This window comes from Pseudarcicella hirudinis (genome assembly GCF_900115665.1).
Classification (GTDB): domain Bacteria; phylum Bacteroidota; class Bacteroidia; order Cytophagales; family Spirosomataceae; genus Pseudarcicella; species Pseudarcicella hirudinis.
The window spans coordinates 7,583-122,925 of the sequence record NZ_FOXH01000016.1; the positions used below are offsets into that span (position 1 = coordinate 7,583).

Here is a 115,343-nt window from a genome sequence, read left to right on the forward strand (position 1 = left end):
TTATGCTCTGATTTGTAACCACATAGGAACATAGAGCACATAGGGATATTAAGTACTTACTCCATAAGCATTAGCACTTTTGGATTTCTAATCTGAAAGAGGGTATATTTCATAAAAAACCCTCAATCAAAGACTGAGGGTTTACATATTCGGGTTAGGGTTGGTTTTACTCTTAACGGCATTTCTTTCCTGACCCCAATTTGATCAGCAGCCAGGTGTGAAGAAAATAACTTACGTAAACACTAGTCTGTTAATACCACAGATCCACCATTTAACACATCTGTAGAACAGCCTGTATCGGTATTTCGGAGGATAAAATTATCGTATGTACCTTTAGTGAAGCCGGTTATTTTTATATTCCCCGAGGCATCAACTATATTGGCAGTCCAAGTCTGCACGATTCCGTTAAAGCTATATTTGATAGCATAACTATTTGCAGCGGTAAGTCCAGATAGTGTAATGGCTCCATCTGTTTTCCAGGTATTTTGAGGATTAGTCTTAACTATGCTGCTTATTGTTGCACAGGAAGAGAGAGCAGTAGTGCCAATCGCTATGGCGGTAACGCCGTTCATCATGGTTCCGCTCAAAGCAGCATTTTCAGTATTTGTACTCGCACCCTCAGTACCCAGAGCTATCCACTGGGTTCCATTCCAGCCCACTAGCCGCAGTTTGTCTGCACTTGCGAAGTCACTCATATTAGGAATGGAAACCGTAACTGTTACACCATTAACAGAACCGCCTTGTGGAAACCAGTCCCACTGGCCGGAAGGGCTTACTGCAGCAATGCCCGACGCCAGGGCTTTAATGCTGTGTGTGGCATTAGGTGGATAATCTGTAGGATCTAGTGTAGTGCTAGGGTCACCGACCATCCATGCAGTGGCTATAGCCATGTTAACAGGAATAGAGCCGCTTGTGGTAAGTGTCCGTAAGTCTGTACCAGAGCCTACCGGAAAGATTAAGCCTTGATTAGCAGCACCAACAATGTGCATTAAGTAGCCGTTTATATTATGGAAATCATCACCATTAATAAACTTCCCACCACCATTTGGACCAGTACCATCGGCAACAAAATACCCTGGCGGATAATTACGAGCCGTGGTCCAAAATGCTTTATCCTGAAGCGATACTGTATAATTATAGGTACTGTAACGACCGTTACCTACATTTTCACCTGGTCCTTGTGCACTGGCACTTGAAACAAGTAGCAGCATAGCCCAACAATAATAAACAGTAATTCGAAACCATTTGAATATTCTCTTTGACATTAGTTTTAACAGTTTAAATAAGCATGAAAAATCAAGTATTATCTTTGCACAACAACGATATGCACTATTCTCAGCTTATCGGATCGTGGAGTTATATAATACTTCTGTTCTAATAGTATGATAATTAATAAATACAATTATACATTTTCTGCTCTATAAAGAGCGTATCCAAAGTATCCTCGTGTGTTACAGAGTACAGAATAAATCAAATATTATTATCACAGTAGAGTCGGGATAAGTGATAATCTTAATCTAAAAAAACACATGTCAATAATTCAGCCAGAAATAATGCAAAAAAGACTAATAGATTAACAAAAAAGACATTTTCGTCTACCCTCTATGTTATGCAGCATAATATAGCTTAAATCAATCGGGGAATCATTGCAACCACATAGGAACATAGGGCACATAGGGATTATGCTCTGATTTGTAACCACATAGGAACATAGAGCACATAGGGGTTCTGCCAGGTGGCCTTAACCACATAGGAACATAGGGCACATAGGGAGATTGCTTGTGTAATTAAGAAGGAAGGAAAGCCGGAACCGGTAATAAAATAAAAAAGCAGACAAATTGCCTGCTTTTTTAGAAAACTCCGTGAAAAACTACTTGTTTAAAACTTTCATAACTCCACTCATTATTCTCCAGTGCCCCGGGAATGTACAAATGAATGGATAATCGCCTGCCTGTGCAGGGGCTGTGAACTTCAGCTTGTATGATTGATTTGGATTTACCAATGGAGTCGCAGCAATTACCTGAGGAATTGAAGGAACATAATTTCTGTCAGCTCCGTCTTTAGCAGTAATCATCTTATCTGCAGCATTTCCAATAATTTCAGTCGATTTAGGTTTGCCGATTACAAGGTTATGCTGCATATTATCCGGATTCTCAAATGTAAGTTCTACCGGTTTTCCTGCAATTACAGTAAACTCTTTTTTGTCATACTGCATGGCTTCATGTACTGACTTGATTTTCACAATCTGCACATTCGGGTCAACTACCTCCTTCTCAGAACTAACCTCCAAAGCCGTCAGTAATTTACCGAATCTCACTTTATTATCCTCCGAAACCGAATTGTTCAATGAAACCAAAAACGCTTTGTCCTGGGCAGTCAATGTTTCTTTCCGCTTTGGATTCCAGCCATCAGAAACGCCTTTTACAATCGCAGATGCATTGCTTTCATCCATATTGCGGCTTTTTTTCAGAAGAGACAATACAGAATCAACCGGAGCAATTGAAGTATAGCTTTTTGTAGCTCTTTCCAGCACATATGTGGTCATTTCCTTCGGCACACTATAAGTGAATTTCTTTACTTTGGAGTTATTGCTTTTATTACTTTCAGCAACAAGATTCTCGCGGTCAACTTCTATTGAGATGCTGTAATTCCCCGGTTTATCTGAGAAAAACCCTAAATTCCCAACCCAGGGGCCATTATTCCCTTTGGTGATTGTGTATGACTCTCCTGCTCCCAGACCGTCCAGTTCTTTACTTACCAGATCAACTTTTTGTCCTGCTCCTTCTATACGGATACTAATCGGAACAATTGTACCTTTTGGTATCGCTGAACCGTTATTAGTCAGCTCAATCGCAATACTTATACCTTCTCTGACAATCGGTGAAGATGGCGTAATTCTGACATCAGTTATTGTAATATCAGGTTTTGCAGAAGCTGCTGCACTTTTCTCCTCAACTTTAGGGGCTGAATGATTCATCGAAGCATGATCATGACTACTCATTCCTTCAGAAGTTGTTTTCGGCTGAACAGAAGATTTTGCCATCAGTTTCTGAATTAATTCTTTGTATAACTTACCATCGTGGCTTGTTACTGCACAGGCAAAGGCATCGGGAAGCCAGCGGTCACTTGTTTCTCTGGATTGTTCCAGAAGGCTCAAAATAGCCGATTCAGAAGCAGACGTTAAAGGCATTTTTGACAATGCCAGCAAACCATTCAGTACCACTAACGACTCTTTATCTTCCAGCACTTTTTCATTCAGGATTGTCTGAACTGAAGCACTGTTCAAAGGCAAAACCTGAACCGCAGTTTTACGAACGCCCGCACAAGGATGTTTCAAAGCTGAAATTACAGCCTTTAATGCACTTTCATCAGATCCGTCTAAAGCACCCAGTCCCTGTAAGGTTCTGATGGCATGAATTGCCGAAGGATTTATACCTGTTTCGTCCAGAGAAGGGTCTTTTACCAACTCGATCAATTGTGGTACAATATCTTTTTGTCCTCTTTCCACTAAAAGTCTTTGTGCATGAGATCTCCAGAACATGTTGTCATTTTTCAAGGCGGCAATCAATTCCTGCGGGCGATCTTTACTCAGACTTAAAGCTTTATACGCTGGTGCTGCTTTATAGCCTACACGATAAATTCTGCCGTGTGTATAATCTCTCAAATCCGTATCGTATGCATTTCCCAGTCCATTATTAAATCCTTTAGGCGTAGGATTATGCTGAATGATAAAACTATACCAGTCTGCAATCCATACCGCACCGTCTGGTCCTACCTCAGCAAAAACCGGAGAAACCCACTCATCTGCCCCTGCCAATAAATTAAAGCCTTCTGAATCCTGATAGTCAGTACCATTTTTCACGATCACATTCTGATGTACAAGGTGTCCGGTTGGTTCACATACAAAAGCTATTTTATTCCAGTATTTTTTCGGGAAAGAACGGGCTGTATAAAAGTTATGTCCTGCTGCGGCCGTAAAGCCTCCGAAAACATCCACCTGACGAATCCGGGGTGTAATCGGCTTCATATCTTTATGCGTATCAATGCTTCGGCTGCCATTTTCAAGTCCGGGTGCTGAATTAAAGTCCTGATTAGGAATCGCCATGTACCAGCCATGAGAATTGTTGGCTGTTGAACCGAATACATCACCTGTTTCATTAAAAGCAAAACCCCAGGTATTATTGGAAGTACCGGTCATGTATTCCAGTCTGGAACCATCTGGTTTAAACCGGTAAAAACCCTGAGAAAATTTCAAAGAATCACTTCCGACTTTTCCTTTAAAACCTGAATATCCGACACATCCCCAGATCCAGTTGTCAAATCCGTAATGTAAATTGGAAGGGCCTGCATGTGTATCAGAAGTACCGAAACCTGTAAAGAGAATTTTCTTAACATCGGCTTTATCATCTCCGTCAGTATCTTTCAGAAAAAGTACATGGGGAGCCTGTGTAACAATCAATCCGCCATTGGCAAAAACCATTCCGGTCGGAATGCTTAATCCTTCTGCATATTTTGAGAATTTATCAGCTTTTCCATCATTATTGGTATCTTCACAAATAAGAATGTAATCACTTCCTCCCTGATCTTTACGTTCATTCGGATAATCCTTTGTAATAAGTACATATAATCTGCCACGCTCATCCCATGACATGGCGATCGGGTGCATTACATTTGGCTCTGCGGCGAATACCGACAGATCAAATTCAACCGGAACCTGAATATGTTTCACCGATTCTTCAGGATTTAAAGCTCCTTGCTGCAATTGCGGACCAGGGCGTTTTTCATAATTCGGAAGTTTTGCCTCTCTGAATGTAAATGGTTCAGGGCTAAGGGCATCGTGAGCTTTTTTCACCTTGTCTCCTACTGCCCAAAGAATACCTTTTTCCAGTAAAGTAATAAAATCTGCATTATTCCAGGTACGGTCATCATGACCATATGCCGTATAGAAAACTCTTCCTTTTCCATAAGATCTTGTCCAGGTATAAGGCTCTGTTTTCTGACCAGGCTTATCTTTTTCCTGATCTGCCTTAATTTCACGAACCATCAACACATTATTATCAGGTTGTAACTGACTGTGGAGATAGGTTTCGTCATAAACTCTTGGCGCTTTTACACCCAGCATAGCCGAATGAGCAGGCTGTGTAATTTCGGCCTGAATCGTATCCATTCTGTGTCTCCAGAACTGTCCCCCAACCATTTTTACAAATTCAGGGGAATTTCTAAAGCAGTATGAAGCACAATGCACCGGGATTAATCCTTTGCCGGAGGCCACAAAATCTGTCAGGGCCTTTTCCTGTGCAGGAGCAATTGTATCCCAGTTGGCATAAATCAATAAGCCGTCGTATTGATTAAGATTGGCAGTGTTCAGGTCTTCCAGCTTGTCTGAATACGTAATATTTATGCCTTTACTTCCCAAAGCAGACATGATAGCAGGGACGCGCTCTGCAGGCTGGTGGTGGCCATTATCCCCTAAAAACAAAATTTCAATTCTGCGGGCTTTTATTGCTTCGGTTTGGGCAGCCGCCGATTGGCCAGGCACTGACCGGTTGGTGCAGGAAATCCAACCCAATACCAATACTACTCCCAAAATTAGTTTTTTCATGAGTTTATATTTAATCTCTTATATCGGTTAATATTCCCGAAAAACACATGTCATTTTCAGAGGTTGAAAATGACATGTATCTGTTCAGGTAATCAGGCATTTTTATAATCAGGCAGACTTAAAATCTTTCCTCCCTGCATAGCAGATTCATGCGCCAGGATTCCGACACTTGTCCAGTTAGCTGATTGCCAGGCGTTCGGAAAAGGTTCGCGGTCTTCTGCAATAGCCGAAACAAACTCATGTGCCAGATGCGGGTGAGAGCCTCCGTGTCCGCTTCCCTGTGTAAAAGAAAGGTGATTGTTTTCACCAAGGTCATAAACACCTTTTGTAGTAAAATCTCTGATTTCTTCCGGTAACAAATGTCCGTAATCAGGCACTTTTACTCTTTCCGGAATCTCATGTTCCGGTTTTTTAGCAGTATGAATAACCGGATCTTCTCCTTCAATTAATGGCCATTCAAATGATTTCTGAGAGCCGTAAACTTCAAAACTTTCACGATACTGACGGGCAACATCAAATAAAGAGCGATACACATACGCACTTAAATCACTGTCTTTAAACTTAATATGGGCACTTTCAATGGCAAAAGGAGAATTATAATGTTCAATCAATTCTTCACGGATGGTTCCCGAACCAAAACAGGAAACATATTCAGCTTCCAGTTTCAATAAAGCCGAAACCGGGCCAACACAGTGGGTAGCATAGTGCATCGGCGGTAAACCCGGCCAATAACCCGGCCATCCGTCCATATCCTGCTGGTGGCTGGCTTTCAGAAACTGAACTTTCCCAAGCTCACCTTTTTCATATAATTCTTTGGCAAACAGAAACTCACGTGCGTACACCACTGTTTCCATCATCATATATTTCTTCCCTGATTCACGGCAAGCTTTTACAATTTCAAGACATTCCTCAATTGTTGTTGCCATCGGAACCGTACAGGCAACATGCTTTCCCGCTCTTAAAGCCTTCAGACTCTGCTCAGCATGATTATGAATCGGAGAATTAATGTGAACTGCATCTATTTCAGGATCAGCCAGTAATTCATCATAATCTGAATAACGTTTTTCAATGTTAAACGCATCTCCGATCTGATTCAGTTTTTCTTCATTTCTCTGACAAATGGCATACATATTTGTCAGAGGATGTCTTTGATAAATAGGAATAAATTCTGCTCCGAAGCCCAGCCCGACGATTGCGATATTCAGTTTCTTTGTCATTGTTACTGTTAAATTTGTTTTTAAATAATATGGTCTGTTTTCAGGAAGACCAGTATTGAATTGAAATTATACTTTTAAGGTTTTCTCCCGGCTGAGCATAGCTTTCATAAATTCAAATCCGTCCTGCATCAGTTGTTCCTCGGAAGTAAACATTTTTCTCCAGATATTAGCGGCAGCCAGTTTAGTACTGAAAGCCTCAATACTTAACCAGCCATCATAATTAATTTCCTCCAGGGCATCGAAAACAGATTCCCAGTTAATATTCCCTTTTCCGGGTGTACTTCTGTCATTTTCTGAAATCTGAACATGAATCAGGTCTTTTGAACAAAGTCTGAGTGCATTTCCCAAATCTTTCTCTTCAATATTTGCATGAAAAGTGTCAAACATTAACCGGCAATTCGGATGATTAACCTCCTCCACAAATCGAACAAGTTCCTCCGCTGAGGTAATGAGATAGCTTTCAAAACGATTGAGATATTCCATTCCGAGGGTAATCTCAAAATCCCGGGCATATTCAGCCAGCTCTCTGATACTTTCAACAGCCCATTTCCATTCCTGTTCTGTAGCAGATTTACCCGAAAAAACACTCAGACCGGAATGATAAGGACCGGTAAGCATCTTTGCTCCCAACACTGAGGCACATTCAATGGCTTTCTTGTTACGTTCGAGGGTCTTTTTTCTCATCTCCGGATCAGGACTGATCTGATTCAGATCCGGCCCGCAGAAAGTTACAGCCACACGATCAAGTCCTAATTCATCCAGCTTTACAGCCCAGGCTTCCCAGCTGGAAGGGTTTACATCAAAAATCGGGACCTCCACCCCGTCAAAACCAATCGCTTTTATCTGTTCCAATACCGGAAATAAAGATTCATCTATATCCGTTCCCCATAACAGGAGATTCATCCCTAACTTCATTTCTTAATTTTTATCGTTCATTGTGTATTTTCACAATGCAATATTATAACAAAAAAGTACTAAAAAATAAGCCTGTTTTTACCACTAATGACTGTATTTTGACCAATTTAAATTAATTTGCGTCTTCTTAAAGCAAAAATTCACTTAACATTCACAATGAAAGCTCTTTTAAAGAAAAACGTTGAAAGTTCTGTATACTCTTTTACGATGACGGAGCTGAATGACCCTTATTTTGACCCAAACTGGCATTTTCACCCGCATTATCAGCTTTTTTCAGTTTTTGAGGGAGAAGGTACCCGCTTTATCGGAGATGACATCAGGCATTTTGAGCCGGGAGATACGGTCTTTTTAGGGCCTAATCTGCCTCATTTGTGGCGGAGCGACAAGAACTATTTTGAAGGAAATAATCAATTGAAAACAAGGGGAATTGTCATTTATTTTACTGAGGATTTTTTAGGAAAAGACTTCTTTGAAAAACCTGAAATGTACAGTCTCAAACAATTACTGGCCAATAGTTTCAGAGGAATGGATATTAAGGGAGAAATGAGAACTTACCTCCGGGAATCCATGCAGAATCTTTTACAGGAAAACGGTTTTGATTGTGTATTAAAACTGCTTGAAATTCTCAATAAGCTCTCGCATTCCAATGATTTTGAATACATTACAAGTTTAGGATACGTAAATACCCATAAAGTTTCAGAAACAGAAAGGATGCAAAAAGTGCATGAATACGTAATGAAACATTTTAAACAGGAAATCCGGTTAAACGAGGTGGCTTCGCTGGCCGGAATGAGTGAGGCGGCATTCTGTCGTTATTTCAAGAACAGAACCAATAAAACATTTTCAGATTTTGTGAGTGGCGTCAGAATCGGACATGCCTGTAAGCTCCTGCTGGCCGACAGAATGACTGTTTTGCAGATTTGCTATGAAAGCGGATTCAATACTGTTTCGAATTTTAACAGACAGTTTAAAACCATTACCGGAAAAACTCCTGTAACTTATCAGAAAGAATATTTGCAGGCCTCCAATAAAATAGAGGTCTAAAGACAGATTTTAATACGGAGTATAAATAAAAAACTCCTTCCTGAATAAACTTACAGGAAAGAGCTTTTTAGAAAATATGTCTGAAAAACTATTTTATAGCATGATCTGCTTTTAAATCGCCTCCCTGCCAAACCTTTTTTGAGGTCCATTCAGCATCAGGAGCAGCCCAGAATTCATCAGTAGATGGTAAACCCAGAGGCAGAAAAGCCGTCGAACATAAATAAAGGCTTCCGGTTGAAATATATCCTTCACCAAGTTGGGGCTGATGTCCGTTCACTCCGATTGTCAGCCAGCCGTTCTGGTCAAAATTTGCTTTACTTTCAGTAGTTTTCTTCAAAACGGCAGTCAGGGCACAGCGTACCTGTGCGGGGCTGATATTAGCAGGCAACTTTTGCTGCAAAGCAATATTGGCCAGGTTTTGGAAAGCACCGGCCCGATAAGTAATTGAGCGGCCTATAATAGGATACGTCCCGTCTGAAGCGATCAGTCTTTCCTGAATTTCAGCATAACGGATCGCTCTGGCCATTATACTTTCATAAGTCTGCTTATATGATTCATCTTTTGTAATCAGTAATTTCAAAATATCCGTAAGATATGGCTGAATTACAAAGCTATTGTAATAATCCCAGTGAAAATCAGGTCCGTCACCATACATCCCGTCGCCTTTGTACCATTGTTCATGTTGAAATATGGCATAATCCAGTCTCACTTTATCATATTCAAAACCATATTTCAGGAAAAACGCTTCAATCATTCCGCTGAAAAGCAACCAGTTATTCCTTCCAGGTTTGATTTTCCTGGAAGAGAGAAATGCTTTATAAACATTGTTTTTCGTCTGCCCGTCACTATTTTCCCATAATTTCGGACAACGGATCAGGCCATGGGCTAAAAAGGAGGCATCCACTAAAGCCTGACCACCCCTGTCAAAATTCATGTAATCTTTCGCCTGAGGATCAGTAGCATTGGAAAGTCCTTTCAAAGCCAGGTCAAAATATTTCTTCCTCAGATCACTTTCCTGTTTATCAAGGTTTTCCGTCAGATTTAACCAGGGAGAAATACCGGAAAGTAACCTGGCAAAACCCTCAAGATGGGTGAAATTTTTACGGTCATCTGTAATAGCTTCAACCGGCATTTTCACTTTTAATTCGTCATTCGCCAACGCTGTAAGCAAAGGCTGAGCCAGCCTGTCAACCATACTCACCCAAATTTTACGGGTATTTCCTTCCGGGGCAGGTGAAGCCGGAGAGCCAGGTGCCGTATTTCCCGAAAAAAATGAGGTCAGACCTGTAGCACCGACCGACTTTAAAAATAATCTTCTATACATGAAAAACAGAAATAATAATCAAAATGAGCAATATTAAAACAGATAACTCTTCAGATAAAATCCTGAATTACCTTCCCATCCAGCCACCATCTACCGTAATAATCGTTCCGTTTACATACTTTGAGGCATCTGATGCCAGAAAAATCGTTGCTCCTTTCATATCCTCTGCTTCCCCCCATCTTCCGGCCGGAATTCTGCTGAGGATAGACTGACTTCTTTCAGTGTCATTTCTTAATGCTTCGGTATTATCGGTTGAAATATAACCCGGAGCAATGGCATTTACATTGATATTTTTCGAAGCCCATTCGTTGGCCAATGCTTTCACAAGACTTCCCAATGCTCCTTTACTTGCAGAATAACCCGGCACATTCACACCACCCTGAAAAGTAAGTAATGAGGCAGTAAAAATGATTTTTCCTCCGCCATTTTCAATCATGGATTTACCAAATTCACGACTCAATACAAACTGTGCATTCAGATTTACTTCAATCACCTGATCCCAGTATTCATCCGGATGTTCGGCAGCAGGTTTTCTCATAATTGTTCCGGCATTGCAGATCAGAATATCAATCTTCGGAAAATCAGCTTTTACCTTTTCAATAAAAGCATACACTTCAGGTCTTTTTCCAAAATCGGCCTGATAGGCTTTAAACGAACGACCTAAGGCTTTTACTTCCTTTTCTACTTCACTATCCTGTAATTCAAGTGAGGCAGAAACGCCGATAATATCTGCACCACTTTCGGCAAGAGCCATTGCCATAGCTTTTCCGATACCTCTTTTACAACCTGTTACCAAAGCAATTTTCCCGGTAAGATCAAATGATTTTAGTATTGACATAATATTTTAAAAGTACAATTTTATTTTTCTATGAAACAGGAGATAATTATGCGGTTAACTCTCTCTTTCGGTAATAGTAAGCAGGAAATAAAAGATTTCAGCTAAAACCCCGGAATAATTTTACGCAAACGTTGTCGGTAACGCTTGCATTTTCAAGAGTACAAACAAATGCCTTCAGAAGTCCTTCGGAAAATGTCTATTGCCGGATTTGGAGTCAATCCCGGAAATTTCATATTATCTCAGTCCGTTTCCTGAAATCCGGGTAGAATTAATATATTTCGGCTTTTATATTTAATACTATTCAGCCTATCGCTTCACATAAATTTTTCATGAAGATTTGATAATATTAAAACCTCTGTAGCAGCGGAATTAAAAATTATCTTAATACATTTCAACCTTCAAAACAAATGTCTAATCCACTGTCTTACAAACCCTTAAATATTACTAAAACAAATGATCATCCAGATTAAAAATCCTTGTTGAAATGTTTATACTACTCCTGATTACAAACTAGCATGATGGTGCATGACGGTAATCCTAAGTCGTAAAAGTAACTTTGTAGTGCAATTAAATATAATTCAAATACAATTACATATCTCAAACTCAAAATTTAGATGCAGGTACTTTTCGGTGTAATTTATCATTTTATCGGTGGCTTTGCTTCCGGAAGTTTTTACATTCCTTTCAAAAAAGTAAAAGACTGGTCCTGGGAAAGCTACTGGATTGTCGGCGGGATTTTTTCATGGCTTATTGTTCCCTTTGTCGCCGCCTTTCTTACGATACCGGACTTCATGGAAATTATAAAAGCAACCGATACATCTATTCTTTTCTGGACTTATATTTTGGGAGTACTTTGGGGGATCGGAGGGCTTACCTTTGGTTTATCAATGCGCTATCTGGGAATGTCACTGGGCATGTCAATTGTATTAGGATTCTGTTCGGCTTTCGGTGCCCTGATTCCACCGATTTACCGGGATTTTTTCGGAGATGGTACAAAAGGTACTTTTTCAGGAATGCTTCAAACCAGCGGAGGACAGGTTGTTTTACTGGGTGTGGCGGTATGTCTGCTGGGAATTTTTCTTTGTGGAAAAGCAGGAACGATGAAAGAAGGGGATTTATCCGAAGAGGAAAAAACAGCAAGTATTGCGGAATTTGACCTTTGGAAAGGTCTGGCCGTGGCAATTACTTCCGGGGTTTTGAGTGCCTGTTTCAATTTTGGCATCGAAGCTGGAAAATCTATGGCTGTTGTTGCAGTGGAAAAGGGATGTAATCCACTCTTTCAGAATAATGTGATTTTCATCGTAATTCTCTGGGGAGGCCTTACTACCAACTTTATCTGGTGTATGATTTTGAATACAAGAAATAAAACTTTCGGTGATTACACCAACAAAAAAGCTCCCCTAAAAAGCAATTACCTTTTCTCAGCTATTGCCGGAACGACCTGGTTCTTACAGTTTTTCTTTTATGGCATGGGTGAAAGTAAATTAGGAAACGGAGCCAGTTCATGGATTTTACACATGGCTTGTATAATCATCATCTCTAATTTATGGGGAATTTATTTCAACGAATGGAAAGGCGTTTCTGCCAAAACTTTCCGAACCATTATTTTTGGAATTATTGTGGTTATTCTGTCTGTTTTCATCGTTGGTTATGGCAATTATCTGTCAACAGGAAGCTTATAAACAGACAGAAAATACCGAAAACTGATTACGGATACTGGTTTCGATCAGGTCATCAATTCATACAGAGCATAGAATATTATAAGGAACAATTTTGATACGTTAAATCTTCCAATTAAAATGTCGGAAATTACAAAACAATCAACCGGAGCGACCTTTCGCAATGTTAGCTACCTATGGGATGAGACGAAAGCAGCTGAATTGGCTGGCGACGAAGTAGCACTTTTCATTTATCGCTCTAATTTATTGGGAGCGGATCTTCGTCTGACTAATTACGGTGGTGGAAACACTTCTGTGAAAATAACCGATAAAGACCCTCTTACCGGACTTGAAACAGAAGTAATGTGGATCAAAGGTTCCGGAGGAGATATCGGAACGTTAAAGAAATCAGGTTGTGCGGCACTTTATCTTGATCGTTTACACAGTCTTGAAAATGTGTACAGAGGTATTGAATTTGAGGATGAAATGGTAGAGCTTTTCAACCATTGTATTTTTGATCTTGCTTCAAAGGCCCCTTCAATTGATACGCCTTTGCATGGTTTTCTGCCATTCAAACATATAGACCACCTGCATCCGGATGCTGCGATTGCCATTGCCGCAGCGAAAGACGGGAAACAAATTACTGAAGATTTGTTTCAGGGAGAAATTGGCTGGGTAGGCTGGCAGCGTCCCGGGTTCGACCTGGGTCTGCAATTACGTGATTGCCTGGAAGAAGCTGCTTCACGGGGTATCAGACTGAAAGGAATTATGTTGGGTTCTCATGGTCTGTTTACCTGGGGTGACACTTCTTATGAAAGTTATATCAATACCCTCGAAGTAATTGAAAAATGTGCGGATTATCTTGAAGCCCATTATGGCAAAAAAGGTCCGGTTTTCGGAGGAACAAATACAGCAATCCCTGTGTTGGAAGCTGAACTTCGCAGGAAACAGGCGGCAAAGGTCGCTCCTATTCTGAGGGGTTTTTGTTCATCTTACCAAAAAATGATCGGCCATTTTACCGATGATGTGCGTGTTCTTGAGTTTATTAATTCGAATGATTTAAGTAAACTTGCTCCGTTGGGAACTTCCTGTCCTGACCACTTCCTGAGGACTAAAATTTCTCCTTTGGTTCTTGAACTAAGTCCGGAAGAGGATCTTTCAGATGTAAAAGCCATTCAGGCAAGATTGCAGCCTGGTTTTGAATCGTACCGTCAGATGTATTCTGATTATTACAATTCGTGTAAACATGATAATTCTCCGGCAATGCGTGACCCGAATCCCGTGGTAATTCTTTATCCGGGCGTTGGGATGTTTACTTTTTCTAAAGATAAAACCACGGCCAGATTAGCTTCTGAATACTATATCAATGCAGTGAATGTAATGAAAGGAGCTGAAGCCATTTCAGAATATACCTCATTACCTCGTCAGGAAGCCTTTAATATTGAATACTGGCTTTTGGAAGAAGCTAAATTACAGAGAATGCCAAAGCCAAAAGCACTTTCAGGCCGTGTCGCTTTGATTACAGGCAGTGCGGGAGGAATTGGAAAAGCAATTGCTAAAAGATTTGCAGAAGAAGGTGCCTGTGTGGTCATAAATGATATCAACCTGGAGCGTTTGGAAGGAGCAAAAGCAGAATTTCAGGCTAAATTCGGAAGAGATGCGGCAGCTTCGGTTTTATTGGATGTTACCAGTGCTGAATCAATTGTAATGGCTTTGGAAGGGGCTGCTTTAGCTTTCGGAGGGGTTGACATTATCGTTAACAACGCAGGAATCAGTATCTCAAAATCCATCGCAGAACATTCTATCGAAGAATGGGACAGATTGTATGATATTCTGGTGAAAGGCCAGTTTCTCGTTTCAAAAGAAGGAATTAATATCATGAGAAAACAAGGTTTCGGAGGTGATATTGTAAACATCGTTTCAAAAAATGCAGTGGTTGCAGGTCCGAATAACCCTGGCTATGGTTCAGCTAAAGCAGCCCAGGCTCATCTGACCCGATTAATGGCAGCAGAACTTGGTGCAGATAAAATCAGGGTAAATACTGTCAATCCTGATGCCGTAATCTCTGACTCAAATATCTGGGCCGGAGGCTGGGCTGAAGGTCGTGCCAAAGCTTATGGAATCACCGTAGAAGAGTTGCCTGCTTACTACGCAAAAAGAACATTACTGAATGAGATTATCCTTCCGGATGACATCGCCAATGCTTGTTTTGCTTTTGTGGGTGGTTTATTGAACAAATCAACCGGAAATGCACTGAATGTAGATGGCGGAGTAGCAATGGGCTTTTACCGATAATTAAATGTATCTTCTTCTTTTCTGAAAAACCATGAAAAAAGCAGCTTTTAAAATGCAGTTACATCGTGACCAGGCGGCGGAATACCAACGCCGTCACGATGAGATCTGGGAAGAACTGACAGCCTTGCTGAAAAGTATCGGAGTGGAAGATTATTCTATATTTCTGGATGAAGAAACCTACGCACTGTTCGGCGTATTGAAAATTGAAAATCCGGAACGCCTCGATGAACTGCCGGCACATCCGGTAATGCAGCGATGGTGGAAATACATGGGAGATATTATGGATGCTAATCCTGACCATTCTCCGGTAAGCACTCCTTTGAAAGAAGTTTTCTATCTGGCATAATTTCCGGTAAATCAATTATTTCCGGCTTTCGTTTCATGAAACCACTTAATAAAAACGAAAATTGAATCTTAAAGACCAAAAACATGCAGCTCGAAAAATATAAAATTGATGCCCATAATAACGATTTGTTATCAGCTCATCAGCGTAAACTGGCATTCATTTCCTCTGAAATTGAAAATTCAGAAGCAATTATTCAAAAGTTGGTAAATTTTCAGATTGCGATTCCTTCCTGGGCTCTGGGTACAGGAGGCACGCGTTTTGGTCGCTTCTCAGGTGGCGGCGAACCCCGCTCTCTTGAAGAAAAAATTGAAGATGTCGGCTTATTACATGCACTGAATAATTCAAGCGGAGCTATTTCTCTGCATATTCCCTGGGACATTCCCCAAAACCCTCAGGCAATCAAAGTACTGGCCGCACAGCATGGATTAAGATTTGATGCGGTAAATTCCAATACCTTTCAGGATCAGCCCGGTCAGGAAAAAACTTACAAATTCGGCTCTTTGCAGAATGTGAATAGAGACATTCGTAAACAGGCTATCGAACATAATATTGAGGTAATCAAACACGGCATCGAACTCGGCTCAGACTCGCTGACCATCTGGTTATCGGACGGTTCTTGTTTTCCGGGACAATTAAATTTCAGAAAAGCTTATCAGAATACTCTCGAAAGTCTGGAGGAAATTTATGCTGCCATTCCTGATAACTGGAAATTATTCCTTGAATACAAGGCTTTTGAACCAAATTTCTATTCAACTACTGTCGGTGACTGGGGACAATCTTATTCTTATGTCAAGAAACTGGGAGATAAGGCTTTCACGCTGGTTGACCTCGGACATCATTTGCCGAATGCCAACATTGAGCAAATTGTTGCTTTATTGCTGATGGAAGGTAAATTAGGTGGTTTCCACTTCAACGATTCCAAATACGGAGATGACGATCTAACGGCAGGAGCCATCAAACCATACCAGTTATTCCTGATTTTCAATGAATTGGTAGATGGAATGGATGCCAGAGGAATGGATCATACCAAAGATCTGGGCTGGATGATTGATGCCTCACATAACGTCAAAGATCCTCTTGAAGATCTTTTGCAGTCGGTGGAAGCAATTATGATGTCATATGCACAGGCTCTTTCGGTTGACCGTATTGCCTTGAATAAAGCACAGGACGAGAATGATGTAGTGGCAGCACAGGAGATTTTACAGAATGCCTTCAGAACAGATGTGCGGCCTTTGGTAGCTGAAGCACGTTTGAGAGCAGGTGCGGCACTCAATCCGGTTGCCTTGTACAGAAACCTGAAAGTACGTGAAAACCTGATTAACGAAAGAGGTGCGAAAGCAGTTTCAACAGGACTTTAAAAACAACCTGTTCAGTCAGACCTGAATACAACATTGTCATTCTTTTATCAGTCAGAATACAGAGCATTTCATCAATTTCTCTCAACCAAAACTGTTGCAAAACATCCGTTTTGTTGTTGAAATTTGATAAAATGCTCTTTGTTTTAGGAAAGATGCCTGTTTTTTTTGAGTACAAAATCATAAATATTTCTCTTACTATTGAAAGTATTTCAGGGAAAGAGAGATTTTCATTCCAAAAAATTACCTGAAAACTTGTGAAAACATCGGTTTGTGCCATATTTGACATCGGGAAAACAAATAAAAAGTTGTTTCTTTTTGATGAACAATATAAAATTGTTCTGGAAAAATCAACTCAGTTTACAGAAACAGCAGATGAAGACGGAGATCCATGCGAGGACCTTAATTTATTGTCTGACTGGCTTTTAACCTCTCTTGAAGAAGTACTGACATTAACTGAATTTGACATAAAAGGGATTAATTTCTCAACCTACGGTGCTAGTTTCGTACATCTGGATGCAAATGGCAAAAGCATTGCTCCTTTGTATAATTACCTGAAACCTTATCCGGAAGAGCTTAAAAAGCAGTTTTATGAGAATTACGGCGGAGAAAAACAGTTTTCAAAACTTACCGCCTCCCCAGTTCTGGGCAGTTTAAATTCAGGGATGATTTTATACAGGCTCAAACATGAAAAACCGGAATTATTCAGGCAAATAAAGTATTCGTTACATTTGCCGCAATTCGTCAGTTTTCTGGTCACAAATCAATATTACTCAGATCTGACAAGTATTGGCTGCCATACCAATCTTTGGAATTTTGAAGAAAATTCCTATCATTTCTGGGTTCATAATGAAGGCATTGATGAAAAACTGGCACCTCTGTTTCCGGCAGATTCAGTAATCGAAAGAGAAGTTAAGGAACAAATCCGTAAAGTCGGAATTGGTTTACACGACAGTTCTGCTGCTTTAATTCCATATTTAAGCAGTTTTCACGAGCCGTTTATTCTTATTTCAACAGGAACATGGTGTATCAGTCTGAACCCTTTCAATCATAATCCTATTTCAAGTGAGGAATTGCAGTATGATTGTTTGTGTTACATGCACTTTCAGGGAAAACCAGTTAAAGCATCCAGGCTTTTTGCCGGGTATGAACATGAATTACAGACTAAACGTTTGTCGGAATTTTTCGGCAAAGAACAGGATTATTACAAACAGATCGGTTATGATGCGGCTATCATTCAGAAGCTGCATGCTTCCGCTGAAAATCCGGCCGGAGAATATGAGAACCTGAGAAAGCCACCGATGCAGGAATCATTGTTCGGGCACAGAGAGCTATCCGCTTTTGAAAATTATGAGGAAGCCTATCACCGGTTAATCCTGGATATAATTGCCCAGCAACTGATCTCTACCGAGCTTGTACTAAATAACTCTCCGGTAAAAAGAATTTTTGTGGATGGAGGTTTTGGCAAAAATCCGATTTATATGAATCTTCTGGCAGCGGCTTTTCCGGGAATTGAAGTATTTGCAGCAAGCGTTGCACAGGCAACTTCTCTGGGAGCAGCACTTGCCATTCATAAAGATTGGAACAGCCGCTCTCTTCCGGGTGATCTGATAGACCTGAGACATTATTCGGTAACGCAGTCCCTGTTTTTATAAAGGACCTGCATATTTTATTATTATTTTAACGCAATTTCAGGTTCAAACCTGAAGATCTGTACAGCGCAATGAAAGTAGGGTTGTTTATTCCATGTTATGTTGACCAGTTTTATCCGCAGGTAGGTATCGCTTCACTTCAGCTGCTGGAGAAATTAGGCGTAGAAGTAGGTTTTCCACTCAATCAGACCTGCTGCGGCCAGCCAATGGCAAACTCAGGTTTTGAGCATCTCACCGGAGGTTGTAACGAAAATTTTATTGACAATTTTGCCGGTTTCGACTATATCGTTTGCCCTTCAGGAAGCTGTACGCTTCATATTAAAGAACATTTGCATTCAGAACAGTATGAAACTCAGGCAGGACAGATTCGTAAAAAAGTCTATGAACTGGTTGAGTTTATCACTGATGTACTGAAAATAGAAAGCCTTCCTGCCAGATTTCCCCACAAAGTCGGGGTTCATCAAAGCTGTCATGGACAAAGAGGACTGAAACTCTCCCAGATGTCGGAACTGAATGCACCGGGCTTTTCAAAACCAGGTTATTTACTGAATATGGTGGAAGGCCTGGAACTGATTGAGCTTGACCGGAAAGATGAATGCTGCGGTTTTGGCGGAACATTTTGTGTGGCAGAAGAAGCGATCTCAGTAAAAATGGGAAAAGACCGGATTACTGACCATACCAAAAACGGCGCAGAATACATAACCGGAGGTGATATGTCCTGTCTGATGCATCTTGAGGGAATTTTGAAAAGACAAAACAGTAAAATCAAAGCAGTGCATATTGCTGAAATATTGAATAGCACCAATTAGATCAGAGGCAAGATTTTTAGACAAAAGAAGAAAGATAAAAGACTTTATTTTAAATACTATAAAAAGCCGGTAGCTGATCGCCGAAAGCCTACGGCCAAAAACTATGAAACATTCCGAACTCTCTGTTACTTTCAATAAAGACGAAGATCGTGTAGACTGGCATGACCAGACATTGTGGTGGGTTCGTCAGAAAAGAGATAAGGCAGCGTTTCAACTGCCTGAATGGGAATTACTCAGAGAAACAGCTTCTCAGATCAAACATAATGTGTTAGGCAATTTGCACGATTATTTAGTTCAATTTGAGGCAAATGCACTGAAAAACGGTATTACGGTACACTGGGCTGCTGATGCAGATGAACACAATCGTATTGTTCATAATATTCTGAGTAAACATGGCGTTCAGAAAATGGTTAAAAGCAAATCCATGCTTACCGAAGAGTGCCATTTGAATGACTACCTTGCTGAAAACGGCATCGAGGTAATTGATACGGATTTAGGAGAAAGAATTGTGCAGCTCAGAGAAGAACCGCCAAGTCATATTGTGCTACCTGCCATCCACCTGAAAAAAGAAGATGTTGGTGAAACTTTTCATGTTCATCTGGGTACCGAAAAGGGTAACAAAGATCCTGTTTACCTTACCGCTGCGGCCCGTGAACACCTGCGTGAGAAATTCCTGACCCGTAAAGCTGCACTCACCGGCGTAAATTTCGCTATTGCAGAAACAGGTGAATTTGTGGTATGTACCAATGAGGGGAATGCCGATATGGGTGCTCACCTGGCAGATGTCCACATTGCCTGTATGGGTTTTGAGAAAATAATACCTAAAAGAGAACATTTAGGTGTCTTTCTGAGGTTACTGGCCAGAAGTGCAACAGGTCAGCCGATTACAACTTATTCAAGTCATTTCAAAAAGCCGAGAGAAGGTCAGGAAATGCATATCGTAATCGTTGATAACGGCCGTTCTACCCAGTTAGGCAGAGAAGATTTCAGAAATTCACTGAAGTGTATCCGTTGCGGAGCCTGTATGAATACCTGCCCGGTATATCGCAGAAGTGGCGGACATAGTTATCATAATGCCGTAGCCGGACCAATCGGATCCATCCTGGCACCAAATCTGGACATGTCCAAAAACGCAGATTTACCTTTTGCTTCCACTTTATGCGGTTCGTGTACCAATGTCTGTCCGGTGAAAATTGATATTCACGATCAGCTTTATAAATGGCGTCAGGTACTGGTAAAAGAAGGTCATGCCGATCCGGTAAAAAAGCTGGGCATGCAGGCCATGACTTTTACCCTTTCCCACCCGAAAGTGTATCAGAATGGTGGAAAAATCGGAAGATGGTTTATGAAAAATACCCCTTTTCTGGTGAATAACTCTCTTAACCCCTGGTATAAACAAAGAGATATGCCGGAACCTCCCAAAGAGAGTTTCAGAGAATGGTATCTGAAAAACAGATAAGTTTAAAATGGCCTGACATTCAGGAACTTTAACCTTCCAGAGATAGTACAAACACAATGAGCAGAGAAAATATACTTGCCGGCATCAAAAAAAATCAACCGGAAAACCGGGTACTTCCGGTTTTAACGGGTTTGAATCAGAGTACCTATAATCCTTTGGAACAGTTCAAAACAGTTCTGCAAGGCATTGGCGGAGAAGCAATTGAGGTCGGAAATTACCAGGAAATTAAAGATATTATTGCCAAAAACTATCAATCCTCTGACCGGATCATTACTACCCTTCCTGACTTTGGCGATATAGCAGAAAATAACTGGCAGACAGAGGATCCGCATACGTTGGAAAATGTAGAGCTTTGCATTATCCGGGCGCACTTTGGGGTGGCCGAAAATTCAGCTTTATGGGTAACAGAAGACATTCTGGGTCTGCGGGTTGCCCCTTTTATCTGCCAGAATTTAGCCGTAATTATTCCCAAAAATGAAATAGAACCGACTATGCACGAAGCTTACAAACGGATTGCCATGGCGGAATATGGTTTCGGTACCTTTATTGCGGGTCCTTCTAAAACCGCTGACATCGAACAGTCTCTCGTTCTGGGAGCTCATGGTTCTAAATCAATGGTGGTCTTTTTGGTTGGATAAGGAGAAATGAATATTTTTGCGAAATATTCATTTTCTAATCCTAATCATGATAAAATATATTGCATTTGATTTTGACGGCACTCTTGTCGATTCAAAAGAGGTATTTCTTGATATTTTTAATCAGATTGCCGAAAAACGGGGTTTTCAAAAACTCAATGCCGGAAACATCGAACACCTCAGAACACTCTCAATTACCGAACGCTGTAATTTCCTGAAAGTCCCGCTTTACAAAGTTCCGTTTATTGCCATTGAATTTCTGAAAGATTACAAAAAATCAATCGACAGGCTTGTTTTAATTGATGGCATCAGGGAAGTACTGGAACAACTTCATAATCAAGGGTTTGAACTTGTCATTATTTCAAGTAATTCAGAGAAAAATATCAGGACATTCCTGAATCTGCAAGGTATAAGCTGTATCAGACAGATTTTCTGCTCTTCCAATATTTTCGGAAAAGAATCACTGATTCGTAAATTCCTCAAAAGTTCAGGCCTGAATACCTCTGAGGTGATTTATGCAGGTGATGAAGTCAGAGATATTGAGGCTTGCCGCAAAGCAGGTATTCCTGTTATCTGGGTGAATTGGGGTTATGACCTCCGGGAGATTGCAGAACCGCATAAACCTGATTTCATAGCAGAAAAACCCTCGGATATCGTTCAGATTATTTCATCAAAACTTCCTTCCTGAAACCTCTTTTCATGAAAAAAAGCTGGCAGAAATTTAGCCAGCTTTTCCAAAATCGAATTTACCCAAAATTAGAATTGAAACTTTACGTTTCATTTACTCTAAAAGAGTTTTTAAAGTAAAACATACTCCATCTGATTTTCTGCTAAAATCAGGATAAAGTATTTTTGTCGTTTACTCTAAACCACAATTTCCTCATTTTCAACATTATTTCCTTGCTTTTTCTCATAATTTTTAAAAATCAGGGGAAACCCTTGATTTACAAATTACAGACTTACCCTGAAATAAATATTGTATAATAAAGTAAAATTTGTACTATATCCATATACCTGTCAGTAAAAGCAGGTATAAACCTCACATTTTTTACTTAACTATACAATTGCTATGAAAATTAATTACACCAGAAACAGTTTCATTTCTACGTCAAAACTACTCCTGAGATTTGGCAGATTTTTTTGTTTAAGCGTGGCCGTCTGCCTGCTCTCAACCGAACCATCCTCTGCACAAAGCAGTACGGCATATACCTGGAAAAACGTGCAGATATCCGGTGGAGGATTTGTTTCAGGCATAGTTTACAGTCCGGCTCAGCAAAACCTGATTTATGCCAGAACTGATGTAGGAGGAGCATATCGATGGAATTCCTCAAACAGTACCTGGACGCCACTTTCAGATTTTATTGGTAGTTCTGCCTCAAACGACATGGGAGTACTAAGCATTGCAGCCGACCCGAATGATGCCAACAGGATTTATATGGCAACCGGAATGTATACTCAATCCTGGGCCGGAACCGGAGCCGTTTATGCTTCAACAGATAAGGGTACAACCTGGACCAGAAGCAGTCTGAGTATAAAACTAGGCGGTAATGAAGACGGACGATCAACCGGGGAACGCTTACAGGTCGATCCGAACCTGGGAAGTGTATTATTTCTGGGTTCAAGTACTGATGGTCTCTGGAAAAGCACTAATTATGGATCAACCTGGTCAAAGGTTACCAGCTTTCCCGTTTCAACCTCTGCAATAGGTTCCGGTGGAATTGCCTTTGTTCAATTCGACAAAACCAGCAGTTCATCCGGCACAGCTACCAAAACTATTTATGCAGGGGTCTTACAATCAGGCACAAATCTTTATAAAAGTACTGACGGAGGAACAACATGGGCCGCCGTTTCAGGACAGCCTTCCGGTAATATGCCACATCATGCCGCTCTGCTGAATAATACCATGTATATTACCTATTCCAATGGCCCCGGTCCAAACAGTGTCACCGCCGGAGCATTCTGGAAACTCAATACTTCCACCAATCAATGGACGCAGTTAAACCCGCCTTCCGGACAAGGTGGTTATGCAGGTGTCTCCGTTGCTTCCAATAATGCCAATATTGTAGTGGTCAGTACGATGGACAGATGGTATCCTAAAGACGAAATCTACAGAAGCACAGATGGAGGAAACACCTGGACAGCACTTCTGACCGGAGCAACATACAGCCATACATTAGCACCATATGCGGCAAGTTCAACCCCACATTGGATCGGAGATGTAGATATTGACCCTTTTAATGCAAACAGTGCCTGGTTTATCACAGGTTATGGTGTATATAATTCCGGTAATATTACTGCTTCGCCGGTTACCTGGTCTTTTCTCAATAAAGGATTGGAAGAAACAGTTCCGTTAGGATTAATCAGTCCTGGTTCAGGAGCTCCTTTACTGAGTGCAATCGGTGATATTGATGGATTCAGACATGACAATCTCGACGCATCGCCGACAGCCGGAAGATTAGCCCCTCTTTATGGCACAAATACCAGCATTGATTTTGCAGAAAATACACCCGCTTTCATGGCCAGAACATTTAATAATTCTTCAGGAAATTACGGAGCCTATTCAACAAACGGAGGTACAAACTGGACAGCTTTTGCTACCTTTCCGACAGGAACTACGGGAGGAGGAAATATTGCCGTGGCCGCAAATGCAGGAAGAATAGTCTGGTGTCCGCAAGGAGCCTCTTCAGCTTATTATTCCACCAATAACGGAAATAGCTGGACAAGCTCATCCGGATTGCCTGCAGGGCTTAAACCAGTAGCAGACCGGGTAAATTCCAATAAATTTTATGCCTATGATTCAGCTAACGGAAAAATTTACGGAAGTACTGATGGCGGAGCAACTTTCTCCGTAAAATCTTCCGGTTTACCGACTGTTCCAAGTTATCAGTCAGGTGATGCTAATTTAAGAGCTGTTTTCGGAATTGAAGGCGAAATATGGATGACCTCACCGGGTGCATTTTACAAATCAGTAAATTCCGGGGTTAGCTATACTCAGGTGACTTCTGTTAATAATGTTTCAAAAGTTGGCTTTGGGAAAGCAGCCGTCGGACAGACTCATCCCGCTATTTACATTGTTGGAAATGTTAACAATACCTATGGTTTTTACCGTTCAACCGACTCCGGAGCAAGCTGGACCAGAATCAATGATGCCACTCATCAATTTGGCAGTATTAACGATATTATCGGCGATCCCAGAACTTATTCAAGAGTTTATCTGGCAACCGGAGGAAGAGGTATTTTGTATGGTACATCTACTTCAGGAGCAAGACTGGGAGAAGAAGATAAGGAATTTACGGCTGAGCAAAGTATCATCATTGCTCCGAATCCAAATAAAGGAGTTTTCAGCATAGAATTGCCGGGGTTCAACCCCAATATCGATGTGCAAATCAGTATTTCAGATTTAACCGGAAAAAATGTTCATTTGCAGATGTTGCCTTATACGCCGAAAATACAGGTAAATGCTTCTTTAACTGCCGGTTTGTACCTGGTTCAGGTATCAAACGGAATTAATACCGCAGTTAAAAAAGTGATTATTTCGGAGTAAAATTAGAAAGGCTGGCAGAAAATCTGCCAGCCTTTCTGCAATCAAATTTACCCAAAAATTAGATCTTTACAGCCTGACGGGCCAATAACTTCCATTGACCTTTTTCTTTCATCCAAACTGTCAGAATAGCAAGCTTTACAGTTCCGGAAACGCCTTTATCAAAAGTTTCACCAGCAAATTTATGTCTTACTATTGCGGTAGAACCAACTACCTGAATGGTTTGTTCAGAAATTTCGATTGATTTAAAATCAGATTTTCCTGTAACAAATGTATCTACAAAAGACGCTTTGTCTTCAACTTTTCCGCCTGAGTGCCCGTAAGTTAAAAGATCTGAAGCCAGGTTTTCCAAAACAGCTTTATCAGGATCAATCATTGTTTTTCTTAAGGTCTCTACTGCTTCTGCAACGCTCTTCTCGTCTTTACTTTGTCCGTTACCTGTCATATTTAAAAATGTTAAACCAAGGATTATTAAAAGGATTTTTTTCATAATTTATTATTTATTTAAGGTTCTAAACAAAAAACTGGTCTTTTATCTTTCAGGAAATCTTTTAAAAGCCTGTGTTTTTCAGCATAGCCCTACTTATTAACGTAATTTTCAGGACTTTCTGATACAGCTGGCTTTTTGTTATTTCCCGGTCTTTTTACGGGCATTTGAAAGTAACCATTTACTGAGGTCTTTTGCCGCATTAAAATTTTCAAAATCTGTCGGAAGGCGCTTTCCATTGAGATATTCATTGTATATCCAGGGATCTCCCAACACGAAAACTGTTCCTTTTCCATATTTGGTAACGGCCATAACATCATCTCCTCCTTCAGATAAAACAGCTCTGGCGGGTTGTTTCACCGAAAGTGTTGCCAGCTCTTTGATGAATACTTTTTTAGTGTTTCCGAAGATCGGATGGTGTTCCGGAATAATAAACTTACCTTGTTCATATACGTTATTCTTTACCATATTTCTGTTTTTATAGGTAAATTCAATGCCAAAAGCTTTTGCCAGTGTATTGAAATGTGTTAATTCCACATTCGAAGAATCATTTGCGAATAACACCAGAGTTCCGCCGTCTTTTACCCAGTTACTGATGGTTTTAACATGTTCCGGCTGAATATAATTAGGTTTGGCCGTTTCTTTCGGGGTATCCGGGTCAACGATGATATACACATCCAGTTTAGCGAGATTAGCAGCCGTTGGCGCTTGTGGAACAGATGCCAGTTTTGCGCCATAATCCTGAAAAATATTCCCCCAGGTCCAGTATCCTGAATCAAGTCTGTCTTCCCAGATATAATGAAATCTTTCTTTTTCACCATTTTTCGTAACCCTGTATTCATTGTTAAAGTAATAATCCAGTCCTACTGTTTTTCCTTTTCCGACAGATTGTTCTTTGGCAATTTCCATTTCAATACTTGCCATGATAAATGGTCCGGTTCCTTTGAAATCGTCTTTGCGAATCGGCTCTTTCAGATAATACTCATAACTTCCGTCGCGATAAGGTTCTCCTCCCAAACCACTCACACTCACAGCTTTATTCAGATGAATGAATCCTTTGGCATCAGTTTCAATAAAGTTTTTCAGCATTCCCTTAAAACCTTTTTCAGCGTAAGCCATATAAGATTTGTTTAATAGTCCGGTACGGACACCTTTAGCCAGTGAATAAACAAACATGGCTGACCCGGAGGCTTCAAGATAGTTCCCTTTTCCGTTCAGTTTATCCATTACCTGATACCAGCATCCTTCTTTCGGATCCTGGAATCTGACAACCGCAGGCATTAATCTTTGAAAAATAGCGACCAATTCAGGTCTTTTCGGGTGATTTTCAGGAAAATAATCCAGCACATCCACCAAAGCCATAGCATACCAGCCGATTGATCTGTCCCAGAAATTTGGAGAAACACCGGTTTTAGGATCCGCCCAACGCTGCTGACGGCTTTCATCCCACCCGTGGTAAAGTAATCCGGTTTTAGGATCTCTGGCATTTTTTTCCATCCAGATAAACTGATTGGCAATGTCATCAAACGCTTTCTGATCATTGAACATCTTACTGTATTCTGCATAAAAAGGCTCAGCCATATACAAACCGTCAAGCCACATTTGATACGGATATCGCTTTTTATGCCAGAATCCTCCTTCTTTTGTTCTTGGCTGTGTTTCAAGCTGCTTTCTCAGCAGATCAGCTGCTAATTTGTATTTCTCCTTCCGGGTTTCGTTATAGAGAAAAAGGAATGCCCTTCCTCCGGTAATATTATCAGTATTGTAATCCTCTGCCTTGTAAGTACGGATATTCCCCTTTTCATCCACAAAAGAATCTATATCTTTTACGATATATCGGTAATATTTTGCATCACCGGTTCTCAGAAAAACTCTCTCCAATGCTTTCAGCATCAGTCCCTGCTCATAATCCCAATGAGCTTTTTTCCCTTCTTCGGAATAAGCTAATGAATCAGGATGACTGGCCATTACTGAGGCAGCCATTTTTTCAGACCAGGCAGACTGACCAAAGGAAATCCTGGAAGAAAAGAGTAATAATGCTGTGAAAATCAGACCTGTTTTTTTCAGGGATGAGAATACACATGCTGAAGGGTTGACAAAAGATTGCTGAGGGGATTTCATACAATGTAATTAAATTGATTTTTTTAAGAATCATTTGGAATAAGCCACACTGCCGAATGACAGGACCTGGAACAAGATTAATGCCTCTTATTTAATAAATCAAATATTGAATTGTATTTATTTCTGTAAACGTTATCGGGAACGTTACCAATACTGTATAAATTTGAGATAATATTGATATTATCCATGGAACTGGCCTAAATCAGGTTCCGGTCTTCTCAACCAGGCTCTTATCTTAAAATTGTACTTTAACAGGAAAATCCTCCTGCTCAAAAAGTCTCTCTTCTGTCTAAAATCAGACAGGGCATAATCCATTCAATGTTTCAGAATGGATTATGCCCCGCAATAATCGCTAAAAGAAAAGTCTCTGCTAATGCTGCAACAGGCTGGAATCTCTCAGCATGAGTTCCGTCTGAAGTTTGACTGTTTTATAGGTTACCGGCATCTTACTTTTCCCTTCAATCAGGTCCAGCAGTAATTCCGCGGAAGATTGCCCCATTTCCAAAGCAGGTTGAAAAACCGTACTTAATGAAGGAGACAGCATTGAAGCTACTTTCAGGTTGGTAAACCCGATTAATGAAACATCTTCCGGAATACGAACATTTTTGTTCTTTAAGGTAGTCAGACAACCTAAAGCTAGTCTGTCGCTAGCTGTAAAAATGGCATCAGGAGGTCTGTTCTCTGAAAACAACCGGCTGATTACCGTTTCCATTTCCTGAAGGCCATAACTGCAATATTTAATCAGATTTTCATCAACCGGAATATTATATTGTGCCAAAGCAGCCAGATAGCCATTTATTCTTTCTTTGGTGATAGATAAATAGGACGATGCTGCAATATGAGCAATGCGCTTTCTGCCAGATAAAATCAGGTGTTCTGTAGCCTTAAAAGCGCCATCATAATTATCAGCAATTACTTTATGGGTATTTATATCATCCGAAACCCTGTCGAAAAAAACGATAGGCAAACCTTTGTCATTCAGTTCTTTCAAATGCGACACATCTTTCGTCTGGCCGGAAAGGGAAATTAATACGCCATCTACTCGTCTGGAAACCAGATGCTCAACATTCACGACTTCTCTCTCATATGATTCATGGCTTTGAAATATCACGACGTGATACCCTCTGTTATAGGCAATTGACTCGATTCCGTTGATGGCCTGAGAGAAAAAGGGGTTATCAATTTCAGGCACAATTACCCCGATCGACTTACTTCTGTTTTCTTTAAGACTAAGGGCAATCGGGTTGGGACGATAATTTAATTTCTCAGCATATTCCAGTACCAGCTTCTTGGTTTCGGCATTTATTTCATAACTTCCCCGCAACGCTCTTGAAACGGTTGAAGTTGAAAGGTTCAATGCCTTCGCAATGTCTTTTATTGTTATAGTCTCCAAAGGCTTATTCTTTCTTTAGTACAATTAGCTTCAATACTACTCAATTTTAAGTTAATCACATCGTGAAACTACATTATTCTGCGTAATATCTCAAATATTATTAAATAAATCTAAATTTTGGCAGGTATGATAACGTTCCCGATAACGTTTACGTAAAAAAAGTCGAATCTTTCCTTGCTGACTGCATTTTCTTACTCTAAGTTTGTCAAGGTAACATATGTTAAAATCGTCTCTGCGACTGCACTTCATCTTGGAAAAATTAAAAAAATAACGATTAAATCCCGGTACTCCGGCAGATTTATTCCGATAAGTTGATTCCATTATTTCTCTGAACCCGCTTTAACACTAAACACATTATTTCCAGACTCAATCTCAATTATGAAAAAAATACTCTTCGTCTCTTTCATGCTCATCCTGAACTGTGCCTTTCGTGCAACAGAGGAGAAACCCGCCCTTTTCCTCATCGGAGATTCTACAGTTTCAGACAAACCTCTCAATGGTGATCCGGAAAGGGGCTGGGGACAATTAATTCCTGACTATTTTGACCATTCCCTGAAAATCAGCAACCATGCGGTGAATGGCAGAAGTACTAAAAGTTTTATCACAGAAGGCAGATGGGCAAAAGTCCTTGAACAGATCCATCCGAACGACTGGGTGATGATTCAGTTTGGTCATAATGATGAGAAAAAATCCGATACTTCCAGGTATGCTGCGCCTCAGACAGATTATCGGCATAACCTGATTCGTTTTGTAAAGGAAGCCCGTCAAAAGGGGGCAAAACCTATCCTTATTACTCCCGTAGTAAGAAGAAAGTTTGATGAAAACGGGAAAATTCAGGATACACATGGCAAATATCCCGCTGTGGTGAAATCTGTGGCTGCTGAATTGCAGGTTCCCCTTATTGATCTCGAACAGAAAAGCAGGGATTTACTAAGTCAAAACGGTGCGGAAGCCTCAAAGAAATTCTATCTGTGGTATGAAGCAGGGTATTTTCCTACCCGTCCGCAAGGCATAAAAGACGATACCCATTTTTCAGAGTACGGAGCTTCAAATATGGCGGCGTTGGTCATGAACGGATTGAGGGAAATTAATTCCGATTTGTTCAGATATGCCCAAAAATCAGCATTTCAGGAAAAATACGCTTATGAATTGCCCAAAATTATCACACCGGTTTTCAGAAAAGACACATTCAACATCCTCAGTTTCGGAGCAAAATCTGATGGAATTACGCTCAATACCGAGGCCATTAACAAGGCCATTACAACTTGCAGCAAAGCAGGCGGCGGAACGGTAATTATTCCGGAAGGATTCTGGTTAAGTGGTCCGATTGATTTAAAAAGCAATATAAATCTGCATTTACGGAAAGGAGCCCTGCTGCAATTCAGCAACCGTTTTGAGGACTATCCTCTGATTAAAACAAACTGGGAAGGAACAGAAGCTATCAGGTGTAAATCTCCGGTTAACGGACAGGATCTTGAAAATATTGCAATAACCGGAAACGGAGTCATTGATGGGGCAGGCGGAACCTGGAGGGCTGTAAAAAAGAGTAAATTAACCGATTCTCAATGGAAAGATCTCATTGCAACGGGTGGTTTATTAAGTGCAGATAAAAATACATGGTATCCTTCTGAAAAGTCTTTCAAAGGTACTACTGTCGATCGCCCCGGAGTGGTGGCTGCCGGCTACAATTTACAGAACAGTGAGGAAATCAAAGATTATCTGAGACCTAATCTTCTGGTATTCAATCATTGCACCCAAGTTCTTCTGGAAGGTGTTACTTTCCAGAATTCTCCTGCCTGGTGTCTTCACCCGCTTCTGTGTGAGCATATTACCTTAAAAAATCTAACGGTACGGAATCCCTGGTTTGCTCAGAACGGAGACGGTGTTGACCTCGAGTCATGCAGAATCGGAATGATAGATCAATGTACTTTTGATGTGGGGGATGATGGTATCTGTATCAAATCGGGTAAAGATGCGGAAGGCAGAAAACGAGGCGTTCCCACAGAAAACATTATCGTACAAAATTCAACGGTTTTCCATGCTCATGGCGGATTTGTAATCGGTAGTGAAATGTCCGGCGGCGTAAAAAACCTGTTTGTCTCCAATTGCAATTTCCTCGGCACAGATGTGGGTCTCAGGTTTAAAACTGCCAGAGGAAGAGGAGGTGTAGTTGAAAAAATCTATGTAAATGGCATCAATATGACCAATATTCCCGGAGAAGCCATTCTTTTTGATATGTATTATATGGGCAAAGATCCGGTACCGCAGTCCGGAGAAAGCAATGAACTGCCTGTTATGAAAACCGAACCGCTCAGTGAAGGCACTCCTAAATTCAAAGATTTCTATGTTCGCAATGTTGTCTGCAAAGGAGCAGAAACGGGTATTTTGGTAAGAGGTCTGCCGGAAATGAGTGTAAGTGATATTCTTATTGAAAATGCCTTTCTGCAAAGCAAAAAAGGGCTGGTATGTATTGAAGGAGAGAATATTAAGTTCAGAAATATCACTTTAATCAGTCAGGAGAACACCCTTATGCAGGTGCAGAACGGAAGAAACATCGAATTTGATGGCATCACTTTCGGAAGCAATACCAAAGTACTACTGAAAATTATGGGAGACCGTTCCGGCAACATTAATCTTTTAAATACTGATACCTCTAAACTCGGTAAAGAGGTAGAATTCGGAGAAAAAGTTCAAAACAGCGTTTTCTCTAAGAAAAAATAAATAAACAATCCCAACCAGGGAAACGGATCTTTAAACTATCACAATAATGACACAGATATCTCTTAAACAATTCCATCTTGCAAACCCGGCAAAAGTAGATTTGCCTGATGAATCAATTTTCAATTTGCCCGAAAAAGTGCTCCAGTTCGGAACAGGGGTTTTACTGCGCGGACTGCCAGATTATTTCATTGATAAAGCTAACAAAAAGGGTATTTTCAAGGGAAGAATTGTAGTGGTAAAATCTACGGATTCGGGAGATTCGGCAGCATTTGATTTGCAGGACAATCTTTACACCATTTGCGAAAGAGGTATTTCTGACGGAGAATCATTTGAGAATAACATTCTTTCTTCTTCCATCAGCCGGGTGCTTTCTGCTAAAACACAATGGAATGACATTTTAGCCTGTGCAGGCAATCCGGAAATGGAAATCATTCTTTCAAATACTACAGAAGTGGGGATTCAGCTTGTAAAAGATGATATTCATGATACCCCTCCTGTATCTTTTCCCGGAAAACTTCTGGCTTTTTTATATGCCAGATTTAAAGCATTCGGAGGCGATAAAGAAAAGGGAATGATAATCGTTCCGACTGAACTGATTACCGATAACGGGAAAAAACTGGAAGCCATTGTCCTGGAACTTGCTCATCTGAATGCCCTTGAAACTGATTTCATAGACTGGCTTGAAACCAGCAATACTTTCTGTAATTCATTGGTGGACAGAATTGTTCCGGGAAAACCAGACAGTCATAGCAGAGCAAAAATTGAGGAAGAGCTGGGTTATCAGGATGACTTGCTTACTGTTTCCGAAATTTACCGTCTATGGGCAATTGAAGGAGACGAAAGGGTTAAAAATAAACTTTCTTTCCATCAGATTGATGAAAACCTTATCATTGAACCAAACATTGATCTGTATAGAGAACTTAAACTTCGTTTACTTAACGGAACGCATACTCTTAGCTGCGGACTTGCTTTTCTGGCCGGCTTCAGCAATGTGAAAGAAGCGATGGAAGATGACATTATGAATGGCTTTATCAGTAATCTTATGCTGGCAGACCTCGCTCCTGCTATTCCATACAAAGTCAATGAAAAGATTGCACAGCGATTTGGCATGCAGGTACTTGATCGTTTCAGAAACCCGAGTCTTGACCACCGCTGGATTAATATTACGGTACAATACTCTTCCAAAATGAAGATGAGAAATATTCCAACCCTGATTAATTATTACCAGACACTGAAATGTGTACCAGAATACATTTCCTTTGGTTTTGCAGCTTATCTGCTGTTTATGAAATCGGTAAAAGTGGAAGGTTCTGCTTATTTTGGCTTTGCCAACGGAGAATATTATCAGATTCAGGATGAAAAAGCAGCCTATTTTTACGAAAAATGGCAAAAGTCAAAGCCGGAAGAATTAGTGGGATCTGTACTTTCCGACAAAAACCTCTGGGATGCAGATCTGACAGAATTGCCTGATTTTGCCAGAACAATTTCAGAATATCTGAATATTATGACCGGGAAAGGAGTAAAAGAAAGCTTAAAATGCTTTTTGAGAAAAGAAGTCTGGGAATTCTAAAGGACATATCACATGAAAACTACAGTAATTAAAATTAACCCTACCGATAATGTTTACGTAGCACTCACCGATCTGAAAAAAGGTGAAATTGTAAACGGAATTGAGCTCCAGACTGATGTTCCTGTAAAACATAAGTTTGCAGAAACGGATTTTGCCCCTGGTGATCTTCTGAAGATGTACGGGTTAACCATAGGCAAAGCTTCTCAGCCCATTCGAAAAGGTGAACATATTACCACATTTAATGTAAAACACGTCGCAGAATCATATAGCCAGAGGCACCCTGTTTCTACCTGGAATAAACCGGATATTTCAAAATTTGAAAACAGAACATTTCAGGGTTTTCACAGACCCGATGGAAGGGTCGGGACAGCGAATTACTGGGTAGTGGTACCAATGGTTTTCTGCGAAAATCAGAATGTGGAAGTGATTAAAAATGCCTTGCTCAAGGAATTGGGATATGCCCCGACTGATAAATACAGAAACTTTACGCAATCGCTGATTACCGCTTTTAAAAACGGAGAAAATCTGGAAGAATTTGTATTTGAAGAACAGGAAACCAATGCTGAAGGTAAAGGCCTGCTGTTTCCGAATATAGATGGTATCAAATTCCTCACACATACAGGTGGCTGCGGCGGTACACGGGAAGATTCCCAGATTCTATGCCAGTTGCTGGCAGGTTATATTGCTCATCCGAATGTCGCCGGAGCAACTATTCTTAGTTTGGGCTGTCAGAATGCGCAGGTAAAGATTTTTCAGGAAGCGCTGCAAAAGGTTGACCCTAATTTCAGCAAACCTTTGTACATTTTCGACCAGCAGGCCATCGGAAATGAAGATGAAATGCTTCAGAAAGCCATAAAACAAACATTCGCAGGTCTCATATCAGCTAACAGGAATATCCGCAGGCCGGCTTCTCTGCAACACCTTACTTTGGGGGTAGAATGTGGTGGTTCTGATGGATTTTCCGGGATTTCCGCCAATCCTTCTGTTGGTTTTTGTGCAGACCTGCTTTCCGCTCTGGGCGGGAAAGTAATACTTGCCGAATTTCCGGAATTATGCGGAGTAGAACAGGAATTGATCAACCGCTGTATTTCAGATGATCTGGCTGAAAAATTCCTTACCATCCAGAATGCCTATGCCAAAAGCGCTGAAGCAGTTGGTTCAGGATTTGACATGAACCCTTCTCCCGGAAATATTAAAGATGGACTCATTACCGATGCCATGAAGTCGGCGGGAGCTGCCAAAAAGGGTGGAAACTCGCTTGTGTCTGATGTATTGGATTATACAGAACAGGCTTCCAAACCTGGTTTAAATCTACTTTGTACACCCGGAAACGATGCCGAATGTACCACTGGACTCGCCGGATCGGGTGCCAATATAATCATGTTTACTACAGGATTAGGCAATCCGATGGGCAATCCGATTTGTCCGGTACTTAAAATTTCCTCCAATACCGCTTTGTCAGAAAAGATGTCAGACATCATCGACATCAATGCCGGCCTTGTGATTACCGGAGAAAAAACGATTGAAGAAATGGGAACGGATTTGCTGGAACTTTGCATTAAAACAGCCTCCGGAGAATATAAACCCAAAGCCGTTTTACTGGGTCATGACGATTTTATTCCCTGGAAAAGAGGTGTTTCCTTGTAAAAGGAGTCCGGGATTGACCGATTCATTGAAAACTAATCACCTTTTAGGAGTAAAAAAACGGCAAAACTGTCTTTAAACATAATATAGAGACTTTTTTGCTTTTGAAAAGAGGGAATTTTACTGAAAATCTAAAATTGAATGAGTAATGTATGTTGTTTCGGAGAATTGCTGTTGAGACTTTCTCCAAAAACTAATGGCGAATGGATAGAATCCGCTACGATTCCGGCTTTTGTAGGAGGAGCAGAATTAAACGTCGCCACTGCTATTGCCAGCTGGGGAATTCCTGTGAGCTATTTTACAGCGTTACCGGATAATTCTCTGGCTAATGATATAAAGACTTACATCCGGGAAAAAAATATTGATCCCTCTCCTATTGTGACCCTCGGAGAGAGAATCGGTATTTATTACCTTCCTCAGGGTTCTGATCTGAAAAACGCAGGGGTTATTTACGATCGTGCTCATTCTTCGTTTTCAACCTTGAAAAGAGGTATTGTTAACTGGGATGCTGTTTTTGAAAATGTTTCCTGGTTTCATTTCAGCGCAATAAGCCCTGCTTTGAATCAGGAAGTGGCCGATTTTTGCCTGGAAGCACTGGAAGCGGCTTCTGCCAGAAACATTACAATTTCAGTCGATTTGAACTACCGTTCGAAACTTTGGAAATATGGCAAAAAACCCAATGAAATTATGCCTCAGCTCGCTCAGTATTGCGACCTTATTATGGGTAATATCTGGGCTGCCAATCTGCTTTTAGATATTCCGATCGACCCGGAGGTTTTTGTCAATAATGCCAGCAAAGAAGAATATCTCGAACACAGTATTACCACTGCGGAAGCATTGCTAAAAACTTTTCCCAAGTGTAAAACTGTAGCAAATACATTTCGTTTCGATGCTTTTCAGGGAGGAATCCAATACTATACTACGCTTTACAAAGAGGGACAACAGTATGTCTCTCCGGAATTCAGTACTGAAAAAGTAGTCGATAAAGTTGGTAGCGGCGACTGTTTTATGGGTGGGCTGATTTACGGATTGTACCAGAACCATGCCCCTCAGAACGTAATTGATTTTGCAAGTGCCGCAGCCTATGGTAAACTTCAGGAATACGGAGACGCTACCAGCCAGACGGTTGAAGATGTTAATGCAAAACTTGTTTAGACAGAAGATTTTCAGACTGGAGAAATAAGACCCGGCTGTAGGATTTAATATTTATCAGGATTTCCCTTACAATATCCTGATAAACAAAATCCTGAATAGCTGCTTACTGATCAAAAGAGTATAGAAGCTATTGTTTTCTGAATACCGGATCATTCGTAAATTCTTTTTTCCCGGAATCTGAAAATCTCAGATCTTATCACTCATCTTCTGAATCTTTGGTCTTAAATCCGGCATTTCAGGGCTGAACGCTCAAATCTTCCTTCTCTTTTCAAAACAGAAAAACTATGACAAATGAACAATTAGCTTTACCTGTTGGCATTACGCTGGATCGGTTTATTATGAGGAATCAGGAAGCATTTCCATTTGCCTCCGGGGAATTATCCCAATTATTAAGAGATATTGCCCTGGCCGGAAAGATCATCAACCGTGAAATCAACCGGGCCGGACTTTCAGATATTACCGGGCAGCTGGGCTCTCAGAATGTGCAGGGAGAAACGCAACAAAAACTCGATGTTATTGCCGATATCCGTTTCATCAGAGCTTTGAAAAACGGTGGTGAAGTATGCGCCATTATTTCAGAAGAAGCGACTGAAGTAATTCTTACCGGAAACAATCATGCCAAATATATAGTAGCCATAGACCCGCTGGACGGTTCCTCCAACATTGATACCAACGTCTCAATCGGAACCATCTTTTCCGTCTATCGCAGACGCTCTGAAATTGGCACTGAGCCTACAGAGGAGGATTTCCTTCAGAGAGGAAATAAGCAAGTTGCATCAGGATATTTGCTGTATGGCTCTTCAACCATTTTGGTTTATACTACCGGAAAAGGCGTCAATGGTTTTACCTACGATTATTCACTGGGAGAGTTTTTTCTTTCCCATCCGCAAATTCAAATCAGTCAGGACGGCGAAATCTATTCCTGCAATGAAGGCTATAAATCAGATTTTTCAGATGCTGTACAGCATTACCTCGAAGAATGTAAACAGAAAAGATTCTCAAGCAGATATATCGGTTCATTAGTAGCCGATTTTCATAGAAATCTGCTGAAAGGAGGTATTTACATGTACCCGGCAACCAGGAAAACGCCGAACGGAAAATTAAGATTACTTTATGAGTGTTTTCCCTTAGCTTTTATTATTGAACAGGCAGGAGGAAAAGCCTCTGATGGAAAACAGAGAATTCTTGATATCTTCCCGACGGATTTACATCAGCGATCCGCTTTTTATGTCGGCTCAGGAAAAATGGTAGATACCGTTGAAAATTATATTAATAACTAAAAAATTAACAAAATGGCCCGTTTTGACTCAAAATCACTAAACCAACTTATTGAAAAACACCCGATTGTCCCGGTTTTTTATCATGACGACATCGAGCTTACCAGGGAAATCCTGCTGGCATGTTATGCGGGAGGAATGAGAGCGTTTGAATTTACCAACCGCGGAGAAAAAGCCGGAGAAGTATTTACTGCTTTATATCCTTTCGTAGAAAAAAATTGCCCTGAAATGGCTTTGGGAATCGGTACTATTTTTCATGCAGAACAGGCAAGGGCTTTCGTGGAAGCCGGAGCTGATTTTGTCGTGCAACCGGTTATAACTCCTGCAGTAGGACAATACTGTCAGGATAAAGATATTGCCTGGTATCCGGGCGCAAGTACACTCAATGAAATTTTTCAGGCAACACAGCTTGGTGCAGAGATTGTTAAGATATTTCCGGGGAATGTTGTAGGGCCGGGATTCATCAAATCACTCAAGGGGCCGATGCCTCATGTAAAAGTTATGGTCACCGGGGGAGTAGATCCGACGACTGACAGCCTTTTAACTTGGTTCGGTGCCGGAGTGACAGCGGTGGGGATAGGGTCCCAGCTATTTCCTAAGGCACTTTTAGAGAAACGTCAGTTCGAGGAATTGACAAAAACTATCGTACCATTAATGAATTTTGTTAACAATCTTTAAAGCCCTGAGAAAAACTATGAATAATAATGTTGGAAATTACCGCTGGCGGATCGTAGGCTTACTGTTTTTTGCCACTACGATAAGTTATGTCGACCGTCAGGTTATTGCCTATTTAAAACCTACGCTTGAAAAAGAATTTAACTGGACAGAAACAGACTACAGCAACCTTGTAATGGCATTTACAGGAGCTTATGCTTTGGGTCTTGTACTTTTCGGAGGCTTTATTGATAAAATCGGAACCAAACTGGGCTATAGCATCGCTGTCCTCTGGTGGAGTATCGCTGGGGTTTTCACGGCTACTGCTACCAGTACATTCGGATTTGGCATGTTCAGGTCTTTACTGGGTCTGGGAGAAGGGGGAAATTTTCCGGCTGCCATTAAAACAGTGGCCGAATGGTTTCCCAAAAAAGAACGTGCTTTTGCTACAGGTATTTTCAACTCAGGTGCTAATATCGGAGCTGTAGTTGCGCCGATTATGGTTCCCTGGATCCTGGCAATTTATGGCTGGGAAGTTGCATTTATCATTACCGGAGGTTTGGGTTTTATCTGGCTGGTTTTCTGGTGGTTCGGTTATCAGAAACCACATATACACAAAAAAGTTACCGAAGCTGAATTACAGCATATTCAAAGTGACCAGGAAGTTGATGACTCTGCACAGAAACCTGTAAAATGGATTAAACTTTTCGGAATCCGTCAAACCTGGGCATTTGTTTTCGGTAAATTGCTTACCGATCCGATCTGGTGGTTTTTCCTTTACTGGTTACCTTCTTATTTCTCAGAAACTTTCAAACTGGATTTGAAAAAACCAAGTCTTGAGCTCATTGTAATTTATACTTTTACTACCGTAGGCAGCATCGGCGGCGGGTATATTTCAGGCTATTTCATTAAAAGAGGCTGGCCTGTTTTCAAAGCCCGTAAAATTGCTATGTTAAGCTTTGCTTTAGCGGTTGTCCCAATCATTTTCGCACAGTATTGCACCAATATCTGGCAGGCAGTAGCATTGATCAGTATCGCAGCTTCCGCTCACCAGGCATGGAGCGCCAACATTTTCACAACGGCTTCAGACATGTTCCCTCAGAAAGCTGTCAGCTCAGTAGTGGGAATCGGTGGAATGGCAGGTTCAATCGGAGGGGTTATTTTCCCGATGTTTATCGGGTATATTCTTGATTTGTACAAATCAAACGGAAACATTACTGCCGGTTATAATATCATCTTCGTAATCTGTGGTTTTGCCTATTTACTGGCATGGGGCTTTATGCATATTTTTGCTCCGAAGATGGAAAAAGTAGATATGTAGAAATTTTGTATTAAAAATGGATAATAGGTTAATTCAACTGGTATGGCTTCATAGCTATACCAGTTTTTTTTGTGCTGATTTTTATGTCTTTTATCAGAATAACATTTGCCCGATATTTTGAGTAAAAAGCACTTCCTCAATGCTTTCATCATTTAATAGTCAGATTTCAGCTTGAAATCTTATAATATTTGCCAACAGCACATGATACGCTCTTTTTACAAAATTGCAGGAAATCACCGCTAATTCAGGATATAAACTGACCGGATTATCGTTTCATTTAAGTTTCAGTTATGCTTCATATTTACACACTGAAACTTCATTTGTTTAAACAAAGAATGGCAAAAATTAATACCAAAGCCCCGGTGATGTTTAAACCAAATAAAGCCCTGAATTTATTAATAACCGAACTATTCTATCCAACTATTTTAATTTATCCTATGAGAACTTTACCACGCAGAGATTTTCTGACTTCAGCTGCCGGACTGGCAGGACTGGGCCTTCTCTCTTCTTTTGATTTTGCCAAAAGCAAACCACTTTTATCCTTTTCAACCATCGGCTGTCCGAAATGGAGCTTTGAAACAATCGTAGAATTTGCTGCCAAAAACGGATATGACGGCATTGAAATCCGTGGTATTCAGGGGCAATTAGACTTATCAAAATGTGCCGAGTTTAACAGTCCAGAAAGCATTGCCAGGTCACGCAAAATGGTTGAAGACAAAGGCCTGCGCATTGTTGATTTAGGTTCATCAGCAGCCATGCACCTCCTCGATCCGGTTAAGCGGAAAAATAGTCTTGATGAAGGTAAACGTTTTATAGAACTTGCTCAAAAGCTTAACTGCCCTAATATCAGGGTTTTCCCAAATGATTTGCCAAAAGATCAGGACCGCAATCAAACAATCGAAGCCATTATCAAGGGCCTACTTGAATTAGGAGATGCTGCCAAAGGAAGTAAGGTAAGCGTTCTGATGGAATCTCATGGAGAAGTGGTAAGTATGGAAATGCTGGAAAAAATCATGAAGGCAGCAGAGCATCCGAATGTAGGATTGGTCTGGGATATTTTTAACATGTGGTCGGTAACCAAAGAATCTCCGAAAGAGGTTTACGGAAAATTGCATAAATATATCAGGCATACGCATATTAAAGATGCCAAACTTGTTAACGGTAAGGAAGAATATGTGTTTTTAGGACAGGGAGAAACGCCTTTGGCAGAAGCTTTCACTGCTTTACAAAAGGGAGGTTATAAAGGATATTACAGTTTTGAATGGGAAAAATTATGGCATCCCGAATTAGCTGAACCGGAACTGGCTTTACCGGATTATCCGAAAGCAATTATGAAATACTGGTAAAATTCATTGTACTTACCTATCAAAAATCCCTGAATCCGTAGCAGCTGCTGATTCAGGGATTTGGTTCAGGCGAGAAAAACTATTTATTTCTCAAGGTATCTTTTTTCACCAGAAGCGTATCATTGCTTAGAAACTGTACTGGCTCCGCAACAATCTGAGGATGCCTTTCTTTTAGCTTTTTGGTTACCAGTTCTACATACTTTTCATCAGCAGAACCAATTCCAGAAGCCTGACAAACTCTTAAATATTCCCGGTAAAAACTTTCTGCCAGCCTCATATCTTTCAGGTTTTTCTCATAAATTTCCCCCAATCTGAATACCGCTTTCGGACGTTTGTACACATTGTAAACTTCTTTGAAAAGGCTTATTGCAATCGTAAATTCTCCTTTTTTCGAAAAAACTTCCGCAATTCCCAATTTATAATCACTGATTGCATCAGAAGAGCCCAGTTCAATTGCCTGGTTAAAGTTGTCGATGGCTTCATTCAAAGAATCTGTTGTTTTTGCTGAACCTAAAAAAGCATAAGCTATACCAGCCCGGATGGTTTCCGATTCTTCCCCTATTCTTACCAACCGCTGAAAAATTTCCAGAGACCTGGCATTACTGTCAAGGTTAAAATAAGCTGTTCCCAGTAATCTCTGATACAAAGCCGTAGTATCTCCCAGAGACATCATATAATTAACTTCCTGTCTTACCTTTTCAAAATCTTTTTTCCGATAAGCCAGTCTGGTACTGATCTGCCGGATTCTGATGGAACTTTCATTCAGCAGAATCGCCTTTTTAACCAAAGGTTCAGCCAAATCATCTTTCTGGTCATTCAGATAAATATTGGCTAATTCTGAGACAGAATCAACATCAAGAGAATCCATTTGAATCGCTTTTTTCAGGAAAGCTATTCCTTCTTTTCTCCGGTTTACCCTGATCAGATTTTTAGCGATTCCTTTCACAAAAAAAGTATTGGAAGAATCAAGCTGATACAACTTCCTGAAAAAAGCCAGGGCTTTCAACGGGTTTCCCTCCTGCTCAAAAATATAAGATAACTGCAAATTGCTTTCCTGTCCGTCAGGATCTAAAATCAGCGCTTTCTGATAAAGTTTTTTTGCCTGAGCCTGATTTCCGGATTTCAGGTAACATAATGCTCTTTTCTGAATCAGATCAATATTCAGTGAATCCTCTGAACTCAGGGAATCAAGTATTGGCAAAGCCTTCTGGAACTGCCCTCTTTGAAGCAGATTATTCAAATCTGACGTCTGTGCATACATGCAGTCTGAAATCAGCGCTAAAGCAAGTATCAGAAAAATATGGCATAAGCTGACGGAAAGTTTTTTCATAGCATTCATTTCGGTTTTGAATAAATATTTTCAGGAAAGTATGCTATTTATGCAGCCGGATTTCCTGTTTTCTTAAAACGTCAAACTAATATATTAATTTTAAAACTAAAAAAATAGTTTTTTAGTTTTTTAAAACCCTGCTGCATAAGATTGGCTGTGTGATCCGGCAAAGGTCATTTTTTATAAACAGAGTATTCCGTAAAGCCTTTTTCCTTTTTAACATATACTGAAACCAATTTTCCTTTTTTATGAAAAAATCATTAGTGTTATTACTGCTTTGCTGTACGTTCAAAGCATTTTCTCAAAATGGATATACCCCGACTGCGGAGAATCTAAAGGCCCGTGCTGAGTTTGAACAAGCCCGGTTCGGGATGTTCATTCACTGGGGACTTTCAAGTGTATTAGGGGATGGAGAATGGGTGATGCAGCAAAAGAACATTAAAGTAGAAGATTACCATCGATTGTTAAAGGTTTTCAATCCGGTTGATTTCAATGCCAAAACCTGGGTCAGTATTGCCAAAGGAGCCGGAATGAAGTACATTACCCTCATTACCAGACATCATGACGGTTTCAGCAATTTTGATACAAAACAATCGGATTGGAACATTATGAATACGCATTACAAGCGTGATATCGTAAAGGAAATCGCAGAGGAATGTCATCGTCAGGGTATAAAAATCTGCTTTTATTACTCTCTTCTCGACTGGTATCGTACGGACTATCCTTATGAAACGGGGAAAACCGGACATGGAACCGGCAGAACACAAAAAAGTGATTATGCAAGTTATCTGAAATTCATGAAGAATCAGTTAACCGAATTGCTGACCAATTACGGAGAAATATCAACCATCTGGTTTGATGGTCACTGGGATCAGTTAGAAAACGATCATGATAAAAGCCTGCAATCGAAAATCGACTGGAAATACGATGAAATTTATGCATTGATTCACAAATTGCAGCCGCAATGTATGATTGGCAATAATCACCATCTTTCTCCATTACCGGGTGAGGACTTTCAAATGTTTGAACGTGATCTTCCGGGAGAAAACAAAGGTGGTTTGAGCGGACAGGAAATTTCAAGACTTCCCTTGGAAACCTGCGAAACACTTAATGGTGCCTGGGGCTATAACATCAAAGATAATAATTACAAAACACCAAAGCAGTTAGTTGATTACCTGGTACGGGCATCCGGTTACGGAGCCAATTTCCTGCTGAACGTCGGGCCGATGGCAAACGGAGAAATCCAACCTGAATTTGTAGAAAGACTGGCGAAGGTAGGTGATTGGATGAAGATTTATGGTGAAACTATTTATGGCACCAAAGGTGGGTTCATCAAACCACAGGAATGGGGAGCTGTTACTGAAAAAGGAAACAGGATTTATCTACATCTCCTGAATTATAATTCAGATAAATTCCTGATAAAAATTCCTCAAAGCATTAAAACCGCTAAATATTTTAATGGAGCAGCTGCGGTTAAGTTTCAGAAACTAGATAACAATTTCTATGTTTTTGACCTTAGTTCAGCGCCGAAAAATGAAATGGATGTGGTAATTGAGCTGGAGAAATAGACTTATTTTATCGTAAAAGAGGCTTCGGAATATTTAAAATCCGGAGCCTCTTTCTTGTTATTTCTGTAATATTTCCATGGCAGAAATCAGATATACAAAAGGTGCATTCCAGTTGATTGCAATCTCATTTGAAGCAAAAGAGCAGTCATTATCCGAATACATTTCATCAGGAATATTGATTGGATAAAAGCATTTATCCTGCTTATTGCCTTTGGCATTTGTTCCGCCGGAAAGTAAACCGGGAACAGGTTCCCTTATATGGTCTGCCATAGAAGGGCGATGATGTGGATTCATAGTCGGTTTCTTGCCGAATCCGGTCAGAAAGCAATATCCGGTAGCATTTCTTCCCAGGATAAAATCAAGGTTTCCCAATGCAAAATCCAGGTATTTCCGGTCGTTGGTAAGTTTATAAGCCTGGATCAGTACAATCCCTTCATTTGCGGCATGGGCATTACTTCCCCACATATAATCATTTTCCGATTTTCCCATCACGGCATAATAGGCTGTATTTTCAGCATTTTCCAGCAGATTATCGGCTAATTCAAGTACCCTTTTACGGGCTTCCGGAAGCAGTTTTCTGCCAAAATCCCCCAGGTTCTTCTCATTTCTGAGCAAACTGTAATAAGCCAAAGCCTGCACCTGGCTCCAGGTAGGGATTTTTAGTGTGTTTTCCGGAAAAATTGTCTGATTTTTCAGGTAAGACTCATTGCCTGTACTGAGATACAATTCGGTAGCAGCCCAGATCCATTCATCTGAATTGTCTTTATCTTCATAAGCACCGGTAGAAATTTTCGGGTCAAAATGTGTATTATTTTCATTCTGCCGATAATATACCGAAGGATTCTTCTTCGCCCAGAGCCATGCGGACTCAGCCGCCTTCATACAGGAATCAGAAAGGCCAGGAAAGGCTTTTGGGAATGCTTTAAAAACCCTGCCTGCCTGAGCCATTACTGCGGCAAAGTCAAGACTTGCTATTGTATTTTTCTGAACCACATATCTTGGATTATGACAATCAGCAGGCATAATCATTTTGTCAAAAGAAGGATTCGTCAGTTTATGATATACACCTCCGTCTTCCGGATCCTGCATGGTAAACATCCATCGCAGATTCCACAAGGTTTCATCCAGAATGTCAGGAATATTGTTGTTACTTTCAGGAATATTGGTTTCAAAATGTTCGAAATAGCCTGGAAATTCCTCATAAACTGACAGTAAGGTTCCCATCGTAATACCTGAATTTACGATATATTTGTTGTAATCTCCGGCATCATACCAGCCTCTCTGTGAAGAGATTACACTACCTGCCGGGCGCTTTTCAGAAGCAGCAGAAGAATGAATCAATACTTTATCATCAGGATGTCCGGCTGCTCTTGTCCATTTTCCGGCATATTTCTGAGGCAATGCAGTTGATGCTCTTTGATAATAATACCCTTTCAAAGCCCCGATTGCAGCAGCTCTGTGTACTTCAGGCTGAATGCTGAAAGCATATGAATTGCCTGATCCCGGTACAGAAACCACATATTCTCCGGTTTGCTGAAAGCCTGAAAAGTCTGCAATTCTTGTCGTTTTCTGAGAAATGGAATTTACTCTCTTCGTTCCCAGTTTCCCGGTGAAAACAGTGTCTTTACTATTGGATGTCAAGAGGTAGAATTTGTCCTGGGGAGTTTCCGCAGTGATAACAGCAATTTTAGGTGCTTTAGGATAAAAACCAATCTGGTTGATTTTAATGCCATCAGCAGCCGTAGATTGTGCCTGAAGTGTGGTGTCTGCCAACCATAAAATCATCAAAGCTAACCTGACCGAAAGTTTTACTGTGTTTAATTTCATCAAATTTAAAGGGTTAATAAATGGTTATGTTTAATATATTTTGGGTAAATTTTTCGGACAAATCAGCCTGAATCGATCATATCAGGCAGTTTTCTTCCCTCAAAATGCAGGAAACCCTGATTTTCGGGCAAAAAGAAACCTTCCTGTTTGCGCAAACATTCAAAGCAGGAAGGTTCTATAATCTATTGGGCAATTTTATACAGCACTCCTTTTTCTCCGTCAAGAACAACCGTTAAAAGGTATATTTCTCCTTTTGAATCCTCTCCGAAACTGTAAATATGCCAGTATCCGGCATCCTGAGAGATATTCAGTTTCTCACGATCCCATTTCCCGTTTTTGCCTTCGGTGAGCTGCCAGACCGGGCCAGTCCAGTCTGCAAAAATGTATTTACCATCCAGGGAAGGAACTTGCGTTCCGCGATATACAAAACCGCCTGTGATACTAATTCCCTCAGCATGAGGATACTCAGAAATAGGATTGATCGTCTGAGCGGGTTTCGGATCTGAGGTATTGTGAGGCTGGCTGCCTTCCATCACTCTCCAGCCATAATTTCCGCCATTTTCAACAATATCAACTTCTTCGATCGCATCCTGTCCTACATCTCCGGCAAACAATTTGCCCGTTTTCCGGTCAAAACTAATTCTCCATGGATTTCTGAAACCATAGGCAAAAATCTCCGGTTTTGCTCCGGCCTTTCCAACAAAAGGATTGTCTTTCGGAATTCCGTAAGGAGTCTGATCAATATCAATTCTCAAGATTTTTCCCAGGAAAGTATCCGGATTTTGCGCATTCCCATATTTCCCGTGCTGGTCACGCTGTCCTCCTCCATCACCTACCGAAATGTAGAGAAATCCGTCTTTTCCGAACTTCACATCTCCGCCATTGTGGTTCGACTGCGGCTGATCGAATTCAATAACTACCCGGCCTGAATTTACATCCGCCTGATTAGGATTTGTTTTGGAAACCTGAAATTCTTTAATAACACTTTTGTGATTTGCACCGCTGGTCGGAGCACTGTAATGCACATAAAACTTACCATTTTGCGAAAACTTCGGGTGAAAAGCCAGTCCGAGTAAACCTCTTTCCTCATAACCCGGTTTCTTAACAACATCTTTTGTAATATCAAGGAACAACGGGCTTTGTAATTTGCCATTGTTAAGCCATTTGATTTTACCTTCCTGTTCGCAAACAAACATTCTGCCCGAACCGTCATTTGGATCAGCAAAAGCCGTAGGGTGTGCCAGCTGATCTGTTATCTGTACAACTTTTAATTTGGATGCTGCCTGCGGAACTCCCTGTCCACAAGCCTGTACCGAGTAAAGTCCTGCTGAAAATAATACTGCTGCAATCGATTTAGTGAATTTCATAAGTGTGTTTATAGGAAAAAGTTTATCTGAAATCAAACCATAATGTGCCTTTAACCGGCGTATAGTTCCTCATACTGTTTTTCTGACTCTGAGGTCCCATTACAGCGGCGGAGTTAAATTTAGTGCCAATCGGACTAATAGCCTGTAAAAAACTGATATTTCCGGAAGGAAACGCAGGACTGGTATAATCATTCGGAGCATTCTTAGGTTTTTCAGGTCTTAACATCTGAAGAAAAGTATGTTCATTTTCTGAATAAACGGTAAAAGGTTTCTCCTTATTTTCCACCACAACCCATTGCACATCAGAATGATACCCTTTAAATTCAGGATATTGCCATGATTCTCCGGTAACGGTATTATTATATTTCTTTTCCCAAACACCCAGTTTATTTCCTTTTAAACGGTTTTTCCAAACCCGGTATGGCCCTCTCCCCAGCCACTTCATGCCTTCAATTTTCTCTTCCGGATAATTAAAAGAAATTCCCATAAAATCAGCTTCCCCCCGTTGAGAGTACTGATAATCAAGACGTGCGGGCTGTCCCGGAATAAAGGTCCAGGTTACTTTAAACCAGTTTTTATCTTTGGCATAGCTCAGCTCCACCACATAATTCTGCTCTGCCTTGAAATGCTTAAAAGACTGTAAATCAAGGCTTACACCTGCAAGAGACGGCCCGTTTGATAAAGAAATTTCCGTTTTTGAGGTATTTACTTTTGTCAGAAATCCGGACTTTTTGTCAAAATTACAGGTTATCCCATCTGATTCTACTTTCAATATCTCATCTGTTTCATTTGCCGAAATGGCTCCTTTTCCGGTAATTTTCTCCCAGACAGGTTTTCTGTCCTCTGCACTTTGGGTCGTCCATGACCAGGTATAAATTTCAGCACCATGCGGGTCAGTGGCTGTCAGATAAAGTGCATCACTTTCTTTCCAGTTGACAGGAAGATTAAGGTTTAAATATCCTTTTTCTCCCGGTTTTAAAGAAATTTTATCAGGTTTTCCGGATTGTTCACCAATCAGGCCATTCTGTTTGGGATCAGGAAATCTGACTAATTTCCAGGTAAAATCGCATTGATTTAAATCGGTAAAAGAATAGTGATTTTCTACTTCAAGTTTACCCTCAAAACCTGCTGAAATTAATGGTTTCGTTATTCTTACCGGAGACCAGATTTCCTTTACGGTATAAAAACTGGCTTCTTTCTCACGATGCGGCCCAAGTAATCCGTCCGGGGCATTGTTTCCATAGACATCGATGATTCCGTTTTTATCTGTTCTCACCACACCTTCATCAGTAAATGACCAGAGAAAACCACCCGAAGCATGAGGATGACGCAGCATAAGTTCCCAGAAATCATCCAGTCCTGCGCCATGTCCTCCATCAAAAAGTCCATGCATAAATTCTGTAGGCATCAGAATCTCAGTATCATACAAGGCTGAATTCACCAGATAGTCATAGGTAATATAATGTTTGGTATCAAATTCATTAAAACGCTCCCAGGGGTGCAGAACGCTGCGTTTTTGCGGGTCATACAGTTGATAATCATGATCCAGTTCCGTATTCCAGCCTCCTTCATTGCCATTATCCCAGAACAAAACAGAAGGATGATTCACATCTCTTATCACCAGTTCTTTCAGCAATTTCCGGCCAACTTCCGTATCATATTTGGCCTGCCATCCGGTAAGCTCGTCCAGCACATACAAGCCTAAAGAATCACAAACATCTAAAAAATGCTGATCCGGCGGATAATGCGACATTCTCACCGCATTCATATTCATTTCTTTCATTAGTCGGACATCGGTAATGCTCAGCTCTTTGCTGGTTGTCCTTCCTGTTTCGGGCCAGATCGTATGACGATTTGATCCCTTCAGCATTACTCTTTTGCCATTGACATAGATTCCGTCATGTTTTTTGACTTCCACGCTTCTGAACCCGAATTGTTTACTGAGGCTATGCACGATATTTCCTGCGGCATCCTTCAGGTCAACTCTGACTCTGTATAAATTCGGAAATTCGGCCGTCCAGGTTTTTATATGATCAAAGTGATTGGTCAGGATTACTTTCTCTCCGGGACTTCCTTTGACAGAAAACGGGGTACCGACTTTTTCGGCTGTCAGTGTTTCAACCTGAGCCTGAATCTGATAACTTTCGTCAGTTTTTTCAGAAAATACCTCTGCCAGAAAAGTTCCGTCAGCTTTTGCATCAACAGCGATTCTATTAATAAAATGCTGTGGTACAACTTCCAGATATACAGGCCTGTAAATACCTCCCAAAGCCCAGAAATCTCCCTGACGTTCTGCTACATTAAGGGATTTATTTCCTGAAGATTTGTTAACAGTGACTTCAAGTAAATTTTCTCCGGTCTTTGTAAAACTGCCGATTTCATAAGAGAACCTGGTAAAACCACCCTGATGTGCCGGACCAACTGTTTTTCCGTTAATCTTCACTGCTGTTTCTGTCATAGATCCTTCAAAGACTATAAAAATACGCTTGTCTTTCCATGATTTATCAACCTGAAATCTATGTTTGTAAAGCCCCTGTTCATCTGCCAGTGTGCTGTCCCGGCGATTGTCATATCCGTAACTATACTTGCCAAAACCCTGCAGTTCCCAGTTGGATGGTACAGCAATTTTCGTCCATTTTCCACTGTTCTGCCCTTTTGAGCAATAAAAATCCCATTGAACGGTATGGTCTTTGTCAGTCCCCGAAAGATATACCGTACGGGTCTCCTGAGCAATCAGACTGGTATTTAGTAAAAAACCTGTCAGCAGCAGCAGACATAATCTGCCCAATCTTAAACAGGAAGTTTCAATTTTCATAGTTGTTTTAGTTTTAAAGGAAAATGTTCATTTATCTGTCCTGACAAAGTTATAGTCCCTTCCGAACCAAACCGTTATGGTTTGTCTGGTTTAGTATTCATTTAATCAGGATACCATCAGCCAAAGGTTATCTAAATACTATTTTTACTCTGGTTTGAACAGGTTAATTTTCCTTTACCGCTTTCACATAGCTTGTGGCTTTTGAGTTGTTACTATAAAACGGGGATTAACCCCCGGCTTCAAGGCAGGTGCAGCAGTTTATTTGAAATTAAGCGCAGAACAAATGTTAATATTCAATCTGATTCATTGAATACTATCCTTTTTTATCAAAAAATCCCCCCATTAAAAAATAGGGGGATTTTCAAATCTTCTTCCTATAAAAGCCAAGTTTACAATTTGAAGATTTAAACTTTCCGGTCTGGTTCTTCCTGGTAAATTGTATCCTTTGAATTTTATTACAAAAATGATTTTAATTTGTATTTTAAAAATCAGGGTTATCCCTTAAAATAAAAAATCAGGGAAAACCCCTGGTTTTTAGAAAAAGGAGAAGATCATGCCAGTTTTCTAAAGCTATTGAGCAAGGTATCAATAGCTTTAGAAAGAAGCTAAAAAGCTATCTGCTGACAATCCTGAAATTATCCACTCCGGTATTAAATGCCGGAATTACGGCATCAGGATTACTGAACGATACTTTCAGGTCAGTGATCTTTGAAGCGTCAGCGATTGTGAGGCCCGTAGCGTTTTTAAATTCCGTCAATGAAATAGTTGCTGTGCTCCAGCCTTCTGTTTTATAGCCCGTTTTAGCAAACAATACATTATCCCAGGGCTTGAATTTGTAAACATAATCGTTGTTGAGCGTTATTTCATAATATCCGGTCGTCCAGGCTTCTTTTACATTATGCTCAAATTTGAACAATTTATCTGTCGCATTTCCGGCAGCCAGTTTAAAATCAAAATAACAGGTGGCAAATACCCAGGAAGCATTATATCCGGTTTTAGGAAGATTTTTGTCATTAATTCTGGCAAATTTACCCGTTAATGCATCAGCATCCGTTTCAGCAATAATCGGAGAATCTCCCCAGCAAACAGCTGAACCCCAACTTGTTGCGGGGATATCAAAATTAATCATATTTCCGGTAAAATCATTCACCTTCACTGTAGATTTCGCTGAGCCTGATTCACATTCTACCGTTACAAAATCTGAAGTAATCACGGCCGGAAATTTCACACGGATGAGTGTTGGTGTTACGCTTACTACCTGCAGGGGAGTCGTACCCAATTTCACAGATTTTACATTATAGAAATAATTGCCAATCAGGTAAGTTTCTGAATTAGGCTTTACGATTTCACAATATAAACTGCTTAAAACAGGAGGAGGAGGTAAAATTGTAAAGCTAAAACTTGTTTCACCATGAGTAGTTACCAGGCGGATCTTGTTAGAAACAGCCGGATCAGTTGCTGCGGTAGGCACTTCTCCCGGAATGGTAATAATCAGGTTATCTGAGGTATTCATGACGGCATTAAAAGGTGCCGGAAAATCATTAAAATAGGCTTTAAGCACACGATGCAGATTCTCTCCCTGAATAACAATCAGCGTTCCGGGAAGGGCTTTGGCAAATGTGCTGTCTTTTTTGGCAGGATCAACCAGTCTTACCTGTTTAATTATCGGAGGTCCCCCTGCGTCTATGCTATTTTCCTTACAGGACATCGTCAGAACCGACATCATTGCAGAAAGCAATAAGCACAGAATTTCAAACTTCTTCGTTTTTATAAAAAGCTGTATTTTCTTTTTCATCTGGATATTTTCTTTGTTCCATTCAATGCAATCTGCTGAATAACAGCTCAAACTGTCAGGCATTTCTGCATTCTTGTCTTTATTTTAAAATCAGCGGATATTTTCCGGAAGTATCTGTTAATCTCTTTTACTTCCGGAAATCCTAAAATTTGTATGGTACCGGAGGTTTTCTCAGGTTAGGCGCTTTGGCCAGTTCTGATTCGGGATAAGGTAACCAGAACGTACTATCATCCACTTTGTAGTAAACCGGCGTGAAAGTAAATACAAACTGCCGCGGATTAGAAGCACTGGTTCCCGTGCCGGGTTTAATAGCAACCGTATAAGAACCTTTATCCTGTCCATTGATAATTTCCTTTGCTTTAGCAGGATTGAAGTAATACAAACGCACCAGTTCGTACCAGTAATTTCCTTCCATGGCAAATTCAACCCTTCTTTCCTTAAAAATATCGTCAAAAGTAATAACACTCAGCGCAGGTATTCCGGCTCTGGTTCTTACCATATTAAAATACTTCAGTGCTTCAGGATCACTGGTAGAGGCCTTATCTCCCAGAATACTCTCTGCATAATTCAGATACACTTCCGCCAGACGCAGCATATTAGTGTTCACTTCAGTATGCATTCCGGTTACTTTTCCATCATTATCATCAGCAGTTCCTACCACATATTTCTTAATATTTGCCACCGTATTTCTGTCATACAAAAGACCTCCGTTTTTCTGAAGGATTTCTTTGTACAAATCACCGTAAAGCATAAACGTTGCTTTTCTGCGAATCGAATCTGCCGGAGAAACTGATTTCAGGTAATCTGCTGAAGCGCCATGGGCAGCACCCCAGCCATCCCATGAACCTGTAACTTTTGTGTCATAAGCCATATATGCCTGAAAGGTATTCTGCGTCCCCCATTCTCCATTGTAAACCCATTGCAAAGCAAACATCGACTCAGGATTATTGTTGTTTTTGGTCATAAACAAATCGGGGTAACTGCTCATGAGTGAAAAAGGGCTGTTTTTAATCACATCCTGTGCATAATATTTTGCACTATCCAAATCTGTCTGATTTCTTTTTCCCCCGGTAGCCCCTACCCCGGAGCGAACCAGAAATAACCTGGACAACATACCCTCAGCAGAATATTTATTGATTCTGCCTTTTGCTACAGAAACCGCAGGAAGATTCTTAACCGCATAGCGCAAATCACGGATCGCAAATTCCCAGACACTCTCTACTGTATTTCTGGCAATGGAAGTATCTCCCATCTGTTTAACATTGTTATCAATAATCGGCACAGCTCCCCAGTTACGAACCAGGTAAGAATATGCCACGCCACGCATAAAACGGGCCTCTGCGATGGCATGCCGCTTCATGTTATCCGGCACCGTCGTTTTGGTACTTTTGTCAATATTGTACATTACCATATTACTTTGCCCGATGACATTGTAAAATGAGCGCCATGATTCAATCAGGCGGTCATTACTTGCCGCCACTGAAAACTGATAAAATGAATTATAATCATTCGAAATCATGTTTCCTGCACGTGCATCCCCGATTCCGAAGGAAGATTTATCATTAAAATCAAACCAAACTACATTGTATAAAGGAGCGGTTGCCTGTAATACCTCTTCTCCGGTAGTGTAGTATGTTCCGTCTGTCAGCTGACTCAAAGGAGGTCTTTCCAGGAAATCTTCTTTACAACCTGCCAAACCAAGTACTGCCAGGAAGAGGAATATGTATTTAGATAAATCTGATATTTTCATCATTATTTCTGATTAATTGAATAAGATTTAAAGCCATTCTGCTTTAAGTAATTCGTCAGTTTTTTAATTATTTCTCTAGAAATCAGCGGTTAAACTAAAGGTGTACATTCTTGCCGCAGGATAACGTCCGTAATCAATTCCTACGGTTAGGTTTCCTCCGTATTTGTCACTCGAAGCCCCGATTTCCGGATCATAACCTGAATAATTGGTAATTGTGAAAGCATTCTGAACTCCGGCTGTTACCCTTAATCCTCTTACAGGTATTTTTTTCAGGATTGATTTTGGCACATTGTATCCTAATGTGATATTTTTTACCCTCAGATATGACCCATCTTCAATAAACTGATCGGTAGGACGGTTGTTACCGTTCGGATCTCCGGCTACAACTCTCGGAACCGTTGTTCCCGGATTCAGCAAAACAGGATTGTCTTCCGCTTTGTAACTGCTTGGCTGGGCAAAATTGGCAACGGCCTGCAAAGCGCCTCTTCCCGGGCCGCTTCTTTCCGGTGCTGAGTTTGCATATTTTGTGTAGTTAAAAATACTGTTACCATAAGTTCCCTGCATGAAAACCGACAAATCGAAGTTTTTGTATGAGAAATTATTACTGATTCCGAAAATGAATTTAGGCCAGGGACTTCCTACAAAAGTCCTGTCTTTTTCATTGATTACCCCATCTCCGTTAACATCTGTAAATTTCACATCTCCTACCCATGTTCCCTGTGCAGGGTCAATTTTACTGGTTTCAGGAATAGCACTGTTTTTCAGGTCAGTATAGTTTTGAAAAATTCCGGCAAACTTATAGCCATAGAATTGCCAGAGTGGCTGTCCTACTACTGAACGTGAAATGAACTGGTTCATAAACCAGGGTGAACGATCTATATTACTGCTTTCGAGGTACAATTTTGACAATTCATTTCTATCCAGAGAGAAAGAAATGCCACTTTTCCAGGTAAAAGGACTTTCGATGTTAACCGTATTAATGGTAATGCCGAAACCGGTATTTTTCATCGAACCAATGTTTACATACGGTGAGCTGATCGAACCTGTTCCGCTTGTTCCCATATAGGCAGCCAGAGGTAGTTCCAGAATCAGGTTATCTGTATTTTTGATATAGGCATCCACGATAATCTCAAGCCGGTTTTTCAAAGCATGGAGGTCAAAACCAAGGTTATAGGTTTTGGTACTTTCCCACTGGAAATCCGGATTGGCAATTCGTCCCGTAAGAAATCCTGTTCCCCAGGCAGTTTGCCAAGCATTCAGGGCAGAGTAAATCGCTGTTCCTCCGTTTGGCAGAGATTGATTACCCGTCAGTCCATATTCTGCTCTGATTTTCAAATCGTCAATGAAAGTAATGTCTTTCATAAAATCCTCTTTGGAAATCCTCCAGGCTGCTGAAACAGAAGGGAAATAGCCCCAGCGCTTATTAGGTCCGAATACAGCGGCTCCATCCGCGCGCAAAGTTGCCTGCAAAATGTATTTATCGTTGAACGTGTAGTTAAAACGGGAGAAATAAGATTCTGTAGCCCATTGTCCTCTGCTGCTTCCATTATCTGATCCGGCTTTGTTTCCTGCACTCAACTCTGTGATATTATTGCTGATATAACCTACCCGGCTGCCAAATAAACTTTCGTAAGTAGATTGCTGTGCCTCGTGCCCGACCATCAAACCCAGGTCATGGTGGCCAAATTTCTTATTGTACCGCAAAGTCTGGTTCCAGCCCCAATAAAGGCTGTTATTAGCCGTTCTTTCAGAAGTGGAAGATTCATTGACAAAACCTCCGAATTTATAAGACGGAGAAAATTTGTAGCGGGTACTGTATTCAATATTTCCATTAAATTCTGTACGAAAAACCAGATCCTTCAATAAATTAAACTCCGCATTCACCCCACCCAGCAGCATTGTTCTTTTGAAACGGTTTTCATTGATTGAAGCCAGGGCTACAGGATTCGACAAGCGAAACTGCGTCTGAGAAGGCCCGTCAAAAGAACCATCTGCATTACGAACAGCTACTGCCGGAGACTGCGTAATCGCTGTGTTAATCAAATCATCATCTGTTACGGAAATCTTTTCGTTTGTTCCGCTCAATGACAAATTAGCACCAACTTTCAACCAGTTTCTTACTTTATTGTCAACATTGGTACGAACCGAATAACGATCAAAACCGGATTCTATGGCAATACCTTCCTGTTTCATATATTCTCCGGAAATGTAAAATGTCGTTTTTTCATTTCCTCCACTCAAAGACAGTTGGTGCTTTGACATAGGTGCTGACTGGAACAGCTCTTTCTGCCAGTTAGTACCATCGCCTAATAAAGAAGGATCAGCGTATTCCGGCTGTGGGGTTCTGTTCAATGCTTTGTTATACGCATTCTGATATACAGCAAATTCTCTCAGGTTCATTGTCGGTAATAACTTTGGAATTGACTGAACGCCATAAGTTGTGCTGTATGTAATTTTTGTCTCACCGCTTTTTCCGCGTTTGGTAGTAATTACCACTACTCCGTTGGCAGAACGAGAACCATAAATTGCCTGCGCAGACGGGCCTTGTAAAACGTTGATTGATTCAACGTCTTCCGGGTTCAGACTCGCTAAAGGACTGGAAGTTACCGTAGAAGCTCCCGGTAAAATCTGTACACCGTCAATAACATACAAAGGTTCTGTATTTCCTCCGATTGTTGAAATCCCCCGGATATTTACCGAAACCCCTCCTCCGGGTCTTCCCGAGTTACTGGTTACATATACGTTGGCCGCGCGTCCCTGTAATGCCTGATCAATAGTGGTATTGACCGTCTTTTTTATATCAGCCGCACTTACTGAAATCTGAGAAGAAGAAAGATCCGTCTTTTTCATAGAACCATATCCGACTACCACAACTTCACTCAGATTAGCTACGTCTTCCGGTAAAGCAACCTGTATGTTTGTTTTTCCGGAAAGTCTGATTGTAACAGCCTTATATCCTACAGAAGAAACGATGATATTACTCCCTGTTGCAGCATCAATTGAAAACTCCCCTGCTGAATTAGAAGTCGTTCCGATGGTGGTTCCTTTTACCAATATACTCGCACCGGGAATAGGCTGATTATCCAGTTCTGAGATAACCTTTCCTGTAATTTTATGTCTGGCATTTGAAGTAGCCTGGGCACTGACATCAGCAACCTGTACAAAAATTGTCATGATCAGAATCATTACAAATTGCCAGATATATGATAGGTTTAATGATACCTTCAACAAAGAAGGCCCCCTGCTCTGATAGCTTTTCTGCATTATCATAGTTGTGTTTAATTGTTAATTAATATGTTTTGGTTTGTGGAATGCATAACTATCAGGCATTCAATCGCTATTTGTGTTAAGGGCGTAAAAGTTTAGTCTCATACAAATTCGTTTCAGGTTTTGTAAAATAGTTATGATAAAATTTCATGGGTTTATCTGGCAGGCATACACCTTCCCTTCCGGCTGTATTTTAAGACACCCGAAAATCAATGGTATTCTGATTAGATTTTTCAGGATAAAACACAGGATAAATCATGGTACAAAATTGATTTCTTTTTGTACTATATAAATCAGGGTTATCCAGTAAAATGAAAATTCAGGGTAAACCCTGAATTTTATAGATCAGAAGGGAATGAGGATGGTAACGGAAGTTCCGGTAGCGGCATCAGTCTGGAGGGTCAGGTTTCCATTGAGGTATTTTACTCTGGAACGGATATTGCTCCAGCCACTGCTGTCTGTCCCAATGGCATTTTCATGAAATCCTATGCCATCGTCTTCGACAGTAAGAGTGATTGAGCTTTGTTCCTGATAAACAATCTGAATAATAATTTCTTCTGCCTGACTGTGTTTGAGCGCATTAGCCAGTAATTCCTGAATAATCCGGTAAATCATCAGGTTTTTGTCTTCGGGAATACTGAATTTTTTCCCGAAATGCTGAAAAATAATCTGAGGACTGGTGCTTTTCTGTTTCAATATTAAATCCTGAATCGCTCTGATTAATCCAAATTTTATCAGGGTATTCGGCTGAAGATTTCCGGAAATGTTCCGTACTTCTGAACAGGCTTCATCAACCATCCTCGTAATCTGAGAAGAATGGGAGTCCGAGCTTCCGCTGAGAATCTTAATCCTGGAAAGTAAGGTACCCAGACCATCGTGCAATTCCTGAGAAATTCTCAGTCTTTCCTGCTCCTGTCCGTTTATAAGTGCGTTGAGGGTTTCAATCTGTAAATTTTTTAACACTTTCTCATCTTCCATTCTGTTGAGTTTCCGTCTGCTGAAAAAAGTGAAAGCCAGAATACCTGCCAGCGCTAAAGCCAAAATGATAGAAAGAATATACAACTGCTGACGAAAACGAAGTTTATCAAGTTCCGCATCTGACAGCTTTTTTTCCAGTGCTATTTTTACCAGTTCTTCTTTCTGTTTACGAATCAACTGATATTCATTGACGGAACGGATATCTTCTTCAACTTTAGAATTGACTATATCTTCTGAAGCTCTCCGGTAAAGATCAGAGTATTTATAAGCATTCTGATAATCCTTTATCAAAATATAAGACTGATCCAGTTGAGAATAAACGGCCCTTCGTAACTGATTCAGGGAAATATATTGCTCTGTTATTTTCTGACAATCTTCAAAAGACTTAAATGCCTCCTTATATCTTCCCACAGATCGCTGGCAAATGCCCATGTAAAATAAAGAAACGGCTTCCAGCCAGTTTATTTTTAGTTTCCTTCCTATTTCAAGACTTTTACCGGCATAGACGATTCCTTCTTCAAATTTCAATTCGTGTCTGGATAAATCTGATCTGGCAGCACAGATTCTACCTTCCGTTGTTAGGTCTTTTAAAGATTCATTGAGTAATTCCGCTCTTTTCAGAAGAAAATGGGCAGGTTTTAGTTTAAAATCCTGAATATAAACATTGGCAAGATTAATCAGATGCCCCATTTCATAAGCAGGCATTTTGTTTCTGCGGTAATAAAGCATTGATTTGGCAAGGTATTCTTCGGCATATTTATGGAAAATAGGTCTGTCCATAAAATAATAACCCAGAGAGCCTACCGTTTCGTAAAAATTAGTCGAATCCCCCAGAATACGGAAAAATTCCATACTTTTACGATAACTGGCAACCGGAGATTCATCAGGGTCATTCCATTCCTCCTGATTTTTTGCATAAGCAAGGTAAGTATAAGCTAATCCAACTGTATCCTTTTCCTGCTCATATTGTTTTAACAATTTATGTATCTGCTCTTTAGTATAATCTTTACGATACGGATCCGGATATTTATTATTGCCTTTGGCAAAAACAGCTATAAAAAAAAGCAGGCAAATGAGGGTATATTTTATACAATTTGGAATCTCCAATATATCTGATAGCGCTATTTTGATAATTTTTTTCATTTTTCCTTTAATTATCAATCATTAATTTTGCTCAAATGTAAACACTTTCATAATCCAATGATAAAATTACTACTTGTTGATGATCATAAAATTTTCACCCAGGGCCTTTCTTCCATTTTGCAGAATGAACCTGACATGACAGTAGCAGGAGAATGTCAGACGGCTGAAGAAGTGTATGCGATGCTAAAAAGTACAGCCATTGATATTATTCTGCTGGATATTAATCTGGGAAAAGACAGCGGTCTGGATCTTTGTAAATTCATTTTTGAGGAATACCCTTCTACGAAGGTTCTAGCCATTTCCATGTACAACGATGAAAGTTTTATCACGAAAATGCTTAAAAACGGAGCTTCAGGTTATTTGCTTAAAAATACCAGTCGGGAGGAATTTATCAAGGCGATCAGAAGTGTTTATGCCGGAGAAAAATACCAGAGTGCGGAAGTGATGGACATTATTATGAAAGGTCTTTCCCGTCAGAAACAACAAGACAGAAACATTCATCAACTCCGGTTCACGAGACGAGAGAAAGAGATACTCGATCTGATTGCCAAAGGATTAACCACCAAGGAAATTGCTACAAGTCTGTTCATCAGTGATAAAACAGTTGAAACACACCGCAGTAATCTTCTGGCAAAATTTGAAGTGAAGAATGTAGTCAGCCTGATTAAAATGGCTATGGAATATGGTTATTTAAAATAGCCTCCCGATACTGCTCTCAGCACCGGGAAGTCATTATTGTCAGTTTTCCTAGTTCAGTTCAGCTACTGCTTTTATTACGCCATTGGCAGGGTCTTTAAATTTGGCAAATTCCTCTTTCAAATCCTCAAAACCCACCCGGTGTGTGATGTAATTGGTGGGGTCAACCAGTTTCTTTTTCATGGAATTAATAACGTGTTCAAAATCCTCACGGGTCGCATTTCTGCTGCTCATCAGAGTAGCTTCTCTTTTATGAAATTCGGGATGGCTGAAACTTATTTCCCCTTTCTGCAAGCCAACCAATACATATTTTCCACCGTGCGCAAGATACTGAAATCCGTTATTAATTGCTTTAAGACTTCCGGTGGCATCAATTACCACTGTCGGCATTTCACCCTCTGTAATTTCAATCAGGCGTTTTTTCACATCTTCTTCCAGTGCATTAACCGTGTGAGAAATTTTCAGTCTGTTTTTACAAAATTCCAGCCTTCCGTTATTAATATCCATAGCAATTACCCTGGCTCCTGCTATTCTGGCAAATTCCATGGTCCCGAGTCCGATAGGGCCAGCTCCGATTACCAGTACAAATTCGTCTTTTCTGACCTCTGCTCTCCTGATACTATGAGCTCCGATAGCCAAAGGTTCCACCAAAGCCAGTTCATCATAACTCAGGCCTTCCCCGTGAACGAGTGAATAAGAAGGTACAGAAATATATTCTGCCATTCCACCGTCAATATGTACACCAAAAACCCTGATATCAACACAGCAGTTAGGTTTTCCGTTTTTACAGGCAACGCAGTGTCCGCAGTTAAAATACGGAATAAATGTCACTTTTTCATTTATGGCAAATCCTTCCGCTCCATCCATTGCAACGATCTCCCCCGCCAGCTCATGTCCGAGTATTCTCGGATAGCTAAAAAAAGGCTGAGTGCCGTCAAAGGCATGCAGATCTGTACCGCATATACCTATACGCTTGATTTTCAGAATGGTTTGACCAGGGCTTAATGACGGCTGATTAATTTCCCGGTAATTTAATTCACGGGGAGTATCACAAACTAATGATTTCATTATTCTTTCTTTAAAATAGCTCAGAGAGGATTCACAGATACAAGTCCGGTTTTACCTTTACCTCTTTATGTTAAGAGAACCACTTTTATAAAATATACCTACAAACCTGTGCTTTTTTAAAGGATTTTGTCAGAAAATATCAATCATCCTGATTTCTGTAATGTTATGACAATTCTGCCTCTTCATAATATTTCACACCGTTTTGCCGCAAAAATTCTGTGATTTTATGCGCATGCACACACCTGCCTACATGCATAAAAGGATAATTTGAAATTTTTTGTTTGCCGGATCCTGTCTCAATTTCCAGATCTTTGATGTCAAATCCCAAATGAAGATGCATGGTCATCGACTGCATGCCATAGATCAGCCCATTCTGGTCGAATAAAGGGCCGCCGCTTTGTCCTTTCAATCCGGGTGTACTCAGCTCAATTCCTACAATTTCATTGTTTTCTCCTACAAACCTTGTAATAATACCATCGATCGGAAAAACGGGTGTATTCGGATTTCCGGCATTAGTCCATTCCAAATTATCGCTGGCAGGATTTACCATAAAATTGGAAAATTCCGGAAATGGATAACCAAGTCTGCAAAGCGTTTTACCGATCCTGATATTTTTATTCTGTCTGACAAAAGTCGCATGTGAGTTGTATAACTTTCTCTCAAAACCCGTAAACCTGATAATAGCCAGGTCTAATGTCGGGTGATTCTGAATGCTAAAACCGGATATTTTGTCAAAGCAATTCTGAAAAGTATTTAACAGCTGGATAGTGGTTTCAGGCTGAAAGTTATATTGTAATTCCAGCTCAGACAATTTAGTTTTGAGCATATTACCTCTTACAAGCCTGCTCTTCTCCTCCTTAAATCCTTCATATTTCTGCCAGATTTTATCTGACTCTATCAGCAAATCGGCAACATGTTTACAGGTAATTGCCACACCTTCTTCATTGACAAAAAATATGGTTGCAGCACCGGCACTCAAAGCTCCTGCATAACTTCTGGTGGCTGAAAGGATTGGTCTTGTAAATTGCAGCACATTTTCAATGGAATCTTCAAACATAATACTTAGGTTTTAATTTTTACTGTTTAGCAAGTTCAGGCTTATTCTGAGATTCTATGCAATTAGTAAACCAAACTCGATGATTCTTTCAAATTATTTATAAAAGCCTTATCATCAGTCTATAAAATAAAAATCCTGCAAATGGCATTTGCAGGATTTCATTCAAATACATTTATTACCCGGGAGCAATTATCTGTTGTTAAGCGCTAATAAACCTATGTCTTTAGTACTTTTAGATAATACATATTGAGCAACCAAGGGGAAGTGATCAGAGAAAGGGACGGATGAAACAGTTTTACAGGATTTGACCTCCCAATCCGAACTAAAGAACTGCTGATCTATTCTAACAAAATAAGGATTTCTGTTTAATGTGAAACCTAAACCTTGTCCGGCTTCTTCAAAAGCATTCTGGAAGGTCAGACTTAATTTGCCGTAAGCATAACCAAAAGGTGTTTCATTAAAATCACCGCAGATGATTACCGGATATCTGCTTCCCGCCACGTATTGTTCTACTTCTTCAATTTGCTCATTTCTTGCTTTAAAGCCATCTTTCAGCCTTGTAAAAGTATCTGAAAGCTCTCTTCCGAATGTCCTGATGTCTCCTTTTCTGAGTGCCTCGTAAGCATTCTCAATCCTCACACCCATTGACCAGAAGTGGGTATTTACAATTCTGACGGTATCCTGATGATATACTATGTCGGCATATAGAAAGCCATTGACATTAGGTGCATTAGGGCGGCTCCAGATTTTACCATATTGTTTTACAATCGGGTACTGCGAAAGCAAAGCCAGGCCTACAGTCCGGTTTTGTCCGTCCTGAAAATTGGTACATTCTGCCTTCTGAGCATATTGACTTTCAAGTTTAGCATTGGGAATATATTCCTGGAAACAGGCAATATCAGCTTTGAGATCAGCCCAGTTTTTAAAATCAGAAGGAAAACCGGAAAAACTTGCACTATTAAAACTCAATACTTTTAAACTTCCTCCATTATCATTAAATAACTTCTCGCTTCCGTTGCCTACCAATCTTTTCATAATAGGAAAAGCCAGTAACAACCAGATGAATCCCGTACTAGCCAGTACTCTTTGCTTCTTAAACACCAGATAAGCGCTTGCTGCAAGTCCGGTCAGTACGGCAAAGGGTAAAGTCATCATCATAAACCCAAAGATCCACTGATGAGAAATCGGCCAGTAGCAGAATGCCATGGTGATAAACAGATAGCCAATGGCAAAGGATGAGAGCGGGAACTGTCTGAAAGTTTCAAAAAACTTCCCAAAAACCTGCGCAGCAAGTTTGTACCACTCATTTCGTCTGAGGATGCGGTAATTTCTCCGGATTTTTAATGATATTGAAGCAAGAATATTCATATAGATAGTGGTGGTGTGTTTAAAAAATAAAAGACGATGCGCATTGCAACACATCGCCTTTACAGGTTTTTAAGCTTAAGCGTAATACTATTTTACTTCAAAACCTCCGGTTCCGATTTTGAAACCTTCGGAATATAATTCAATTGAATATTTACCTGATTTGTAAGGAGAACCTTTTCCGTAAACAATGTCAACTTTCTGGTCATTGTTTTCGAATGGAATACCTTGTTTGGTGGTGTAACCTAACTCTTTACCATCAAATTGCATGATACCTGAGTTTGCACTTTCGCTGATTACCGCACCGTTCTGATCCATAATTCTTACATAAATGTCTTTATTATTTTGCTCAGCAACAGGATTAGAAGCTAAAACGAATGATATTTTCAACTTGTCAATTTTCGAAGATTTGTAACGTCCGCCATCACGAAGTTTACCGTTTTCAGACAAAGCATAAACCTGAACCTGTTGTGCTTTCATTGCCGAAGCAAGGGTTACCTTTTTCGCTAATTCTTCATTTTTAGCAGAATAATCAGCAAGGTTCTGAGTCAACGTAACTTTTTCAGTTTTCAATGAGCTATTCTCATCTTCCACTACTTTTTTCTCGTCTTCAAGTGTTTTGGCGCGAACTGTCAATTGACCGTTTTCTTCTTTCAACTTACGGATATCCTCATCTTTAACAGCCAGGAAATTTTCATATTCTTTAATTTTGGCGTCGTACTTCTGAGCAGAAAAATGGAAGTCAGATTTCAATTTTTTTCTATCTGCTTCAAGTTGTTCTTTTACTTTTTCAAGCTCGGTTACGTTACCGCCTAATACTTTGATTTCTTCAATTTTACTGGTAAGCACTTTGTCAATCGAGTCTAATTTAATCTGGGTAGTTGACAATTGCTCCACTTTCATGGTAAGAGACTTTTGTAATTCTACCGTTTCATTTCTTGCTCCAACGAACAGATAAGCTAAAAGAGCAATAATTCCAAAAGTAACACCAAGTGCTATTTTGAAGAAAGTCTGATTATTATTGTTTGTTTCCATAATTGTTTTTGAAAAGGATTGATTTAGTGATATTTCTGAAAGCAAACTAACACCCCACAAGTTAAAGAGGTGTTAAATCGACCTTAAAATTACCTTAAAATTGAAGGGTTACGGGAGAAAATCAGCAGAAAAGAAGGGAAAACGGACAGGATCCGGAGAAAAGTATTTCGCAAGAAAACATTATAACATTGTGAAAATCAGAAAAATACAAACAACACCAAGAAAGAATATTCTAAGCCGTTTTAAAAATCAGCTTAAAGGTTGTTCCGGTTGAATTAGATTCTACTTTAATTTCACCATCATGAATTTTAGTAATCTCTGCTACAATAGCCAAGCCAACACCATGCCCTTTCGTGGCATTTGCAGTTGAGTTACTCCGGTAAAAAGCATTGAAAATATAAGGTAAATCCTCTGCCGGAATAGCAGGACCTTCATTAAAAACCTCAATCATAATCAGCCCTTTTCTGGTAAAGAAATTAACAATCGCTTCATGACTCTGAGAGAATTTACAGGCATTATCCATCAGGTTCATCAAAACAACTTTCAATGAGGCCTCATTTCCGTTAATTACCAGGGCATTTTCATCATCCGGAAAATCCTTGAAATTTACATGCACCTGATAATTCTCATGCCATTTCAGTAACTGGCTTTTTGCCTCCCACAGCAGTTCATCCATTCTTACGGAAGTTTTGGTCATCGTTCCGGGACTGACAACCGTATTGGCCAGGCTTAACAAAGCATTTGTCAATTGAATAAGGGTTCTGGTATCTTCCTGTAAAGACTGAAGCGTTAACTGGTAACCTTCAGGTGAACGCAGCTGCATGAGGGTTACCTCTACCTGCGAGTAGATCTTTGTCAGTGGATTTTTCAATTCATGCGAAACATTGGCAATGAACATTTTCTGCATAACCAATGCATTCTCAATCCGATCCAGCAGCTGGTTAAAAGTATCAACCAGCCTCCCTATTTCATCAGAACGGTTAGGATGCTGAACCCTTTTGTCAACATTATCCGGAAAAATCTGATTAACCTGCCTGATAATGCCCGACATTGGGGCAAGGGCTTTATCTGCAAAAAACCAGCCGCTTAGTCCTACCAGTAATACCCCTACCAAAACCATCACCAGAAGGATTTTCCGTAAGTCCTGCAATGCTTCTTTTCCCATTACATCAACGGCACTGACAATTACCCAGTTATCGGTTCCGGCATAGGTCATTTTCATGCCAAAAACCTGATAATCTCCTACATCCAGGAAAACAGAGCCCATTCCGGCTTTGATCTGGGTCAGTACCTGTTCATGTGAAATGATATTATTCTGATTGGTAGAAAAGATAAACTGTCTGAATTTTTCACTGTACACTGAAATACTCTCATCATGCAATAATTCTTTATCCGAAACCGTAACCAGCTTTAAAACAGTAGTATCAGCCGCCTGAACCTCAAAAAGCAGCGTTGCAGTTGTTATCGCATTATCCTGTAATCTTTTATAGAATCTCTTTTCAAGGTAGAGTTTACTGAAAAAATAAACCCCTACCGAAAATACCAGCAGGATGGCAGTAACCAGCGCAATAAACTGATTGGTAAGTCTGGCGCGAATATTCATGTGTTATAATTGTATTTCCTGAAAAAATAAAGAAATTAACCAGTTCTGCTTCGTTTACTGAATGCCTGGCAACAAAAATGCCTTAACATTTTATGAAATAATCTTCATTACATAACCCATTCCGATCTGGGTATGAAGGAGTTTCGGTTCAAAATCCTTATCAATCTTTTTTCTCAAAAAATTCACATAAACTTCTATGACATTTGTACCAGTATCAAAAGTTACGTCCCAGATTTTTTCTGCAAGTTCAACTTTGGAAATCACCCTTCCCTGATGTCTTACAAAATATTCGAGCAGTACAAACTCTTTGGCAGTCAGGGATATTTCTTTTCCTCCCCGAACAACCGTTTTTGTGTCCAGATCCATTTCCAGATCGGCAAACTTCAAGGTATTGGCCGTCAGGAAGGTATTGGTTCCTCTCCTGGTTAAGGCACGGATATGAGCCATTAATTCCCGGAATTCAAAAGGTTTAGCCAGATAATCATCCGCTCCGGCGTCCAGACCTACTATTTTATCGTCAATCGTTCCTAAGGCAGTGAGCATTAAAATCGGAGAGACAACCCCGGCTTCACGCATTTTTCTGCACAACTCCAATCCGTTAATTCCCGGAAGAATAATATCGGAAATGATCAGATTATAATTTCGCCGGGTAGCCAGTTGCAGCCCCATCTGTCCGTCATAAGCTACATCAACTTCAAAATGATGTTCCTCAAGACCCTGCTGAATAATCTGCACAGTTTTTACCTCGTCTTCGATCAATAAAATTTTCATCTGTAATATTTTAGTATGTCTTTCCGAAGGATGTTAAAAAGAGTGATTTTTTGTCAGTTTTTCACAAAATCAAACACGCCCGGAAATTTTCCGTGATACCAAAAGTAGTGAAATAAAGATGAGCTTAAAGAAAAAAAACGCTTTAAAATGAGTTTCCGGAACTCTTATTCTCCATAATCAATTATTTTTTCGGATAAATCTATGCATCCGAAAACATCATTTACCACTGAAATCCGGCTTTCTCTTTTGCAGAAATGAAGAAACACCTTCTATAAAATCAGCCGATTTTCCTGCAATATCCTGATTGGCTGCTTCCATCTCCAGCATTTGATCCAGCGTAGAATGTTGAGAGGCATTCAGTACTTTTTTCATCAGGCCAATCGCGAAAGTCGGGGCATTGGCATAATGATTTGCCAGTTGGTTTACCGCATCATCCAGCTCGGCAAGCGTCACCACTTTAGAAACCAGTCCTAATTCCAGACATTCTTCCGAACCTACCATTCTTCCGGTAGAGCATAATTCAAAAGCTTTCTGCGAACCGATTAATCTCGGCAGGAAAAAAGAAGAACCTGCGTCCATAATCAAGCCTATATTTACAAAAATCTGTGACATGGAGGCATTTTCTGAGGCCACAATCAGGTCGCAGGCTAAAGCAAGTGAGCAACCCGCTCCGGCAGCAATTCCATTCAAGCGGCAAATAACCGGTTTAGGTAAGTTCCTGATCGCCTGAATCATAGGATTATAGTTTTTTCTTAAAGATTCTCCCAGACTGCTCATTTCTCCCATTCCGGCTTTAAGATCAGCTCCTGAGCTAAATGCCTTTTCTCCGGCTCCTGTCAAAATTACAACTCTTACCTTTTCATTCTTTTCTGCTTCTCCGATGGCCCTGGTCAACTCCTGAATCAGATCTGAACTGAGTGCATTATATACCTGCGGACGATTAAGTGTAATCCGGCAAATTCCTTCCTGAATTTCGTAAATTAGATTCTGGTACATGAGATTATTTTGTTTTAGTAAATCAATTTCAGAATTTTTAATTTATTATGCAAGCATACTATTGTACAAAAAAGAAAGAGGCACTCAGACCTCTTTCTTTTTTACAATATTTATCTGATTTTCAGACTTTTTACAAAGCACCGGATTTAATTTCCTCAACAACTGCCGGATCAAGCAGGGTCGAAATATCTCCTAAATTAGAGGTTTCTCCTTCGGCAACTTTACGTAAAATACGACGCATTATTTTACCTGAGCGGGTTTTAGGTAAACCTGAAACAAATTGAATTTTATCAGGTTTGGCAATCGGGCCGATAATTCTGGTTACTGTCGCCAGAATGTCTTTACGGGTTAAATCTGCATCAGCAGGTGTTTTTTCACAAATGACATACGCATATATCCCTTGTCCTTTAACGTCATGAGGATAACCCACCACCGCGGATTCAACTACACCCAGGTGCATATTGATTGCATTTTCAACTTCGGCAGTACCAATTCTGTGACCGGAAACATTGATTACATCATCCACCCGTCCTGTTATTCTATAGTAACCATCAGCATCTCTCAAACAGCCGTCTCCCGTAAAATACATTCCTTTATAGGTAGAGAAATAGGTCTGACGGCATCTTTCATGATCGCCATAGGTTGTCCGGATAATTCCAGGCCAGGGAAATTTAATGCAAAGATTTCCTGAAACATCATTCCCTTCTATTTCCTGTCCCTGTTCATCAACAAGTACAGGTTGTACACCCGGAAGTGGTAAGGTAGCATAGCCAGGTTTGGTCGGGGTAATGCCGGCAATCGGTGAAATCATGATTCCTCCTGTTTCTGTCTGCCACCAGGTATCTACAATCGGACATTTATTTTTACCGATATTATCATCATACCAATGCCATGCTTCTTCGTTAATCGGCTCACCAACAGACCCTAAGGTTGTCAGGGATGATAAATCTTTTCCATCTATGAAACCCGTTCCGAAACCCATCAGTGAACGAATAGCAGTTGGTGCCGTATAAAGTACATTGACCTTATATTTCTCTACCACATCCCAGAAACGTCCGGCATCCGGATAAGTCGGAACACCCTCAAACATCAGAGAGGTAGCTCCTGAAGCCAGCGGTCCGTAAACAATATATGAATGGCCGGTAATCCAGCCAATATCTGCCGTACAAAAATGAACCTGTCCCGGTTGATATTGAAATACATTCTGGAAAGTATAGGCCGCATACACCATATAACCTCCGGTTGTATGCACAACTCCTTTAGGTTTTCCGGTTGAGCCGGAAGTATAAAGAATGAACAACATATCTTCTGCATCCATTTCCTCGGCAGGGCAGTCGCCTGAAACCGATTTTTCTTCATCTTCCCACCAGCAGTCACGGCCTTTGAGCATGGAAACAGGGGTACGCGTACGGGTAGAAACAATAACTTTCTGAACAGAAGGACATTGAATCAGGGCATCATCTACGGTTGATTTCAATGGAATTTCTTTATTTCCACGATATGAACCATCCGAAGTAACCACTATATTACATTCAGCATCATTAATTCTGTCTGCAATCGACTGAGATGAAAATCCTCCGAAAACCACTGAATGTACTGCTCCGATTCTTGCACAGGCTAATACCGCGATAGCCAGTTCAGGAATCATTGGCATATAAATACAGATGCGGTCTCCTTTTTTGGCACCATGCTTTTTAAGTACATTGGCAAAACGGCAAACTCTCTGGTGTAAAACCTTATAAGTTAAGGTAACAGTACTTTCATCCGGATTATTTGGTTCCCAGATAATTGCAGGAGTATTTCCGTTTTCTGCGAGGTGGCGATCAAGGCAATTTTCGGTGATATTAAGTTTACCGCCCTTAAACCATTTTATATTCGCTTCATTAAAATCCCATTCCAGTGTTTTTTTCCAGGGCTTTCTCCAATAAAAACTTTGTGCCACTTCCCCCCAGAAACCTTCCGGATCTTCTACAGATTGCTGGTATTTTTCCTGGTACTCTTCAAAAGAATTAATTTTCAAATCCATGTCTTTATGCAATTAATGATGGTTTTAAGACTTTTAAAAACAAAAAATCTAATTGGTTCTGCTCCGTCAGAAATATATTACCTATAAATATTTTCATTTTGTCACGTAAAAATACAAGATGTAATCTGACACAAAAAACAATATCAGTGCTTTCTTGGTAAAATAATATATCTGTCCCGGCATATTTAAGCTAAGTATTTCTCACTAACCGGTAATCCATTTCCCTTTTGGCAATATGCTTATTATATAAATCACTGGAAAACAAATAATTACAACCAATAAAGATTGAAGTAATATTCCTGAAACCGGCGGCAAAAAAGTATAATTAATCTGAAAATTTCTTGATAAAATCCTAAGACAAAGTATGTGACTCAGGTAAATTCCGTAACTCGACGCATCTAATTTCGATAGTATTGAGGGCAAAAAAGCCTCATTCAGTCTTATTTTGAAAAAGATAAACATACTGACAGCGAATAAAATTATATTCGGACTGAAATATTCATAGCAATAAGAATCATATCTTTTTGAATAATCGGAAAGATAATACATACCGAAGATTGTAATGGCAAAACCGGCAAGCATTCCTGCCAAGCTCTGTTTCAAAGCATTTTCAGGGTAATCAATTTTTCCCAGCAAATTCCCCAGAACAAAATAACCTGTATATCCGGCGAAATTATGCAGGTCGAATGCCACATGAATTCCGGAAAATCTGGTAATCATCGGATAAACTGAACTTCCGGCAAACCAAAGTATGATAAACCAGGTCTTTTCTTTTGTATCCGCCTTAGCCAGCCATCTGCTTAAAACAGGAGTAAAAGCATACAATCCGATAATCATGTACACAAACCAGAGATGTGAAGAACTCCCTCCTCCTCCTCTCAGCAGAAAAACCAATATTTCCTTAAAACCCGGGATTTTATTTGTCCAGTAACTGCCGTAAATGATATAAATAATGGTCCAGATCAGGAATGGTATAAATACTTTACTGAGTCTTTTTCGCAAAAAACCGAACAAATCACCGTCGTATTTTTCCAGTAATAAATGCCCCGAAATCATAACAAATACCGGAACGGCAAACCTGCCAAAAGCATTAAGCACATTATTACACCACCACCAGTCTGCCGGAATTTTACCAAAGCGGTCCACACCTGCAGCGGCATGTAAAACCACTACCGAAATAGTAGCCAATACTCTCAGATTTACAATCCAATATTGTTTTGACATAAACCGATTAATCTTTAAAACGATTTTCCTTCCTTCATTTCAATATAAAATGCCCTGAAATTAAGAAGGATTAAAAGAGCTTTCCTCTAATTTGTTGCAATACCTAAAGCCAGGGCATTAATTCTGGACATCAGGTTCCGGGTTGAAAAAGGTTTGGGAACATACAGATCCGCTCCGACAGAATATCCTTTTTCAATATCCGCTTCCTTGCTTTTTGCACTGAGAAAGACCACTTTTATATGTTGTAGTTTAATGTCATTCTTAATAAAACCGCATACTTCATACCCATCAACATTAGGCATCATGATGTCAAGAAGTACAATCGATGGCAATTCCCGGTTTATAATTTCAAGGGCCTCAGCACCGTCACGGGCGATAAAGACCTGAAAACCTTCCTTTCTCATGAGAAATTCGAGCGACATCAGTATGCTTGGCTCATCATCAACTATCAGTACTTTTAATTGCTCTTTCATCTGATTAATCTTCTATTTATTTTGTTTCAGAGAGGTTATTTCTTTCATTTTATTCCTTAAGGATTTTGGAACAAACACCTAAAACCCTAAGCTTACTTCACCGGTAAAACAACGGTAAATGTCGCGCCAAATCCTTTACGGCTTTCCACGGAAATCTCGCCATGGTGTAACTCGATGATTCTTTTGCTGATTGCCAAACCTAAACCACTTCCTTTGGGCTTTTTAATAGTTTGATTTTCAGCCTGATAAAACTTATCAAAAATCAACTTCTGATATTCCTGAGAAATCCCTGCTCCGTTATCTTTAACGATCAGACTGACTTTAGCATCATCCAGGTGAGTAACTATTTGTATTTCTCCGTAATCAGGCTGACAGAACTTTACAGCATTGGAAATCAGGTTTACCACCACCTGAACCAATTTGTCCCGGTCTATTTCCAGTTTTGGAATGTTTCTGTCAAAATTACAACTCAGATCAAGGCCTTTATCTTTAATCTGATGGTTTAATGCCTCTATAGAATCTTCAATCACCAAATGGATATCGGCCATTTCCAGACTAAGCTTTTGCTTTCCTGAAGCATATTTTTCCAAATCCAGCACCTGATTAATCAGCCGGCTCAGGCGTTCAGATTCTTTAATCACGGTACTCAGGAAATTCTCCATTTCTTCCCTGTCCATTTGCGGATTATCGTAAATAATCTCGGAAAGAGCCCGGATTGAAGTCAGAGGTGTCCGGATTTCATGTGCCACAGTAGCCAAAAAATCATCTTTAAGGGTATCTGTACGCTTTAAAATCTCATAAGCTTCTCTCAACTCCTCAGAGGTTTTTTCGAGTTCAAGCGATTTTTTCCTCAGTTCTTTATTGGAGACCATAAGCTCACGGGAAGCTTTCAGAATGTCCATAACTTCATCCATTGATATTTTTTCCTCTTTGGAAACGGAAGAAACCATAATTCTGGCCGACGCAGTACCAACCACACCTGCCAGCAGTTTTTCAGCAAAACTTACCAATCTCGGATCCGCGTGCCTGGCTTCAAGATTCAAATGATGACGGGTAGCAAATGAGCGCAAAACCCTGTCTGTCCTTCGTTCCCCGAAAAAATTAACCAGTAACGAACGGATATCAGGAATGTAAGCTTTCCCTCTCCAGATCGTGGAAGTTTCTATAAACTTCGAATGACTGAATATATCCACAAAAATAACGGCCTGATTGTGTTCGATGGAGGTTATTTTACTTCTGACTGAGAAAAAGACATAACAGATTGCATTCAGTGAAATGCTCCAGAATAAACCATGTGAAATATCATCCATTCCTTTCAGACCAAGAAACTCAAAGGGTTTCAGCAGATAAATCCCGAAAAGCCCCTCTTTCATAATCGAAACCGGAAAAATTCCTGCTCCGATCATAGAAGGAAGTACAAGGGTAAAAAACCAGATTACTGATCCGACAATTATGCCGACCAATGCCCCTAACCTGGTGCCGCCTTTCCAGAAAATTCCGCCGATAATTGCAGGTGCAAATTGTGCTACTGCTGTAAAAGAAACCAAACCAATAGATACCAGAGAATAATACTCTGCCACAGTTTTGTAATAAATGTATGCCAGTAATATAATCAGCACAATGGCTGTCCGCCGGATATTGTTAACCAGATTACTAAGATTTCCCTCAAAGCGTTTCTGAAACTTGGGATTTTTCAGTAAAACGGGCATAATCAGGTTATTGGAAATCATTGTACTCAAGGCAATTGTTTCGACGATCATCATACTTGTTGCGGCAGAAAAGCCACCTATGTATGTAAGCAATGCCATCAGTTTATGATTAAACTTCAGCGGAATTGCCAGCACATAATTATCAGGATTAACCTCTCCGTGCGGAAATAATAATTCTCCCCCGAAAGCAATCGGAAACACAAAAATATTGATGAGGAACATATACACCGGAAACAGCCACATGGCCTTATTCAGGTGTTTTTCATTCACATTTTCCACAACTGCAACCTGAAATTGTCTCGGCAGAAAAATAATAGCCAGCATTGACAAAAGTGTGTGCCAGAACCAGGTTGAAAAACCACCCTCCTGCTCAATTACAAATACTTTTTTCAGGTTTGGCACCTGATAAGCTTTCCGGAAAATATCGGCAAAACCATCAAAAGCGATATAAGTAACAAATATCCCGACGGTTAGAAAAGCCAGTAACTTAATAATCGACTCCGCTGCAATGGCCGTTACCATCCCTTCATGTCTTTCTGTGGAATCTATTTTCCGGGTTCCGAAAATAATGGTAAAAATGGAAAGTACAATGGCAATATAAAGCGTTAAATCTTTGGCGAAAAAGCCGGAATTGCTATCAATATCTGCATTGGAAAGAATCAGAAAACTACTGGAAATGGCTTTGAGCTGAATGGCAATATAAGGAAGCAGCCCGAAAATGCAGACAATTGTTACTAAAACACCTAAAGTGGCATTTTTACCATATCTTGACGAAATAAAATCGGCTATACTTGTTATACGCTGTACTTTACAGATTCGTATAATTTTCCGGAGAATCATCCAGGAAAGCGGCAAGGCCAGCGTAGGACCAATATAAACTGCCAGGAAATCAATTCCATTACTTACCGCGCGGCCTACCGAACCATAGAAAGTCCATGCCGTACAGTAAACCGCCAGAGAAAGGGCATAGATGTATGGATTGGTAACCATACTTTTCCCTTTCTCTGCCCGTTTTTCGGCCCAATAGGCAATACCGAATAAAATAGCAAGATAGAGAAGAGAGGTAAATATGAGTCCGAAACTATTCATGCTTCCTGTCGTCCGGTTTCTCAAAACTCACACTTAGAAAGATGACAACAATCATAAGCAGCCATAAAGCAAAAATGTAGCAATATAGTGCCGGTATTCCTGCGATAGTACTATCCAGGTTGAAGATCGATATAACAGGAAAGTTGAGCAAAAACAAGAATAATAAACTGATTATCAATAACCTTTGCTCCTTTAATTTATCTTTCATCGGTAAGTTACAAACACAGTATTGTATATTTTTCAGGCAATTATAAGTGAATTATTATGATACAATAGCCTTGATTCTTAATTATTTGCTAATTAAATATACAAATCATGAAATAACAATCCCGGATGATCGTATTCTGTTCTCCTGTCTCATAATTCAGCCTCCTCTGATAATACTATGATCTAATTTTCCTTATCATTATACTCACCTCTTATCGCATATCTGCCGAAAATCATTAAACCCAGGGCGATCGGAGTGAAAACCGTAATAATAATAATCCAGGGTAAATACACATCCTGAACCGGATTTGCGGCAATTTTCCCGATAGCAGTTTTGATTAAAAATATAATACATACCGGACCCAGCAACATCCAGACCCAGCCTAATATTTTTCTTAAAGCATTCATTGTCAGTCTCTTATTTTTATCTTAAAATATCTATACCTTTTCATCAAACTATTCTGCCACATCAGGCTGCCCTTTTTCCCTGATATAAAGTACTCCTATCACTAAACAAAGGCTGGCTACACCAATCGGATACCATAATCCGGCCAGCGGATCACCGGAAGGATTGGCCTCAGTTTTGGTCATTTCCACAATTAAAATTCCGATAAAAGGAACAAGTCCGCCGAAAACGCCATTTCCTATATGATATGGAAGCGACATGGAGGTGTACCGGATTCTGGTCGGAAATAATTCCACCAGAAAAGCCGCAATCGGGCCATAAACCATTGTAACAAACAATACCATTACCGCTACCAGACAGACAATGATCCAGTAATCACCTGATGAAACAGAAACCTCTTTTTTGATTTCCGGTTTTTTAGCTTCAGCCGTTTTATCTGCCAAGACAAGCTCTTTTTTAACTTCTTTCAGGCTGCTGCCATCTGTAAAAACGTGATGTGTGGTAGTAGTGAGCAACCTGTCTTCTGAAGAATTTTTAGCGAGTTCCCGTTTTTCTTCGATGACCAGTTTTTCAGCAACCTCTGTTTTAGTCTTAACATTGGTTAAATCATACATTTTCTGAAAAATCGGTCTGTAAAGCAAAACTGCCAGCAACATCCCTGTCATCATAATTTTCTTTCTGCCGACTTTATCAGACAATCCTCCAAAAATGACAAAGAAAGGTGTTCCGATGGCGATGGCCCAAAGAATAATGGTATTGGCCATTTCATATTCCACATTACAGGTTTTCAGTAAAAAGGTCTGGGCATAAAATTGTCCGGTGTACCAGATTACTCCCTGCCCGCAGGTTGCTCCGAATAAGGCCAGCAACACCATTTTCAGGTTTTCTTTCTTTCCAAATGATTCTGCAAGAGGGTTTGCAGAAGTCTTTCCTTCTTTCTTCAGTTTGGAAAAAAGCGGAGATTCCGACATTTTCATCCTGATGACAATCGAAACCCCTACCAGAATGATAGAAAGCAAAAAAGGGATTCTCCAGTAAGTCTCATTAAATGCAGCTACCCCAAAAATATTACGCACCGCCAGAATCACACCAATTGAGATAAAAAGGCCGAGTGTAGCTGTGGTCTGAATCCAGGAAGTAAAATAGCCTCTTCTGTGATCAGGTGAATGTTCTGCCACATAAGTTGCCGCACCACCATACTCCCCTCCCAAAGCTAATCCCTGCAAAAGACGAAGTAACAACATTAAAACAGGCGCAAATCCGCCAATGGTTTCATAATCGGGAATACAACCTATCAGGAAAGTAGAACCTCCCATCAGTACGAGGGTAACCAGAAAAGTATATTTTCTTCCGATCAGGTCGCCTAAGCGGCCAAAAAACAAAGCCCCGAACGGACGGACTATAAAGCCGGCTGCGAATGTAGCCAAAGTAGAAAGAAATGCTGCGGTAGGGTTGCCTGAAGGAAAGAATTTTTCAGAAATGATTGTGGCAAGACTTCCAAAAATGTAAAAATCATACCATTCTATCAGAGTACCAACGGAGGAAGCAGAAATCACACTCCATATTTTACCAGGTTCAACGGCATCAGAAGCTGACTTTCCAGCATCAGTAAAGGTTTTCATGTTAAATCGGTTTGTTAAAAGGTATTTTGGCGTTATGGAAAACAGCTTCATTGCCATGAGTTCAGATTTCTGAAAATCAGTTCGTTTCAGTAAAATCAAACCTTTTGAAAACAATAATCATGTTTTCAGAAAAGAGCATTTCTTCTGCTTTCCGCATTTAAGCAAACCTCATAAAAAAAACTATATCAACAAAGTAAGTGATATAGTTTCGCTGAAATAATATAGTTTTTACAGTTAATTTCTGTCTTGTACCACAGGTTTTTCAGAAATAATCTGAATAAAGAGCATTTTTCTAATGTTTAAGCCTTTCCCATTTAATGAGCATAAATTTATCTCCCAGCTCGGTTACAATCATTCCGGCACCTTTAAGGTTTTCCCGGTTGGCATAAAATTCCGCTAATTCTTTATGATTTAAAATCTTATATGTAGGATGATACTCTGTATTCTTTGGCATTTTAATCTGGTACTTCTTTACCCAGTTCATGACAGATACATGCGAAACGCCCAAAAGCCGCTCAATTTCACGGAAACTCACTCCTTCAATATACAACTGCAAAGCCTTAATGACGTAATATGCAGAGATTCCCTTTCCTAATTTATCAACCGTAAAATTATAATTACAATCTTTACATTTATAACGTTGTTTATCCTTTATAATTCCGCTTTTAGAGACATTCTGAGAATCACAACGGGGACAATTTGGGTTTTTCATGGATTTTTTTGTGATATAATACGTTTAGCAAATATATATCATTTGAGCAAGGAAATAACGGTTTTCAAATGAATATTTTTCTAAAATTAATTCTATACAAACCTCCCAAAATTCAATATTTTATTTCAAAAAATTCAAAAACACCACATAATATTTGTTTTATACAACATCATCTTTAAAACATTGTATAAAACAAAGTTTACCTTCCTGTCTGTCATCAGACCAGATTTTGAATAGCTTGTTTGATATTTTCCATCTTTGCTCTTTTTTCCAGAACCAACGGAGGCTTCATGCGTTCTGCGCAATCAATGGCTCCGCAACGTTCACAGGTTTCATTGACTTGTCTGTGCAAAAGGTCCGGATCACCCAGAAAATTAGCCATCTGACGAAGATTGTCATCTATGGCAAAACCTACGGTAATACTGCTGTTGAGTCCGTTTTTGGGAGGAGATGGTTTGGCTATAGAAATTACCAGGTATTTATTTCCGGTATCAATATATTCAGAAACCTGAGCTTTGCAGAGAATATGAGCACTTTCTCCGGTTTCTTTCTGTAAATTCTCAAGGTCTTTCAGAATGGTAAGCGCTACCCAGCGGCGACAATAATGTTCATTCAAAGCGGTTCCGTGAGGGGTATGCAATTTGGCAAGGTGCATTTCCTTATTAAGGTAGAACAGGTTATCGTCGGTCTGATTATTAAAACGAAGAAAGAAGAGGTTATTAATTTTGAAATGGCTTGTCATCAGGTTAGAAAGGCGATGCATAAACATTTCAGGTGTACAATTAAACAGTCTCATGATACTCAGCAGCGAATTTCCATCCCATTTAGGACTGGCAAAAAAGTAAGTCAGGCGGTTAATCAATACTTCCTTGTTAATCAGAATTGCTCCGGCAAAATAAGAAGCTTTAAAATTATTCAAAACCTCCTCAAAAGAACTTACATCCAGAACCGAGGAAATATATGGGCGTTTTTTAATCTGCAAAAACTGATAACCCAATTCACGGCCGAGGGTAAAGGCCTTTTGCTCATGACTCAGGTCTTTATTGATCAATAATCTGGAACTTTCCGGTTTATAAACGGAGCGGATACTGATCAGGTCGGGATGAGTTTCTTTGGAAAACTCTTCAATCTGATATCCATAAAAATTCCGGAGGATATCTGATAAAAAAGCTTCGTTGGGAGAAGTAGTTGCCACAATGTCATACAATTTCCTGAATTGCTGCGCCGCTTCTTCCAGGTCTTCAAAATAATTATCATACATTTCCTGATAAGACCGTAAAACAGAAAAATAAAACTGCTCCACTCTCATATCATAATTCCGGCTTATTTCAATGATAGTACTGATAAAAGCACTGATTTTAGCAGGCGCTTCAGACATCAGTTCGATAAAATCAGAGGGTTCTACTCCAAAAATCTCCAAAGGAAGCTCTCTGAGGATGTTTGAATTCAGTAATTCTGCGATTGGTTCGAGCTGTTTGCTTAATTTCAGGGAGACTAACGAGTCATAATCTGTTTCAAAAGCCTCTGCAATCGACATGATTTTCTCAGATTTAGGATACTTCTTTCCCTTCTCAATCTCATTCAGGTACGAAATTGACAATCCGGATTTATTTGCAAGATCACTCAAAGAATAGCCCTTATCCAGCCTTAGTTGTCTGATTTTCAGACCTAATATAATTTTTATTTTATCGGTATTATTGCTCATTCCGGCTGAGATCGTCTTATTGCTCATGGTATTTCTGTAGGCTAAATATAAGAAAATAGCTAAATAATCCCCCAAAGATAGGCAGATTTTTTCAAAGGAAAAACGAAATTATTATTTTTAGCGAATTTTCGCTTGTTTATTAAATTTCGCTTTTATAACTTTGTCACAGCTTAACAGAAAAGCCTTTTTGAATTACTTTCATCCAGACAATAAAATATCTTTTTCCTTTAGAAACCATAAAGCCGCAGATCTATGACAACTCAACCAGATGGAGCCAGCAATGGTATTGAAATCTTAGGTGAAATCACGCCTCTATATCAGGAAATACTTACTCAGAAAGCCTTATTTTTTATCCGCGATTTACACCGGATGTTTAATAAAAGAAGAACTGAGCTGCTTGAAGACCGCAAACTGCGCCAAAAGGAAATCAATTCAGGTATCAAACCTGATTTTTTACCGGAAACGGCACATATCAGAAATACAGAATGGTCTGTTGCTCCCATTCCGGCAGATTTACAGGACAGAAGAGTAGAAATTACCGGACCTGTTGACAGAAGAATGGTTATCAATGCCCTTAACTCAGGTGCCAGGGTATTTATGGCCGATTTTGAAGATGCCAATGCCCCAAGCTGGTCTAATGTCATGGATGGACAGGTTAACCTTCGTGATGCCAATTGCAGGAAAATAGATTTTGTTTCAGAAAACGGCAAACAATATACTTTAAACGAAAAAACGGCTGTACTGAAAGTTCGTCCCCGCGGCTGGCACATGACTGAAAAACATGTACTGATAGATGGAGAACCGATTTCAGCTTCTTTGTTCGATTTTGGTTTGTATTTCTTCCATAATGCCTGGGAATTACGCAAAAGAGCAAGTGCCCCCTATTTCTATCTGCCTAAAATGGAAAGCCATCTTGAAGCCAGACTCTGGAACGAAGTTTTCAATTTTGCACAGGACAGCGTTCAGATGCCTCATGGTACGATAAAAGCAACGGTTTTAATCGAAACTATTCTGGCTGCATTTGAAATGGAGGAAATGCTGTACGAATTAAGAGAACATATCGCAGGATTAAATGCAGGCAGATGGGACTACATTTTCAGCTGTATCAAAAAATTCAACCGATTCCCGGATGCCATCCTGCCTGATCGTTCTCAGGTGACGATGAATGTTCCTTTTATGCGTGCTTACGCTCAGTTGCTGGCAAAAACCTGTCATAAACGCAAAGCACATGCCATTGGCGGAATGTCAGCTTTTATCCCGAGTCGCAAAGACCAGCGTGTGAATATGATGGCTTTTGAAAAAGTTACGGCTGATAAAGAACTGGAAGCGTCAACCGGATTTGATGGTACATGGGTAGCTCATCCTGACCTGGTCCCGATAGCTTTAAAACCTTTTGATCTTGTTTTAGGAGACCAGCCTCACCAGAAGCATAAACTTTTAGAGGATTTTCAGGTAAATGCTTCCCAGCTGACCGATTTCCATATTCCGGAAACTTCCATTACAGAAGCAGGTATAAGGATGAATATTCAGGTAGGTATTCTCTATCTTGAGTCATGGCTGCAAGGTTTTGGCGCAGTGGCAATCAACAATCTTATGGAAGATGCAGCGACGGCAGAGATTTCGAGAGCACAACTTTGGCAGTGGATCCGTCATGGTGCAAAAACTTATTATGGACAAACAATTGATGTCAACTTCTATAAATTCCTTTTAGCTGATGAAATTCAGAAAATAAAAGAATTGCTGGGAGAAGAAAGATATTTCGGAGGTAAATTTTTTGAAGCAATCAACCTTTTTGATAAACTGGTTACACAGGAAAATTTTGAACTCTTCCTCACAACCGATGCTTACGAAAGCCTCATTACCAGGGAAATACCTTCCGAAGTTTAATTCAGCATTAATTAAGCGCTCATAACAAAACAAAATCATGAAAAATCAACAAGATCGAATCAATGCCCTGTTGGCTGACTGGGCAACGAATCCCCGATGGTCAGGAGTTGAAAGACCGTACACTGCTGAGGAGGTAATCAAACTGGCAGGCTCGTTTCAGATTGAGTACAGTATTGCCAGACTGGGAGCTGAAAGACTCTGGCATATGCTGCAAAATGATGACTGGGTGGCAGGACTAGGTGCGCTGACCGGAAACCAGGCGGTTCAGGAAGTTCAGGCAGGAATGAAAGCCATTTATCTGAGCGGCTGGCAGGTTGCGGCAGATGCCAATCTTTCAGGAAATATGTATCCTGATCAGAGTCTGTATCCCTCCGACAGTGTGCCTTCTGTAGTAAAAAGAATCAATAATGCTTTGCTGAGAGCAGATCAGATACAGTCGCTCAGCAATGAAGAAAATATTCACTGGCTGGTTCCGATTGTGGCAGATGCCGAAGCAGGTTTCGGAGGAAATCTGAACACCTTCGAACTGATGAAATGGATGATTGAGGCCGGGGCATCAGGGGTTCATTTTGAAGATCAGCTTTCTTCGGCCAAAAAATGCGGCCATCTGGGAGGCAAAGTTTTAGTACCGACTCAGGAAGCCATTAACAAACTGGTCGCTGCACGTTTAGCAGCAGACGTTATGGGCACTCCTACCCTGGTTATCGCCCGTACAGATGCTGAGGCCGCCAATCTGATTACTTCAGATGTGGATGAAAGAGATCAGAAATTTATACAATATGATAAAGGCAGAACTTCTGAAGGGTTCTTTTACGTAAAAAACGGACTGGAACAGGGCATTGACCGAGGTTTGAGTTATGCTCCATATGCAGATCTTATCTGGATGGAAACCGGAAATCCTGATATCGGTTTGGCAAAGGAGTTTGCTCAGGGAATCAAAAGCAGATTTCCGGATAAAATGCTGGCTTATAATTGTTCTCCTTCATTCAACTGGGCAAAGTTTATGAATGAAAAACAAATGCTGACATTCAGGGAAGAACTGGCAGATTTAGGGTACAAATTCCAGTTTATTACCCTGGCTGGTTTTCATGCCTTAAATACTTCAATGTTCGAACTATCAAATGCTTATGTCAAAAAAGGCATGGCCGGATTTTCGGAATTACAGCAAAGAGAATTTGCCTTACAATCCGAAGGCTTCAAAGCCATAAAACACCAGGCATTTGTAGGTACAGGATACTTTGATGCTGTTCAGAATACGGTTACCAGCGGACTTTCCTCAACCGGAGCCTTAAGAGGGTCAACCGAAGAAGAACAGTTTCATTAGCATATTCAGAAATCGTGGACGAAAATCCACGATTTCAACCTCTTTAAATTTCTTAAAAATTTACGCATCAACAAACAAAAGCTGATTTATCAGTATCTCTTCTAATAAATCAGCCATTCAAACATTCATCAACTCCAATGAAAAACGTATTAACTTCAGCTGAACTTAACCCGGCTGTTCACCCTAAACATCCGGCACTGGCAGGACATCCTGATGTTCTCCTCAACCCCGATGTCACGACATTAACAAAGGAAGCTCTTCAAAATAATGAAGGCGTTCTGACAGATACAGGTGCACTGATGTGCGACACCGGTACATTTACCGGTCGCTCGCCTAAAGATAAGTTCGTGGTTAGTGATGAACTTACCCGACAGACTATTTGCTGGGGAGACATTAACCAGCCTTTTGATTCCGTAAGTTTTGGAAAACTTTATCGGAAAATGCTTGATTTTGTGGCCGATAAAAAGATCTATGCCCGCTATGCTTATGCCTGTGCGTCTCCAAAACACAGAATCAATATCCTGGCAATCAATACTATGGCATGGCATAACCTTTTCTGTCATCATTTGTTTTTACGCCCAGCGGAAGAAGAACTGACAGATTTCGAACCGGAATGGGTTATTCTGAATGTACCGGAATTTGAAGCAAATCCTTTGGTTGATGGCACGAGAGCAGGCAATTTTACTATCATCGATTTTAGCCGTAAAGTCATTCTGATTGGGGGAACTGCTTATGCCGGAGAGATGAAAAAAGGAATTTTCACGGTGTTAAATTATCTTTTACCCCAGGAAAAAGGGATTCTTTCAATGCACTGTTCTGCCAACATAGGTCAAAAAGGTGATACCGCTTTATTTTTCGGTCTGTCAGGAACGGGAAAAACCACGCTTTCTGCTGATCCTGAAAGGAAATTAATCGGGGATGATGAACATGGCTGGTCGGATGATGAAATTTTCAATTTTGAAGGAGGTTGTTATGCCAAGGTAATCAACCTTAGCAAAGAGAATGAACCTGAAATTTTTCAGGCAATCCGTTCAGGGTCAATTCTGGAAAACACCAGATTTCATGAGGGAACCGCCATTCCCGATTTTGCCAATCAGTCTGTAACTGAAAATACCCGTTCGGCTTATCCGATTTCATTTATTCAGAATAGCGTCAGTCCATCTCTCGGAAAAACGCCTGAAAACATCTTCTTTCTGACAGCAGATGCCTTTGGTGTGCTTCCTCCTGTTTCCAGACTCAATACGGAACAGGCAATGTATTATTTTATTTCAGGATATACTTCCAAACTTGCCGGAACAGAAGTAGGCATTAAAGAACCTCAGGCAACATTTTCAGCTTGTTTCGGAGCGGCCTTCCTGCCATTGCATCCTTTTAAATATGCAGAGTTATTGGGGGAAAAAATCAGAAATAATGAAGTAAATGTATGGCTGATTAATACCGGTTGGAACGGTGGCCCATATGGTGTAGGTTCAAGAATGAAACTGCCTTATACCAGGGCAATGATTCATGCAGCACTCGAAGGGCATTTTGATCAGGTGGCATTTACCACGCACCCGATATTCGGACTGGAAATTCCGGAAACCTGTCCAAATGTACCATCCGAGTTATTAAATCCTGAAAATACCTGGAAAGACAAAGCTGAATACAAGGTAAAAGCAATTGCATTGAAAAATGCCTTTCAGGAAAATTTCAAAAAATATTCAGGGATTCCGGGAGCGGAGCAGCTTTTGAACAAAAAGCAGGAAGTTTATCCGCAATTGAACCTGGTGTAAAACAAAGTTCGGTTTTTTAGGGAGTTGGTTCTGCACCTTTCATCATTCAAACGACAATTCTTCTCTTTGAAGTCCCATGCAGTATGGTATGGTACAGGACGAAGCAGAATGAAACAAAGTATAATTTGACAAAGAAAATCATATATAAACTTTTGCAATATGAGTAATAATGAAAATGCCCTCGCACTTCCGGTAGGTACAACCCTCGACAGATTTATCATGCGCCAGCAGGAGGATTTCCCTTATGCAAAAGGGGAACTTTCCCAGCTTCTAAGAGACATTGCGCTCGCTGCCAAAATCATCAACCGTGAAATTAACAGAGCAGGGTTAATCGATATTACCGGAGCATTCGGAAAAGAAAACATTCAGGGAGAACATCAGCAGAAACTGGATGTAATTGCCAATATCCGCTTCAAAAGGGCCCTGATTAATGGCGGAGAAGCCTGCGGAATCCTTACTGAAGAGGAAGAAGATATTATTCAGACGGGTAATGAAAACGGAAAATATGTAGTAGCGATTGATCCGCTGGACGGTTCCTCCAACATTGATGTGAATGTTTCAATAGGAACGATTTTTTCTATTTACAGAAGAGTCAGTCCAATCGGGACGCCTGCCACGACAGAAGATTTTATGCAGGGCGGACGCAGGCAAGTGGCTGCCGGATACATCTTATACGGTTCTTCAACCATCATGGCTTATACCACCGGGCAGGGTGTCAATGCTTTTACTTATGAAAATTCACTGGGAGAGTTTTTTCTTTCTCATGCCAACATTAAAATGCCGGCTTCCGGAAAAATCTATTCCTGTAATGATGCCTATTTTGAGGATTTTTCAGAACCGGTTCAAAACTTTGTCAGAAACCTGAGAAAAAATGACGGAGTAGCCAGGTACATTGGTTCATTGGTCGGGGATTTCCACAGAAATCTGCTCAAAGGAGGTATTTATTTATATCCTCCTACGGCAAAATCTCCTCATGGCAAACTTCGTTTGCTTTATGAATGCTACCCCCTGGCATTTGTGATAGAACAAGCCGGAGGAATTGCCTTCGAAGGAAGTGTGAAAACACTTGATGTCGTTCCGCAAAAACCTCATCAGCGTTCCACAATTTTCCTCGGTTCTCCGGAAATGGTTGAAAATCTGGTAAAAAACTTCTTTGTACCCGAATTCATTGATAGCCATCCGGCAATAAATTCTATATAAACATTTCATTACCAGAACAATAAGCCATAAAAACAAAAGAAAAAAACACTGAAAACACATCGTTATTTTGATTAAATTGTATAGTTTTAGGATGAATAAATGATAATACTTTAGAATTATTCTAAAGTATTGCAACATTTTAGTACACTTGTACGTTATACTACTCCAAACTTCACAATTATAAAATAACCGAAAACAATTTATGAACAACACTCAGTTAAGCCTAATTATACAGAAACTGACAGAGTTTTATGGAGAAAATTACGAGTATTTTTCTACAAAACCGCCCGCTTTTCAACAGGTAAAAAATTACGAGACCAGCGAGCTTGATGCATTTATAAGTGATCTCACGCATCAGGCCGCCCAACACAAATACCTACTGATAGAAAACTTTCTGTCTCCAGAATCATTCAAAGAGCTGCTCAGCCAAAACTCCCACCCGTTTATCTTCTGGGACCAAACTGAACAAGGGCTCGTCCCGGTTTTAGCCGGACATTCTCTCAAAGACAACAAGCCTTATTTCTGGAAATTTCAAACTTCCTCCCAGCCGGTTGAAATTAATACAGAGCAGACATTTAAGCCAAAACGCTGCGAAAATAATCCGGATATAACCAAAAACGGAATGGTGCGCTTCCTAAGCACTTTCCCGCTCGAAAACATCTCAACAGAAGAGACAATCCAGGAATTAAGCCCTCTCCAACGTCTTTTCGGACTACTCAAAAACGAAAGAAAAGACATATCATACATCTACATTTACGCCATCGTAGTCGGAATTATCTCACTTACTCTTCCACTTGGTATTCAGGCAATTATCGGTATGATTTCCGGCGGACTTGTATTCAGTTCCGTTTATGTACTGGTTGGTGTGGTAATTTTAGGTATCATCATTTCCGGAATCCTGCAAATCTATCAGCAAACCCTGGTGGAAATTCTCCAGCGAAGGGTTTTTGCCAAAGCTGCTTTTGATTTCACTTACCGGATTCCGAAGATTAAGGCTGAAGCGCTGATGAAATATTACGCACCCGAGCTGATGAATCGCTTTTTTGATATTCTTACCGTTCAGAAAGCCTTACCAAAAGTGTTAATTGATATTACGGGAGCAGTTATTCAGATTCTGTTTGGTATTATTCTGCTCGCACTTTACCACCCGTATTTCATTGCATTCGGTATTCTCATCGTCGGAATTGTCACATTTGTAGTGCTTCAGAATGCCCCGAAAGGACTGGAAACCAGCTTAGTAGAATCAAAATACAAATATAAGGTAGCGCAATGGCTGGAAGATCTTGCCAGAACCGTTTTTGCCTTTAAATCGGCAGGCAGTACCAATCTTCCCATTCAGAAAATGGATTATCTGGTCAACAATTACCTGAAATACCGTAAAAAACATTTCAGGGTTCTGGTGATTTTATATGCAAATGCTGTGTTTTTTAAGGCATTCGTAACCGGAGCTTTGCTGATTATCGGAACAATTCTTGTGGTTGACAGACAAATCACCCTCGGGCAATTCGTTGCCTCTGAAATCATTATTCTGTTAGTGGTTGGTGCCGTCGAAAAACTCATTGCCAGCGTGGAAGTGGTTTTTGACTTACTTACAGCAGTTGAAAAAATGGGACATGTCACTGATCTTCCGCTGGAAAAAGACCGTGGATTACAATATGATTTCCATAAAACAAATCATGGAATTGCTATTCAAACCAAAAATCTGTCTTATCAGTACGATGGCAGCAAGAAACAGGTTTTAAAGAATATCAATTTTGAAACAAAAGCGAATGAAAGTGTCTGTATAACCGGAACCAATGGCTCAGGAAAAGAAACCCTGCTGAAAATTCTTTCCGCCATTTATACCGATTTCGAAGGAGCTATTTCTTTTAACGACCTCTCAATCAGAGACATTAATCTCGGCAGTATCCGTGAAGCGATTGAACGAAACCTGGCTTCAGATCTGATTTTTGACGGAACATTGCTTGAAAATATTGTTTTAGGAAGAGATTGTGTGAAATACAATGATGTTGCATGGGCAGTTGAAAAACTCAATCTGAAAGAAAATATTGACCAGCTTCCTGATGGTATTAATACCCAGATGACAGGTGGCGGCAAGCGTTTTTCGGAAAGTTTTATCGCAAAAATTTCTGTGGCAAGATGTGTGGTCGAAAAACCTAAGTTATTGATGATCACAGACATCTATCCGGAATTACATAAGGCAGAACGTATGAGAACCATTGCTTTCCTGACGGATAAATCAAATCCCTGGACATTGCTTACTATCTCAAATGATCCGATGGTTATGGCTGCCTGTGATAAAGTAGTGGTAATGGACGAAGGCAGGATTATTATGGAAGGCTCTTATCAGGAATTAATCAAACAATCTGACTTTCAGGAACTTGTTGATTAATCTTCCGGAAATCAGTTATGATAACTGACCATAAACCTCAAATTCAGGGATTTATTCCGGAAAAAGAAGAAAGGGATTTTTCTCATTCAGGATTTATCCCGGTCACGAAAACAGAAATTTATTATGCTTAATATATCTCATCAGAAAGTGGGCAAAAAAGTACATGAACAATTTGAGCTTCATTCGCTCAATACCCTTCATACGCCAAGAAGCGCTGTGATTTTGAAACGCTGGCTTATCGGGATTAGTATCGTCCTGTTAATCGTTATGTTTCTGCCCTGGCAGCAAAATATTAACGGAAAAGGAGATTTGTCGGCACTCGCTCCGCAGGATCGTCCTCAGACTGTCCAGAATGCCATTGCCGGAAGAATTGAAAAATGGGTCCACAAGGAAGGAGATTTTGTCAAAAAAGGGGAAACTATTATTATTATTTCAGAGATAAAAGACGACTATTTTGACCCTAAACTTCCACAGAGGTTACAAGAACAGCTTTCTGCCAAACAGGCTGCCATTGAAAGCTATAAGGCGAAAATTGCTGCATTGAGTAATCAGATTGCCGCACTTCACAAGAATCAGCAGTTTAGCTTACAAAAAGCCCGGAACAAGGTAACACAGGGGCTTGCCAAAGTCACCGCAGACAGTACGGATGTTGTAGCCGAACAGGTGCAGCTGGCCATTGCTCAGACCCGCTTTAACCGGGGTGACGATCAATATAAAAACGGAGGAATCATTTCGCTGAGCGAATGGGAAAGCCGGAAATTGAAATTGCAGGAAGTGAAAGCTAAATTGGTTTCCTATCAGAATAAACAGGCTATTTCAAAACAGGAATTGATTAATGCCCGCATTGAACTGAATTCGATTAATGCTGATTATGCCGAAAAAATCTCCAAAGCCCAATCAGACCAAAGTTCTGCCTATTCTTCCTTAGCGGCAGGAGACTATGAACTGGCGCAATTAACCAATAAAATTGCCAATGTAGATATTCGCAGACAGCAGTACCATGTCAAAGCTCCGCAAGATGGTTATATTGTCCGTGCTATAAAAATGGGGATTGGTGAAACCATCAAAGAAGGAGAATCTATTGTAACCTTACAACCGGCTAATCCGCAGATGGCTGTGGAACTGTTCGTAAAAGCCATGGATGTTCCGCTTATTCAGGAAGGCCGGGAAGTGCGTCTGCAATTTGAAGGTTTCCCGGCTTTACAATTTTCGGGCTGGCCTTCTGTATCCGTTGGTACTTTCGGGGGGATTGTTAAAGTTATCGACCGGGTTGACAGTAAGAACGGAGAATACCGTTTGCTGGTCGTTCCCAAACCCAATGATGAACCCTGGCCTCATCAGCTACGCATGGGCTCAGGTGTTTATGGATGGGTAATGCTTGATAACGTCTCAGTATGGTACGAAGTATGGAGACAACTTAATGCCTTCCCTCCTAGTTTAAAAGAGGAACCTCAGGAAGATGAAAAATCAGGATCGAAAGAGAAGAAGAAATAAGATTGGCAGGAATCAAAAGGCAAGAGATCAGCAGTAAGACAAAAGAATAGCGGGGTTATCCCGAAAAGGCTTAGTTCAGTTTATACCGGGCCACAATGTCTTTTATCATCAGACCTTTTTTCCAATGCCTTTTGACCTGTTTCTCACATCTCTGAAATTCAGCATCTTTTGTCCAAAATATTAAAAACAATGTTCAGATATATTTTTATCATATTATTCATCGGGAATATATTTCCGGCTTTTTCCCAGGAAAAAGCCGGATTATTCAGCTACGATGATTTTATAGAAATCGTTAAAAGAAATCACCCGCTGGTAAAACAGGCGAATTTATTACCCCTTGATGCCCAAACTGAAATCATGCAGGCAAAAGGACAGTTTGACCCGAAATTAGGCTCAAGTTTCGACAGAAAGGCATTTCAGGGAACTGATTATTATAACAGATGGGATAGTAATCTGAAAATTCCAACGTATTTCGGAGCGGATTTTAAAGTTGGTTATGAGCAAAATTCCGGATTAAAATTAAAACCGGAAGAATCGCCAAAGCTTATTTATGCGGGAATGAGTGTCCCGATCGGCCAGGGTTTATTAATTGATGCCAGAAGGGCTACGCTCAGACAGGCACAGATTGCCAGACAGATTTCTGAAGCTGAAAAAATTAAATCAATCAACAAAACCATACTGAGCGCCTCCAAAGATTATTGGGAATGGTATCTTGCCTATCAGCAGTATAGTTTCATCAAAGAAGGACTGGATCTGGCAGAAACACGTTTTAATGCCACAAAGGAAAGAGCAAGAATCGGAGAACAGGCTGCCATTGATTCTGTTGAAGCAAAAATAACCCTGCAAGATCGTCAGGTAGCTTTTGAACAGGCGGGCGTTGACTGGAAGAATGCCGGTCTCATGCTTTCCAACTACCTCTGGAACGAAAAAGATGAACCTTTAGAATTACCTGAAAATGCCATTCCTCCTGCTGTGAGTACTTTTCTGGTGGATGAAATGACATTACAAAGCCTTTTGGTGAAAGCAAAAACACACCCGGAACTGGTAAAACTGGAAGGGAAAATCGGACAGTTGACCATCGAAGAAAGATTCCGTAAAGAGCTCCTAAAGCCTCAGCTGGATGTCAGTTTTAATTTTTTAAGTAAAAGTTTCGACATTGGCAACGATGATAATTCGAGTGCTTTTATGTTTGCTAACCAAAAAGTAGGAGTCAATTTTCTGGTTCCGATTTTCCTGCGCAAAGAAAGAGGGAAACTTCAGCAGATCAGAATTAAGCAAATGCAGACTGGTTTTGAAAAAGGTTTTGCTGTCAGAACCATCATGAATGACGTTTACGCCTCCTACAACGATGTCAAAAACTATGAAAAACAGCTTAAAATTCAGCAGGAATCTGTCAAAAACCAGGAAATTATGCTGGTAGCTGAAAAGCGAAAATTTGAGATCGGAGAAACCTCTCTCTTTTTGCTGAATGCCCGTGAAAGCAAGCTGATTGACATGAGGGTAAAAGTGGAATCTTTAAAAAGTAAGTACCAAAAAGCTTTGATTCAGTTAAATTATGCCTCAGGAAGTATGTAGATTTGTATAATCATTACAACTGAATCATAATTTAAGTGAAAACATTCTCCGAAGAATCTGTCAGGTTTATTCAGGAACACCTGCAAGACGATGTCAATAAATTACTTTTACAGGGCAAACGCTTTTCGCATTTACCCGTTTCAGACCTCGTCTTGCAGATTCAGGCCCGTCAAAAAGCAAAGAGCAAACTCCCGAACTGGTTTTCCAAAGAAAAAATCGTATTTCCACCTATGATTTCCCTGGAGCAATGTTCCTCTGAAGCTACTGCGGCCTATAAAGCAGGAACAATTGAGGGAGAAGTACTGATTGACCTTACCGGAGGAATGGGTGTGGACATTTCAGCCATGGCGATGCGCTTTAAACAGGCTATCCACCTCGAACAAAATCAGGAGTTATCTGAAATCACTGCCTATAATTTCAGGCAATTGGGTATAAATAATGTGGCATTTTATGCCCAAAATTCCATAGACTTTCTACAAAATTATCCTCAGCGTGCCGATTGGATTTACCTGGATCCTGCCCGGAGAGATCATTCCGGAGGAAAAGTTTTCAGGCTTCAGGACTGTGAACCTAACATACTGGAAATAAGCGATTTGCTTTTCGAAAAATCGGAAAATATTTTATTAAAAACCTCTCCGATGCTGGACATTGACCTCGCCGTTTCCGATTTGCAGCATGTTTATAAAATCGCGGTGGTTGCACTGGAAAATGAGGTTAAAGAAGTCCTTTTTTACCTTAGAAAAGGTTTTATTGGGGAAGCGGAGAAAACCGCTGTTAATATCCTGAAAAACAACCGAATAGAAGAGTTCAGTTTCACAAAATCACTCGAAACCGGGACTTATATCAACTATTCCCAGCCCTCAAAATTTCTATATGAACCCAATGTGGCAATCTTAAAAGCCGGAGCTTTCAAAATAATTGCCCAAAAATTCAAGGTACAGAAATTGCAGGCAAATAGTCATCTGTACACTTCCGAAGCGTTAGTTCCGGATTTTCCCGGCAGAGTTTTCGAAATTGAAGCAGTTTGTAAACTGGATAAAAAGGAAATCCTGAAATATTTACCTGATAAGAAGGCAAATATTACCACCAGAAATTTTCCGTTAACTGTCAAACAAATCCGTGACAAAATCGGTATTAGCGATGGTGGTTCTGTTTTTTTGTTTGCGACAACCGATCAATTCAACCAAAAAATTATCTTAATCTGTAAAAAACTGGTTTTTTAAAATAATTATTAAATTTCGTATATTGATGCCAGTGACGAAACCGTGCTGTCGGAGTCAAAAATACTCAGGAAAATTCCGGAAGTCTCGGATTATATTTTCATTCAACTATTAAAATCTCAAATCAATGAAAAAACTTATTTTATCTGCCTTCCTGTTGTTGGGAGGTATTTCTGCACAAGCTCAGGTTTTTTCCGGTATTACTGAAATCGACAAAGCTAATAAGGAAGGAATCTATACTTCAACGATCGTTGACGACAAATATGTAAAGGATTCATGGCAAAAAGAATTGTCAAAATACGGGAAAGTAGAATCCGGCAGAGGAGGTTCATATAAGGTAATGAATGCCAGTGTAGCCAGTATTTCTCCAGATCCTGTTATTTTATACAGTAAAGTTTCCCGCGAGAAAGGCCGTACGCAAATTTTTCTTTCTGTAAACACCGGCAATGAAACCTACATCACAGGTACGCATGCCAAATACCCTGCCGCTGAAAAAATTCTTAATGATTTCATCGAAGTCATCAACCTTGAAGAAGGTGTAAGAACAGAACAAAAATCCCTGACAGACATTTCCGACAAACAGTCGAAAGTAGTGAAACAGGGAGAAAGGCTTGTCAGAGACATTGAAAACAACAAAAAGGACAAAGAAAGACTCTTAAAGAAAATTGAAGACAACAGACTGGAACTTGAAAAACTTCTTACAGATGTTGAACAAAATAAGAGGGATCAGCAAAAGGCTTTGGAAGACGTAACTGCACAAAGTAAAAAAGTAGAAGAAGCGAAAAACAAAGTACCTAAGCCTTAATCAGGCGGGCCAAAAAAATGGCAGAGGCAGGTTCATCTTAAAATACCTGCTTCTGCCATTTTTTATGGATACGCTTTAATTATTGGGGGAATTAACACATTTACAAACAAACGATGATAACCTGGGAAGACTTTGAAAAAGTAGAATTAAGAGCCGGAACCATTTTAGAAGTAAGAGATTTTCCTAAAGCCCGCAAACCGGCTTATCAGCTCATAATCAACCTGGGTCCGGAAATCGGCATCAGGCAGTCCTCGGCTCAACTCACCAGATTATATACCAAAGAAGACCTGCTCAACAAACAAGTAGTATGCGTAACCAACTTCGCACCTCGCCAGGTCGCTAACTTTATTTCGGAAGTACTTGTTACGGGTTTTATTCTTGAAGACGGAGAAGTTGTATTAACAGCTATAGAACGCCCTGTACCGAACGGAACATTACTTGCCTGAAAAAATTGACGATCAGATATTAATTTAACGTATAAATCTCTTAACTTAGCGTTAAAATTCGTCAACGATCATGCAGAACCTATTCAAAATCAAGCTTTTTACGCTGGCGCTTGCTCTCACGGCGGTGTTTACTCTATCCGGATTCGGTCTGGTAGAGCATTCCTTCGTCCTTCGTGGAAACCTTCAGAATGTAGCCAAAACTGATTCTGTGGAAGTGATTGAAAATAAAAATGTTTTTTATACCAAAAGCAGTCTTCCTGTAGAAAAAAGAGATAATCCTGATAAAAAAGACGGTTTAAAAAAGGAAAAGTTCACTACTTCAATCGTTCAGCTACTGGCTAAAACCATTAAAATTATTACTGTGAAGATAGTCAGTATCATGACTAACCTCATTTTATCATTGATCCAGATTTTTATTGGTAACGTACTTTAAAAATGAAATGCTGCCGGAATAATTCGGATTTCATTTCCATAAAACATCGCTAAATCCATCCTTATTTTTGCAAAGGGTGGATTTTTTGCTTTAATTCGTTATATTTTTTCCAAAAGATCTTCTAGCACGATTCTCAATTGTGTAACAAACTAAAAAATTTATGAAGTTAAACATTACTGCCAAAATTATTATAGGTTTTGTTTTAGGTGTAATTATTGGCCAGATTCTTCACAGCAATGTTTCTCCCGAAACAGCGGCTGACATTGCAAGTAAATTTCAAATCCTTAGTAAAGTTTTCCTTAAGCTCATCAAAATGATCGTTGGTCCGCTGGTATTCTGTACCCTTGTGGTTGGAATTGCCAAATTGGGCGACTTCAAGGTAGTGGGCAGGATCGGGATTAAAACCCTGCTTTATTTTTATTTCGCTACTATTTTATCTCTTATTGTAGGGATGGTAGTAGTAAACGTTACCCGTCCCGGTGAAATTCACCAATGGCCTCGTCCGGCTGCCGGAACTGAGATAGGTATCGAAGGTAAAAAGATGAAAAGTATTGAGGAATTTATCCTTCACATTTTTCCTGACAGTTTATTTAAAGCACTGGCCGAAAACGAGATTCTCCAGATTGTGGTTTTCTCTATTTTCTTCGGTATCGCTTTAGGTTCAATCGGTGAAAAAGGTAAAATCATCACCAAGGCAATTGATGCATTGGCTGAAGCGGTTTTCAAAATTGTAGGATATGTTATGCAATTGGCTCCATACGGGGTTTTAGGAGCTATGACAGGGGTTATTGCCAGCAAAGGCCTCGGGATTCTTCTTAGTTATGCTTACCTGATGATCTGTTTCTTCGGAGGTTTGATATTCTTTATTTTCGTGGTTTTATGGGCCATTTGTATCGTCATGAAGATTCCTTTCTGGAAACTGATGAAAGAGATTAAAGACCCGCTTATTCTTTCATTCAGTACAGCCAGTTCTGAAGCGTCCTTTCCTCAGACAATCGCTGCATTGGAACGTTTTGGCTGCAGCCAGAGAATCATCGGTTTCGTTTTGCCATTGGGCTATAGCTTTAACCTCGACGGCTCTATGATGTACATGACTTTCGCAACCGGGTTTATTGCCCAGGCTTACGGGGTTCCTTTGACCTTAGAGCAGCAAATTACCATGCTGCTGACCCTTATGATTACTTCCAAGGGAATCGCGGGTGTACCAAGAGCTTCACTGGTGATTATTGCCGGAACACTTACGATGTTTAATCTTCCGGCAGAAGGGATTGCCCTGATTCTGGGGGTTGATCCTTTCCTGGATATGGGCCGTTCAGCCACTTCGGTAGCCGGAAATGCTGTTGCTACCTGCGTTGTTTCAAAACTCGAAGGAGAATTGCAGAATACTTAATTCTTTTACGAAAGACAACTAATAAAAGAGTCAGGGAGATTAGTTTCTTTCTGACTCTTTTTATTTGCCCGAACAGATGTTTCCGGGCATTTCTCCCACTTACTAAATTTTCGGGATAAAGTATTGATTTTGAGAAGAATTATATTGAACTTGAGTAAGTCTTTTAACCCTCAAAACTTTAACTTTTAGCATGGAACCAAACTCATTACCCCTGGAAAAAGAATTAGAACCTATTTTCTTAAAACAATTACCCGCATTTCCTGATAATGTAAAGGATCTGTTTGTAAAAATTGCACCATTTCTGGCAATTATATGGGTAATATTCGGAGTAGCAGGCGTAGGTCTTACCGCAATTCTTTCTCCTTTTGCCTGGTTCTCAGGAAGCTTACTTTACGGGATAGGAATGCTTTTTCTTCTTGTAATGGTAGTTTTGGATGGATTGGCTATTCCCGGATTACTGAACAAAACCAAAGCAGGATGGACCTGGATTTATTATGCACAATTTGCCAGCGTAGTTTTCAGCCTTTTGATGGGAAACTGGATTGGCGGAATTATCAGAGCTTTTATCGGCTTTTGGATATTATTTCAAATCAGAGAGAAATACAGTTAGTTTTCTGACCTCTGAAACCTAAGGAGCTAACTTTGAGGAGTTAGCTTTTTTTATGAAATTATGCCAGCCTCAGTTGCTCTTCTGGCAGGAAAATAAGAAGCTAAAACGGTGAGCAGAGAAACGGTAAGGCTGGTGTAGAGAAAATCTGAGAACTGCATTTTTACCGGATAGGCATCTACAAGTGCATTAGCGATACCCATTGATATAAACCCGAATGTTTCCTGCAGCCAACAGGCCAGAAAACCGAGAATCAGTCCGAAAATAGCGCCGGAAAATGCTACAATGGCTCCTTCAAATAAAAAGATTTTCATAATAATATCAGAAGTGGCACCCATTGCATAAAGGGTTTTCACATCTTCTTTTTTCTCAATGGCCAGCATGGAAAGAGAAAAGAAAATATTAAAAGAAGCTATCCCTATAATAAAACTGAGGGTTAAGAACACAAATAGCTTTTCAATTTTAATCGCTCTCAGCAAAGTAGCATGCTGCTCATCCTGATTCTGGACTATAAACTGATCTCCTAACAAATTACTGAATGAAGACTGAATACGGGCAAGATCAGCCCCACTCTTTATCTGAACTTCTAAAGCAGTGCGTTTATTTCCATACTCAAATAATTCTTTGGCAAAGCTCAACGGAACAAACACATAATTATCATCATATTCCTGCTCAATGGCAAAAATACCGGAAGGCAATATATTCAAACGGCTGAATGCATCTGCGGAGGTAAAATCGATGGTTTTAGATCCGGTATTTTTAGGAAACCATACCTCAACAGGCGTCAGAAAATCCTCCAGATTTACGCCCAACGTTAAATAGACTCCCGTACCCATAACCATATAATCCTGCCCTTTCTCATGCAGAACAAGATTACCCTGCAAAATGCTGTTTTTCAGGCGGTTTTGCCGGATAAAATTATCATCAACTCCTTTCAGATTCACCACCATCTGGGCATCTCTGTATCTGAGTAAGGCATTTTCCTGAATTACCTGTGTAACCGAAGCAACTCCTTCTGTTTGCTGCAATTTCTTCAATAAAGCCTCTGAAACCAGAAAATTCTTTCCTTCTTTCGGACTTATTTTCAAATTGGGGTCGAAACTTTTGTATAAACCTCTCTGAAAATCTTCTAATCCGTTGAAAACAGAAAGCACTATCACCAATGCGGTCACCCCTACCCCGACTCCCAACATTGAGATATTGGAAATCAGGGAGATAAATGACGCTTTCTTTTTGGCAAAGAAATACCTCCTGGCTATGTATAAAGGAAAATTCAAAAATGAAGCAGGTTTAGTATTCTGTTTTCCGGGGTTCTTTCTCGTTCTTCAGAATAAAGCCGGGCACCTCAATACAACAGAACATTACAAGTTAAAATTAATCATCCAACTCTATTTTCTCTCCTTCTTTCAAAGGCGGGATATCCAGACCGGAAATCAGGGCATCCATTTTAGCGGCATACTCTGCGGTCTCGTCGAGAAAAAATTCAAGTTCAGGGATAATTCTTACCTGATGGCGAATCTTATTCGCCAGAATACTTCTGATCTGTTTTGATTTTTCCTTGATATCATGAAGTAATCCGGCTTTATCATTTGTCAGCATAAAGCTCAGATACAAACGGGCAATAGCCAGATCGGGAGAAACTTTCACTTCTGTAATCGTAATAAATGCATTTCCGAAAGAGGAACGCATTTCTTTCTGAAAAATTTCACTCAAATCCTTTTGAATTTGACGGGAAAACTTTTGTTGTCTTTTAGATTCCATATGCTTATCAGGGCTTAAGCCCTCTTTATAAGGCCTTTGCTTGGTCAGATTTTCGTAACGATCAGCCTTAAAATAATTTAGTCCACTCAAATAACTGCAATAGTGGTTGAAATATCCCTCAAATTTCGGAATAATTCTCGGAATCACCGTAATTTAGCAAAAAACTTAGGCTGTAACTTTCAACAATTGTATAACTCCGGATCTCACCAGGAAATTGTCCGTTGAAATTTAATAAGCTTTCAAGCGTTGCTTTTAGAGATAGAACTGATTTTATTCAAATATGTTAGCATTTTTTAGGGTCAATGCCCTGTATCAGATTTTCAGTCTTATGATCCTGCTGGTTCTCATCAGAATACCGGTTTACCTTTATGGACTTCCCCGCCTTATTCCTGAATTGCAATGGATGCTGATCGGTGAACAGATTAATAAAGGATTTGTTATGTATTCGGATATCTGGGATAACACTGCTCCGCTATCAGGTATCGTATATGCTGGTATTGATCGCTTATTCGGGCGTTCACAAGTGGCTTATCAGCTTTTTGCCTTGTTTATTGCTGCTTTTCAAACGATTTATTTTAATGTAATGATGAATAACCGGGAGGTTTTTCCAAAGAGAAACTATGTTCCGGGCCTATTTTACGTATTATTCCTGAATATATCATTCGATTGCTGTACACTCTCTCCGGTGTTGATGGCAACCACCTTTATTCTGTTAGCCTTTGGTACGCTCGTTAAACAAATGAACCGCTTACAGGCAACCGATGAAGTATTTGAAATTGGCTTTTTTATCGGGATAGCCACTTTGTTCTATCCTCCCGCAGGGGTATTCATTCTCTGGGGAACAGCATCTCTGCTCTTTTTCAGTGGTGCAAGTATCCGTCAGCATTCCTTATCTATTTTTGGTTTCTTATTCCCTTTATTGCTGACTTCCCTGTTTTTTTATATAGACGGGACTTACGACGCATTTTCAAGGAATTTTATTTCTTCTGTTTTTCAGATCCGTCAATACAACCTGAATGATTTTAAAACCCTGCTTGCTACGTTGTTCCTGCCATTTGGGGTAGGTATCTTCGGGTTTCTGAGCCTGGTGAACTCAACAGGTTTTTCCAATTTACAAGTAAGATGTCAGCAGATTATGATGCTATGGGCTATTGCCGGAGTTTTGTCTGTAGGGTTAATGCCTTTTCTGGCACCAATGCAATTTATCATTTTAGTCCCATGCTGGTCCTTTTTTGCCGTAAACTTCTTTACACTCTATAAAAAACAATGGCTGGCGGAGCTGATCTTTCTGGGGTTGATGGGAGCAATACTTCTGATTCATTACCAGGCGGTTTATTTTTCCGGTTTCGTAACCTTTGCTCAGTTAGACAGTTTAAAAGTAAAACCTAAAACAGAGAAATTTACCCAAAAGAAGTTACTTGTACTTGGCAATGGACTGGAAGAATATCTGGATAATTATGCAGCAACGCCTTATCTGAACTGGAATCTCGCAAGGTACGAATTAGAGAACCTTGACAACTATGATAATGTAATCAGCATTTTGAGAAACTTTGAGAAAGATTCTCCTGAAATCATTATCGATAAGGCCAATATTGCCCCGAAACTCTTTAAAAGAATCCCTGCTTTAGCCAGAAGATATAAAGAAATCAATAAAGGGATCTACGAAAAAACCATATAATCTTCTTCATAAAATGCCTGTTTCTGACATAGAAACAGGCATTTTATGAAGAAGATTAAAGCAGATTTAAATTACACCTTCCAATGAATACCATCTTAAGCAAACCTCATATTATCATCTTTCTGGCCATTCCTGTACTTATTTTAGCAGGTATGATATTTCCGGAATATTCCATTGACATTCAGCTATCTGATACCTATTACGTTATCACGAATGCTTTTTATACAACGGCGGGTTCTTTCTTTCTGCTTTTGTTAGGATTAATCTATTGGCTGACTGGCAGAACAGGAAAAAGATTTAATGCAATACTTTCTGCCTTGCATCTGTTGCTGACAATCTGGATAATGATCATGCTTGCCCTTCCTATATTCAATACCCTGAAACATCCTCTGCTTTTCTTTGAATGCCTTGCAATTCTGTTATTGGCTCAGGTGCTTTTCCTGATTAATATCATTATTACCCTGATCCGAAAATGACAGTTTCAACCTGTAAGCTCCAAACTGAGACATCCTGCATGCAGATCATTGGCCAAGATAAGCTGCAATTACCTTCTCCCGCATCTTGTTGAGATTAACGGTATTGGTATTAGAAAGTAAAATAAAAGTAAGTCCTCTGTCAACCAGATGAATCCAATTCGCATTATGACCATAACCGGCGCCCTGTCTTTCTGCAAAAACGGTATTTACTTTTCCGAATTTTTTAGGATAAACCCAGAAACCCAAAGCCACTGAACCCAGCTCATCATAAGATTTAAGCATTAAATCAACCGTGGCTTTTTTAAGAAAAGTATGTTTGAAAATGGCCTGGTCAAAAATCAGCAGATCCTCAGGCGTTGAATACATCGCTCCGGCAGCATAAAGGTTATCGACATAATAGTTGGTAGGCATATAAAGATCCGTCACGCTGGAATCCCTGTTATAATAACCATCGTCCAGTCCCTTAATAATGTCATCATGGTGCAGGTAGCCTGTATGATTCATTTTCAAAGGCTTCAGAATCTTTTCTTTCAGCACTTCCTCGTAGGGTTTTCCATACATTTTTTCAATGATTTTGCCCAGGATAAAATAATCACCATTGCTGTAATTGAACCTGGTCCCGGGCTTATATATCAGTTTTTCAGAACAGAATCTGTCAATTAATGAATCGACCGGCCATATAGTGGTATCATAAACCTCCGCAATCAATTTCATTTCCTTGGTATCTCTGCCGCTGCTATAAGTAAGAAGATCGAGAATTGTAGCTTTTTTCCCTGCTTCCCCTTTGTATTCCGGAAAATAGGCTGAAATAGTAGAGTCTAAATGAATCTTTTTCTGCTCATACAACTGCATTATTAAAACAGCTGTAAAAGTTTTAGTGACAGAAAAGATATGAAACTTAGATTTAGCGGAGTATTTAACTTCATTTTGTCTGTTCGCCAGTCCGGCATATCGCAGATATTCTATTTTACCATTTTTAGCAATTAATACGGAGCCATTAAAATTACTTTTGGTGATGCAGGAATCCAGAACCTTATTGACCTTACTGATTTGCCCTAATGCAGAGTTAATTAAAACGAATAACAAAAAGATAATCTTTCTCATCAGTTTTCCTTTAAGTTTAGTTGAAGAAGTCGTCCTGATACAATCAGGAGCATTTAAGCCCTAATATATCACATTCTCCTCAAAATCTGTAAGGTCTTGAGCGCTGAAAAACTTTGACCGGCAATATGGATTAAATTTTACAATCCAGCTTAATCATAAAAAAAAGAATCAGGAGACTTACTGACACCAGAAGCAGCAATATTCCAGACCAGAGAAGCGATCTTGTTAAATTTCCTATATGAGGGACTAACTGAAGATTTAACCGTTTTTTTATAGCTTCCAGAGCTTGTTTAAGTTCTATCGAAGAAGGGATTGCCTTTAAAAATCCCAGACCTATCGAAAAACAAATGGCAACGGGAAGTAAGATACCATAAATCGAGATTTGAGGTTTATCAGAGCCTATTGTGCCAAGTATATAAGAAGTTACTGCACCCGAGATTAAAAAAGTATAATTCAGCGTCGTTACCGTTTGATTGAGGTAAAATTGAAATAAAGCGGTCAACTGTTTATACTCCTCCATATCATGAGGACGTTCGGCATCGGTTTCGGAAGATTCAGCAGGTATGTTTTTCATGGGTAAAAAAAACAGTAAATTATCTTAAAATTGGTCCTAAATTTAATCATCATGTTACTTTATTCGGATTCCTTAAACGCACCTTATCAAAAGTAGCTGATTAAATAATTGTACTTTAAAAGCGGGCGGGATTTTTATTTAATGGTAGTTTATTCATTAAATGTCTTGATGTTACTCAACAATCCCATTCCTGAATCTCAAAATCATTTCTCCTCCACCCCGCTTCATCGGCAGAGTTTCTGCTTTGGTCGAAAATTTCATTAAAATATCCGGACTTAAAGGTTTTTAAGAAATTTAATTATACATTTACAAACAACGTAATCATCAATTAAACTAAATAATCTACGCTAAAACTGAATAAACTCTTTTTTTTCAGCAGAACAAGGCTAAACTGTTCTATCTGTAAATCTTCGTTAATAACATCCTTACCACATTTAATTCTATAAAAATTAACCCAACCTCAGGCTAATCAGAATGCAAAGAAATCTGCCATTCGGATTGATCAATGACTTTATAAAATTTTCGGGATAGTTATTTCTCAGCCGAGGCCGGAATTTAAAGGCTTAAATCCGCTGATTTCATCGAACATTCAACAATCAAATAAATCCTTCAATATCTCAAATCATCTGACTATGAAAAAAGCACCATTCTCTTTAGTTTGCCTCAGTGCCTTGTTTTTCTCTCTTTTCTCAGCCTGTTCAAAACAGGAAATATCAGCATTAAACAATGACAGCCAGCTTAAAAGCAGTCCTTCTTCGAGCAAAGTCACCACACCCGCTGCAACAATTTTTGGCGGTGGGCCAATTTACCAAAACCGAACCGTTACCATTCCCGAACTAAAAGCCTCAGGGTTTACCGAAGTGGTAGTCTGGAATATTCAGGTTAAAACCAATGGCGATCTGAATTTTAACGGAGAATTTCCTGTCGCTTCCAACGGCTCTTATACAGGAGGCAGCACTTATCCTAATTTTGCGAATGATATGCTGAGTCTGAAAACCGGTACGACTTCCGTTAATCGGGTAACTTTCAGCATCGGTTCATCAAATGTGGGAGATTTTCAGAATATCCGGGATATTATCAATGCGCAGGGAACAGGTCCGACCAGTATTCTTTATAAAAACTTTCAGGCTTTAAAAACAGCAACGGGGGCCGATGCGATAGACCTGGATGATGAAAATTGCTATGATTCAAGCACCATGATTCAATTATGTGTAATGCTAGGAAATTTAGGATATAATGTAGCCCTGGATCCTTACACAAATGCTACTTTCTGGACCGGTGTTGCCACCAGTGTAAATAACCAGCGAGCCAATACCATCGATCAGGTTCATTTACAGTGTTATTCCGGCGGATCCGGGAACAGTCCTTGCTCCGGCTGGAATTTCGGCACAATCCCTGTTCATCCAGGTCTTTGGGACAGTAATTATACACCTTCCGGTGTTCAGACAAAAATCACAGGCTGGAAAAATTCCTGTGGCATCACCGGAGGTTTTATGTGGCTGTATGATGATTTTGTGAATAATGGAAAAGCTGCGCAATATGCCACAGCCATCAAAAACGGATTAGGCACCGGAACAAGCACCGGAGTGAAATTCTACCAAAATAGTAATTATGGCGGAGCCTCTACCTCTTTCATTCCCAAGGGAAATTATACATTATCACAGTTACAGTCATACGGATTTGTAAACGACTGGGCTTCTTCTATTAAAATTCCGGCAGGCTGGACAGTAATTATTTACCAGAATGACAATTTTGGAGGAACCTCATGGACTCTCACCGCGGACAATGCAAACTTTATAACCTTGGCAGGCCTGAACGATCAGGCTTCATCCTGCAAAATACAGTAGTTTCAGGTAATATATCTGTCAAAAGAGGTAGCTGGACATAGCTGCCTCTTTTGCTGATGTGCCAAAATCCAATCTGTTTCCCTTCATATTCTGACAGTTTAACTATTATGTTATTTTCTGTTAACGCTATTTTTCGGAAGCAAATAATGTGTTTAATAAATTATAATTTCTTGATCTGGTTCAAGAAATTCAGATGAATTAAGCCTGATCTTTGTCGGATAAATCAACTCAAACTATCCTGATCATAAAAGTTCAAACTATTTCAAGTTTATGGGAAAATATCAAAATCTGGCTGTATTATTATTACGTTTAGCCACTTCTGCCAACTTTTTATCTGCAGTTGCCGATCGATTCGGTTTATGGGGAAATCCCGGAGAACCGAATGTAAGCTGGGGAAACTGGGGAAATTTTGTCGCCTACAATGCACAGGTTAATTCTTTTGTTCCGGCGTCCTTTGCACTTTTGCTGGGAATCGTAGCAACAGCATTGGAAATTATCCTGCCTTTAATGCTTATTGCAGGCTATAAGACAAGACTTGCGGCTATTGGTTCTGCTTTAGTCACCTTAGGATTTGCACTGGCAATGACTTATTCTTTCGGAATCAAAGCTCCTTTAAACTATGCTGTATTTGTAGATATTACTTCAGCCTTTTTGTTAGCAACGGTAAGTCATTATAAATGGAGTATTGATGAATGGTTAGATAAAGCAAAGCAGTAGACTGCAACTTTTACCTGAAAAGACTCCTAAAACCGTGTTGTGTTTATCAGATAAAAACGGGATTTGAAATAAAACTTGCATCCCGTTTTTACTATATTTGGAAAATCTGAGCTGAAGACTTTTAGCTTAAACCATTTAAGGACAGCAAAGTATTCTGTCCACTCTACATATACCTTACAGTATTTCTACATATCCTTCCGTCCCGTTCACCCGGATCCGTTGCCCGTCTTTGATCAGCTTGGTAGCATGTTCCACTCCTACTACGGCCGGTAAGCCATATTCTCTGGCGATCACTGCTCCATGAGTCATCAGTCCGCCCACTTCCGTAATCAGGCCTTTTACAGATACAAACAAAGCTGTCCAGCCCGGGTCAGTAAAAGGAGTGACTAAAATATCTCCTTCTTTCAGGTCAGCCTCTTCCATCTTTAAAATGACACGTGCCCGGCCCTCAATAATTCCGGAGGAAACAGCCAGACCAGTAAGAGCTTTTTCCGGAAGGTTTTCACGTTTATAAACACCCGTAATAACCTCACCATCAGAAGTAATCACACGTGGCGGATTTAGTTTTTCATACACATGAAAGGCATTTCTTCGTTGGTTAATGAGCGGATAATCTGCTTTATTTGTCAGTACTACTTCACGAAGTTCCTCAAAACTAAGATAGTAGCAATCCTCGGCAGAATGAATAACCTTAGCCTTCCGAAGCTGTTCGATTTCTTTCAGTAAAGCCTTCCTGTAAATGAAATAGCGATTAATCATTCCGTATTTAGGATATTCCCGGTAACCCGCAAAATTTCGAATTAGGTCGATCATGCGTTTTGCCTCGGCCGCTTTTTGTTCACCATCCGGTAAATGCCTCAATTGATCCAGCAATGTAAGTTCTTTCTTCAAAGCATCCTGTCGCCCTTTTTCAAATTTTCTTTTGCTTTCATCAGGCTCAAAGTTTTTAACATTACTGAGCATTGCGGGAACAAGCGTTAAGGGTTTTTCAGACCAACGGGTTTTAGTAATATCAATCTCTCCGGCACATCGCATTCCGTATTTGCTGAGAAAATCGCTGATTGCTTCTCTGGTTTCCGGTCCTCCTTTAAATTGAACCAGTTTATCCAAAAAATTATCGTCTTTGGTCTGCTGCAAAAAACTTATTATTTCCGGATAAGGACGAATTACGTCTGCAACATCCAATAAAGCCAGCCCCATCTTAGAGGTGATATTATTGGGAACTGACAGTGAAAGAGTATCTGTCGCGTTTTTTTCACCCAGCCACTCGTTCATTTTCTCATTGATCCAGACAGAAGCATTCATAGCGGCCATGATTACATTCATGCTCTGCGGACTGAACAGATTCTTCCTGAGTTCCTGAATATCTTCCTGTATAAAATCAAATAAATCCGGTCCTGATTTCGATAAGATGTTTTGTTTTAATGTTTCTAAAGATGCCTGGCTGCTGCTGATTAAATCAGAGACAATTGCCGGATCGCTTTCGATTGGTGTCTGAGCTCCAAAAAATGGCATTACCTTATTATTTTTGTCAGGATTATCATCCGGTACCTGTTTTATAAAATCTTCCCGTTCCAGGATCTTCATAAGTGCATCTTCCGTGAGCGGATCAGATTTGCCCAGCGTATCTAACAACATTTTTCTCAAAGCAGGTGAAGCCAGATTTGGAGATACATCGACAAACAACCGTCCTCCGGCGGTAAACATTGGACGGAAAGTAGTCAGTTGCCAAAAAGACAATCCCAATGGTTTCATAGGATCTGTCATCATCTGTTGATGACCAACAGAAACATATACATGATTTTCCTCATCATTCACCTCAGGAATCGGGTACAAAGTAGTGATTGGCCGGCTTTGTACTATGTAAAATGTATCATTCGACAAACACCATTCTATGTCCTGCGGCTGGCCGAAATGTGCTTCAATCCTTCTTGCTATGTGTTCAAGCTGTAAAATCTGCTCATCCGTTAAAGCCTGTCTGTTCTGCTGCTCAAAATCTGGTTCCTGTTCTTTCGTACCACCTTCTTTTATCGCATAAACGGCCAATTTCTTGGCAGAAATCTTCTTTTCAATAAGCTTTCCCTCACGAACCTTATAATTATCAGCATTTACAAGCCCGGAAACCAATGCCTCTCCTAATCCAAAGCTGGCATCAACAGATAATATTTTTCTATCTGAAGTAACCGGATCTGCTGTGAACATAATTCCTGATACATCCGGAAAAACCATTTTCTGAATTATCACAGACAAACGGACTTTTCTATGGTCAAATCCATTTTGTAAACGATAGATTACTGCTCTGTCTGTAAATAATGAAGCCCAGCACTTGCTGATATGTCTGAAGATTGCTTCCTTCCCGATGATATTCAGAAATGTATCCTGCTGGCCAGCAAAAGAAGCCGCCGGTAAATCCTCCGCAGTAGCACTGGAACGCACCGCCCAGGCATTTTTTTCTCCGAACCCTGAAAAATGGCGTGAGATTTCATCATAAATATCCTGAGGAATGGTTATCTCTTCAATCACCTTGCGAAGCCTGGCACTCAATTCAGTAATTTTCTGTCTGTCTTCGGTTTTCAGTAATGATAACTGATTCAATAACTCAGTTATCATTTGTGTGTCTTCTATGACTCGTTTAAAAACTTCAGTAGAAATACAAAAGCCTTCCGGCACAAGGATTCCTTCAATACGGCTCAGTTCCCCAAGGTTTGCGCCTTTCCCTCCTACTTCTGCAAGTTTCGTATGATTGATTTCCTGAAAATCCAGAATATAATGACTGCTAGTTTTCATTTTTACAATTATTTGCTGTTGAGGTCATTGGTTGTTTCATTCATTATTTCAATAGCTTTCGAAAAGTATGCATCAATAACCCTGATTTCCTCCTCTGAAAATGAGGCAATTAAATTTTCTGTCTTATTCCGAAACTCTTTATAAAGCGGGACAAAAAGCGTCATGATATTTTCGGTGTTTGGTTCAATAATAACCTTCCGTCTGTCGTCTTCTGCAAATCGCCTTTTCACCAGATTTTTCTTTTCAAATCTATCTATCAAACCCGTAACCGCTCCGGTGGTCAGTCCTGTCAGACTTGAAAGCTCCCCTGCCGTCATTTGTCCTTTTTCTATTAAAAATCCCAGATATTTATGGTCAGTTCCTGAAAGACTAGCTTTTCGGGCAACAGCCTCATGCATCTGGATAGAAGTGTACGCATATAGCTGACTTTGTTTTCTTATTGTTTTAATCAGATCGTTATCCATATTTTATCTTATTATCTAAATATCTTAGCAACAAAGATAATATTAAGTTTGCCGGATCTTCAATAATTTTGTTAAATAATATGTTAAGAATTGTCGGGAAGATTCTTCAGGAAGTTACTTTCGGGTCTAGCTTCAGGGAAAGGTAAAATGAGGTTTTTCAAAAAAAAAGCCCAAAAATGGGGCTTTTAGAGGGGTTATCGTCTTTATTAGGAGTTACTTCTGCCTCACTAAAGGAATTTGCAGGTTTGTCGGGCGGTTTTCTTCAGTATCAAAGCCCCGGCCATCTATGTTACGCGCTCCCCAAAACATCATATCATTGCAGATATAAATCAGGTCATACTCAACAAAAATCTGCCCATCAAGCAAACCGAAGGGAGGAAATTTCTTCTTAAAAATACTTTGAGTTTTATTGACTTCCCATTTTTCAAAACCCTCGCCGGCGAGTTGATTCATACCGTCTGCGAATCCTTGCAAAAGAGGGGTCAGTTCATACGATTCATCAGCGAAAAAGTTTACTTTTTGCGCACTCTGGGCAATCGGATGGTCTCCTTTCCATTCCATATGACCTCTGAGTGTCATTTGTGCTAATGGTACTTTACCAAACGGATCTGCAAAAGTGGTGACAATCAGCTCAAATTTGTCATCTGCCAGACCAGTGAATTTTCTCGACAGATAAAATGGTCTAAGTGTCCCGTCATTGTTTTTAGAGCTGCTCGGACGTATTTCCGGTGTAATACTTTCCCATTTTCCTAATGAATATTTTTTTAGTTCTTCTGTTGTCATAGGATTTATTTTTTGATTGTTTTTTTGTGGTATAAAACTGTCTGAAGTGGTACAAAATGTAGCTGACAACAAAAGAATTTCTATTCTCTTTATCGTATCAGAAGTTTTAACAGGTCGAAAGTACTACATTTGTCTAAACTGAATAGATAGTCCATATTAATTTGCATAGTACAATATTATAGACTAATGGAAAACAAAAGGAAGAATAAGGATTACAACCCATTAAATTGTGGAGTTACTCACTTTTTTAACCTGGTTGGCGGCAAGTGGAAAGCACTGGTCATTTTCGGGATCAGTAAAAAATGCAATCGGTTCAGTTTATTGCAGAAGGCCATTCCTCAAATCAGCAAACAGATGTTAATTAACCAGCTGCGTGAACTTGAAGAAGACAAACTGATTGAGCGAAAAATATTCGCAGAAGTACCTCCCCGTGTCGAATATACACTGACAGATTATGGCAACGATGTGCTTTCAGTTATTCTGGATATTCAACAATGGGGGATAAAAGATTTGCAGGAAAAGACAGAGGTCTAGGTCTAGATGACAGAATATCATCTAAAAAGCGATAAAAAGTCTGAAAAATGACTTATTATCGCTTTTAACAAAGGATATGCATCCCGATTAAATACCTTATTAAAAATTTAAATTTATCCGTTATAAGCCGGGTCAAATTCCACAATCCATTCAATACCGTATTTGTCTCTGAACATTCCGGCGTATGTACCCCAGGGACTATCGTCGATGGGCCCTTCAATATTTCCACCTGCTGATAATCCGTTAAATAATTTGTCTGCTTCTTCACGACTTTCTGCACTGATTAATATTTTGGACCTGTTTTCATTTTCGTTTACAGATCCCATAAATTCCGGAACATCATTGGCAATTAACACATTGTGTTTTCCTATAGGCAACACAATGGTCATTATTTTATTTGCATCGTTTTCTCCTACCTGAAATTCAGGGCTCGACAGATCTTTGAAACGAACGATTTTTGTGAAATCTCCGCCAAAAACTGATTTGTAAAAAGTGAATGCTTCTTCAGCATTTCCATTGAAATTGATCCACGGATTGATTGTTCTCATGATTTTATTTTTAGGTTTTTAAGTTTTTCTGTTCAGGTTATTCGTCATTCCCCTTGCAATGTGACTAATCATTTCTGCGATAAAGTCGTCAACAGATTTTCCAGGTTTTCTAATGTCATGGTAAATCCGATTGTAAAGCCTTCCAATAATTTTTCCATTCTTTCAAACGATTCATTAAAAATGGTGATATTTACTTTTGTTCTGCCATTTTGCTCGCTGAAAATATAATCCCATTCCGAACCCGGCAATTCCGGATTTTCGTCTTTGTCTGCAAAAGAATTATACATTTTAAAATTTGTTTTCGGAGTAATGGATGTATATCTCTGAATTGCCCAGCGCTCTTGCCCGTCAGGGCTTATCATGGCATAAAACCTTTGTCCTCCGACTTTAAAATCCATATACTTTGTTTTGGCACGCATTGGTGCAGGTGCTCCCCATTGGTCAAGTAGTTCCGGCTTGGTAAAAGCATCCCATACTAAAGAAAGTCCGGCATTAAATTCCCTGGTTATAAATATCGTTTTCGCTGTTTTGTCAACATTAAAATCAAATAGCAAATCGTTGTTCATCTTTTCTGTTCTTTAATTGTTGATAATAGTTCGTCAAGTTGATTAAACTGAATTTCCCAGCTTTGCCTGAATTGGGCTAACCAGTTGTCAAATTCCTGCATTTTTTTTGCATTAAAGTGATAATAAATCTCTCTGCCTCTATGCTCGGGTTTAATTAATTCGCATTCATGTAATACTTTAATATGTTTTGATACTGCCTGACGGGTCATATCAAATTTTTCCGCCATTGCATTTGGTGTTAATGCCTGGATAGCGATTAATGTTAAAATAGCCCTGCGTGTCGGGTCTGATATGGCCTGGAATATATCTTGTTTCATTCTTGATTATTAATTAAGCAACCCTTAGGTTGCAAATATATATGCAACTTTTTAGTTGCGCAAATATATTTGCTTTTTTTTTAATCGGGTATAACGACGGGAAGTTCAGTGGTAATGGTGGCATTCGTTACAATCACTAACCAAACGTGTTTTAACTTCAAATGAAGAAGGGAGTCGAAGTTACGAAATTTTATAATTATCTGATTTTTAAATAATTACAAAGAATCCATACAGACCATTTTGAATTGCAGGTAATACAAAAGAAATAGCCCGCTAAAAATCAATGTTTTAGCAGGCTATTATATGAAAAGATAGGCTGTGAAGGATTACAGTTGAACACCTGATACTTCTTTTGAATTGTATCGAAAAACATCGCCTAATGATGCAGCAAACAAATAGTACCTTTTCAGTCTTGCTTTATATTACGAACCCTGGTGGCGGACCCGTTGGAAGTGACTGTGTCTTTGATATTGTAATTGATATTATCTTTATACAGTTCAGCTTGTCTTTGACCATAAGAGGCATAACAAACAAGCACCGGAAACAAGGCATATAAGTGTAATTTATTTGCTCAGCAACCGCCTTTGCGGGGGACACGTTTAAAAATTACTTTACTATCCCGTTCTACATATTCGCCCGATACTATCGGGTATGAATATTTGGGTGCGTACGATACGTTATGGCTTCGTATAATTATTTTGTCGTTAACTTTCAGGCTATGCAATTGCTCAAGCTGAGACTTTTCCGGCTCAAATTTTACAATATAATCGTCACCATTAATCCTGGCCATCACTCCGAAACCTAATCGTGAGCCTGGCGGAAGAGAAAGCGAGGTTACAACAGCCTCCATATTGGTAAAAGTTCTTGTATGCTTACTTATTTTAGCAGCACTGTCAAACACCTTTTTACCTGCGGGAGACTCTTTCCATTTTTTGACCATTATACCATCAGGGGAGGCTTCCCATTTTTTCCGTTCGGCTTTCATTTCAGCAGCAGAGAGTGGCTTTGGGATTGGCCTTTCAGAAGTTTCAATTCCTCGATTAGCAAATACGAGTCCGCTTACCACAACCAGCGGTAAGATCAGCGCATAAATAACTTTTTTCATATTTTTTGCAGGTTTAATTAAAATAGATCTATCTCCTGATAAATCAGATGCGTTTAAGGCTCTTTTTGTCTTTTTCATATTCTTTGTAAAGTTGATGCAACAAAAATACTTTGATACATTTCAGCCTGAGAAACTTAGATTGTAAATAAAAATGTAACCTTTGTAAATAAATTGTAAATGGTATGTTTAACAGCCGAAATTTACTTTCCGGGAAACGCAAGTACCTGTGCGGATTGATACTACTTGTGTTTATCTCAGGAATATGCGTAGCTTTCAGTATGACCGGAAGCGATGACTTTGCTATCGCCAGAAGAGCCGTTTTGCTCCGGAAGATAGGAGATGAACTGCTCACACAGTCGGGCGACAATAAATCAAGGGTACTTCCGGTAAAAAAGATTGCGGAAAATGAGTACCAGATAAGGTTTGAGAATGAGTTCTCTTTTCAACCGGACTCCCTGGTAAATACTACCCGGCGTTTGCTGGCCAATGACCCGCTCGCAAGTGATTATGTTGTTAATGTTCTGAACTGTGGCAACTCCAGTGTAGCCTATGGATACGCCATATCCAACAATAAAAAAGATGATATTATAGCCTGCAGAGGAAGAGTGCAACCCAAAGGATGTTACATTATCAGCATTAAATTTAAACCGGCAGGAATAAATACAGCAAAGAGAGGATATCTTTTAGGCAGCCTGTCATTTTTAGCATTTATTGGTTTTGTTTTTTTCAGATTGGTTAAACCTCGAAGAGTTTCACCTGACAATCAGCATATTGAAGTGTTCACTTTGGGGTCGATGTCGTTTGATGCAGTGGCTCGCAGGCTTATCGTAAATGGAAATACTATAGACCTGACCAGAACAGAAACCCGTCTGCTGCTCATTTTCGCTTCATCTCCTAACCAGACTATAGAGAGAAGCCGGTTGCAAAAAGAGATATGGGAAGATGAAGGTGTTATTGTGGGGCGCAGCCTGGATATGTTCATATCAAAACTCAGAAAAAAACTGGAATCTGATCCGAATATCAAAATTGCTGTTATACGCGGCAAAGGATATAAGCTTGAGATCAGCTCTTAAGAAAAATTTCCTCGCCAAAACTGATCTCAATAGTTGCCAAAGAAAATTCTAGATTAGTTTTTAAAAAACAGCCTGCTAAAAACAGATGTTTTAGCAGGCTGTTGTATAACAAGGTGGGCTGTGAGGGAGTATAATCGAACACTTGATACCTCTTCTGACGTTTTTGGATGGTATTAAATAATTGATTATAAATACATTGACGTTGTTGCCGATTCCTATCAGGCAAATATATCAAGTTGCAAATATTTATCTGTCAGGTACGATATACTGAAATACTATGGATTGAAAATCCATAGGTTGGTTTATGACTGAAACTCAAAGACTTTGGGCCGGAAGCCCATAGGTTGAAGAACATTGGCTAAAGCCACTGGAGGTGTGGGCCAGAGGCCCATTAAAAACCTTAAGCTAAAAGCTTATTAAAATTATTCCAGAATGAAATTCTGGTCGCTATTCGGACCATCCCTATGATGTTCCAAATACTCCTGTACCATCTCATCTGTTATATTACCTGTGCTCCAGGCTCCATAACCTATCCCCAGAAATGGCCCCCATAGTACCGACGGCGCAACTCCCCATATTCCTCCAGTAATATCTTTGCACTCCGACCCTTTAAGCACCTCACCAAATCACTCACTGATAATTTTGGAACATAACTCACATGCAAATGAACATGATCTTTACTCACCACGCCCTTTAATATCTGAACATCCAAACTATATCACAGGTTTGACGGATTAAATCCCTACATCTTCCCTGAATCTCTCCCTGCAAGACCCTGTATCGGTACTTCGTACTCCATACCAAATGTACTTGCAATTGATGAACGCTATGAGTACCCTTCCTTATATTTTGCATCCGCTAATATAACTTAGATTTGTAGAAGCTAAAGCCTTGGCCTAAAGGCTATAGCTCGGCTAACGTATTGAAACCTGTCAATTTGTGCACTAAAATTCACTATTGCCCCAAAATGTTACTGAGTAACGACTTTTAATACGACAAAATGTATTAAAAATACATTTATTGATAAATTATTTCATTTTATTTGTTTTTTATTACGAAATATATTATTTTTGTACCACAAACTGAAAAAAATAATGCGCCATGCATACTGAAATATTACGAATAATCGAGGGTGGGTTAGCTAAGGACCCCAAAAAGGTGTACAACTATTCTAAGCTATTGGCTGATAAGCTTGATAAAGATGGCGACAATAAGATGGCTAAAATGATTTTAAGAGCTATTGACAATGGTCCTGCTACAACAGTAACTATGGACGAATTATTGACTACACCGGTAGACCAGGAAAGCAGATTGAATATTGTAGATGTTGAGGTGCCTTCAAAAGAGCATACTCAAATTGTGTTACCCAAATTGGTAGATAACAAAATTGAAGATTTTATCAACATGGTCAAGCATCAAAGCCAATTGATAAAAGGCGGTGTTGAAATGTCAAATACCCTTTTGTTGTATGGAAAGCCAGGCTGCGGAAAAACTACTGTTGCAAAACACATTTCAGAACGCACAGGTTTACCATTGGTTGTTGCGAGATTTGATGCAATTGTTTCCTCCCTGTTAGGTAATACAGCAAAAAACATCAGGAAAATTTTTGAATTTGCAGATAATAAACCCTGTATACTTTTCTTAGATGAATTTGATGCGATTGCTAAAGCCAGGGACGACCAATATGAATTAGGAGAATTAAAAAGGGTGATTAACAGCCTTTTGCAAAACATTGATGCGTTTGCAAAACATAACATTCTTATTGCTGCCACCAATCATCCTGAATTATTAGATAAAGCAATTTGGAGAAGATTCAACACTGTTATTGAAATCGGCACACCACAAGACGCAGAAATTTCGGCATTAGTTAAAACCTTCACCGATGGTTTTAATACTGATTTTGTTGAGGATGATAAAAGGAAAGACAAATTGATTAGGTTAATGGAAGGCAAAACACCCTCTGACATCAAAGGGATTATTAATAATGCTAAAGCCCAGGCTATTATTAATGGCAAAGAAATACTTGCATACGAAGATCTACTGGTAGAGCTATTTGAATTTAATAATCATGGAGATTTAACGGTTGACAAATTAGTTGAATTTCTTAACGAGAACGGAATACCACAAGCTGCTATAGCAGAAAGAATGAAAGTTTCGCTTAGGCAGGTGAGAAATTATTTAAACAAACAACCTTAAGTCATGGCAGAAAAAAATCTTCCAATAAAATTCTTCCATAAAAGGCAGAAAGATGAAATGGACACTGAGGGTGGCGGTGAAAGAAAGTTACCGAAATGGGCGGACGTCAATACTATTATAGAAAAAGCTCAGTATGTCAATGAAGTGCTTTCTGACATTTCGGGGGCTTTAGCGAATAAAGTAGAACGAAATAATTATGTCCCTTCAATAATCAAGTTAAAGGTAAATGAAGAAGCGCTTGCTAAATCCCATCGAAAGGAAATCGCCGGTATATTTAATACGGGAAAAATAAACTTAATTGGCATATATGGAGAGGATGAAATACTTGTTAAGATTGACGGCCAATCCGATATTCAGGCAATTCGTAAAAAGTTAGAAAATGCTGACAACGCATTTCCAAGTTTTACTACAATTGTTGGGTTGTCGGCAATTACCAACGCCGAAGAATTTAAACCACAGATTGATGTTGAACCTGATAACGAAACCATTCTTAAAGTTAAATTGTTTAATTATGGAAATAGTGACTTGAATGCCATCCTAATAAAACTTTTTGAAGGTTTTTGTGCAGAAAAAAGCATCCAGTGTGAACGTGCATCTTATTCCGCGGAGTTGAATATTTATAGACTGACTGAGGTCACTCCCGATGCATTTGATGAGTTAAAGGATTTCGATGGCGTTCAGCTTGTTACTGAAATGCCTGCTTATGACATTACTTTGGATGAACTAACAGAGGACAACACCATAGCAATTAAGAAACCCAAAGCGGGGCAGACTTATCCAATTGTAGGTGTGCTCGATACCGGCATCGCAAATATTCCTCATTTGGCACCTTGGCTTCATAACAAGAGCTTTACCAAATATCATGAAGACGATACAAATAAAGGACACGGCACTTTTGTTGCCGGTGTTCTTATTTATGGTGATGAATTAGAAGGAATGAATTATACAGGATTTGATGGGTGTAAATTATTTGAAGCAATTGTAATGCCAGACATACGCAGGCAAAAAATTTATGAAGATGAATTGATTGAGCATATAAGGGAGGCTATTAGTAAAAATGATGAGATTAAAATATGGAACCTCTCATTAGGCACAAGGAATGAAGCAGATTTATATGAGTTTTCTGATTTTGCGAAAGCCTTGGATGAAGTTCAGGAGCAGCATGATGTTTTAATATGTAAATCAGCCGGAAATTGTGAGAATTTTAAAATGGCGGCACCTAAAAGCCGAATTTCTAAATCTGCAGATACTGTTCGTGGTTTGGTAGTTGGTTCATTGACACATGATAAAAACGGGACAGATATATCTGAAAAATATCACCCCTCGCCTTTTTCCAGGATGGGACCCGGTCCATCTTACTTAATTAAACCAGATGTCGTACATATGGGTGGCAATGCAGGGTTAGATCATAGAAATAATCCGGTTTACAACACGGTAAAATCATTCGCTCCTGATGGTAGCATTGCAAACAATGTCGGCACCAGCTTTTCTACTCCACGTGTGTCTGCAATTGCTGCAGGGCTTGATTCTATGCTAAATGAAAAATTCAACCCATTGTTGCTTAAAGCACTAATAGTTCATTCTGCTAGGTATCCTCAAGAAATGCAAATGTCTATAGCTGAAAAACTTAATGGTGCTGGATTTGGCTTACCATCAAATATTAATGATATACTTTTTAACCAGCCAAATGAAATAACACTAATTCTGCAAGACACTTTGGAAAAGGGTAATTTTATAGATATTCTCGACTTTCCTTTTCCGCAATCCATGATAGACGAGGACGGTTATTTCTATGGTGAAGTTACTGTTACGTTAGTGACCGCCCCTATCCTGGAAGTATCACAAGGTGCCGAATACTGCCAGTCGAATATTGATGTGATGTTTGGTAGCTACGATGATAAAGTAGAAAGAGATACCACAAAGCCGACAATTAAAAATCCAATTGGTGCAGATGGTAGACAAAACGTTTTGGCTACCGCAGTGTATAGCAAGAAAGCAGCACAAGATACTTCTACCCCTTTTGCTACAGAAAGGATGCTTGTTTCTTATGGTGATAAGTACCAGCCGGTAAAAAAATGGAGTGTAAATTTTGATGATTTTACCAATGCCAATAAAGAGAAGTATTTAAAGGCCCCTAAAAATTGGTATTTGAAGTTGGAAGGTTTATTTAGGCATTTTACAGAAACAAAATGCGACATGCAGAAGATAATACCAAGCCAGGAGTTTTGCCTAATTGTCACCATTAAGGATACTAAAAAGAAAGGCAACATTTACAATGAAGTAAC

At 39.9% G+C, this 115,343-nt stretch carries 85 protein-coding genes and 1 pseudogene (1 of these 86 cut by a window edge); 42 read left to right on the forward strand and 44 right to left on the reverse strand.

Features of this window, described 5'->3' with window-relative positions:
• Positions 1-242: 242 nt before the first annotated feature.
• The 4 genes from BM179_RS20960 to BM179_RS20975 form a co-directional block, all read right to left on the reverse strand.
• Positions 243-1,211, reverse strand: coding sequence for a hypothetical protein (locus BM179_RS20960; protein WP_143095290.1), 969 nt, complete (start codon positions 1,209-1,211; stop codon positions 243-245).
• Positions 1,212-1,870: 659 nt separating this feature from the next.
• On the reverse strand, positions 1,871-5,602 hold the full coding sequence (locus BM179_RS20965) for a PVC-type heme-binding CxxCH protein (protein ID WP_092019138.1): 3,732 nt from the start codon (positions 5,600-5,602) through the stop codon (positions 1,871-1,873).
• A gap of 92 nt (positions 5,603-5,694) precedes the next feature.
• Positions 5,695-6,819 carry a Gfo/Idh/MocA family protein gene (locus BM179_RS20970; RefSeq protein WP_092019139.1) on the reverse strand — a complete coding sequence of 375 codons (1,125 nt, stop codon included), beginning with the start codon at positions 6,817-6,819 and terminating at the stop codon, positions 5,695-5,697.
• A 66-nt stretch (positions 6,820-6,885) separates the two neighbouring features.
• Positions 6,886-7,734 (reverse strand): sugar phosphate isomerase/epimerase family protein, encoded by an 849-nt coding sequence (locus tag BM179_RS20975; protein WP_092019140.1) that lies wholly within the window; start codon positions 7,732-7,734, stop codon positions 6,886-6,888.
• 156 nt (positions 7,735-7,890) lie between these two features.
• On the opposite strand from BM179_RS20975, the gene BM179_RS20980 reads away from it, so the two are divergent.
• On the forward strand, positions 7,891-8,778 hold the full coding sequence (locus BM179_RS20980; RefSeq protein ID WP_092019141.1) for an AraC family transcriptional regulator: 888 nt from the start codon (positions 7,891-7,893) through the stop codon (positions 8,776-8,778).
• A gap of 88 nt (positions 8,779-8,866) precedes the next feature.
• On the opposite strand, the gene BM179_RS20985 is transcribed toward BM179_RS20980, so the two are convergent.
• The gene (locus BM179_RS20985; RefSeq protein WP_092019142.1) at positions 8,867-10,102 is read right to left on the reverse strand and encodes a DUF2264 domain-containing protein; all 1,236 of its coding nucleotides are present in this window, start codon (positions 10,100-10,102) and stop codon (positions 8,867-8,869) included.
• Positions 10,103-10,169: 67 nt separating this feature from the next.
• A complete protein-coding gene (locus BM179_RS20990; protein WP_092019143.1) occupies positions 10,170-10,940 on the reverse strand; it encodes an SDR family oxidoreductase in 771 nt (256 codons plus the stop codon).
• A gap of 614 nt (positions 10,941-11,554) precedes the next feature.
• Here BM179_RS20990 and rhaT point away from each other — a divergent pair.
• The 10 genes from rhaT (at position 11,555) to BM179_RS21045 (ending at position 24,693) form a co-directional block, all read left to right on the forward strand.
• Complete coding sequence (gene rhaT, locus BM179_RS20995; RefSeq protein WP_092019144.1) at positions 11,555-12,622, forward strand: L-rhamnose/proton symporter RhaT; 1,068 nt, start codon at positions 11,555-11,557, stop codon at positions 12,620-12,622.
• A gap of 117 nt (positions 12,623-12,739) precedes the next feature.
• Positions 12,740-14,893, forward strand: a complete 2,154-nt coding sequence (locus BM179_RS21000; protein ID WP_092019145.1) for a bifunctional aldolase/short-chain dehydrogenase — start codon at positions 12,740-12,742, stop codon at positions 14,891-14,893.
• Between the two features lie 31 nt (positions 14,894-14,924).
• Positions 14,925-15,239, forward strand: a complete 315-nt coding sequence (gene rhaM, locus BM179_RS21005; protein ID WP_092019146.1) for an L-rhamnose mutarotase — start codon at positions 14,925-14,927, stop codon at positions 15,237-15,239.
• Positions 15,240-15,322: 83 nt separating this feature from the next.
• Positions 15,323-16,597 (forward strand): sugar isomerase, encoded by a 1,275-nt coding sequence (locus BM179_RS21010; RefSeq protein ID WP_092019147.1) that lies wholly within the window; start codon positions 15,323-15,325, stop codon positions 16,595-16,597.
• A gap of 254 nt (positions 16,598-16,851) precedes the next feature.
• Positions 16,852-18,249, forward strand: a complete 1,398-nt coding sequence (locus BM179_RS21020) for an FGGY-family carbohydrate kinase (protein ID WP_092019149.1) — start codon at positions 16,852-16,854, stop codon at positions 18,247-18,249.
• Positions 18,250-18,317: 68 nt separating this feature from the next.
• A complete protein-coding gene (locus BM179_RS21025; RefSeq protein WP_092019150.1) occupies positions 18,318-19,055 on the forward strand; it encodes a (Fe-S)-binding protein in 738 nt (245 codons plus the stop codon).
• A 103-nt stretch (positions 19,056-19,158) separates the two neighbouring features.
• Positions 19,159-20,514 (forward strand): lactate utilization protein B, encoded by a 1,356-nt coding sequence (locus tag BM179_RS21030; RefSeq protein WP_092019151.1) that lies wholly within the window; start codon positions 19,159-19,161, stop codon positions 20,512-20,514.
• 56 nt (positions 20,515-20,570) lie between these two features.
• Complete coding sequence (locus tag BM179_RS21035) at positions 20,571-21,152, forward strand: LutC/YkgG family protein (protein ID WP_092019152.1); 582 nt, start codon at positions 20,571-20,573, stop codon at positions 21,150-21,152.
• 46 nt (positions 21,153-21,198) lie between these two features.
• Positions 21,199-21,837 carry an HAD-IA family hydrolase gene (locus BM179_RS21040; RefSeq protein WP_092019153.1) on the forward strand — a complete coding sequence of 213 codons (639 nt, stop codon included), beginning with the start codon at positions 21,199-21,201 and terminating at the stop codon, positions 21,835-21,837.
• Between the two features lie 381 nt (positions 21,838-22,218).
• Positions 22,219-24,693 (forward strand): T9SS type A sorting domain-containing protein, encoded by a 2,475-nt coding sequence (locus BM179_RS21045; protein ID WP_092019154.1) that lies wholly within the window; start codon positions 22,219-22,221, stop codon positions 24,691-24,693.
• A gap of 58 nt (positions 24,694-24,751) precedes the next feature.
• Here the strand turns inward: BM179_RS21045 and BM179_RS21050 are convergent, their stop codons facing one another.
• The 3 genes from BM179_RS21050 to BM179_RS21060 all read right to left on the reverse strand — a co-directional run bounded on the left by BM179_RS21050 (position 24,752) and on the right by BM179_RS21060 (position 28,691).
• Positions 24,752-25,180, reverse strand: coding sequence for a nuclear transport factor 2 family protein (locus tag BM179_RS21050; protein WP_092019155.1), 429 nt, complete (start codon positions 25,178-25,180; stop codon positions 24,752-24,754).
• 138 nt (positions 25,181-25,318) lie between these two features.
• On the reverse strand, positions 25,319-27,298 hold the full coding sequence (locus BM179_RS21055; protein ID WP_310586972.1) for a glycoside hydrolase family 88/105 protein: 1,980 nt from the start codon (positions 27,296-27,298) through the stop codon (positions 25,319-25,321).
• Between the two features lie 370 nt (positions 27,299-27,668).
• The gene (locus tag BM179_RS21060; protein WP_092019156.1) at positions 27,669-28,691 is read right to left on the reverse strand and encodes a LacI family DNA-binding transcriptional regulator; all 1,023 of its coding nucleotides are present in this window, start codon (positions 28,689-28,691) and stop codon (positions 27,669-27,671) included.
• 378 nt (positions 28,692-29,069) lie between these two features.
• Here BM179_RS21060 and BM179_RS21065 point away from each other — a divergent pair, with 378 nt between their 5' ends.
• The 8 genes from BM179_RS21065 to BM179_RS21100 all read left to right on the forward strand — a co-directional run bounded on the left by BM179_RS21065 (position 29,070) and on the right by BM179_RS21100 (position 40,379).
• A complete protein-coding gene (locus BM179_RS21065; protein ID WP_092019157.1) occupies positions 29,070-31,412 on the forward strand; it encodes a glycosyl hydrolase family 28 protein in 2,343 nt (780 codons plus the stop codon).
• Between the two features lie 46 nt (positions 31,413-31,458).
• Complete coding sequence (locus BM179_RS21070; protein WP_092019158.1) at positions 31,459-32,982, forward strand: tagaturonate reductase; 1,524 nt, start codon at positions 31,459-31,461, stop codon at positions 32,980-32,982.
• 12 nt (positions 32,983-32,994) lie between these two features.
• Positions 32,995-34,629: a UxaA family hydrolase gene (locus tag BM179_RS21075; RefSeq protein WP_092019159.1), complete on the forward strand. Its 1,635-nt coding sequence runs from the start codon at positions 32,995-32,997 to the stop codon at positions 34,627-34,629.
• A gap of 138 nt (positions 34,630-34,767) precedes the next feature.
• Complete coding sequence (locus BM179_RS21080) at positions 34,768-35,781, forward strand: sugar kinase (RefSeq protein ID WP_092019160.1); 1,014 nt, start codon at positions 34,768-34,770, stop codon at positions 35,779-35,781.
• A gap of 284 nt (positions 35,782-36,065) precedes the next feature.
• The gene (gene fbp / locus BM179_RS21085; RefSeq protein ID WP_092019161.1) at positions 36,066-37,061 is read left to right on the forward strand and encodes a class 1 fructose-bisphosphatase; all 996 of its coding nucleotides are present in this window, start codon (positions 36,066-36,068) and stop codon (positions 37,059-37,061) included.
• A 12-nt stretch (positions 37,062-37,073) separates the two neighbouring features.
• A complete protein-coding gene (eda, locus tag BM179_RS21090) occupies positions 37,074-37,736 on the forward strand; it encodes a bifunctional 4-hydroxy-2-oxoglutarate aldolase/2-dehydro-3-deoxy-phosphogluconate aldolase (protein WP_092019162.1) in 663 nt (220 codons plus the stop codon).
• Positions 37,737-37,752: 16 nt separating this feature from the next.
• Positions 37,753-39,033: an MFS transporter gene (locus BM179_RS21095; RefSeq protein WP_092019253.1), complete on the forward strand. Its 1,281-nt coding sequence runs from the start codon at positions 37,753-37,755 to the stop codon at positions 39,031-39,033.
• 335 nt (positions 39,034-39,368) lie between these two features.
• The gene (locus BM179_RS21100; protein ID WP_229633006.1) at positions 39,369-40,379 is read left to right on the forward strand and encodes a sugar phosphate isomerase/epimerase family protein; all 1,011 of its coding nucleotides are present in this window, start codon (positions 39,369-39,371) and stop codon (positions 40,377-40,379) included.
• Between the two features lie 79 nt (positions 40,380-40,458).
• Here BM179_RS21100 and BM179_RS21105 read toward each other — a convergent pair whose 3' ends face one another.
• The gene (locus BM179_RS21105) at positions 40,459-41,709 is read right to left on the reverse strand and encodes a tetratricopeptide repeat protein (RefSeq protein WP_177219475.1); all 1,251 of its coding nucleotides are present in this window, start codon (positions 41,707-41,709) and stop codon (positions 40,459-40,461) included.
• Positions 41,710-41,957: 248 nt separating this feature from the next.
• Between BM179_RS21105 and BM179_RS21110 the strand changes: the two genes are divergently transcribed.
• A complete protein-coding gene (locus tag BM179_RS21110) occupies positions 41,958-43,277 on the forward strand; it encodes an alpha-L-fucosidase (RefSeq protein ID WP_092019164.1) in 1,320 nt (439 codons plus the stop codon).
• 57 nt (positions 43,278-43,334) lie between these two features.
• Here the strand turns inward: BM179_RS21110 and BM179_RS21115 are convergent, their stop codons facing one another.
• From BM179_RS21115 to BM179_RS21145, 7 genes are all read right to left on the reverse strand, one after another.
• The gene (locus tag BM179_RS21115; protein WP_092019165.1) at positions 43,335-45,104 is read right to left on the reverse strand and encodes a glycoside hydrolase family 9 protein; all 1,770 of its coding nucleotides are present in this window, start codon (positions 45,102-45,104) and stop codon (positions 43,335-43,337) included.
• Between the two features lie 182 nt (positions 45,105-45,286).
• The gene (locus tag BM179_RS21120) at positions 45,287-46,471 is read right to left on the reverse strand and encodes a PQQ-dependent sugar dehydrogenase (protein ID WP_092019166.1); all 1,185 of its coding nucleotides are present in this window, start codon (positions 46,469-46,471) and stop codon (positions 45,287-45,289) included.
• Between the two features lie 22 nt (positions 46,472-46,493).
• Positions 46,494-49,286: a glycoside hydrolase family 2 protein gene (locus BM179_RS21125; RefSeq protein ID WP_092019167.1), complete on the reverse strand. Its 2,793-nt coding sequence runs from the start codon at positions 49,284-49,286 to the stop codon at positions 46,494-46,496.
• Positions 49,287-49,899: 613 nt separating this feature from the next.
• The gene (locus BM179_RS21130) at positions 49,900-51,081 is read right to left on the reverse strand and encodes a glycan-binding surface protein (RefSeq protein ID WP_143095291.1); all 1,182 of its coding nucleotides are present in this window, start codon (positions 51,079-51,081) and stop codon (positions 49,900-49,902) included.
• Positions 51,082-51,223: 142 nt separating this feature from the next.
• Positions 51,224-52,834, reverse strand: coding sequence for a RagB/SusD family nutrient uptake outer membrane protein (locus tag BM179_RS21135; protein ID WP_229633007.1), 1,611 nt, complete (start codon positions 52,832-52,834; stop codon positions 51,224-51,226).
• A 72-nt stretch (positions 52,835-52,906) separates the two neighbouring features.
• Positions 52,907-56,101, reverse strand: a complete 3,195-nt coding sequence (locus BM179_RS21140) for a SusC/RagA family TonB-linked outer membrane protein (RefSeq protein WP_092019169.1) — start codon at positions 56,099-56,101, stop codon at positions 52,907-52,909.
• Positions 56,102-56,443: 342 nt separating this feature from the next.
• A complete protein-coding gene (locus tag BM179_RS21145; RefSeq protein ID WP_092019170.1) occupies positions 56,444-58,219 on the reverse strand; it encodes a sensor histidine kinase in 1,776 nt (591 codons plus the stop codon).
• A gap of 57 nt (positions 58,220-58,276) precedes the next feature.
• On the opposite strand from BM179_RS21145, the gene BM179_RS21150 reads away from it, so the two are divergent.
• The gene (locus BM179_RS21150; RefSeq protein WP_092019171.1) at positions 58,277-58,918 is read left to right on the forward strand and encodes a response regulator transcription factor; all 642 of its coding nucleotides are present in this window, start codon (positions 58,277-58,279) and stop codon (positions 58,916-58,918) included.
• Between the two features lie 48 nt (positions 58,919-58,966).
• On the opposite strand, the gene BM179_RS21155 is transcribed toward BM179_RS21150, so the two are convergent.
• From BM179_RS21155 to BM179_RS21230, 15 genes are all read right to left on the reverse strand, one after another.
• Positions 58,967-59,983 carry a zinc-binding alcohol dehydrogenase family protein gene (locus BM179_RS21155; RefSeq protein ID WP_092019172.1) on the reverse strand — a complete coding sequence of 339 codons (1,017 nt, stop codon included), beginning with the start codon at positions 59,981-59,983 and terminating at the stop codon, positions 58,967-58,969.
• Positions 59,984-60,146: 163 nt separating this feature from the next.
• Positions 60,147-61,040 carry a trypsin-like peptidase domain-containing protein gene (locus tag BM179_RS21160; protein WP_092019173.1) on the reverse strand — a complete coding sequence of 298 codons (894 nt, stop codon included), beginning with the start codon at positions 61,038-61,040 and terminating at the stop codon, positions 60,147-60,149.
• Positions 61,041-61,229: 189 nt separating this feature from the next.
• Complete coding sequence (locus BM179_RS21165) at positions 61,230-62,408, reverse strand: endonuclease/exonuclease/phosphatase family protein (RefSeq protein WP_092019174.1); 1,179 nt, start codon at positions 62,406-62,408, stop codon at positions 61,230-61,232.
• 87 nt (positions 62,409-62,495) lie between these two features.
• Positions 62,496-63,440: a DUF8428 domain-containing protein gene (locus tag BM179_RS21170; RefSeq protein WP_092019175.1), complete on the reverse strand. Its 945-nt coding sequence runs from the start codon at positions 63,438-63,440 to the stop codon at positions 62,496-62,498.
• Between the two features lie 232 nt (positions 63,441-63,672).
• On the reverse strand, positions 63,673-65,043 hold the full coding sequence (locus BM179_RS21175; RefSeq protein ID WP_092019176.1) for a HAMP domain-containing sensor histidine kinase: 1,371 nt from the start codon (positions 65,041-65,043) through the stop codon (positions 63,673-63,675).
• Positions 65,044-65,133: 90 nt separating this feature from the next.
• Positions 65,134-65,814, reverse strand: coding sequence for a response regulator transcription factor (locus BM179_RS21180; protein ID WP_092019177.1), 681 nt, complete (start codon positions 65,812-65,814; stop codon positions 65,134-65,136).
• A gap of 216 nt (positions 65,815-66,030) precedes the next feature.
• Positions 66,031-66,810, reverse strand: coding sequence for an enoyl-CoA hydratase/isomerase family protein (locus tag BM179_RS21185; RefSeq protein WP_092019178.1), 780 nt, complete (start codon positions 66,808-66,810; stop codon positions 66,031-66,033).
• Positions 66,811-66,940: 130 nt separating this feature from the next.
• Positions 66,941-68,836 (reverse strand): acetate--CoA ligase, encoded by a 1,896-nt coding sequence (acs, locus tag BM179_RS21190; protein WP_374754589.1) that lies wholly within the window; start codon positions 68,834-68,836, stop codon positions 66,941-66,943.
• 204 nt (positions 68,837-69,040) lie between these two features.
• Entirely contained in the window at positions 69,041-70,060 is a 1,020-nt protein-coding gene (locus tag BM179_RS21195; RefSeq protein WP_092019179.1) for an acyltransferase, read from the reverse strand.
• Positions 70,061-70,146: 86 nt separating this feature from the next.
• Positions 70,147-70,533 (reverse strand): response regulator transcription factor, encoded by a 387-nt coding sequence (locus BM179_RS21200; RefSeq protein ID WP_092019180.1) that lies wholly within the window; start codon positions 70,531-70,533, stop codon positions 70,147-70,149.
• A gap of 92 nt (positions 70,534-70,625) precedes the next feature.
• A complete protein-coding gene (locus tag BM179_RS21205) occupies positions 70,626-73,331 on the reverse strand; it encodes a sensor histidine kinase (protein ID WP_092019181.1) in 2,706 nt (901 codons plus the stop codon).
• 390 nt (positions 73,332-73,721) lie between these two features.
• Positions 73,722-73,946 carry a DUF6814 family protein gene (locus tag BM179_RS21215; protein WP_092019183.1) on the reverse strand — a complete coding sequence of 75 codons (225 nt, stop codon included), beginning with the start codon at positions 73,944-73,946 and terminating at the stop codon, positions 73,722-73,724.
• Positions 73,947-73,994: 48 nt separating this feature from the next.
• Entirely contained in the window at positions 73,995-75,566 is a 1,572-nt protein-coding gene (locus BM179_RS21220; RefSeq protein ID WP_092019257.1) for an MFS transporter, read from the reverse strand.
• 292 nt (positions 75,567-75,858) lie between these two features.
• Positions 75,859-76,278, reverse strand: a complete 420-nt coding sequence (locus tag BM179_RS21225) for an IS1/IS1595 family N-terminal zinc-binding domain-containing protein (protein ID WP_092019184.1) — start codon at positions 76,276-76,278, stop codon at positions 75,859-75,861.
• 217 nt (positions 76,279-76,495) lie between these two features.
• Positions 76,496-78,010: a helix-turn-helix domain-containing protein gene (locus tag BM179_RS21230; protein WP_229633008.1), complete on the reverse strand. Its 1,515-nt coding sequence runs from the start codon at positions 78,008-78,010 to the stop codon at positions 76,496-76,498.
• Positions 78,011-78,235: 225 nt separating this feature from the next.
• Between BM179_RS21230 and aceB the strand changes: the two genes are divergently transcribed.
• The 13 genes from aceB to BM179_RS21295 all read left to right on the forward strand — a co-directional run bounded on the left by aceB (position 78,236) and on the right by BM179_RS21295 (position 94,531).
• Positions 78,236-79,870, forward strand: coding sequence for a malate synthase A (gene aceB / locus BM179_RS21235; RefSeq protein ID WP_092019185.1), 1,635 nt, complete (start codon positions 78,236-78,238; stop codon positions 79,868-79,870).
• Positions 79,871-79,907: 37 nt separating this feature from the next.
• The gene (aceA, locus tag BM179_RS21240; protein ID WP_092019186.1) at positions 79,908-81,194 is read left to right on the forward strand and encodes an isocitrate lyase; all 1,287 of its coding nucleotides are present in this window, start codon (positions 79,908-79,910) and stop codon (positions 81,192-81,194) included.
• 137 nt (positions 81,195-81,331) lie between these two features.
• Positions 81,332-82,966 (forward strand): phosphoenolpyruvate carboxykinase (ATP), encoded by a 1,635-nt coding sequence (pckA, locus tag BM179_RS21245; RefSeq protein WP_092019187.1) that lies wholly within the window; start codon positions 81,332-81,334, stop codon positions 82,964-82,966.
• A gap of 159 nt (positions 82,967-83,125) precedes the next feature.
• On the forward strand, positions 83,126-84,166 hold the full coding sequence (gene fbp / locus BM179_RS21250; RefSeq protein ID WP_092019188.1) for a class 1 fructose-bisphosphatase: 1,041 nt from the start codon (positions 83,126-83,128) through the stop codon (positions 84,164-84,166).
• A 202-nt stretch (positions 84,167-84,368) separates the two neighbouring features.
• Positions 84,369-86,558, forward strand: coding sequence for a peptidase domain-containing ABC transporter (locus tag BM179_RS21255; protein ID WP_092019189.1), 2,190 nt, complete (start codon positions 84,369-84,371; stop codon positions 86,556-86,558).
• Positions 86,559-86,681: 123 nt separating this feature from the next.
• Positions 86,682-88,052, forward strand: a complete 1,371-nt coding sequence (locus BM179_RS21260) for an HlyD family secretion protein (protein WP_092019190.1) — start codon at positions 86,682-86,684, stop codon at positions 88,050-88,052.
• Between the two features lie 189 nt (positions 88,053-88,241).
• Positions 88,242-89,627, forward strand: a complete 1,386-nt coding sequence (locus BM179_RS21265) for a TolC family protein (RefSeq protein WP_092019191.1) — start codon at positions 88,242-88,244, stop codon at positions 89,625-89,627.
• A 35-nt stretch (positions 89,628-89,662) separates the two neighbouring features.
• On the forward strand, positions 89,663-90,850 hold the full coding sequence (locus BM179_RS21270; RefSeq protein WP_092019192.1) for a THUMP-like domain-containing protein: 1,188 nt from the start codon (positions 89,663-89,665) through the stop codon (positions 90,848-90,850).
• A gap of 124 nt (positions 90,851-90,974) precedes the next feature.
• The gene (locus BM179_RS21275) at positions 90,975-91,652 is read left to right on the forward strand and encodes a coiled-coil domain-containing protein (protein ID WP_092019193.1); all 678 of its coding nucleotides are present in this window, start codon (positions 90,975-90,977) and stop codon (positions 91,650-91,652) included.
• 113 nt (positions 91,653-91,765) lie between these two features.
• A complete protein-coding gene (locus tag BM179_RS21280) occupies positions 91,766-92,098 on the forward strand; it encodes a tRNA-binding protein (RefSeq protein ID WP_092019194.1) in 333 nt (110 codons plus the stop codon).
• 70 nt (positions 92,099-92,168) lie between these two features.
• Positions 92,169-92,531 (forward strand): hypothetical protein, encoded by a 363-nt coding sequence (locus BM179_RS21285; RefSeq protein WP_092019195.1) that lies wholly within the window; start codon positions 92,169-92,171, stop codon positions 92,529-92,531.
• A 160-nt stretch (positions 92,532-92,691) separates the two neighbouring features.
• Complete coding sequence (locus BM179_RS21290; RefSeq protein ID WP_092019196.1) at positions 92,692-93,921, forward strand: dicarboxylate/amino acid:cation symporter; 1,230 nt, start codon at positions 92,692-92,694, stop codon at positions 93,919-93,921.
• A gap of 190 nt (positions 93,922-94,111) precedes the next feature.
• Positions 94,112-94,531 carry a hypothetical protein gene (locus BM179_RS21295; RefSeq protein ID WP_092019197.1) on the forward strand — a complete coding sequence of 140 codons (420 nt, stop codon included), beginning with the start codon at positions 94,112-94,114 and terminating at the stop codon, positions 94,529-94,531.
• Between the two features lie 50 nt (positions 94,532-94,581).
• Here BM179_RS21295 and BM179_RS21300 read toward each other — a convergent pair whose 3' ends face one another.
• Both BM179_RS21300 and rbfA read right to left on the reverse strand, forming a co-directional pair.
• Complete coding sequence (locus BM179_RS21300) at positions 94,582-95,805, reverse strand: ABC transporter permease (protein ID WP_092019198.1); 1,224 nt, start codon at positions 95,803-95,805, stop codon at positions 94,582-94,584.
• A gap of 97 nt (positions 95,806-95,902) precedes the next feature.
• Positions 95,903-96,289, reverse strand: coding sequence for a 30S ribosome-binding factor RbfA (rbfA, locus tag BM179_RS21305; RefSeq protein ID WP_092019259.1), 387 nt, complete (start codon positions 96,287-96,289; stop codon positions 95,903-95,905).
• Between the two features lie 280 nt (positions 96,290-96,569).
• Here rbfA and BM179_RS21310 point away from each other — a divergent pair, with 280 nt between their 5' ends.
• On the forward strand, positions 96,570-97,967 hold the full coding sequence (locus tag BM179_RS21310) for a hypothetical protein (RefSeq protein WP_092019199.1): 1,398 nt from the start codon (positions 96,570-96,572) through the stop codon (positions 97,965-97,967).
• An 83-nt stretch (positions 97,968-98,050) separates the two neighbouring features.
• Positions 98,051-98,443 carry a hypothetical protein gene (locus BM179_RS21315; RefSeq protein WP_092019200.1) on the forward strand — a complete coding sequence of 131 codons (393 nt, stop codon included), beginning with the start codon at positions 98,051-98,053 and terminating at the stop codon, positions 98,441-98,443.
• 45 nt (positions 98,444-98,488) lie between these two features.
• Here the strand turns inward: BM179_RS21315 and BM179_RS21320 are convergent, their stop codons facing one another.
• Entirely contained in the window at positions 98,489-99,547 is a 1,059-nt protein-coding gene (locus BM179_RS21320) for a serine hydrolase domain-containing protein (protein ID WP_092019201.1), read from the reverse strand.
• Positions 99,548-99,677: 130 nt separating this feature from the next.
• Positions 99,678-100,121, reverse strand: a complete 444-nt coding sequence (locus tag BM179_RS21325) for a hypothetical protein (RefSeq protein WP_092019202.1) — start codon at positions 100,119-100,121, stop codon at positions 99,678-99,680.
• A gap of 632 nt (positions 100,122-100,753) precedes the next feature.
• Here BM179_RS21325 and BM179_RS21330 point away from each other — a divergent pair.
• Positions 100,754-101,968: a beta/gamma crystallin family protein gene (locus BM179_RS21330; protein ID WP_092019203.1), complete on the forward strand. Its 1,215-nt coding sequence runs from the start codon at positions 100,754-100,756 to the stop codon at positions 101,966-101,968.
• Positions 101,969-102,238: 270 nt separating this feature from the next.
• The gene (locus BM179_RS21335; RefSeq protein WP_092019204.1) at positions 102,239-102,685 is read left to right on the forward strand and encodes a DoxX family protein; all 447 of its coding nucleotides are present in this window, start codon (positions 102,239-102,241) and stop codon (positions 102,683-102,685) included.
• 174 nt (positions 102,686-102,859) lie between these two features.
• Here BM179_RS21335 and ppsA read toward each other — a convergent pair whose 3' ends face one another.
• The 3 genes from ppsA to BM179_RS21350 all read right to left on the reverse strand — a co-directional run bounded on the left by ppsA (position 102,860) and on the right by BM179_RS21350 (position 106,719).
• Positions 102,860-105,472: a phosphoenolpyruvate synthase gene (gene ppsA / locus BM179_RS21340; protein WP_092019205.1), complete on the reverse strand. Its 2,613-nt coding sequence runs from the start codon at positions 105,470-105,472 to the stop codon at positions 102,860-102,862.
• 8 nt (positions 105,473-105,480) lie between these two features.
• Positions 105,481-105,936: a MarR family winged helix-turn-helix transcriptional regulator gene (locus BM179_RS21345; RefSeq protein ID WP_092019206.1), complete on the reverse strand. Its 456-nt coding sequence runs from the start codon at positions 105,934-105,936 to the stop codon at positions 105,481-105,483.
• 213 nt (positions 105,937-106,149) lie between these two features.
• The gene (locus BM179_RS21350; protein WP_092019207.1) at positions 106,150-106,719 is read right to left on the reverse strand and encodes a hypothetical protein; all 570 of its coding nucleotides are present in this window, start codon (positions 106,717-106,719) and stop codon (positions 106,150-106,152) included.
• Positions 106,720-106,905: 186 nt separating this feature from the next.
• Between BM179_RS21350 and BM179_RS21355 the strand changes: the two genes are divergently transcribed.
• Positions 106,906-107,253 carry a winged helix-turn-helix transcriptional regulator gene (locus BM179_RS21355; protein ID WP_092019208.1) on the forward strand — a complete coding sequence of 116 codons (348 nt, stop codon included), beginning with the start codon at positions 106,906-106,908 and terminating at the stop codon, positions 107,251-107,253.
• A 113-nt stretch (positions 107,254-107,366) separates the two neighbouring features.
• Here the strand turns inward: BM179_RS21355 and BM179_RS21360 are convergent, their stop codons facing one another.
• The 4 genes from BM179_RS21360 to BM179_RS21375 all read right to left on the reverse strand — a co-directional run bounded on the left by BM179_RS21360 (position 107,367) and on the right by BM179_RS21375 (position 109,867).
• Positions 107,367-107,801, reverse strand: a complete 435-nt coding sequence (locus tag BM179_RS21360; RefSeq protein ID WP_092019209.1) for a VOC family protein — start codon at positions 107,799-107,801, stop codon at positions 107,367-107,369.
• A gap of 68 nt (positions 107,802-107,869) precedes the next feature.
• Positions 107,870-108,367: an SRPBCC family protein gene (locus tag BM179_RS21365; RefSeq protein WP_092019210.1), complete on the reverse strand. Its 498-nt coding sequence runs from the start codon at positions 108,365-108,367 to the stop codon at positions 107,870-107,872.
• The gene (locus tag BM179_RS21370; protein WP_092019211.1) at positions 108,364-108,684 is read right to left on the reverse strand and encodes an ArsR/SmtB family transcription factor; all 321 of its coding nucleotides are present in this window, start codon (positions 108,682-108,684) and stop codon (positions 108,364-108,366) included. Before BM179_RS21370 ends, BM179_RS21365 begins: the two co-directional genes overlap by 4 nt.
• A 571-nt stretch (positions 108,685-109,255) precedes the next feature.
• A complete protein-coding gene (locus BM179_RS21375; RefSeq protein WP_229633009.1) occupies positions 109,256-109,867 on the reverse strand; it encodes a hypothetical protein in 612 nt (203 codons plus the stop codon).
• 104 nt (positions 109,868-109,971) lie between these two features.
• Between BM179_RS21375 and BM179_RS21380 the strand changes: the two genes are divergently transcribed.
• Complete coding sequence (locus tag BM179_RS21380) at positions 109,972-110,862, forward strand: winged helix-turn-helix domain-containing protein (RefSeq protein WP_092019212.1); 891 nt, start codon at positions 109,972-109,974, stop codon at positions 110,860-110,862.
• A gap of 422 nt (positions 110,863-111,284) precedes the next feature.
• Here BM179_RS21380 and tnpA read toward each other — a convergent pair.
• Positions 111,285-111,717: pseudogene (gene tnpA / locus BM179_RS21385) on the reverse strand (IS200/IS605 family transposase).
• A gap of 324 nt (positions 111,718-112,041) precedes the next feature.
• Between tnpA and BM179_RS21390 the strand changes: the two are divergent.
• On the forward strand, positions 112,042-113,058 hold the full coding sequence (locus tag BM179_RS21390; protein ID WP_218159267.1) for an AAA family ATPase: 1,017 nt from the start codon (positions 112,042-112,044) through the stop codon (positions 113,056-113,058).
• A 3-nt stretch (positions 113,059-113,061) separates the two neighbouring features.
• Positions 113,062-115,343: the 5' portion of a S8 family peptidase gene (locus BM179_RS21395; protein ID WP_092019214.1), read on the forward strand. Its footprint extends 79 nt past the window's final position; the window shows 2,282 of its 2,361 coding nt (coding positions 1-2,282); the start codon lies at positions 113,062-113,064; the stop codon falls past the right edge of the window.

Bases quoted from the DNA above. Each gene is read 5' to 3' on its own strand.
- BM179_RS20960 (WP_143095290.1), bottom strand. From the start codon at position 1,211: ATGCTGCTACTTGTTTCAAGTGCCAGTGCACAAGGACCAGGTGAAAAT.
- BM179_RS20965 (WP_092019138.1), bottom strand. From the start codon at position 5,602: ATGAAAAAACTAATTTTGGGAGTAGTATTGGTATTGGGTTGGATTTCC.
- BM179_RS20970 (WP_092019139.1), bottom strand. From the start codon at position 6,819: ATGACAAAGAAACTGAATATCGCAATCGTCGGGCTGGGCTTCGGAGCA.
- BM179_RS20975 (WP_092019140.1), bottom strand. From the start codon at position 7,734: ATGAAGTTAGGGATGAATCTCCTGTTATGGGGAACGGATATAGATGAA.
- BM179_RS20980 (WP_092019141.1), top strand. From the start codon at position 7,891: ATGAAAGCTCTTTTAAAGAAAAACGTTGAAAGTTCTGTATACTCTTTT.
- BM179_RS20985 (WP_092019142.1), bottom strand. From the start codon at position 10,102: ATGTATAGAAGATTATTTTTAAAGTCGGTCGGTGCTACAGGTCTGACC.
- BM179_RS20990 (WP_092019143.1), bottom strand. From the start codon at position 10,940: ATGTCAATACTAAAATCATTTGATCTTACCGGGAAAATTGCTTTGGTA.
- rhaT (WP_092019144.1), top strand. From the start codon at position 11,555: ATGCAGGTACTTTTCGGTGTAATTTATCATTTTATCGGTGGCTTTGCT.
- BM179_RS21000 (WP_092019145.1), top strand. From the start codon at position 12,740: ATGTCGGAAATTACAAAACAATCAACCGGAGCGACCTTTCGCAATGTT.
- rhaM (WP_092019146.1), top strand. From the start codon at position 14,925: ATGAAAAAAGCAGCTTTTAAAATGCAGTTACATCGTGACCAGGCGGCG.
- BM179_RS21010 (WP_092019147.1), top strand. From the start codon at position 15,323: ATGCAGCTCGAAAAATATAAAATTGATGCCCATAATAACGATTTGTTA.
- BM179_RS21025 (WP_092019150.1), top strand. From the start codon at position 18,318: ATGAAAGTAGGGTTGTTTATTCCATGTTATGTTGACCAGTTTTATCCG.
- BM179_RS21030 (WP_092019151.1), top strand. From the start codon at position 19,159: ATGAAACATTCCGAACTCTCTGTTACTTTCAATAAAGACGAAGATCGT.
- BM179_RS21035 (WP_092019152.1), top strand. From the start codon at position 20,571: ATGAGCAGAGAAAATATACTTGCCGGCATCAAAAAAAATCAACCGGAA.
- BM179_RS21040 (WP_092019153.1), top strand. From the start codon at position 21,199: ATGATAAAATATATTGCATTTGATTTTGACGGCACTCTTGTCGATTCA.
- BM179_RS21045 (WP_092019154.1), top strand. From the start codon at position 22,219: ATGAAAATTAATTACACCAGAAACAGTTTCATTTCTACGTCAAAACTA.
- BM179_RS21050 (WP_092019155.1), bottom strand. From the start codon at position 25,180: ATGAAAAAAATCCTTTTAATAATCCTTGGTTTAACATTTTTAAATATG.
- BM179_RS21055 (WP_310586972.1), bottom strand. From the start codon at position 27,298: ATGAAATCCCCTCAGCAATCTTTTGTCAACCCTTCAGCATGTGTATTC.
- BM179_RS21065 (WP_092019157.1), top strand. From the start codon at position 29,070: ATGAAAAAAATACTCTTCGTCTCTTTCATGCTCATCCTGAACTGTGCC.
- BM179_RS21070 (WP_092019158.1), top strand. From the start codon at position 31,459: ATGACACAGATATCTCTTAAACAATTCCATCTTGCAAACCCGGCAAAA.
- BM179_RS21075 (WP_092019159.1), top strand. From the start codon at position 32,995: ATGAAAACTACAGTAATTAAAATTAACCCTACCGATAATGTTTACGTA.
- BM179_RS21080 (WP_092019160.1), top strand. From the start codon at position 34,768: ATGAGTAATGTATGTTGTTTCGGAGAATTGCTGTTGAGACTTTCTCCA.
- fbp (WP_092019161.1), top strand. From the start codon at position 36,066: ATGACAAATGAACAATTAGCTTTACCTGTTGGCATTACGCTGGATCGG.
- eda (WP_092019162.1), top strand. From the start codon at position 37,074: ATGGCCCGTTTTGACTCAAAATCACTAAACCAACTTATTGAAAAACAC.
- BM179_RS21095 (WP_092019253.1), top strand. From the start codon at position 37,753: ATGAATAATAATGTTGGAAATTACCGCTGGCGGATCGTAGGCTTACTG.
- BM179_RS21100 (WP_229633006.1), top strand. From the start codon at position 39,369: ATGGCAAAAATTAATACCAAAGCCCCGGTGATGTTTAAACCAAATAAA.
- BM179_RS21105 (WP_177219475.1), bottom strand. From the start codon at position 41,709: ATGAAAAAACTTTCCGTCAGCTTATGCCATATTTTTCTGATACTTGCT.
- BM179_RS21110 (WP_092019164.1), top strand. From the start codon at position 41,958: ATGAAAAAATCATTAGTGTTATTACTGCTTTGCTGTACGTTCAAAGCA.
- BM179_RS21115 (WP_092019165.1), bottom strand. From the start codon at position 45,104: ATGAAATTAAACACAGTAAAACTTTCGGTCAGGTTAGCTTTGATGATT.
- BM179_RS21120 (WP_092019166.1), bottom strand. From the start codon at position 46,471: ATGAAATTCACTAAATCGATTGCAGCAGTATTATTTTCAGCAGGACTT.
- BM179_RS21125 (WP_092019167.1), bottom strand. From the start codon at position 49,286: ATGAAAATTGAAACTTCCTGTTTAAGATTGGGCAGATTATGTCTGCTG.
- BM179_RS21130 (WP_143095291.1), bottom strand. From the start codon at position 51,081: ATGAAAAAGAAAATACAGCTTTTTATAAAAACGAAGAAGTTTGAAATT.
- BM179_RS21135 (WP_229633007.1), bottom strand. From the start codon at position 52,834: ATGATGAAAATATCAGATTTATCTAAATACATATTCCTCTTCCTGGCA.
- BM179_RS21140 (WP_092019169.1), bottom strand. From the start codon at position 56,101: ATGATAATGCAGAAAAGCTATCAGAGCAGGGGGCCTTCTTTGTTGAAG.
- BM179_RS21145 (WP_092019170.1), bottom strand. From the start codon at position 58,219: ATGAAAAAAATTATCAAAATAGCGCTATCAGATATATTGGAGATTCCA.
- BM179_RS21150 (WP_092019171.1), top strand. From the start codon at position 58,277: ATGATAAAATTACTACTTGTTGATGATCATAAAATTTTCACCCAGGGC.
- BM179_RS21155 (WP_092019172.1), bottom strand. From the start codon at position 59,983: ATGAAATCATTAGTTTGTGATACTCCCCGTGAATTAAATTACCGGGAA.
- BM179_RS21160 (WP_092019173.1), bottom strand. From the start codon at position 61,040: ATGTTTGAAGATTCCATTGAAAATGTGCTGCAATTTACAAGACCAATC.
- BM179_RS21165 (WP_092019174.1), bottom strand. From the start codon at position 62,408: ATGAATATTCTTGCTTCAATATCATTAAAAATCCGGAGAAATTACCGC.
- BM179_RS21170 (WP_092019175.1), bottom strand. From the start codon at position 63,440: ATGGAAACAAACAATAATAATCAGACTTTCTTCAAAATAGCACTTGGT.
- BM179_RS21175 (WP_092019176.1), bottom strand. From the start codon at position 65,043: ATGAATATTCGCGCCAGACTTACCAATCAGTTTATTGCGCTGGTTACT.
- BM179_RS21180 (WP_092019177.1), bottom strand. From the start codon at position 65,814: ATGAAAATTTTATTGATCGAAGACGAGGTAAAAACTGTGCAGATTATT.
- BM179_RS21185 (WP_092019178.1), bottom strand. From the start codon at position 66,810: ATGTACCAGAATCTAATTTACGAAATTCAGGAAGGAATTTGCCGGATT.
- acs (WP_374754589.1), bottom strand. From the start codon at position 68,836: ATGGATTTGAAAATTAATTCTTTTGAAGAGTACCAGGAAAAATACCAG.
- BM179_RS21195 (WP_092019179.1), bottom strand. From the start codon at position 70,060: ATGTCAAAACAATATTGGATTGTAAATCTGAGAGTATTGGCTACTATT.
- BM179_RS21200 (WP_092019180.1), bottom strand. From the start codon at position 70,533: ATGAAAGAGCAATTAAAAGTACTGATAGTTGATGATGAGCCAAGCATA.
- BM179_RS21205 (WP_092019181.1), bottom strand. From the start codon at position 73,331: ATGAATAGTTTCGGACTCATATTTACCTCTCTTCTCTATCTTGCTATT.
- BM179_RS21215 (WP_092019183.1), bottom strand. From the start codon at position 73,946: ATGAATGCTTTAAGAAAAATATTAGGCTGGGTCTGGATGTTGCTGGGT.
- BM179_RS21220 (WP_092019257.1), bottom strand. From the start codon at position 75,566: ATGAAAACCTTTACTGATGCTGGAAAGTCAGCTTCTGATGCCGTTGAA.
- BM179_RS21225 (WP_092019184.1), bottom strand. From the start codon at position 76,278: ATGAAAAACCCAAATTGTCCCCGTTGTGATTCTCAGAATGTCTCTAAA.
- BM179_RS21230 (WP_229633008.1), bottom strand. From the start codon at position 78,010: ATGAGCAATAAGACGATCTCAGCCGGAATGAGCAATAATACCGATAAA.
- aceB (WP_092019185.1), top strand. From the start codon at position 78,236: ATGACAACTCAACCAGATGGAGCCAGCAATGGTATTGAAATCTTAGGT.
- aceA (WP_092019186.1), top strand. From the start codon at position 79,908: ATGAAAAATCAACAAGATCGAATCAATGCCCTGTTGGCTGACTGGGCA.
- pckA (WP_092019187.1), top strand. From the start codon at position 81,332: ATGAAAAACGTATTAACTTCAGCTGAACTTAACCCGGCTGTTCACCCT.
- fbp (WP_092019188.1), top strand. From the start codon at position 83,126: ATGAGTAATAATGAAAATGCCCTCGCACTTCCGGTAGGTACAACCCTC.
- BM179_RS21255 (WP_092019189.1), top strand. From the start codon at position 84,369: ATGAACAACACTCAGTTAAGCCTAATTATACAGAAACTGACAGAGTTT.
- BM179_RS21260 (WP_092019190.1), top strand. From the start codon at position 86,682: ATGCTTAATATATCTCATCAGAAAGTGGGCAAAAAAGTACATGAACAA.
- BM179_RS21265 (WP_092019191.1), top strand. From the start codon at position 88,242: ATGTTCAGATATATTTTTATCATATTATTCATCGGGAATATATTTCCG.
- BM179_RS21275 (WP_092019193.1), top strand. From the start codon at position 90,975: ATGAAAAAACTTATTTTATCTGCCTTCCTGTTGTTGGGAGGTATTTCT.
- BM179_RS21280 (WP_092019194.1), top strand. From the start codon at position 91,766: ATGATAACCTGGGAAGACTTTGAAAAAGTAGAATTAAGAGCCGGAACC.
- BM179_RS21285 (WP_092019195.1), top strand. From the start codon at position 92,169: ATGCAGAACCTATTCAAAATCAAGCTTTTTACGCTGGCGCTTGCTCTC.
- BM179_RS21290 (WP_092019196.1), top strand. From the start codon at position 92,692: ATGAAGTTAAACATTACTGCCAAAATTATTATAGGTTTTGTTTTAGGT.
- BM179_RS21295 (WP_092019197.1), top strand. From the start codon at position 94,112: ATGGAACCAAACTCATTACCCCTGGAAAAAGAATTAGAACCTATTTTC.
- rbfA (WP_092019259.1), bottom strand. From the start codon at position 96,289: ATGGAATCTAAAAGACAACAAAAGTTTTCCCGTCAAATTCAAAAGGAT.
- BM179_RS21310 (WP_092019199.1), top strand. From the start codon at position 96,570: ATGTTAGCATTTTTTAGGGTCAATGCCCTGTATCAGATTTTCAGTCTT.
- BM179_RS21315 (WP_092019200.1), top strand. From the start codon at position 98,051: ATGAATACCATCTTAAGCAAACCTCATATTATCATCTTTCTGGCCATT.
- BM179_RS21320 (WP_092019201.1), bottom strand. From the start codon at position 99,547: ATGAGAAAGATTATCTTTTTGTTATTCGTTTTAATTAACTCTGCATTA.
- BM179_RS21325 (WP_092019202.1), bottom strand. From the start codon at position 100,121: ATGAAAAACATACCTGCTGAATCTTCCGAAACCGATGCCGAACGTCCT.
- BM179_RS21330 (WP_092019203.1), top strand. From the start codon at position 100,754: ATGAAAAAAGCACCATTCTCTTTAGTTTGCCTCAGTGCCTTGTTTTTC.
- BM179_RS21335 (WP_092019204.1), top strand. From the start codon at position 102,239: ATGGGAAAATATCAAAATCTGGCTGTATTATTATTACGTTTAGCCACT.
- ppsA (WP_092019205.1), bottom strand. From the start codon at position 105,472: ATGAAAACTAGCAGTCATTATATTCTGGATTTTCAGGAAATCAATCAT.
- BM179_RS21345 (WP_092019206.1), bottom strand. From the start codon at position 105,936: ATGGATAACGATCTGATTAAAACAATAAGAAAACAAAGTCAGCTATAT.
- BM179_RS21350 (WP_092019207.1), bottom strand. From the start codon at position 106,719: ATGACAACAGAAGAACTAAAAAAATATTCATTAGGAAAATGGGAAAGT.
- BM179_RS21355 (WP_092019208.1), top strand. From the start codon at position 106,906: ATGGAAAACAAAAGGAAGAATAAGGATTACAACCCATTAAATTGTGGA.
- BM179_RS21360 (WP_092019209.1), bottom strand. From the start codon at position 107,801: ATGAGAACAATCAATCCGTGGATCAATTTCAATGGAAATGCTGAAGAA.
- BM179_RS21365 (WP_092019210.1), bottom strand. From the start codon at position 108,367: ATGAACAACGATTTGCTATTTGATTTTAATGTTGACAAAACAGCGAAA.
- BM179_RS21370 (WP_092019211.1), bottom strand. From the start codon at position 108,684: ATGAAACAAGATATATTCCAGGCCATATCAGACCCGACACGCAGGGCT.
- BM179_RS21375 (WP_229633009.1), bottom strand. From the start codon at position 109,867: ATGAAAAAGACAAAAAGAGCCTTAAACGCATCTGATTTATCAGGAGAT.
- BM179_RS21380 (WP_092019212.1), top strand. From the start codon at position 109,972: ATGTTTAACAGCCGAAATTTACTTTCCGGGAAACGCAAGTACCTGTGC.